95 protein-coding genes and 1 other annotated feature are annotated in these 98940 nt (G+C 57.4%); of the genes, 63 read left to right on the top strand and 32 right to left on the bottom strand.

Features of this window, described 5'->3' with window-relative positions:
* Positions 1–442: 442 nt before the first annotated feature.
* Positions 443–1144 (top strand): FadR/GntR family transcriptional regulator, encoded by a 702-nt coding sequence (locus ACLH1U_RS23240; protein ID WP_023291487.1) that lies wholly within the window; start codon positions 443–445, stop codon positions 1142–1144.
* Positions 1145–1156: 12 nt separating this feature from the next.
* Positions 1157–2554, top strand: coding sequence for a multidrug transporter subunit MdtD (gene mdtD / locus ACLH1U_RS23235; protein WP_004202328.1), 1398 nt, complete (start codon positions 1157–1159; stop codon positions 2552–2554).
* On the opposite strand, the gene rbsR is transcribed toward mdtD, so the two are convergent.
* The 7 genes from rbsR to kup all read right to left on the bottom strand — a co-directional run bounded on the left by rbsR (position 2551) and on the right by kup (position 10458).
* Positions 2551–3543 (bottom strand): ribose operon transcriptional repressor RbsR, encoded by a 993-nt coding sequence (gene rbsR, locus ACLH1U_RS23230; RefSeq protein ID WP_087672188.1) that lies wholly within the window; start codon positions 3541–3543, stop codon positions 2551–2553. The genes mdtD and rbsR overlap by 4 nt on opposite strands.
* 3 nt (positions 3544–3546) lie before the next feature.
* On the bottom strand, positions 3547–4476 hold the full coding sequence (gene rbsK, locus ACLH1U_RS23225) for a ribokinase (RefSeq protein WP_023291484.1): 930 nt from the start codon (positions 4474–4476) through the stop codon (positions 3547–3549).
* 103 nt (positions 4477–4579) lie between these two features.
* Entirely contained in the window at positions 4580–5470 is an 891-nt protein-coding gene (rbsB, locus tag ACLH1U_RS23220) for a ribose ABC transporter substrate-binding protein RbsB (protein ID WP_004202323.1), read from the bottom strand.
* Between the two features lie 27 nt (positions 5471–5497).
* Positions 5498–6463, bottom strand: coding sequence for a ribose ABC transporter permease (gene rbsC, locus ACLH1U_RS23215; RefSeq protein ID WP_004202322.1), 966 nt, complete (start codon positions 6461–6463; stop codon positions 5498–5500).
* A 5-nt stretch (positions 6464–6468) separates the two neighbouring features.
* Positions 6469–7974, bottom strand: a complete 1506-nt coding sequence (gene rbsA / locus ACLH1U_RS23210) for a ribose ABC transporter ATP-binding protein RbsA (RefSeq protein ID WP_023291483.1) — start codon at positions 7972–7974, stop codon at positions 6469–6471.
* Positions 7975–7984: 10 nt separating this feature from the next.
* Positions 7985–8404, bottom strand: a complete 420-nt coding sequence (gene rbsD / locus ACLH1U_RS23205; protein WP_032454446.1) for a D-ribose pyranase — start codon at positions 8402–8404, stop codon at positions 7985–7987.
* Between the two features lie 185 nt (positions 8405–8589).
* Entirely contained in the window at positions 8590–10458 is a 1869-nt protein-coding gene (gene kup / locus ACLH1U_RS23200; protein ID WP_004202319.1) for a low affinity potassium transporter Kup, read from the bottom strand.
* A 217-nt stretch (positions 10459–10675) separates the two neighbouring features.
* On the opposite strand from kup, the gene ravA reads away from it, so the two are divergent.
* Together ravA and viaA are read left to right on the top strand one after the other, a co-directional pair.
* Positions 10676–12175, top strand: coding sequence for an ATPase RavA (ravA, locus tag ACLH1U_RS23195; RefSeq protein WP_101862595.1), 1500 nt, complete (start codon positions 10676–10678; stop codon positions 12173–12175).
* On the top strand, positions 12172–13620 hold the full coding sequence (gene viaA / locus ACLH1U_RS23190) for an ATPase RavA stimulator ViaA (protein WP_032454444.1): 1449 nt from the start codon (positions 12172–12174) through the stop codon (positions 13618–13620). The genes ravA and viaA overlap by 4 nt, the downstream gene beginning before the upstream one ends.
* 3 nt (positions 13621–13623) lie before the next feature.
* Here viaA and asnA read toward each other — a convergent pair whose 3' ends face one another.
* Positions 13624–14616, bottom strand: a complete 993-nt coding sequence (gene asnA, locus ACLH1U_RS23185) for an aspartate--ammonia ligase (RefSeq protein ID WP_023291478.1) — start codon at positions 14614–14616, stop codon at positions 13624–13626.
* 151 nt (positions 14617–14767) lie between these two features.
* On the opposite strand from asnA, the gene asnC reads away from it, so the two are divergent.
* From asnC to ACLH1U_RS23075, 22 genes are all read left to right on the top strand, one after another.
* Positions 14768–15226 (top strand): transcriptional regulator AsnC, encoded by a 459-nt coding sequence (gene asnC / locus ACLH1U_RS23180; RefSeq protein ID WP_002882510.1) that lies wholly within the window; start codon positions 14768–14770, stop codon positions 15224–15226.
* Between the two features lie 99 nt (positions 15227–15325).
* Entirely contained in the window at positions 15326–15766 is a 441-nt protein-coding gene (mioC, locus tag ACLH1U_RS23175) for an FMN-binding protein MioC (RefSeq protein WP_017899651.1), read from the top strand.
* A gap of 381 nt (positions 15767–16147) precedes the next feature.
* Positions 16148–18037, top strand: coding sequence for a tRNA uridine-5-carboxymethylaminomethyl(34) synthesis enzyme MnmG (gene mnmG, locus ACLH1U_RS23170; protein ID WP_255895056.1), 1890 nt, complete (start codon positions 16148–16150; stop codon positions 18035–18037).
* Positions 18038–18152: 115 nt separating this feature from the next.
* Positions 18153–18776: a 16S rRNA (guanine(527)-N(7))-methyltransferase RsmG gene (gene rsmG / locus ACLH1U_RS23165; protein WP_032429030.1), complete on the top strand. Its 624-nt coding sequence runs from the start codon at positions 18153–18155 to the stop codon at positions 18774–18776.
* Positions 18777–19392: 616 nt separating this feature from the next.
* A complete protein-coding gene (gene atpI / locus ACLH1U_RS23160; protein WP_255895080.1) occupies positions 19393–19773 on the top strand; it encodes a F0F1 ATP synthase subunit I in 381 nt (126 codons plus the stop codon).
* Between the two features lie 8 nt (positions 19774–19781).
* Complete coding sequence (gene atpB / locus ACLH1U_RS23155) at positions 19782–20597, top strand: F0F1 ATP synthase subunit A (RefSeq protein WP_110212257.1); 816 nt, start codon at positions 19782–19784, stop codon at positions 20595–20597.
* Positions 20598–20645: 48 nt separating this feature from the next.
* On the top strand, positions 20646–20885 hold the full coding sequence (gene atpE / locus ACLH1U_RS23150) for a F0F1 ATP synthase subunit C (RefSeq protein WP_000429386.1): 240 nt from the start codon (positions 20646–20648) through the stop codon (positions 20883–20885).
* A 50-nt stretch (positions 20886–20935) separates the two neighbouring features.
* Entirely contained in the window at positions 20936–21406 is a 471-nt protein-coding gene (gene atpF / locus ACLH1U_RS23145) for a F0F1 ATP synthase subunit B (protein ID WP_004107293.1), read from the top strand.
* Between the two features lie 14 nt (positions 21407–21420).
* Positions 21421–21954, top strand: coding sequence for a F0F1 ATP synthase subunit delta (gene atpH / locus ACLH1U_RS23140; protein WP_004202307.1), 534 nt, complete (start codon positions 21421–21423; stop codon positions 21952–21954).
* A 12-nt stretch (positions 21955–21966) separates the two neighbouring features.
* Positions 21967–23508, top strand: coding sequence for a F0F1 ATP synthase subunit alpha (gene atpA, locus ACLH1U_RS23135; protein ID WP_004144995.1), 1542 nt, complete (start codon positions 21967–21969; stop codon positions 23506–23508).
* 50 nt (positions 23509–23558) lie between these two features.
* On the top strand, positions 23559–24422 hold the full coding sequence (gene atpG / locus ACLH1U_RS23130; protein ID WP_004144996.1) for a F0F1 ATP synthase subunit gamma: 864 nt from the start codon (positions 23559–23561) through the stop codon (positions 24420–24422).
* Positions 24423–24448: 26 nt separating this feature from the next.
* A complete protein-coding gene (gene atpD, locus ACLH1U_RS23125) occupies positions 24449–25831 on the top strand; it encodes a F0F1 ATP synthase subunit beta (protein ID WP_023291474.1) in 1383 nt (460 codons plus the stop codon).
* Positions 25832–25851: 20 nt separating this feature from the next.
* Positions 25852–26271 carry a F0F1 ATP synthase subunit epsilon gene (locus ACLH1U_RS23120; RefSeq protein ID WP_004107274.1) on the top strand — a complete coding sequence of 140 codons (420 nt, stop codon included), beginning with the start codon at positions 25852–25854 and terminating at the stop codon, positions 26269–26271.
* Between the two features lie 696 nt (positions 26272–26967).
* Entirely contained in the window at positions 26968–28338 is a 1371-nt protein-coding gene (gene glmU, locus ACLH1U_RS23115) for a bifunctional UDP-N-acetylglucosamine diphosphorylase/glucosamine-1-phosphate N-acetyltransferase GlmU (protein ID WP_032454443.1), read from the top strand.
* A 186-nt stretch (positions 28339–28524) separates the two neighbouring features.
* Positions 28525–30354 carry a glutamine--fructose-6-phosphate transaminase (isomerizing) gene (gene glmS / locus ACLH1U_RS23110; protein ID WP_023291472.1) on the top strand — a complete coding sequence of 610 codons (1830 nt, stop codon included), beginning with the start codon at positions 28525–28527 and terminating at the stop codon, positions 30352–30354.
* A gap of 339 nt (positions 30355–30693) precedes the next feature.
* Positions 30694–31734, top strand: a complete 1041-nt coding sequence (pstS, locus tag ACLH1U_RS23105; RefSeq protein ID WP_023291471.1) for a phosphate ABC transporter substrate-binding protein PstS — start codon at positions 30694–30696, stop codon at positions 31732–31734.
* Positions 31735–31861: 127 nt separating this feature from the next.
* Positions 31862–32821: a phosphate ABC transporter permease PstC gene (gene pstC, locus ACLH1U_RS23100; protein ID WP_117133137.1), complete on the top strand. Its 960-nt coding sequence runs from the start codon at positions 31862–31864 to the stop codon at positions 32819–32821.
* On the top strand, positions 32821–33711 hold the full coding sequence (gene pstA, locus ACLH1U_RS23095) for a phosphate ABC transporter permease PstA (protein WP_023291470.1): 891 nt from the start codon (positions 32821–32823) through the stop codon (positions 33709–33711). The genes pstC and pstA overlap by 1 nt, the downstream gene beginning before the upstream one ends.
* Before the next feature lie 46 nt (positions 33712–33757).
* Positions 33758–34531: a phosphate ABC transporter ATP-binding protein PstB gene (gene pstB, locus ACLH1U_RS23090; RefSeq protein WP_004145006.1), complete on the top strand. Its 774-nt coding sequence runs from the start codon at positions 33758–33760 to the stop codon at positions 34529–34531.
* A 50-nt stretch (positions 34532–34581) separates the two neighbouring features.
* Positions 34582–35307: a phosphate signaling complex protein PhoU gene (gene phoU / locus ACLH1U_RS23085; protein ID WP_004145007.1), complete on the top strand. Its 726-nt coding sequence runs from the start codon at positions 34582–34584 to the stop codon at positions 35305–35307.
* Between the two features lie 475 nt (positions 35308–35782).
* Positions 35783–37414, top strand: coding sequence for a carbohydrate porin (locus ACLH1U_RS23080; protein ID WP_049013454.1), 1632 nt, complete (start codon positions 35783–35785; stop codon positions 37412–37414).
* A 38-nt stretch (positions 37415–37452) separates the two neighbouring features.
* Positions 37453–38619, top strand: a complete 1167-nt coding sequence (locus ACLH1U_RS23075) for an esterase (protein ID WP_102002128.1) — start codon at positions 37453–37455, stop codon at positions 38617–38619.
* Between the two features lie 163 nt (positions 38620–38782).
* Here ACLH1U_RS23075 and yieH read toward each other — a convergent pair whose 3' ends face one another.
* On the bottom strand, positions 38783–39448 hold the full coding sequence (gene yieH, locus ACLH1U_RS23070) for a 6-phosphogluconate phosphatase (protein WP_065805537.1): 666 nt from the start codon (positions 39446–39448) through the stop codon (positions 38783–38785).
* Between the two features lie 169 nt (positions 39449–39617).
* Between yieH and ACLH1U_RS23065 the strand changes: the two genes are divergently transcribed.
* Positions 39618–40955 (top strand): NCS2 family permease, encoded by a 1338-nt coding sequence (locus ACLH1U_RS23065; protein ID WP_023291466.1) that lies wholly within the window; start codon positions 39618–39620, stop codon positions 40953–40955.
* A 45-nt stretch (positions 40956–41000) separates the two neighbouring features.
* On the opposite strand, the gene ACLH1U_RS23060 is transcribed toward ACLH1U_RS23065, so the two are convergent.
* From ACLH1U_RS23060 to rpmH, 10 genes are all read right to left on the bottom strand, one after another.
* Positions 41001–41567: an NADPH-dependent FMN reductase gene (locus tag ACLH1U_RS23060; protein ID WP_023291465.1), complete on the bottom strand. Its 567-nt coding sequence runs from the start codon at positions 41565–41567 to the stop codon at positions 41001–41003.
* Between the two features lie 36 nt (positions 41568–41603).
* Positions 41604–42179 (bottom strand): 4'-phosphopantetheinyl transferase family protein, encoded by a 576-nt coding sequence (locus ACLH1U_RS23055; RefSeq protein WP_072096716.1) that lies wholly within the window; start codon positions 42177–42179, stop codon positions 41604–41606.
* A 309-nt stretch (positions 42180–42488) separates the two neighbouring features.
* Complete coding sequence (gene yidZ, locus ACLH1U_RS23050; RefSeq protein ID WP_065805539.1) at positions 42489–43448, bottom strand: HTH-type transcriptional regulator YidZ; 960 nt, start codon at positions 43446–43448, stop codon at positions 42489–42491.
* Positions 43417–44601 (bottom strand): MFS transporter, encoded by a 1185-nt coding sequence (locus tag ACLH1U_RS23045; RefSeq protein WP_065805541.1) that lies wholly within the window; start codon positions 44599–44601, stop codon positions 43417–43419. Before ACLH1U_RS23045 ends, yidZ begins: the two co-directional genes overlap by 32 nt.
* A gap of 99 nt (positions 44602–44700) precedes the next feature.
* Positions 44701–45120, bottom strand: a complete 420-nt coding sequence (locus ACLH1U_RS23040; RefSeq protein ID WP_023291462.1) for a GNAT family N-acetyltransferase — start codon at positions 45118–45120, stop codon at positions 44701–44703.
* Between the two features lie 118 nt (positions 45121–45238).
* Complete coding sequence (gene mnmE, locus ACLH1U_RS23035) at positions 45239–46603, bottom strand: tRNA uridine-5-carboxymethylaminomethyl(34) synthesis GTPase MnmE (RefSeq protein ID WP_023291461.1); 1365 nt, start codon at positions 46601–46603, stop codon at positions 45239–45241.
* 122 nt (positions 46604–46725) lie between these two features.
* Positions 46726–48372, bottom strand: a complete 1647-nt coding sequence (yidC, locus tag ACLH1U_RS23030; protein ID WP_023291460.1) for a membrane protein insertase YidC — start codon at positions 48370–48372, stop codon at positions 46726–46728.
* A gap of 2 nt (positions 48373–48374) precedes the next feature.
* A complete protein-coding gene (gene yidD / locus ACLH1U_RS23025; RefSeq protein ID WP_004151536.1) occupies positions 48375–48632 on the bottom strand; it encodes a membrane protein insertion efficiency factor YidD in 258 nt (85 codons plus the stop codon).
* Positions 48596–48955 (bottom strand): ribonuclease P protein component, encoded by a 360-nt coding sequence (gene rnpA, locus ACLH1U_RS23020; protein WP_004151535.1) that lies wholly within the window; start codon positions 48953–48955, stop codon positions 48596–48598. The genes yidD and rnpA overlap by 37 nt, the downstream gene beginning before the upstream one ends.
* Positions 48956–48970: 15 nt before the next feature.
* Positions 48971–49111: a 50S ribosomal protein L34 gene (gene rpmH, locus ACLH1U_RS23015; protein WP_000831330.1), complete on the bottom strand. Its 141-nt coding sequence runs from the start codon at positions 49109–49111 to the stop codon at positions 48971–48973.
* Between the two features lie 621 nt (positions 49112–49732).
* Here rpmH and dnaA point away from each other — a divergent pair.
* From dnaA to ACLH1U_RS22950, 13 genes are all read left to right on the top strand, one after another.
* Positions 49733–51136 (top strand): chromosomal replication initiator protein DnaA, encoded by a 1404-nt coding sequence (gene dnaA / locus ACLH1U_RS23010; RefSeq protein ID WP_017899658.1) that lies wholly within the window; start codon positions 49733–49735, stop codon positions 51134–51136.
* Positions 51137–51140: 4 nt separating this feature from the next.
* Positions 51141–52241 (top strand): DNA polymerase III subunit beta, encoded by a 1101-nt coding sequence (dnaN, locus tag ACLH1U_RS23005; protein ID WP_004145090.1) that lies wholly within the window; start codon positions 51141–51143, stop codon positions 52239–52241.
* Between the two features lie 144 nt (positions 52242–52385).
* The gene (recF, locus tag ACLH1U_RS23000; RefSeq protein WP_023291459.1) at positions 52386–53459 is read left to right on the top strand and encodes a DNA replication/repair protein RecF; all 1074 of its coding nucleotides are present in this window, start codon (positions 52386–52388) and stop codon (positions 53457–53459) included.
* A 28-nt stretch (positions 53460–53487) separates the two neighbouring features.
* Positions 53488–55902 carry a DNA topoisomerase (ATP-hydrolyzing) subunit B gene (gene gyrB, locus ACLH1U_RS22995; RefSeq protein ID WP_004202281.1) on the top strand — a complete coding sequence of 805 codons (2415 nt, stop codon included), beginning with the start codon at positions 53488–53490 and terminating at the stop codon, positions 55900–55902.
* A 200-nt stretch (positions 55903–56102) separates the two neighbouring features.
* Positions 56103–56915 (top strand): sugar-phosphatase, encoded by an 813-nt coding sequence (gene yidA, locus ACLH1U_RS22990; RefSeq protein ID WP_023291455.1) that lies wholly within the window; start codon positions 56103–56105, stop codon positions 56913–56915.
* 150 nt (positions 56916–57065) lie between these two features.
* Entirely contained in the window at positions 57066–58148 is a 1083-nt protein-coding gene (locus tag ACLH1U_RS22985) for a hypothetical protein (protein ID WP_023291454.1), read from the top strand.
* The gene (locus tag ACLH1U_RS22980; protein WP_411299476.1) at positions 58145–59284 is read left to right on the top strand and encodes a BamA/TamA family outer membrane protein; all 1140 of its coding nucleotides are present in this window, start codon (positions 58145–58147) and stop codon (positions 59282–59284) included. Before ACLH1U_RS22985 ends, ACLH1U_RS22980 begins: the two co-directional genes overlap by 4 nt.
* A gap of 229 nt (positions 59285–59513) precedes the next feature.
* Positions 59514–60203 carry a D-galactonate utilization transcriptional regulator DgoR gene (gene dgoR / locus ACLH1U_RS22975; protein WP_032454431.1) on the top strand — a complete coding sequence of 230 codons (690 nt, stop codon included), beginning with the start codon at positions 59514–59516 and terminating at the stop codon, positions 60201–60203.
* Positions 60200–61078, top strand: coding sequence for a 2-dehydro-3-deoxygalactonokinase (locus ACLH1U_RS22970; protein ID WP_032454430.1), 879 nt, complete (start codon positions 60200–60202; stop codon positions 61076–61078). The genes dgoR and ACLH1U_RS22970 overlap by 4 nt, the downstream gene beginning before the upstream one ends.
* On the top strand, positions 61062–61679 hold the full coding sequence (locus ACLH1U_RS22965) for a 2-dehydro-3-deoxy-6-phosphogalactonate aldolase (RefSeq protein WP_085551802.1): 618 nt from the start codon (positions 61062–61064) through the stop codon (positions 61677–61679). Before ACLH1U_RS22970 ends, ACLH1U_RS22965 begins: the two co-directional genes overlap by 17 nt.
* A complete protein-coding gene (gene dgoD / locus ACLH1U_RS22960; RefSeq protein ID WP_032454428.1) occupies positions 61676–62824 on the top strand; it encodes a galactonate dehydratase in 1149 nt (382 codons plus the stop codon). The genes ACLH1U_RS22965 and dgoD overlap by 4 nt, the downstream gene beginning before the upstream one ends.
* Positions 62825–63001: 177 nt before the next feature.
* Positions 63002–64339 carry an MFS transporter gene (locus ACLH1U_RS22955; protein ID WP_032447014.1) on the top strand — a complete coding sequence of 446 codons (1338 nt, stop codon included), beginning with the start codon at positions 63002–63004 and terminating at the stop codon, positions 64337–64339.
* 51 nt (positions 64340–64390) lie between these two features.
* A complete protein-coding gene (locus ACLH1U_RS22950; protein ID WP_117133133.1) occupies positions 64391–65617 on the top strand; it encodes a DUF3748 domain-containing protein in 1227 nt (408 codons plus the stop codon).
* A gap of 1 nt (position 65618) precedes the next feature.
* Here the strand turns inward: ACLH1U_RS22950 and ACLH1U_RS22945 are convergent, their stop codons facing one another.
* Entirely contained in the window at positions 65619–65951 is a 333-nt protein-coding gene (locus tag ACLH1U_RS22945; protein ID WP_023291451.1) for a YceK/YidQ family lipoprotein, read from the bottom strand.
* Between the two features lie 245 nt (positions 65952–66196).
* Positions 66197–66272: a sequence feature (ROSE (Repression Of Heat Shock gene Expression) occurs in the 5'-region of heat shock genes and acts as an RNA thermometer to modulate expression.), on the top strand.
* On the opposite strand from ACLH1U_RS22945, the gene ibpA reads away from it, so the two are divergent.
* The 3 genes from ibpA (at position 66266) to ACLH1U_RS22930 (ending at position 69031) form a co-directional block, all read left to right on the top strand.
* Positions 66266–66679 (top strand): small heat shock chaperone IbpA, encoded by a 414-nt coding sequence (gene ibpA / locus ACLH1U_RS22940; RefSeq protein WP_004151523.1) that lies wholly within the window; start codon positions 66266–66268, stop codon positions 66677–66679. (Overlaps the previous feature by 7 nt.)
* A 116-nt stretch (positions 66680–66795) precedes the next feature.
* Positions 66796–67224 (top strand): small heat shock chaperone IbpB, encoded by a 429-nt coding sequence (gene ibpB, locus ACLH1U_RS22935; protein ID WP_411299475.1) that lies wholly within the window; start codon positions 66796–66798, stop codon positions 67222–67224.
* A gap of 145 nt (positions 67225–67369) precedes the next feature.
* Complete coding sequence (locus ACLH1U_RS22930; RefSeq protein WP_411299474.1) at positions 67370–69031, top strand: putative transporter; 1662 nt, start codon at positions 67370–67372, stop codon at positions 69029–69031.
* On the opposite strand, the gene ACLH1U_RS22925 is transcribed toward ACLH1U_RS22930, so the two are convergent.
* Positions 68999–69745, bottom strand: coding sequence for a GntR family transcriptional regulator (locus ACLH1U_RS22925; protein WP_032454424.1), 747 nt, complete (start codon positions 69743–69745; stop codon positions 68999–69001). The genes ACLH1U_RS22930 and ACLH1U_RS22925 overlap by 33 nt on opposite strands.
* Before the next feature lie 298 nt (positions 69746–70043).
* Here ACLH1U_RS22925 and ACLH1U_RS22920 point away from each other — a divergent pair, with 298 nt between their 5' ends.
* From ACLH1U_RS22920 to ACLH1U_RS22900, 5 genes are all read left to right on the top strand, one after another.
* Complete coding sequence (locus ACLH1U_RS22920; protein ID WP_023291447.1) at positions 70044–71666, top strand: alpha-glucoside-specific PTS transporter subunit IIBC; 1623 nt, start codon at positions 70044–70046, stop codon at positions 71664–71666.
* The gene (locus ACLH1U_RS22915; RefSeq protein ID WP_017899668.1) at positions 71663–72985 is read left to right on the top strand and encodes a 6-phospho-alpha-glucosidase; all 1323 of its coding nucleotides are present in this window, start codon (positions 71663–71665) and stop codon (positions 72983–72985) included. Before ACLH1U_RS22920 ends, ACLH1U_RS22915 begins: the two co-directional genes overlap by 4 nt.
* Positions 72986–73085: 100 nt before the next feature.
* Positions 73086–73433: a YidH family protein gene (locus tag ACLH1U_RS22910; protein ID WP_004202264.1), complete on the top strand. Its 348-nt coding sequence runs from the start codon at positions 73086–73088 to the stop codon at positions 73431–73433.
* Positions 73423–73785 carry a DUF202 domain-containing protein gene (locus tag ACLH1U_RS22905; protein ID WP_023291446.1) on the top strand — a complete coding sequence of 121 codons (363 nt, stop codon included), beginning with the start codon at positions 73423–73425 and terminating at the stop codon, positions 73783–73785. Before ACLH1U_RS22910 ends, ACLH1U_RS22905 begins: the two co-directional genes overlap by 11 nt.
* Positions 73782–74282: a hypothetical protein gene (locus ACLH1U_RS22900; protein ID WP_023291445.1), complete on the top strand. Its 501-nt coding sequence runs from the start codon at positions 73782–73784 to the stop codon at positions 74280–74282. Before ACLH1U_RS22905 ends, ACLH1U_RS22900 begins: the two co-directional genes overlap by 4 nt.
* A 3-nt stretch (positions 74283–74285) precedes the next feature.
* On the opposite strand, the gene dsdA is transcribed toward ACLH1U_RS22900, so the two are convergent.
* Both dsdA and dsdX read right to left on the bottom strand, forming a co-directional pair.
* Positions 74286–75614: a D-serine ammonia-lyase gene (gene dsdA, locus ACLH1U_RS22895; RefSeq protein ID WP_194859943.1), complete on the bottom strand. Its 1329-nt coding sequence runs from the start codon at positions 75612–75614 to the stop codon at positions 74286–74288.
* 17 nt (positions 75615–75631) lie between these two features.
* Positions 75632–76969, bottom strand: a complete 1338-nt coding sequence (gene dsdX / locus ACLH1U_RS22890) for a D-serine transporter DsdX (protein WP_411299473.1) — start codon at positions 76967–76969, stop codon at positions 75632–75634.
* Positions 76970–77195: 226 nt separating this feature from the next.
* Here dsdX and dsdC point away from each other — a divergent pair, with 226 nt between their 5' ends.
* Positions 77196–78119, top strand: coding sequence for a DNA-binding transcriptional regulator DsdC (gene dsdC / locus ACLH1U_RS22885; protein ID WP_065805556.1), 924 nt, complete (start codon positions 77196–77198; stop codon positions 78117–78119).
* Positions 78120–78303: 184 nt separating this feature from the next.
* On the opposite strand, the gene emrD is transcribed toward dsdC, so the two are convergent.
* The 5 genes from emrD to ACLH1U_RS22860 form a co-directional block, all read right to left on the bottom strand.
* Complete coding sequence (gene emrD, locus ACLH1U_RS22880) at positions 78304–79488, bottom strand: multidrug efflux MFS transporter EmrD (RefSeq protein WP_194859890.1); 1185 nt, start codon at positions 79486–79488, stop codon at positions 78304–78306.
* A 175-nt stretch (positions 79489–79663) separates the two neighbouring features.
* Positions 79664–80497, bottom strand: coding sequence for a DMT family transporter (locus ACLH1U_RS22875; protein WP_032454417.1), 834 nt, complete (start codon positions 80495–80497; stop codon positions 79664–79666).
* 66 nt (positions 80498–80563) lie between these two features.
* Positions 80564–81010 (bottom strand): GNAT family N-acetyltransferase, encoded by a 447-nt coding sequence (locus tag ACLH1U_RS22870; protein ID WP_004202251.1) that lies wholly within the window; start codon positions 81008–81010, stop codon positions 80564–80566.
* 90 nt (positions 81011–81100) lie between these two features.
* Positions 81101–81220, bottom strand: a complete 120-nt coding sequence (gene tisB / locus ACLH1U_RS22865; RefSeq protein ID WP_004145059.1) for a type I toxin-antitoxin system toxin TisB — start codon at positions 81218–81220, stop codon at positions 81101–81103.
* Between the two features lie 450 nt (positions 81221–81670).
* Entirely contained in the window at positions 81671–81838 is a 168-nt protein-coding gene (locus ACLH1U_RS22860; RefSeq protein ID WP_168381024.1) for a hypothetical protein, read from the bottom strand.
* A 12-nt stretch (positions 81839–81850) separates the two neighbouring features.
* Here ACLH1U_RS22860 and ivbL point away from each other — a divergent pair, with 12 nt between their 5' ends.
* The 8 genes from ivbL to ACLH1U_RS22820 all read left to right on the top strand — a co-directional run bounded on the left by ivbL (position 81851) and on the right by ACLH1U_RS22820 (position 89710).
* On the top strand, positions 81851–81946 hold the full coding sequence (ivbL, locus tag ACLH1U_RS22855) for an ilvB operon leader peptide IvbL (protein ID WP_002923286.1): 96 nt from the start codon (positions 81851–81853) through the stop codon (positions 81944–81946).
* Between the two features lie 104 nt (positions 81947–82050).
* Positions 82051–83739 (top strand): acetolactate synthase large subunit, encoded by a 1689-nt coding sequence (gene ilvB / locus ACLH1U_RS22850; protein ID WP_023291439.1) that lies wholly within the window; start codon positions 82051–82053, stop codon positions 83737–83739.
* A 3-nt stretch (positions 83740–83742) separates the two neighbouring features.
* Positions 83743–84030: an acetolactate synthase small subunit gene (gene ilvN, locus ACLH1U_RS22845; RefSeq protein ID WP_017899675.1), complete on the top strand. Its 288-nt coding sequence runs from the start codon at positions 83743–83745 to the stop codon at positions 84028–84030.
* 121 nt (positions 84031–84151) lie between these two features.
* Complete coding sequence (gene uhpA, locus ACLH1U_RS22840; protein ID WP_105491091.1) at positions 84152–84745, top strand: transcriptional regulator UhpA; 594 nt, start codon at positions 84152–84154, stop codon at positions 84743–84745.
* Positions 84746–84762: 17 nt separating this feature from the next.
* Positions 84763–86244: a signal transduction histidine-protein kinase/phosphatase UhpB gene (gene uhpB / locus ACLH1U_RS22835; RefSeq protein ID WP_072199062.1), complete on the top strand. Its 1482-nt coding sequence runs from the start codon at positions 84763–84765 to the stop codon at positions 86242–86244.
* Positions 86245–86255: 11 nt separating this feature from the next.
* Positions 86256–87584, top strand: a complete 1329-nt coding sequence (locus ACLH1U_RS22830) for an MFS transporter (protein ID WP_023291436.1) — start codon at positions 86256–86258, stop codon at positions 87582–87584.
* A gap of 145 nt (positions 87585–87729) precedes the next feature.
* The gene (gene uhpT, locus ACLH1U_RS22825; protein WP_004202242.1) at positions 87730–89121 is read left to right on the top strand and encodes a hexose-6-phosphate:phosphate antiporter; all 1392 of its coding nucleotides are present in this window, start codon (positions 87730–87732) and stop codon (positions 89119–89121) included.
* Positions 89122–89257: 136 nt separating this feature from the next.
* A complete protein-coding gene (locus tag ACLH1U_RS22820) occupies positions 89258–89710 on the top strand; it encodes a DUF1198 family protein (protein ID WP_004901545.1) in 453 nt (150 codons plus the stop codon).
* 90 nt (positions 89711–89800) lie between these two features.
* Here ACLH1U_RS22820 and ACLH1U_RS22815 read toward each other — a convergent pair whose 3' ends face one another.
* Positions 89801–90124, bottom strand: a complete 324-nt coding sequence (locus ACLH1U_RS22815) for a helix-turn-helix domain-containing protein (RefSeq protein WP_004173862.1) — start codon at positions 90122–90124, stop codon at positions 89801–89803.
* The gene (locus ACLH1U_RS22810; RefSeq protein WP_032454415.1) at positions 90108–90467 is read right to left on the bottom strand and encodes a type II toxin-antitoxin system RelE/ParE family toxin; all 360 of its coding nucleotides are present in this window, start codon (positions 90465–90467) and stop codon (positions 90108–90110) included. The genes ACLH1U_RS22815 and ACLH1U_RS22810 overlap by 17 nt, the downstream gene beginning before the upstream one ends.
* A gap of 211 nt (positions 90468–90678) precedes the next feature.
* Between ACLH1U_RS22810 and nepI the strand changes: the two genes are divergently transcribed.
* Positions 90679–91872 (top strand): purine ribonucleoside efflux pump NepI, encoded by a 1194-nt coding sequence (nepI, locus tag ACLH1U_RS22805; protein ID WP_032454414.1) that lies wholly within the window; start codon positions 90679–90681, stop codon positions 91870–91872.
* On the opposite strand, the gene phnX is transcribed toward nepI, so the two are convergent.
* Positions 91869–92678, bottom strand: coding sequence for a phosphonoacetaldehyde hydrolase (gene phnX, locus ACLH1U_RS22800; protein WP_072421456.1), 810 nt, complete (start codon positions 92676–92678; stop codon positions 91869–91871). The two genes, nepI and phnX, sit on opposite strands and share 4 nt — an antisense overlap.
* A gap of 9 nt (positions 92679–92687) precedes the next feature.
* Entirely contained in the window at positions 92688–93791 is a 1104-nt protein-coding gene (gene phnW / locus ACLH1U_RS22795; protein ID WP_044525082.1) for a 2-aminoethylphosphonate--pyruvate transaminase, read from the bottom strand.
* 140 nt (positions 93792–93931) lie between these two features.
* Between phnW and phnR the strand changes: the two genes are divergently transcribed.
* The 5 genes from phnR (at position 93932) to phnV (ending at position 98619) form a co-directional block, all read left to right on the top strand.
* Positions 93932–94651 (top strand): phosphonate utilization transcriptional regulator PhnR, encoded by a 720-nt coding sequence (gene phnR / locus ACLH1U_RS22790; protein ID WP_023291430.1) that lies wholly within the window; start codon positions 93932–93934, stop codon positions 94649–94651.
* Positions 94652–94827: 176 nt separating this feature from the next.
* Entirely contained in the window at positions 94828–95841 is a 1014-nt protein-coding gene (gene phnS / locus ACLH1U_RS22785) for a 2-aminoethylphosphonate ABC transporter substrate-binding protein (RefSeq protein ID WP_023291429.1), read from the top strand.
* Between the two features lie 5 nt (positions 95842–95846).
* Positions 95847–96959 (top strand): 2-aminoethylphosphonate ABC transport system ATP-binding subunit PhnT, encoded by a 1113-nt coding sequence (phnT, locus tag ACLH1U_RS22780; RefSeq protein ID WP_032454410.1) that lies wholly within the window; start codon positions 95847–95849, stop codon positions 96957–96959.
* Positions 96959–97819, top strand: coding sequence for a 2-aminoethylphosphonate ABC transporter permease subunit (gene phnU, locus ACLH1U_RS22775; protein WP_105491089.1), 861 nt, complete (start codon positions 96959–96961; stop codon positions 97817–97819). Before phnT ends, phnU begins: the two co-directional genes overlap by 1 nt.
* A gap of 2 nt (positions 97820–97821) precedes the next feature.
* On the top strand, positions 97822–98619 hold the full coding sequence (gene phnV, locus ACLH1U_RS22770; RefSeq protein WP_032454408.1) for a 2-aminoethylphosphonate ABC transport system, membrane component PhnV: 798 nt from the start codon (positions 97822–97824) through the stop codon (positions 98617–98619).
* Positions 98620–98940 lie beyond the last annotated feature (321 nt).

Raw genomic sequence — 98940 nt, 5'->3', positions numbered from 1 at the left:
ATTACGTGTTCACTCTTGAGACTTGGTATTCATTTTTCGTCCGAGGACGTTAAGAATCCATGTCACTTTGAGTGCCCACACAGATTGTCTGATAAATTGTTAAAGAGCAGTGCCGCTTCGTTTTTCGCTGCGGCGCGGGGTGTGCATATTACGCTTTCCCGCTGCAGAGTCAAGCATTTATTTTCGCTTTTCTCTGCGAGGTTCTCACCGGAACCCCGCTGACCCGGCGGCTTGCTTGCCGTTGTTCCGTGTCAGTGGAGGCGCATTATAGGGAGTAATTCTGAGGTGACAAGGGGAAATGCAAAAAAACTTTTCAACCGTCTCTTTTTTCAACAATGCGGCGAGGAATGTCGCAAAAAACCGCCGTTTTGCTGTTTTAACCGACGAAACGGGGCGCCTGGTGGCATACTGTTAGTGTAGAGAAAAGAAAGGAACGGCATTTATGTCTTTAAGCGCACAGCAACTGGCGGCACAAAAGAACATCTCCTGGGTACTGGCCGAGAAGCTCGCCCAAAAGATACTGACTGGCGAATATCAGCCGGAAAGCATTCTTCCCGGCGAAATGGAGTTAGGGGAGCAGTTCGGCGTGAGTCGTACCGCCGTCCGCGAAGCGGTGAAGACGCTGACTGCAAAAGGCATGCTGCTGCCCCGTCCTCGCATTGGCACCCGGGTAATGCCGCGCAGCAGCTGGAACTTCCTGGATAAGGAACTCCTCTCCTGGTGGCTCACGGAAGATAACTTCGAAGAGGTGGTGAGCCACTTTCTCGTCATGCGCAGCAGCCTGGAGCCACAGGCCTGTTTCCTCGCCGCCGCCCACGGCACCGCGGAACAGAAAGCGCAGCTCAATACCCTTATGGAAGAGATGATTGCCCTGAAACGTCATTTTCAGCGCGATCGCTGGATAGACGTCGATATGGCCTGGCATGAACATATCTATGAAATGAGCGGCAATCCTTTCCTCAGCTCATTCGCCTCTTTATTTCATTCCGTCTACCACACCTACTTCACGTCGATTACGCAAAATGAAGTCGTGAAGCTCGATCTCCACCAGGCGATCGTCGATGCCATTCTCAATAGCGATGCGCCAGGTGCCTTGCTCGCCTGCCAGGCGCTGCTGAACGCCCCACACCACGTAAATCAATAACAAGGATTTGGCATGAGCGGAAAAAAAGGGCGCAGCATGGCAGGCCTGCCGTGGATCGCGGCGATGGCCTTCTTTATGCAGGCGCTGGATGCCACCATTCTTAACACCGCCCTCCCGGCTATCGCCCACAGCCTGAACCGTTCCCCCTTAGCAATGCAGTCGGCCATCATCAGCTATACGCTGACGGTGGCGATGTTGATCCCGGTCAGCGGCTGGCTGGCCGATCGCTTCGGCACGCGCCGGGTCTTTATCATCGCCGTTAGCCTGTTTACTCTCGGCTCCCTCGCCTGCGCGCTCTCGAGTTCATTAACGGAGCTGGTCATTTTTCGCGTTATTCAGGGGATCGGCGGGGCGATGATGATGCCGGTGGCGAGGCTAGCCCTCCTGCGCGCCTATCCGCGCAGCGAACTGCTGCCGGTACTGAACTTTGTCACCATGCCGGGACTGGTAGGACCGATTCTGGGCCCGGTTCTCGGCGGGGTATTTGTGACCTGGGCCAGCTGGCATTGGATTTTCCTGATAAACATTCCCATCGGCGTGATCGGCATTCTGTATGCCCGTAAATATATGCCAAATTTCACAACGCCGCGCCGACGCTTCGATATAACCGGTTTTCTGTTATTTGGCTTAAGCCTGGTGTTATTTTCCAGCGGTATTGAACTGTTTGGCGAAAAAATCGTGGCGACATGGCTGGCGCTGGCGGTGATCGCCGTCAGTCTGATACTGCTCCTGGCCTATGTCCGTCACGCGCGCCGCCATCCTGCGCCGCTGATCTCGCTCTCTTTATTTAAAACCCATACGTTCTCGGTCGGCATTGCCGGCAACCTTGCCACGCGGTTGGGTACCGGCTGCGTACCTTTTCTGATGCCGCTCATGCTGCAGGTTGGCTTTGGCTATCCGGCCATTATCGCCGGCTGTATGATCGCCCCCACCGCTATCGGCTCGATTATTGCGAAATCTACCGTTACCCAGGTGCTGCGCTGGTTTGGCTATCGTAAGACCCTGGTGGGGATCACCGTGTTTATTGGCCTTATGATTGCCCAGTTCTCGCTGCAGTCGCCAGAAATGCCGCTGTGGATGCTGCTTCTGCCGCTGTTCGTGCTGGGGATGGCGATGTCCACGCAGTTTACCGCCATGAATACCATTACCCTGGCCGATCTGACGGATGACAATGCCAGCAGCGGCAATAGCCTGCTGGCAGTCACCCAGCAGCTTTCCATCAGTCTCGGAGTGGCCATCAGCGCTGCGGTGCTGCGCTTCTATGAAGGTTTTGACAGCGCCAGCACCGTAGAGCAGTTTCACTACACCTTTATTACCATGGGCGTGATAACCATCGTGTCGGCGCTGATGTTTATGCTGTTGAGAGCGAAGGATGGCCGCAACCTGATTAGCGAGCGGCACAAACGCTAAGCGGAGCCGCGGACCACCAACTCCGGGGTTAACTGTACGCGCTGCTGTTTTTGCTGCGGGTCGGCCATGCGATGGATCAGCACGTCGATGGCCAGTTCCCCCAGCTCATCTTTCGGCTGGTGAATGGTGGTTAACGGCGGCGTCATATAGCGAGCCAGTTCAATATCATCGTAACCCACCAGCGCCATATCCTGCGGGATCTGCAACCCGGCCTGGTATAACGCCTGATAAGCGCCAACCGCCATGGCGTCGTTACCGACAAACACCGCCTGCGGCCGCTGCGGCAACGCCAGCAGCTGCTGCATCGCGCTAAATCCGCCGCCAAACTCAAAATCACTGGTCACCACGTATCCCTCGGCTACGGGCAGAGCGCAGCGCGCCATCGCGGCATGGTAACCTTCAAGGCGCAGACGCGCCGGGGTTTTATCCAGCGGGCCGGCAATGCAGGCAATGTGTGAATACCCTTGATCGATCAGATACTGGGTCGCCATATCGCCACCGAGCAGCGAGTTATCCTGAATCAGATCGCTATCGCCATCAAACGGCGCCCAGTCCATCATGACCGTCGGAACCGACGGATAGCGCTGCATAATTTCCGGGGAGGGTTGGTGGGTCTCAGTGCACAGCAGCAGTAATCCATCGACGCGTTTTTGCATTAACGTCTCCAGATTACGATTCATTCGCTGCTCATCACCTTCCGTATTACAGAGTACGAGACTATAACCCCGCTCAAAGCAGCTGCGCTCCACGCCCCGCACCAGCTCGGAATAAAACGGATTGGTACTGGCGGTGATCAGCATGCCGATGGTGCGGGTTTGATTAAGCTTGAGGCTACGCGCCAGCGCCGAGGGGGCGTAGTTGAGGCTTTTGATCGCGGCGTCGACTTTGGCGGTAATCGCCTCGCTGACAAAGCGGTCCTTATTGATGACGTGTGACACCGTCGATGTGGAAACGCCCGCGACGCGGGCCACATCTTTCATCGTAGCCAAGCATTACCCCTGTTGCGCTAAAAATTCATCAATCTCTGTGCGCCACGGCACGGAAGGCTGCGCGCCTTTGCGAGTCACGGCAATCGCCGCCGCGGCATGCGCAAAGCGGATCGCCTCCGGCAGGGCGGTCCCTTCCAGCAGCGCGGTCACCAGCGCGCCGTTGAAAGTGTCGCCGGCCGCGATAGTATCAATAGCCTGCACGCGAAACCCTGGGATCCGGCGGCTTTCGCCTTCGGCACTGAGCCAGACGCCGCGACTGCCGAGGGTGATCATTACCGTACCAATGCCTTTGGCATGCAGCACGTCGGCGGCTTTTGCCGCATCCTCGTCACTCTCAACGCGAATCCCCGTCAGCTTTTCCGCTTCGGTTTCGTTGGGGGTAATGATATCCACCAGCGCCAGCAGTTCATCGGACAGTTCACGCGCTGGCGCGGGATTAAGCACCACGGTGGTCTGATGGTGATGGGCGATTTTCGCCGCCGCCAGCACGCTCTCCAGCGGTGATTCGAGCTGCATCAACAACGCCTGCGCGCTGGCGATCCGCTCTTTTTCCGCCTCTACCTGAGCGACGGATAAGGCCGCATTGGCGCCGGCATGAATACCGATGACATTCTCACCTTCGGCGTTAACGAAGATTAACGCCACGCCGGTTGCTTCCCCGGCGACCGCGCGCACAGGCGCCACATCGATTTTATCGCTCGCCAGCTGGCGACGGATGCGTTCACCGATGTCGTCATCGCCGGTGCAGGCGATAAACGCGATATCCGCCCCGCTGCGCCCGGCGGCCACCGCCTGGTTGGCCCCTTTACCACCGAACGCCAGCTGGTAGTGGTTGCCGGTGACGGTTTCACCCGGCGTCGGGAAAGCGTCAAGGTTGAGAATGTGATCGGCATTGATGCTGCCAAGGACGACAAGTTTGCCTGCAGTTTTCATCGTTTCTGTTCCCGGGAAAGCGCGCCACCGGGATCCGGTGGCGCATGCCCTGCTTTTCTTTTTTTATATTGTCCCTCGGACCGTTGCCAGTCCGAATCGCATATTACTGCTTAACGACCAGCTTCAGCTCAACCGGGTAGTTAGCTTCCACTTTTTCGCCCTTCAGTACCTTATCAGCAGTCTCAACGCCTTTCGCGCCGATCTGCTCCGGCAACTGTGCGACGGTCGCCGCCAGTTTGCCACTGTTTACTGCTTTTTCGCCATCCGGAGTGCCGTCAAATCCAACCACCATCACATCGGACTTGCCTGCGGTCTGCAGCGCGCGCAGAGCGCCGAGCGCCATTTCATCATTCTGCGCGAACACCGCCTGGACGTCAGGATGGGCGGTCAGCAGGTTCTGCATCACGTTCAGCCCTTTGGTACGGTCGAAATCGGCCGGCTGGCTGGCCAGAACGTTGAACTTGTGCGCCGCCACGGCCTGTTTGAAGCCTTCGCCGCGCTCGCGCGCCGCGGAAGTCCCGGCAATGCCCTGCAGCTCAATGACTTTCGCACTTTCACCCAGCTTTTTCGCAATGTAATCACCCGCCATTTTTCCGCCCTGCACGTTGTCAGAGGCGATGTGGCTCACGACATCGCCTTTTGTCGCCTGACGGTCGAGGGTGATGACCGGGATTTTCGCCTGGTTCGCCATCTTCACGGCATTGCCGACGGCATCAGAGTCGGTTGGGTTGATCAGCAACAGCTTCGCGCCGCGCACCGTTAAATCCTGAACGTTAGCCAGCTCTTTCGCCGGGTTGTTCTGGGAATCGAGCACCACCAGGTTGTAGCCCAGTTTGTCAGCTTCTTTTTGCGCGCCGTCTTTCAGCGACACGAAGAAGGGATTGTTGAGAGTAGAGATAACCAGAGCGATGGTGTCTTTGGCCATCGCGTTCGCGCTAACGGTCGCACTTAGCGCAACAGCAGAGACCAGGGTCGCCAGTTTTTTCATATTCATAGTTAAGATGTCCTGTAGAGTTCTCAGTTACTGCTTTTTGTTATCTACCAGTACCGCCAGCAAAATCACCACCGCTTTAACGATCATCTGGTAATAGGAAGAAACGCCTAAAAGGTTCAAACCATTATTCAGGAAGCCAAGGATCAGCGCGCCAATCAGCGTGCCGACAATGCGTCCTTTGCCGCCCGCCAGGCTGGTGCCGCCGAGCACGACTGCCGCAATGGCGTCCAGCTCATAGCCTGTCCCGGCCGTCGGCTGCGCGGAGGAGAGGCGCGCCACTTCGATAATCCCGGCCAGCGACGCCAGCATCCCGCACAACGCGTAGACGATAATTTTGACTTTATTGACGCTAATCCCGGACAGGCGCGTCGCCGCCTCATTACCGCCAAGGGCGTAGATATAACGACCCAGGCGAGTATGGTGCAGCATGTACCAGGCCGCCAGGAAGACAATCGCCATGATCCATACCGGCGTCGGGATCCCCAGCGGACGTCCGATACCAAACCAGCCGAACAGATCGGCATTATCGCTAAAGCCGGTATTGATCGGGCTGCCGTTGGTGTACACCATGGTCACGCCGCGCAGCAGCAGCATCATCACCAGGGTGGCGATGAAAGCCTGCACGCGGCCTTTCGCCACAATCACCCCGGTGACTGCGCCGATCGCCGCACCTAATGCGAGGGCAGCAGCGACCGCCACCAGCGCATTCACTTCAATGCCCACGATCGACGCCGCCACCGCGCCGGTGAGCGCCAGCAGGGAACCGACGGACAGGTCGATCCCCGAGGTCAGTATGACCAGCGTCATCCCTACCGCCATAATGGCGTTAACGGAGGTCTGCTGCAGAATATTGAACAGGTTATTGACGGTAAAAAAGTTGGGGCTCATGGTCGATACCACCGCGATCAGCACCAGCAGGGCAATCAGCGATTTTTGCTCCATCAGCCACGCTTTCGTGAAATAACGGCGACCAGAAACAGCCTGGGTTGTCATCTTTCTTACTCCTGATTCACACGGTTAAGCTTGCCCACAGCGGCAGCCATCAATACTTCCTGGGTGGCCTGCTCGCGTGTGAATTCACCGCCGAGATGCCCTTCATGCATCACTATGATGCGATCGCTCATGCCCAACACTTCCGGCATCTCGGAGGAGACCAGAATGATGCTCAGGCCATCGGCTTTGAACTGATTGATAAGCTGGTAGATCTCTTTCTTCGCCCCAACGTCGACGCCACGGGTCGGCTCATCGAGGATCAGGACCTTCGGCCGGGTCATCAGCCCGCGGGCGATGGCGACCTTTTGCTGGTTGCCGCCGGAGAGCAGGCCGATCGCCTGCTCCATGGATGGCGTTTTCACGTTAAACAGCCGGATGAAATCACTGACCGCCTGCTGTTCATCTTTATGCTTGAGACTCCCCCCCGTCCGGCTGAAGTAGCGCAGGGCGGTCAGGGACATGTTTTCTTTTACCGACATCCCGAGCACTAAGCCGTCACGCTTACGGTCTTCGGAGATATAGACAATGCCGTTCGCCAGACCATCCTGCGGCGAACGGGTCACCACTTCGTGACCGTCGAGCGTCACGGAGCCGCTGCTGCGCGGCAGCGCGCCATACAACACTTTCATCAGCTCGGTCCGCCCGGCGCCCATCAGCCCGGCGACGCCGAGGATTTCCCCCTGGCGCAGGGTAAAGGTCACGTTTTCCACGCCCGGGCCGCAGAGATTATCGACTTTCAGGCGCACCGCGCCCGGCGCCTTAGCCAGATGCGGATACTGATCTTCCAGCTTCCGGCCAACCATCATTTCAATCAGGCGGTCTTCATCCAGCGAGGAGACCTCGCGTTCGGCAATAAACTGCCCGTCGCGGAACACGGTCACGTCGTCGCAAATCTCGAAGATCTCTTTCATGCGGTGGGAGATGTAGACGATGCCGCGCCCCTGCGATTTCAGTTCGCGGATCACACGGAACAGCGATTCGGTTTCGGTATCGGTCAGCGCGTCGGTCGGTTCATCCATAATGATGACCTTCGACTCGAAGCTCAGCACTTTGGCGATCTCCACCATTTGCTGATCGCCAATCGACAGATCGCCCACCAGCTTCTGGCTGGTAAAACGGAGATTCAGCTTCGCCAGCAGCTTGTCGGCTTCGGCATACATCCGCTTCCAGTCGATTTTGCCAAAGCGGTTAACGAATTCGCGGCCGAGGAAGATGTTCTCGGCGATCGTCAACTGCGGGATCAGGTTCAGCTCCTGATGGATAATGCCGATCCCGGCTTCCTGGGAAGATTTTGGGCCGCTAAAGGTGGTCTCTTTGCCCAACCACAATAAAGCGCCAGCATCACGGGTATAGATCCCGGTCAGCACTTTCATCATGGTGGATTTACCGGCGCCGTTCTCACCCACCAGCGCCATCACCCGGCCAGGGTAGACATTCAGCGAGGCGCCGGAGAGCGCCTTGACGCCAGGGAACGCTTTATCGATCCCTTTCAGTTGCAATAAGGCTTCCATGACGGCGATCTCAGAAGGTGACGCCGGCACAGAGAATGATATTCGCAAACGGGGAACACTCCCCGCTGCGAATTACCGCCTGACTGTCTGCGGTTTGTTTTTTGAACTGCTCATGACTGGTGTAACGAATTTCAATGGTGTTTCCCTGGTGCTGCTGCAGCTGCTCAAGATAGTTGAGCAACGTCGCGTGGAGCTGCGGATTATGCGTCTTAATTTCCTCCGCGATGACAGCCGCTTCAACCTGCATTTCCGTCGTCACCACTTCCAGAACCTGCATAAATGAAGGTACGCCCTGGGTCAACGCCATATCGATGCGCGCGCTGCTGCGGGGAACCGGTAATCCGGCATCGCAGACCACCAGCGTATCGGTGTGGCCCAGGCGGGAGATAACCGCGGAAATATCAGCGTTAAGTACGGTGCCTTTTTTCATTTTTTCTCTTTTGCTCCACTAGCGAAACGTTTCGCTAAAATAATTATTATCAATGCGTGAGCAGAAAACCATCACCAGAAGAGAGAAATGTGATCGCTATCGAAACGTTTCGCGAGACAGCGACAGGAGATGACAGCCGGAGTGAGAAACAAAAAGCCCTTCGCAACGGAAGGGCTTTTTTGACATCAGATTTCGACCTGAGTACCGAGCTCGATAACCCGGTTTGGCGGGATTTCAAACTGATCCGGCGCGCGCAGGGCGTTACGCTGCAGCAGCAGATAAAGCTTGCCGCGCAGGCGCAGATACCACGGTCGTTTGCCGATAATCAGCGACTCATGGGACATAAAGAACGAGGTCTCCATCATCCGGCAGCTGAGTCCTTCCAGGCCACAGCGATGGAACACCTCTTCGACATTTGGCGTTTCCCGCCAGCCGTAGCTGGCCACCACCCGCCAGAACGAGGGCGACAGCTGCTCAATCTGCACCCGGCGAACGTTATGCACGTAAGGCGCGTCTTCGGTGCGCAGGGTCAGGAGGATCACTCGCTCATGCAGCACCTTGTTGTGCTTCAGGTTATGCAGCAGGGCAAACGGGATCACGTTCAGGGCGCGGGACATATACACCGCAGTACCCGGCACGCGCACCGGCGGCGATTTCTCCAGCGAAGAGATCATCGCTTCCAGCGAGTTGCCGTGCTCGTGCATTCGACGCAGCAGGCGGAAACGCTCGCTCTTCCAGGTGGTCATCACCGTAAACATCACCAGACCCAGGGACAACGGCAGCCAGCCGCCGGAGACAATCTTATCGAGGTTCGCCGAGAACAGCGGAACATCAATGCACAGGAAGGCCACCAGCATCAGCCCAACGAACAGTTTATTCCAGTGCCAGTTTTTGCGCGCCACCGTTGCCGACAGGATGGAGGTCAGCACCATGGTCCCCGTGACCGCGATACCGTACGCCGCCGCCAGGTTAGACGAATGTTCGAAGCTGACGATGACGATCACTACCGAGACATACAGCAGCCAGTTAATGAACGGGATATAGATCTGGCCGGACTCCATTTCCGAGGTGTGGATGATGCGCATCGGCGACAGATAGCCCAGACGCACCGCCTGACGGGTTAAGGAGAAGACCCCGGAGATCACCGCCTGCGAGGCGATAACCGTCGCCAGTGTGGCGATAATCAGCATCGGGATCAGCGCCCACTCCGGCGCCAGCAGGAAGAACGGGTTTTTAATCGCTTCCGGATGCTTAAGCAGCAATGCCCCCTGGCCAAAATAGTTCAGCACCAGCGAAGGCAGCACGACGGAGAACCAGGCGACACGGATCGGCAGTTTGCCGAAGTGCCCCATATCGGCGTACAGCGCTTCCACCCCGGTAATCGACAGCACAACCGCGCCAAGCGCAATAAAGGAAACCGTTTTGTACTGCAGGAAGAAGTGCACCGCCCAGTAGGGGTTTAGCGCCTGCAGAACTTCCGGGTTAGCGTAAATGCTTCGCGCGCCAAGCACCGCCAGCAGCAAGAACCAGATCAGCATAATCGGCGCAAACAGCTTGCCGACCATCCCGGTCCCGTGCTTCTGGATCATAAACAGCAGGGTAAGCACGATAATGGAGATCGGCACAATCCAGCTATCGAGCTGCGGAGCGATAATTTCTAACCCCTCTATCGCCGACATCACCGAAATCGCCGGGGTAATCACCACTTCGCCATAGAAGAAACTGCCGCCGATCAGGCCGAGGATCACCAGCACAGAGGTCATCCGCGCCGAGGTATTGCGTCCGGCCAGCGACATCAGCGTTAAGATCCCGCCTTCCCCGGCGTTATCCGCCCGCATCACGAAGGTGATGTATTTAATCGATACGGTAAAGATTAACAGCCAGAAAATCAGCGACAAAAAGCCAAAAACGGCATCGCGCTCAACGCCAAAGCCAAACTGACCTGACAGGCATTCACGCAGGGTATACAGTGGACTGGTACCGATATCACCGTACACCACGCCGATGGCCGCCAGCGTTAACGCCGGCAACGATTGTTTATTATCAGTGCTCATAGACTAGTCTTTTCGTTTATAAAACAAATGTGTGCCTAGTCCCTTGGCCCACAAAAAGCGCACAGTATGCACGATTATTTGTGAAATCGTACCCCTAACAGACACCATATTAACCTGGCTCAAAAAAAATAAATCGATTCTTCAGGCTATTACCGCCCCTGCTCTAACATCTATACTCGTCCCAATAACGATACATGACAAAGCACGCAACTCAATTATGGCTCAAACACATTTACTGGCTGAAAGAATTTCCCGACTCAGCGCGGCACTCGAAAAAGGACTCTTTGAACGCAGCCACGCGATACGCCTGTGCCTGCTGGCGGCGCTCAGCGGCGAGAGCGTATTTTTGCTCGGTCCGCCGGGGATTGCCAAAAGCCTGATTGCCCGCCGCCTCAAGTTCGCCTTCCAGCAGGCGCGCGCTTTTGAATACCTGATGACCCGCTTTTCCACCCCGGAAGAGGTTTTTGGCCCGCTGTCCATTCAGGCGCTGAAAGATGAAGGCCGCTACGAGCGTTTAACCGCCGGCTACCTGCCGGAAGCAGAAATCGTGTTCCTCGATGAAATATGGAAAGCGGGTCCGGCTATCCTTAACACCCTGCTGACGGCGATTAACGAACGTCACTTCCGCAACGGCGCTCACGAAGAGAAAATCCCGATGCGCCTGCTGGTGGCCGCCTCGAACGAACTGCCCGAAGCCGACAGCAGCCTGGAAGCGCTGTATGACCGAATGCTGATCCGTCTGTGGCTCGATAAAGTACAGGATAAAGGTAATTTCCGTTCGATGCTGGTCAGCCAGCAGGATGAAAACAGCAATCCGGTGCCCAGCGCGCTGCAGGTTAGCGATGAAGAGTTTACGCAATGGCAGCAGCAGATCGGCAATATCAAACTGCCGGACGCGGTGTTTGAGCTGATATTCCAGCTGCGCCAGCAGCTGGATGCCCTGCCAAACGCGCCATACGTTTCGGATCGCCGCTGGAAAAAGGCTATTCGCCTGCTGCAGGCCAGCGCCTTCTTCAGCGGCCGCGACAGCATCGCGCCGATAGATCTTATCCTGCTGAAAGATTGTCTGTGGCACAACGTCGAGAGCATGAACCTGATGTCGCAGCAGTTGGAAACGCTGATGACCTGCCACGCCTGGCAGCAGCAGGCGATGCTGACGCGGCTCGGGGCGATTGTGCAGCGACGCATTCAGATCCAACAGCAGCAAAGTGACAAAACGGCGCTAAAGGTCACCCGCCTTGGCGGCATGTTTAGCCGCAAGCCGCACTATGAGCTGCCGGCGGAGATCCAAGGGACCACCCTGACCCTGCTGCTGCAGCAGCCGCTCAAACTCCACGATATGGAAGTGATCCACATTACTTTTGAGCGCGAGGCGTTAGTCAGCTGGCTGGAAAAGGGCGGCGAGATCCGCGGCAAGCTCAACGGGATCGGCTTTGCCCAACTGCTCAATATGGATGTCGACACCAGCCAGCATCTGGTTGTTCGCGACGTCAGCCTGCAGGGCTCACGCCTCTCGCTGCCCGGCAGCGCGTCGCAGGAAAACATGCCGGCGGAAATTCGCCAGCAGCTGGAGGCGCTGGACGATGAGTGGCACCAGCAACATAACCGCTTCAGCGAGCAGCAGAAGTGCCTGTTTATCCCGGTCGAGTGGCTGGGAAGAATCGAAGCCAGCCTGCAGGACGTCGGCGCGCAGATTAAACAGGCGAAGCAGCCATGACGCTCGATATGCTGAATGTCATGCTGGCAGTCAGCGAAGAGGGAATGATCGAGGAGATGCTGCTGGCGCTGCTGGCCTCTCCGCAGCTGGCGGTTTTCTTTGAGAAATTTCCCCGCCTGAAAAACATCATCGCGGCGGATATTCCGCGCTGGCGGGAAGCCGTTCGCGCCCGCTTAAAAGAGGTTAACGTCCCGCCGGATCTGGACGCCGAGGTGCAAACCTATCAGCAGGCTCAGCTGCTCTCTACCTCGCAGTTTATCGTCCAGCTGCCGCAGATCCTCGGCAAGCTACACCAGCTCCAGTCCCCTTTTGCCGCCCAGGCGCAGAAGCTAGTGGACGACAATGCGACCTTTACCCCGGCGCTGCATACGCTGTTTTTACAGCGCTGGCGCCTGAGCCTGGTGGTGCAAGCCACCAGCCTTAACCAGCAGCTGCTGGATGAGGAGCGCGATCAGTTGCTCAGTGAGGTCCAGGAACGAATGACGCTCAGCGGTCAGCTCGATCCGGTGCTGGCGGAGAATGACACCGCCGCCGGACGCCTGTGGGATATGAGCGCCGGCGAACTCAAACGTGGCGACTATCAGCTGATCGTGCGCTATGGCGATTTTCTTAACCAGCAGCCGGAGCTGCTGCAGCTGGCGGAACAGCTGGGGCGCTCACGGGAAGCGAAATCCGTGCCGAAGAAAGACGCGCCGATGGAGACCTTCCGTAGCCTGGTGCGCGAGCCAGCGACGGTGCCGGAACAGGTCGACGGCCTCCAGCAGAGCGATGACATTCTGCGCCTGCTGCCTCCGGAGCTGGCGACGCTCGGCATCACGGAGCTGGAGTTTGAATTTTATCGCAAGCTGGTGGAGAAACAGCTCCTGACTTACCGGCTGCACGGCGACGCCTGGCGAGAAAAAATCACCGAACGCCCGGTGACGCGGCAGGATTTTGATGAACAGCCGCGCGGGCCCTTTATTGTCTGCGTCGATACGTCAGGATCGATGGGCGGTTTTAACGAGCAGTGCGCCAAAGCCTTTTGTCTGGCCCTGATGCGCGTCGCGCTAGCGGATAACCGCCGCTGCTTTATTATGCTGTTCTCCAGCGAAGTGGTGCACTACGAACTGACCTGCGAGGGCGGCCTGGAGCAGGCGATCCGCTTTCTGAGCCAGCGCTTTCGTGGCGGCACCGATCTGGCCAGCTGTTTTCGCGCCATTATTGAACGTCTGCAAAACCCGCAGTGGGTGGATGCGGATGCCGTGGTGATCTCCGACTTTATTGCCCAGCGGTTGCCGGATGAGGTGATTGCTCAGGTGGGGGAGTTACAGCGAAAGCATCAGCACCGTTTTCACGCGGTGGCGATGTCGGTACACGGCAAACCCGGCATCATGCGCATCTTCGATCATATCTGGCGCTTTGATACCGGGTTGCGTAGCCGCCTGCTGCGACGCTGGCGGCGCTAATCGTTACAGCAGCGCGGAAACGCTTTCGCGAACCTGTGCCGGCCATACGCCGCACTGCACCTGGCCGATATGGTCGAGCTGCAGCAACAGCATCGTCAGCCGAGACTGGCCAATGCCGCCGCCGATAGTCTGCGGCATCTCGCCGCGCAGCAGCGCCTGGTGCCACTCCAGTTTCAGGCGATCTTCATCGCCGGTCAGCGCCAGCTGGCGTTTCAGCGCCGCGGCGTCAACGCGGATCCCCATTGAGGAGATCTCGAACGCATCTTCCAGCACGGGGTTCCACACCAGGATATCGCCGTTCAGTCCGGCAAAGCCTTCAGAAACCTCAGTGCTCCAGTCATCATAGTCCGGCGCACGTACATCATGGCGCTTGCCATCAGAGAGTTTGCCGCCGATGCCGATTAAGAAGACGGCGCCCAGCTCTTTAGCAATCGCTCGCTCGCGGCCCTTGGCATCAAGATCCGGATAGCGACTCAGCAGCGCCTGGCTGTGAACAAAGTGGATCTGTTCCGGCAGGAACGGCGTCAGGCCAAATTCCTGGCTGACCGCCAGCTCGGTGGCTTTGATCCCGGCGTAAATCGCTTCGACGGTCGCCTTCAGCGTGCCGACGTGGCGCTCTTCATCCCCCATCACCCGCTCCCAGTCCCACTGGTCGACATAGACGGAATGGATCGGCGTCAGACGGTCTTCATCGGGGCGAAGGGCCTTCATGTGCGTGTACAGCCCTTCGCCCGCGCTGAAGTCGTGTTGTCCCAGGGTTTGACGCTTCCACTTCGCCAGCGAATGCACCACTTCGAACTGGGCGTCGGGCAGTGTTTTCACTTTCACCTGAACCGCTTTCTCACAGCCGGACAAGTTATCCTGCGTCCCATCGCCCACGCGGCTTAAGATTGGCGCCTGGACTTCAATCAGGCCAAGCTTCTCTTCCAGCTGACGGGAAAAGTGGGATTTAACGAAACTGATCTGGCGTTGTTTTGCGATATATGCGGTTTTCATTTTTATGACTCCTGCGTCCTGTTGCCATTGATTAAGCAACAAAACAGGCCACCAACACAATAATCAATCAATAAAAAGACTCATCGACTTTTAATTCATCAAAATATGGCGCTAAAATAGTAAGAACCCTCAAACTTCATAAGAAAAAGATATGGAAAATTATCAGATCGACAATCTGGACCGCGGCATTCTCGATGCGCTAATGGCCAACGCCCGTACCGCCTATGCCGAACTGGCCAAACAGTTCAGCGTCAGCCCCGGCACTATTCATGTACGCGTCGAAAAGATGAAACAGGCGGGCATCATTACCGGCGCGCGAATTGACGTCAGCCCCAAACAGCTGGGCTATGACGTCGGCTGCTTCATCGGCATTATTCTCAAGAGCGCCAAAGACTATCCCTCCGCCCTCGCCCGCCTGGAAAGCCTGGAGGAGGTCACCGAGGCTTATTACACCACCGGCCACTACAGCATCTTTATTAAGGTGATGTGTAAATCCATCGATGCCCTGCAGCAGGTACTTATCAACAAGATCCAAACAATTGATGAAATTCAGTCCACCGAGACCCTGATCGTGCTGCAGAACCCGATCATGCGCACCATTAAGCCCTGATCGTTTTTTTTAATCCCACATTTTTCCACAGGTAGATCCCAGCTCGCTCACAGCGTACAATACGCCACTCTGAACAGTTGAGCGGGCGATCGGCGATCTATGGCAGACATTACACTTATCAGCGGCAGCACCCTGGGCAGTGCGGAATACGTAGCGGAACATCTGGCGGAAAAGCTGGAAGAAGCAGGCTACAGCACTGAAATCCAGCACGGCCCGCTGGTGGACGATCTGCAGGCGCAGGGGATCTGGTTAGTTATCTCTTCCACCCATGGCGCCGGCGACATTCCCGACAACCTGGTTCCCTTCTATGACGCGCTGCTGGCGCAGCAGGCCGATCTTTCCGCCGTGCGCTTTGGCGCCATCGGGATCGGCAGCCGCGAATACGACACTTTTTGCGGCGCGATCGATAAATTAGAAGCGGCGCTGAAGGCCTGCGGGGCAAAACAGATCGGCGAGACCCTGAAGATCAACGTGCTGGAACATGAAATTCCCGAGGATCCGGCGGAAATTTGGCTGGGATCCTGGAAAAATTTGCTCTGAGATTTGTAAAGATCGTCCGTTCTTCTGTGGATAACCATGCTTAAAAGCTTGGATCAACCGGTAGTTATCCAAAGAATAACCGCAGTACGGTTTTTGAGCTGTGCATAACCCTTCATTCTGATCCCAGCTTATACGGACCAGGATCACCGATCATTCACAGATAGTGATCCTTCTTAAGCTTTTGATCTTACTTCGCGGATCCGACTTATCCACAAAGAGAGTCGATCCTAATAAGAGATCACAATAGAACAGATCTCTATATAAAGATCTTCTTTTTAATACTCAGGATCCCGGAGTCTTTCTCAAAAGACCAAAGCCGAGTAGAATCCACGGCCCGGGCTTCAATCCATTTTCAAACCGCGTTATGCGAGGCAGACCACCATGTTTTATCAGGATCCTTTTGACGTCATTATCATTGGCGGGGGTCACGCAGGCACTGAGGCCGCAATGGCCGCAGCGCGTATGGGTCAACAGACCCTGCTTTTGACACACAATATCGACACGCTGGGGCAGATGAGCTGCAACCCGGCGATTGGCGGCATTGGGAAAGGACACCTGGTAAAAGAAGTGGACGCGCTCGGCGGCCTGATGGCCAAAGCGATCGATCAGGCAGGCATCCAGTTTAGGATACTAAACGCCAGCAAAGGCCCCGCGGTGCGCGCCACTCGCGCCCAGGCTGACCGCGTGCTGTACCGTCAGGCGGTACGCACTGCGCTGGAGAACCAGCCGAATTTGATGATCTTCCAGCAGGCAGTGGAAGATCTGATTGTCGAAAACGATCGCGTCGTAGGCGCAGTCACCCAGATGGGCCTCAAATTCCGTGCTAAAGCGGTGGTGCTGACCGTCGGAACCTTCCTTGACGGCAAAATCCATATTGGTCTGGATAACTACAGCGGCGGACGCGCCGGCGATCCGCCGTCGATCCCGCTGTCTCGTCGTCTGCGTGAACTGCCGCTGCGCGTAAGCCGACTGAAAACCGGGACCCCGCCGCGCATTGACGCGCGCACCATCGATTTCAGCGTGTTGGCTCAACAGCATGGCGATAACCCGATGCCGGTCTTCTCGTTTATGGGATCTGCCGATCAGCATCCGCGTCAGGTGCCGTGCTACATCACCCACACTAACGAGAAAACCCATGACGTGATCCGCAATAACCTCGATCGCAGCCCCATGTACGCCGGGGTGATCGAAGGGATCGGTCCACGCTACTGCCCGTCGATCGAAGACAAAGTCATGCGCTTTGCCGATCGCAACCAGCATCAGATCTTCCTCGAACCGGAAGGCCTGACCTCAAACGAAATTTATCCGAACGGCATCTCCACCAGCCTGCCGTTCGATGTGCAAATGCAAATCGTCCGCTCCATGCAGGGGATGGAAAATGCGCGGATCGTCCGTCCTGGCTACGCTATTGAGTACGACTTCTTCGACCCGCGCGATCTGAAACCGACGCTCGAGAGCAAATTCATTCAGGGTCTGTTCTTCGCCGGTCAGATCAACGGCACTACCGGTTATGAAGAAGCGGCGGCTCAGGGTCTGCTGGCCGGTCTTAACGCTGCTCGCTTCTCGGCGGAAAGAGAGGGCTGGGCGCCGCGTCGCGATCAGGCCTACCTCGGCGTGCTGGTGGATGACCTGTGTACTCTGGGTACCAAAGAACCGTACCGCATGTTTACCTCTCGTGCTGAATATCGTCTGATGCTGCGCGAAGACAACGCCGACCTGCGTCTGACTGAGCAGGGGCGTGAGCTGGGTCTGGTGGATGATGAACGCTGGGCGCGTTACAACGAGAAGCTGGAAAGCATTGAGCGCGAACGCCAGCGCCTGAAATCGACCTGGGTGAACCCGCAGGCTGAGAGCGCTACCGAAGTGAACGCTCACCTGACCGCGCCGCTGTCGCGCGAAGCCAGCGGTGAAGATCTGCTGCGTCGCCCGGAAATGACCTACGAGCAGCTGGTTCAGCTCTCGCCGTTCGCGCCGGGGCTGGAAGATCGGCAGGCGGCTGAGCAGGTTGAGATCCAGGTGAAGTATGAAGGCTATATCGCGCGCCAGCAGGATGAGATCGAGAAACAGCAGCGCAACGAGAATACCTTGTTACCGGCGACACTCGACTACCGTCAGGTCACCGGACTGTCTAATGAAGTGATCGCTAAACTAAACGACCATAAACCGTCGTCGATAGGGCAGGCGTCACGTATTTCCGGGATCACCCCGGCGGCGATCTCTATTTTGCTGGTTTGGTTGAAAAAGCAGGGGATGCTGCGTCGCAGCGCCTGATTGCGGCAGCCTGCCGCGCTGATTTCCCACTTGCATAATCAGCGTTCGCCTTTATCATTCCTGGCCCGGTAAGCGTTAGCGCCTCCGGGCTCATTATTTTTTGAAGGTACTTACCGTGCTCAACAAACTTTCTCGTCTGCTGGATGAAGCGGGTATTTCGCTCACCGACCACCAGAAAAATCAGCTGGTGGCTTACGTCGGGCTGCTCGATAAGTGGAACAAAGCCTATAACCTGACCTCCGTTCGCGATCCAAATGAGATGCTGGTGCGTCATATCCTCGACAGCATCATCGTCGCGCCTTATCTGCAGGGCTCGCGCTTTATCGATGTCGGTACGGGACCGGGGCTGCCGGGGATCCCGTTGGCTATCGTGCGCCCGGAGTCGCATTTCACCCTGCTGGACAGCCTTGGCAAACGCGTGCGCTTCCTGCGTCAGGTGCAGCATGAACTGAAGCTGGATAACATCACCCCGGTGCAGAGCCGCGTGGAAGCTTTCCCGGCCGAGCCGCCGTTTGATGGCGTGATAAGCCGCGCCTTCGCGTCGCTTAATGATATGGTGAGCTGGTGCCATCATTTGCCGGCCGCGAACGGTCACTTCTATGCGCTCAAAGGGTTAGCGCAAAAAGACGAAATGGAAAACCTGCCGGAAGGGTATGCCATAGCCGAGGTCATTGAGCTGCATGTTCCTCAGCTGGAAGGGGAGCGGCACCTGGTGGTGATTACGCCAAAAGCGAGTTAATTTTTATCAAAAAATGTGGAAAAAATGTGGCCCATGAATGTTACAAAAATAAAGGTCACCTCCTGATATTATCGGGCTGCATTTAACCATGTTTTTACTATGGTTTTTCTTGCGGTTAACTTAGCGTAAGTGATTCACTGACAAAATAGTCAACTTTGAAAATATCAGGGTGCTAAAAATCGACAACGATGATCAGCATCGTGATGTTAAATTTTTATTATAAATGTCAATAAAAGGTTTTTATTGTATGTGGGGTTGTTTTAGATAATGTCCTCACTTTTTATCTTGAATATCAAAAACATGAAAAATAGTGTTTTATGTCCTTGATTCATTAAAGGGCGCTTGAAATGTTTATTATGTGATCTAATGCACGCTTTAATTGCCGTGTTTCCACGTTATTTGCAGTTTTGTATGACCGCTCACAGAACGCTGAAATGCACGGAAAGTTGTCCGTTGGAAAATAATTAAACATTTATTCACTATTTTGCTACTTATTGTTTGAAATCACGGGGCGTCACCGTATAATTTGTCCGCTTTTTGATGCTTGACTCTTCGTCTTAAAGGACGTTTTATACGACACGCGACATACCTCAAAGGGAGCAGGAGTAAAAACGTGATGTCAGTGTCGCTCTTGAGTCGAAACGTTGCTCTCAAGCTTCTGTTTATTCAGTTACTGGCAGTAATGGCAAGTGGACTGCTGTTTAGCCTCAAAGACCCCTTCTGGGGCATTTCCGCGGTATGCGGCGGTTTGGCAGTGGTTTTGCCAAACCTGATGTTTATGATTTTTGCCTGGCGTCATCAGGCGCATACACCAGCAAAAGGCCGTGTGGCCTGGACCTTCGCCTTCGGTGAAGCCTTCAAGGTGTTGCTGACCTTCGCCCTCCTGGCGGTGGCGCTGGCCGTTTTAAAAGTGGTATTTTTGCCACTGATCGTGACGTGGGTTTTGGTGCTGGTGGTACAAGTTCTGGCGCCAGCTGTAATCAACAACAAAGGGTAAAAGGCATCATGGCTTCAGAAAATATGACGCCGCAGGAATACATAGGTCACCATCTGAACAACCTTCAGATTGATCTGCGTAATTTCTCGCTGGTGGATCCGCACAACCCCCCGGCCACCTTCTGGACGCTCAACATTGACTCCATGTTCTTCTCGGTGGTTCTCGGTCTGCTGTTCCTGGCCATGTTCCGTAGCGTTGCTAAGAAAGCGACCAGCGGCGTACCAGGGAAATTCCAGACCTTCATCGAAATGATCATCGGCTTCGTCCATGGCAGCGTCAAAGACATGTACCATGGCAAGAGCAAGGTTATCGCGCCGCTGGCGCTGACCGTGTTCGTCTGGGTCTTCCTGATGAACCTGATGGACCTGCTGCCAATCGACCTGCTTCCTTATATCGGCGAACACATTTTCGGCTTGCCTGCACTGCGCGTGGTTCCGTCTGCTGACGTGAACATCACCCTGTCGATGGCGCTTGGCGTGTTCATCCTGATTATTTTCTACAGCATCAAAATGAAAGGCGTAGGTGGGTTCGTTAAAGAACTGACCATGCAGCCGTTCAATCACTGGGCGTTCATTCCTGTCAACTTAATCCTTGAAGGGGTAAGCCTGCTGTCCAAACCGGTCTCTCTCGGTCTGCGACTGTTCGGCAACATGTATGCCGGTGAGCTGATTTTCATTCTGATTGCTGGTCTGCTGCCGTGGTGGTCACAGTGGGTTCTGAATGTGCCTTGGGCCATTTTCCACATCCTGATTATTACGCTGCAAGCCTTCATCTTCATGGTTCTGACGATTGTCTATCTGTCGATGGCGTCTGAAGAGCATTGATTTTTACCAACACTACTACGTTTTAACTGAAACAAACTGGAGACTGTCATGGAAAACCTGAATATGGATCTGCTGTACATGGCTGCCGCTGTGATGATGGGTCTGGCGGCAATCGGTGCTGCGATCGGTATCGGCATCCTCGGAGGTAAATTCCTGGAAGGCGCAGCGCGTCAGCCGGATCTGATCCCTCTGCTGCGTACTCAGTTCTTTATCGTTATGGGTCTGGTGGATGCTATCCCGATGATCGCTGTAGGTCTGGGTCTGTACGTGATGTTCGCCGTCGCGTAGTAAGTTGTTAGAAACCTAAGCCACAGAGTTAATTAAAGAGGTATTGTGCTGTGAACATGAACGCAACAATCCTCGGCCAGGCCATCGCGTTTGTTATCTTCGTATGGTTCTGCATGAAGTACGTATGGCCGCCTTTAATGGCTGCCATCGAAAAACGCCAGAAAGAGATTTCTGACGGTTTAGCTTCTGCAGAACGCGCTAAGAAAGATTTGGACCTTGCACAGGCCAACGCGACCGACCAGCTGAAAAAAGCGAAAGCGGAAGCCCAGGTAATCATTGAGCAGGCGAACAAGCGCCGCTCTCAGATTCTGGACGAAGCTAAAGCTGAAGCAGAACAGGAACGCACCAAAATCGTTGCACAAGCGCAGGCTGAAATTGATGCTGAGCGTAAACGTGCACGCGAGGAGCTGCGTAAGCAGGTCGCTATCCTGGCTGTTGCTGGCGCCGAGAAGATCATCGAACGTTCCGTGGATGAAGCTGCTAACAGCGACATCGTGGATAAACTTGTCGCTGAACTGTAAGGAGGGAGGGGCTGATGTCTGAATTTGTAACGGTAGCTCGCCCCTACGCCAAAGCAGCTTTTGACTTTGCCGTCGAACACAACAGTGTTGAACGCTGGCAGGATATGCTGGCGTTTGCCGCCGAAGTGACCAAAAACGACCAAATGGCAGAGCTTCTCTCCGGTGCTTTGGCGCCGGAAACGCTCTCAGAAGCGTTTATCGCTATCTGCGGCGAGCAACTTGACGAAAACGGCCAGAACCTGATTAAGGTGATGGCGGAAAATAATCGTCTGAAGGTGCTCCCGGACGTTCTTGAGCAATTCATTCACCTGCGCGCGGCCAGTGAGGCCATCGCAGAGGTAGAAGTCATATCTGCCAACCAACTGAGTGATGAACAGCTTGCCAGGATCGTCAGCGCGATGGAAAAACGTCTGTCACGCAAAGTTAAGCTGAATTGCAAAATCGATAAGTCTGTTATGGCAGGTATTATCATCCGTGCGGGTGATATGGTCATTGATGGCAGCGTACGCGGCCGTCTTGATCGCCTTGCAGACGTCTTGCAGTCTTAAGGGGACTGGAGCATGCAACTGAATTCCACCGAAATCAGCGAACTGATCAAGCAGCGCATTGCTCAGTTCAATGTTGTGAGCGAAGCTCATAACGAAGGTACTATTGTTTCTGTAAGTGACGGTGTTATCCGCATCCACGGCCTTGCCGAATGTATGCAGGGTGAGATGATCTCCCTGCCGGGTAACCGTTACGCTATCGCACTGAACCTGGAGCGCGACTCCGTTGGTGCGGTGGTGATGGGTCCGTACGCTGACCTCGCCGAAGGCATGAAGGTGAAATGTACTGGCCGTATCCTGGAAGTTCCGGTTGGCCGTGGCCTGCTGGGCCGCGTGGTTAACACCCTGGGCGCGCCAATTGATGGTAAAGGTCCGCTGGAAAACGACGGTTTCTCCGCCGTTGAAGCGATCGCGCCGGGCGTAATCGAACGTCAGTCCGTCGATCAGCCGGTACAGACCGGTTATAAATCCGTTGACGCCATGATCCCAATCGGTCGTGGTCAGCGTGAACTGATCATCGGCGACCGTCAGACCGGTAAAACTGCGCTGGCTATCGATGCCATCATCAACCAGCGTGATTCCGGCATCAAGTGCGTCTATGTTGCTATCGGCCAGAAAGCGTCCACCATCTCTAACGTGGTGCGTAAACTGGAAGAGCACGGCGCGCTGGCTAACACCATCGTGGTGGTAGCGACTGCATCCGAATCTGCTGCACTGCAATACCTGGCGCCATACGCGGGTTGCGCAATGGGCGAATACTTCCGCGACCGCGGTGAAGATGCGCTGATCGTTTACGATGACCTGTCTAAACAGGCTGTTGCTTATCGTCAGATCTCCCTGCTTCTCCGTCGTCCGCCAGGACGTGAAGCGTTCCCGGGCGACGTATTCTACCTCCACTCTCGTCTGCTGGAGCGTGCTGCGCGTGTTAACGCCGAATACGTTGAAGCCTTCACCAAAGGTGAAGTGAAAGGGAAAACCGGTTCTCTGACCGCGCTGCCGATTATCGAAACCCAGGCGGGTGACGTTTCCGCGTTCGTTCCGACCAACGTAATCTCCATTACCGATGGTCAGATCTTCCTGGAAACCAACCTGTTCAACGCCGGTATTCGTCCTGCGGTTAACCCGGGTATCTCGGTATCCCGTGTGGGTGGTGCAGCGCAGACCAAGATCATGAAGAAACTGTCCGGTGGTATCCGTACCGCGCTGGCGCAGTATCGTGAACTGGCGGCGTTCTCCCAGTTTGCATCCGACCTTGACGATGCAACCCGCAAACAGCTGGACCACGGTCAGAAAGTGACCGAACTGCTGAAACAGAAACAGTATGCGCCGATGTCCGTCGCGCAGCAGTCTCTGGTTCTGTTCGCAGCAGAACGTGGTTATCTGGCTGATGTAGAACTGGCGAAAATCGGTAGCTTCGAAGCCGCTCTGCTGGCTTACGTCGACCGTGATCACGCTCCGCTGATGCAAGAGATTAACCAGTCCGGTGGCTATAACGACGAAATCGAAGGCAAGCTGAAAGGCATCCTCGATTCCTTCAAAGCAACCCAGTCCTGGTAACGTCTGGCGGTCTGTCTTAGGGCAGGCCGCAAGGCATTGAGGAGAAGCTCATGGCCGGCGCAAAAGAGATACGTAGTAAGATCGCAAGCGTCCAGAACACGCAAAAGATCACTAAAGCGATGGAGATGGTCGCCGCTTCCAAAATGCGTAAATCGCAGGAGCGCATGGCGGCCAGCCGTCCTTACGCAGATACTATGCGCAAAGTGATTGGTCACCTTGCGAACGGTAATCTGGAATATAAGCACCCTTACCTGGAAGAACGCGACGTTAAGCGCGTGGGCTACCTGGTGGTGTCGACCGACCGTGGTTTGTGCGGCGGCTTGAACATTAACCTGTTCAAGAAACTGCTGGCGGAAATGAAAGCATGGTCCGATAAAGGCGTTCAGTGCGACCTCGCAATGATCGGCTCTAAGGGCGTCTCTTTCTTTAACTCCGTTGGCGGCAACGTCGTTGCACAGGTGACCGGTATGGGGGATAACCCATCCCTGTCCGAACTGATCGGCCCGGTAAAAGTGATGTTGCAGGCCTATGATGAAGGCCGTCTGGACAAGCTGTACGTTGTCAGCAACAAATTTATTAACACCATGTCTCAGGTTCCGACGATCACTCAGCTGCTGCCGTTACCGGCATCAGAAGACGCTGATCTGAAACGTAAATCCTGGGATTACCTGTATGAGCCCGATCCGAAAGCGCTGCTGGATACCCTCCTGCGCCGCTACGTCGAGTCTCAGGTTTATCAGGGCGTGGTTGAAAACCTGGCCAGCGAGCAGGCCGCCCGTATGGTGGCGATGAAAGCCGCGACCGATAATGGCGGCAGCCTGATTAAAGAGCTGCAGTTGGTATACAACAAAGCTCGTCAGGCCAGCATTACTCAGGAACTCACCGAGATCGTCTCGGGGGCCGCCGCGGTTTAACCAGGTTATTTCGTAGAGGATTTAAGATGGCTACTGGAAAGATTGTCCAGGTAATCGGCGCCGTGGTCGACGTCGAGTTCCCTCAGGATGCCGTACCACGCGTGTACGAAGCCCTTGAGGTACAGAATGGTAATGAAGTTCTGGTGCTGGAAGTTCAGCAGCAGCTGGGCGGCGGTATCGTGCGTACCATCGCCATGGGTTCTTCCGATGGTCTGCGCCGCGGTCTGGATGTAAAAGACCTCGAGCACCCGATCGAAGTCCCGGTTGGTAAAGCTACGCTGGGTCGTATCATGAACGTACTGGGTCAACCGGTCGACATGAAAGGCGACATCGGCGAAGAAGAGCGTTGGGCTATCCACCGCGCAGCACCGTCTTATGAAGAGCTGTCCAGCTCTCAGGAACTGCTGGAAACCGGCATCAAAGTTATCGACCTGATGTGTCCGTTCGCGAAGGGCGGTAAAGTCGGTCTGTTCGGTGGCGCGGGTGTAGGTAAAACCGTAAACATGATGGAGCTGATCCGTAACATCGCGATCGAGCACTCCGGTTACTCCGTGTTTGCGGGCGTAGGTGAACGTACTCGTGAGGGTAACGACTTCTACCACGAAATGACCGACTCCAACGTTATCGACAAAGTATCCCTGGTGTATGGCCAGATGAACGAGCCGCCGGGAAACCGTCTGCGCGTTGCGCTGACCGGCCTGACCATGGCTGAGAAGTTCCGTGACGAAGGTCGTGACGTACTGCTGTTCGTCGATAACATCTATCGTTACACCCTGGCCGGTACGGAAGTATCCGCACTGCTGGGTCGTATGCCTTCAGCGGTAGGTTACCAGCCGACCCTGGCGGAAGAGATGGGCGTTCTGCAGGAACGTATCACCTCCACCAAAACCGGCTCTATCACTTCCGTACAGGCGGTATACGTACCGGCGGATGACTTAACTGACCCATCCCCAGCCACTACCTTTGCTCACTTAGATGCAACCGTAGTACTGAGCCGTCAGATCGCATCCCTGGGTATCTACCCGGCCGTTGACCCGCTGGACTCCACCAGCCGTCAGCTGGATCCGCTGGTTGTTGGTCAGGAGCACTACGACACCGCTCGTGGCGTTCAGTCCATTCTGCAGCGTTATCAGGAACTGAAAGACATTATCGCCATCCTGGGTATGGATGAACTGTCTGAAGAAGATAAACTGGTGGTAGCTCGCGCGCGTAAGATCCAGCGCTTCCTGTCCCAGCCGTTCTTCGTGGCAGAAGTATTTACTGGTTCTCCGGGCAAATACGTCTCCCTGAAAGACACCATCCGTGGCTTTAAAGGCATCATGGAAGGCGAATACGATCACCTGCCGGAGCAGGCGTTCTACATGGTCGGTTCTATCGACGAAGCCGTGGAAAAAGCCAAAAAACTTTAACGCCTTAATCGGAGGGTGATATGGCAATGACTTACCACCTGGACGTCGTCAGCGCAGAGAAACAAATGTTCTCTGGTCTGGTCGAGAAAATCCAGGTAACGGGTAGCGAAGGTGAACTGGGTATTTACCCGGGGCACGCGCCGCTGCTCACCGCCATTAAGCCTGGTATGATTCGCATCGTTAAGCAGCACGGTCACGAAGAATTTATCTACCTGTCAGGCGGCATTCTTGAAGTGCAGCCGGGTAGCACGACCGTCCTGGCGGATACCGCAATTCGTGGCCAGGATCTCGACGAAGCGCGAGCCCTGGAAGCGAAACGTAAGGCTGAAGAGCACATTAAGAGCTCTCATGGTGACGTGGATTACGCTCAGGCGTCCGCGGAACTGGCCAAAGCGATCGCTAAACTGCGCGTTATCGAGTTGACCAAAAAAGCGATGTAACACCGGCTTGAACGTAAAAAGCCAGTCTGGTTTCCAGGCTGGCTTTTTTTATGGCCAGCTGCTGACGAGCAGATGAAGTGAAAACAGAGTTCACCCTTAATTGTTATTGATTAGTTAAATGATGAAGCGTAGACTCTGTTTTATGTGATGTGTGTCACATAAAATAGCGTTATCAAATTGCACCTGCGTCAGGAATTCATCATGAAACTGTTCCATAAAATCATCGCTAAATTTAGCGTCCTGAGCTTCTAAGCTCCGCGCTATCTCCCCCGCTGACACGACGTATCGCCCATCAAAACGACAACACTGGCGATGTGAAACCGGGCAAAGAAGGTCACCTGACGGTGGCCTTTCGTTTTTAATCACTACATCAATCACTTTGCCGCCCTCCCCCCGCCAGCGACTGGCGACGATTATCCTGGTTCTTCCCGCTATGGGTGCTGAAAACCGCTTTCCGCAGCGGCTTTATTCAGGTGACGAAAAAACAGCAAAAGCAGTGAGATAGTCAATGATTATCCTCCCTACCCTCCTTTTTCAGCGTTAAACTGATTTGCAGTGGTTAAAAATAGCGTCATAAAATGGTGTATAGCCATGAGCCTGGACGTTTTCTCCACGTCTCGTTTTATGATGAAAAATATGTAGAAATTTCAACGTGAAAGGCTTTTACTTTTCGTTCTAACTACCGTCAGGATGAGTATGTCAAATAGTGCGATGAGCGTGGTTATCCTTGCCGCAGGCAAAGGGACCCGCATGTATTCCGATCTTCCTAAGGTGCTGCATACCCTGGCCGGGAAGCCAATGGTGCAGCATGTCATTGATGCCGCTAACGATTTAGGCGCATGTGCGGTACACCTGGTGTACGGCCACGGCGGCGATCTGCTGCGTCAGACGCTGCATGAAGACAACCTGAACTGGGTGCTGCAGGCCGAGCAGCTTGGAACCGGGCACGCCATGCAGCAGGCGGCGCCGTTCTTCAATGATGATGAAGACATCCTGATGCTCTACGGCGACGTGCCGCTGATCTCCGTCGAGACGCTACAGCGCCTGCGCGCCGCGAAACCGCAGGGCGGGATTGGTCTGCTGACGGTGAAGCTGGATGATCCAACCGGCTATGGCCGCATTACCCGTGAGAATGGCCAGGTGACAGGCATCGTTGAGCACAAAGATGCCAGCGAGGCGCAGCGCCAGATTCAGGAAATTAACACCGGGATCCTGATCGCCGGCGGAGCAGATCTCAAGCGCTGGCTGGCGAAGCTCACCAATAACAACGCCCAGGGCGAATACTACATCACCGATATCATCGCCATGGCGCATCAGGAAGGTCACGAGATCGTTGCCGTGCATCCCCAGCGCCTGAGCGAAGTCGAAGGCGTCAACAATCGCCTGCAGCTTGCGCGCCTGGAGCGCGTCTACCAGGCTGAGCAAGCGGAAAAGCTGCTGCTGGCGGGGGTGATGTTGCGCGATCCGGCGCGTTTCGATCTGCGCGGTACGCTGCAGCACGGGCGCGATGTGGAGATCGATACTAACGTTATTCTGCAAGGCCGCGTCGTGCTGGGCGATCGCGTGAAAATCGGCGCCGGCTGCGTGATTAAAAACAGCACTATCGGCGATGATTGCGAAATCAGCCCCTACAGCGTGGTAGAAGATGCCCAGCTGCAGGCGGCCTGCACCATCGGCCCATTTGCCCGTCTGCGCCCGGGCGCCGAACTGCTGGAAGGCGCCCACGTTGGCAACTTCGTGGAAATGAAAAAGGCGCGTCTCGGCAAAGGCTCCAAGGCGGGTCATCTGACCTATCTGGGCGATGCGGAGATCGGTGATAACGTCAATATCGGCGCGGGCACCATCACCTGCAACTATGATGGCGCGAATAAACATAAAACGATTATTGGCGATGATGTCTTTGTCGGCTCGGATACCCAGCTGGTGGCCCCGGTCACGGTAGGCAACGGCGTCACGATCGCCGCCGGCACCACCGTCACACGCAATATCGCCGATAACGAACTGGTGTTGAGCCGCGTACCGCAGGTCCACAAACAGGGCTGGCAGCGTCCGGTGAAGAAAAAATAAACAGGATTGTCGCTGGGGGTGAAAAACGCCCGGCGAACCAGGATGAGAGGGTCAATATAGATCCCCGTCCGCAGGCAGTACCATAACAATAACCCCACTCTCTACAAGGCTCGGGGCGCCCGGAAAACGGGCAAATACAGGTCAGCGACAACGCATGGCATATCGCCATTATCAGGAAATTTAACTATGTGTGGAATTGTTGGCGCAGTCGCGCAGCGTGATATTGCTGAAATCCTTCTCGAAGGTTTACGTCGTCTGGAATACCGTGGCTATGACTCTGCCGGTCTGGCGGTAGTCGACAGCGAAGGTCATATGACCCGCGTGCGTCGCCTGGGTAAGGTACAGATGCTGGCTCAGGCGGTCGAAGAGCAACCGTTACACGGTGGTACCGGGATCGCCCATACTCGTTGGGCGACGCACGGCGAACCGTCTGAGAGCAATGCGCATCCGCATGTTTCTGAACACATTGTGGTGGTCCATAACGGGATCATCGAAAACCACGAGCCGCTGCGCGCACTGCTGCAGTCTCGCGGCTATGTCTTCGTCACTGAGACCGATACCGAAGTTATCGCCCATCTGGTGCACTGGGAGCTGGAACAAGGTGGTACCTTACGTGAAGCCGTGCTGCGCGCCATCCCGCAGCTGCGCGGCGCCTACGGCACCGTCATCATGGATACCCGCGACCCGGGAACTCTGCTGGCGGCCCGCTCCGGTAGCCCACTGGTTATCGGTCTGGGCATGGGTGAAAACTTTATCGCCTCCGACCAGCTGGCGCTGCTGCCGGTTACCCGCCGCTTCATCTTCCTCGAAGAGGGCGATATTGCGGAAGTGACTCGTCGCTCGGTGGTGATTTTCGATAAATCCGCTGCGCAAGTGAAGCGCCAGGAGATCGAATCCAATCTGCAGTATGACGCCGGCGATAAAGGTATCTATCGCCACTATATGCAGAAAGAGATTTTCGAACAGCCGAACGCGATTAAGAACACCCTGACCGGGCGTATCAGCCACGGCGAAGTCGATCTCAGCGAGCTGGGGCCGAACGCCAATGAAATGCTGGCTCAGGTCGAACATATTCAGATTGTTGCCTGCGGGACTTCCTATAACTCCGGGATGGTCTCCCGCTACTGGTTTGAAGCGTTAGCCGGCGTGCCGTGCGATGTGGAAATCGCCTCCGAATTCCGCTATCGCAAGTCCGCGGTGCGTCGTAACAGCCTGATGATCACCCTTTCCCAGTCCGGTGAAACTGCCGATACGCTGGCGGCGCTGCGATTGTCGAAAGAGCTGGGCTATCTCGGCTCGCTGGCCATCTGCAACGTGCCGGGCTCGTCGCTGGTGCGCGAATCCGATCTGGCGCTGATGACCAAAGCCGGAACGGAAATTGGCGTGGCCTCGACCAAGGCCTTTACCACTCAGCTGACGGTGCTGCTGATGCTGGTGGCGAAACTGGCGCGATTGAAAGGTCAGGATGCGTCCATTGAGCATGATATCGTCCACGGCCTGCAGGCGCTGCCGAGTCGTATCGAGCAGATGCTCTCTCAGGACAAGCGTATTGAGCAGCTGGCAGAGCGTTTCTCTGATAAGCACCATGCGCTGTTCCTCGGCCGCGGCGATCAGTATCCGATCGCCATGGAAGGGGCGCTGAAGCTGAAAGAGATCTCCTACATTCACGCGGAAGCCTACGCGGCGGGCGAGCTGAAGCACGGCCCGCTGGCGCTGATTGATGCGGAAATGCCGGTGATCGTGGTGGCGCCGAACAACGAGCTGCTGGAAAAACTGAAATCCAACATCGAAGAAGTTCGCGCCCGCGGCGGTGAGCTGTACGTCTTCGCCGACGGTGACGCCGGCTTCAACGGCAGCGACAACATGCACATCATTGAGATGCCGCATGTCGAAGAGACCATCGCCCCCATCTTCTACACCGTGCCGCTGCAGCTGCTGGCTTATCACGTTGCGCTGATCAAAGGCACAGACGTTGATCAGCCGCGTAACCTGGCGAAATCGGTCACGGTTGAGTAACGTATTACCTCTTTTGCAAAGGGCTGCCGGCGGTGGCCCTTTTTTATTTTCACCTGCTGTTTTTCGCCGATATTGTGCGCAATATGTGGGATGGCGATAGACGACAACCGATCGTTTTGCACTGCGATTTGGCTGTCATAAAAAGAAAATTATTCCGTCATCGTATGGTCATGCTTGCAGATAACCATTTGAGTTATAAGCGTATTATTTGACGCAAAATCCCTTCTCTCAGCCTGTCATAAAACTGTCATAATTCGTACATTTTACTGTCACCTCTTTGACCTATTTTGCTCACCATAGCCTCGAAACAATGATTTACGAATCCCAGCAGGAGACATTATGAACGTTATGCGTACCACCGTCGCAACAGTTGTCGCCGCGACCTTATCGATGAGCGCTTTCTCTGCTTTCGCAGCAGCAAGCCTGACTGGCGCAGGTGCAACTTTTCCTGCGCCGGTGTATGCCAAATGGGCTGACACCTATCAGAAAGAAACCGGCAATAAAGTGAACTACCAGGGTATTGGTTCCTCTGGTGGCGTTAAGCAGATTATTGCCAACACCGTTGATTTCGGTGCTTCTGATGCTCCGCTGGCTGATGACAAACTGACCCAGGAAGGTCTGTTCCAGTTCCCGACCGTGATCGGCGGCGTGGTGCTGGCGGTTAACCTGCCTGGCGTGAAATCCGGCGAGCTGGTGCTGGATGGCAAAACCCTCGGCGATATCTATCTGGGTAAAATTAAAAAATGGGATGACGAAGCGATCGCTAAACTCAACCCGGGTCTGAAGCTGCCGTCGCAGAATATCGCCGTGGTTCGCCGCGCCGATGGTTCCGGTACCTCCTTCGTCTTCACCAGCTACCTGTCCAAAGTGAATGAAGAGTGGAAATCGAAAATCGGCGCAGGCTCTACCGTTAACTGGCCAACCGGTCTTGGCGGTAAAGGCAACGACGGTATCGCCGCCTTTGTTCAGCGTCTGCCGGGCTCGATTGGTTACGTCGAATACGCTTACGCCAAACAAAACAACCTGGCGTACACCAAACTGGTCTCTGCCGATGGCAAACCGGTTAGCCCGACTGAAGACAACTTCGCTAACGCCGCAAAAGGCGTTGACTGGAGCAAGTCTTTCGCTCAGGACCTGACTAACCAGAAGGGTGAAAATGCATGGCCGATCACCTCAACCACCTTCATCCTGGTGCATAAGGCGACTAACAAGCCTGAGCAGACCGCTGAAGTGCTGAAGTTCTTCGACTGGGCGTATAAAAACGGCGGGAAAGAAGCGAATGCGCTGGACTACGCATCGCTGCCGGAAAGCGTGGTTGAGCAGGTTCGTGCGGCATGGAAAACCAACGTCAAAGACAGCAGCGGTAAAGCGCTGTACTAACAGTAGATTTTTGACGAAGATGGCGGGGGCGTTCAGCGCTGCCCGCCCTACGGTTCAGACTGTAGGCCCGGAAGCGAACGCCACCGGGCATTTATTCGAACAAGCTTTAATACGTAAAGAGTAATCTATGGCTGCAACCAAGCCTGCATTTACCCCTCCGGGGAAAAAGGGTGACATGATTTTCAGTGCGCTGGTAAAACTGGCTGCGCTGATTGTGCTATTGATGCTGGGCGGCATCATCGTTTCCCTGATCATCTCTTCCTGGCCGAGCATTCAAAAGTTTGGCTTTGCCTTTTTGTGGACCAAAGAGTGGGATGCGCCCAACGAAATCTTCGGCGCGCTGGTGCCGATTTACGGGACCCTGGTGACCTCCTTTATCGCGCTGCTGATCGCCGTACCGGTGAGCTTCGGCATCGCGCTGTTTCTGACGGAACTGTCCCCCGCCTGGCTCAAGCGTCCGCTGGGCATTGCGATTGAGCTGCTGGCCGCGATCCCGAGTATCGTGTATGGCATGTGGGGCCTGTTTATTTTCGCCCCGCTGTTTGCGACTTACTTCCAGGAGCCTGTTGGTAACGTCCTGTCGACTATTCCGTTCGCCGGCGCGCTGTTTGCTGGCCCGGCGTTTGGTATCGGTATTCTCGCCGCTGGCGTCATTCTGGCCATCATGATCATCCCTTATATCGCCGCGGTAATGCGTGATGTTTTCGAACAGACGCCGGTGATGATGAAAGAGTCGGCCTATGGCATCGGCTGCACCACCTGGGAAGTGATCTGGCGCATCGTATTACCGTTCACCAAGAACGGGGTGATCGGCGGCGTGATGCTCGGTCTGGGCCGCGCGCTGGGTGAAACCATGGCGGTCACCTTTATCATCGGTAACACCTACCAGCTCGACAGCATATCGCTGTATATGCCGGGGAACAGCATTACCTCCGCGCTGGCCAACGAATTCGCCGAAGCCGAAACCGGTCTGCACGTGGCGGCGCTGATGGAACTGGGTCTGATCCTGTTCGTTATCACCTTTATCGTTCTGGCGGCGTCGAAGTTTATGATTATGCGCCTCGCGAAGAATGAGGGGGCACGCTAATGGCGACCATTGAAATGCAAAGCACCGCCGAGCTGGCGGAGTCTCGCCGCAAGATGCAGGCTAAACGCCGCATGAAGAACCGTATCGCCCTGGCGCTGTCGATGGCCACCATGGCGTTTGGTTTGTTCTGGCTTATCTGGATCCTGATGGCGACGATAACCCGCGGCTTCGACGGCATGAGCCTGGCGCTGTTTACCGAAATGACGCCGCCGCCGAATACCGCGGGCGGCGGTCTGGCCAACGCCCTCGCCGGCAGCGGCCTGCTGATCCTGTGGGCGACTATCTTTGGTACGCCGCTGGGTATCCTCGCTGGAATTTATCTGGCGGAGTATGGCCGCAAGTCGGTGCTGGCGGAAATTATCCGTTTTATTAACGATATTCTGCTTTCCGCGCCGTCTATCGTGGTTGGTCTGTTCGTCTACACCATCGTGGTGGCGCAGATGCAGCACTTCTCCGGCTGGGCGGGGGTGATCGCCCTGGCGCTGCTGCAGGTGCCTATCGTTATTCGTACCACCGAAAACATGCTGAAACTGGTGCCGGATAGCCTGCGTGAAGCGGCCTATGCGCTGGGTACGCCGAAGTGGAAGATGATCTCGGCGATCACCCTGAAAGCGTCCGTCTCGGGGATTATGACCGGGATCCTGCTGGCTATCGCCCGTATCGCCGGGGAAACGGCGCCCCTGCTGTTTACCGCGCTGTCCAACCAGTTCTGGAGCACCGACATGATGCAGCCGATTGCCAACCTGCCGGTGACCATTTTCAAATTTGCCATGAGTCCGTTTGCGGAGTGGCAGCAACTGGCATGGGCCGGGGTATTGATTATCACCCTGTGCGTCTTGCTGCTGAACATCCTGGCGCGCGTTATCTTCGCCAAGAAGAAACACGGTTAATTTTTGCGGCGCAGCGACAGCTGTGCTGAATGAGGAAGAGATTGAGATGAGTATGGTGAATACAGCCCCGGGTAAGATTTCAGTTCGCAACCTGAACTTCTACTACGGTAAATTCCATGCCCTGAAGAACATTAACCTGGATATCACCAAAAACCAGGTGACGGCGTTTATCGGTCCGTCAGGCTGTGGTAAATCCACTCTGCTGCGTACGTTCAACAAGATGTTTGAACTGTATCCGGAGCAGCGCGCGGAAGGCGAGATCCTGCTGGATGGCGACAACATTCTGACCAACACCCAGGATATCGCCCTGCTGCGTGCCAAGGTTGGCATGGTATTCCAGAAGCCAACGCCGTTCCCGATGTCCATTTACGACAACATCGCTTTCGGCGTGCGCCTGTTTGAAAAGCTGTCCCGTGCCGATATGGATGAGCGCGTGCAGTGGGCGTTGACCAAAGCCGCATTATGGAATGAAACCAAAGATAAACTGCACCAGAGCGGGTATTCTCTCTCCGGCGGTCAGCAGCAGCGCCTGTGCATCGCCCGCGGTATCGCGATCCGCCCGGAAGTCCTGCTGCTTGATGAACCTTGCTCAGCGCTGGACCCGATCTCTACCGGGCGTATCGAGGAGCTGATCACCGAGCTGAAGCAGGATTACACCGTCGTTATCGTGACTCACAACATGCAGCAGGCTGCGCGTTGCTCCGACCATACGGCATTTATGTATCTTGGCGAGCTGATTGAGTTCAGCAACACGGATGACCTGTTCACCAAGCCCGCGAAGAAACAAACTGAAGATTATATTACTGGCCGCTACGGTTGATTTGCCCTTGTGCTTTCAGGCTCTCACCAGTTGGGCAATCAGGAGACACCATGGACAACCTAAATCTTAACAAACATATTTCCGGCCAGTTCAACGCTGAACTGGAGTATATCCGCACCCAGGTGATGACCATGGGTGGGCTGGTGGAGCAACAGCTTTCTGATGCGATCACCGCCATGCATAACCAGGACAGCGATCTGGCGAAACGCGTGATTGACGGCGACAAGCAGGTCAACATGATGGAAGTGGCGATCGATGAAGCCTGCGTGCGCATCATCGCCAAGCGCCAGCCGACCGCCAGCGACCTGCGCCTGGTGATGGCGATCATCAAGACCATCGCTGAGCTGGAACGCATTGGCGACGTGGCGGATAAAATCTGCCGCACCGCGCTGGAGAAGTTTTCCCAGCAGCACCAGCCGCTGCTGGTGAGCCTCGAATCGCTGGGCCGCCATACGGTGCAGATGCTGCATGACGTGCTGGATGCCTTCGCGCGTATGGATCTCGACGAGGCGGTACGTATCTATCGCGAAGACAAGAAAGTCGACCAGGAGTATGAAGGCATCGTGCGTCAGCTGATGACCTACATGATGGAAGACTCGCGCACTATCCCCAGCGTTCTGACGGCGCTGTTCTGCGCGCGCTCCATCGAACGTATCGGCGACCGCTGCCAGAATATTTGCGAATATATTTTCTACTTCGTCAAAGGCCAGGATTTCCGTCATGTGGGCGGCGATGAACTGGATAAACTGCTCGCCGGAAAAGATCCGAAAGAGTAATAATCATTTTGTCTAATTCTGATAAATGGATTTATCAGAGTTAGATATGATTCCTCCAGCAGCAGCGATATTGCTGCGATTATCGTCACAATTAACAGGCTGCCCGTTTGAGTTCTTCATTTTATCGCGTAACAATCAGTATCCACTGACTGAGCGCGCAAGCTCAGAATGTTTTAAACGGATTGTTACTGCGACAGCAGGCAAAACCTGATATTGCCCCCCCACGGCGGCGATATCAGGTTTTTTTATGCGCGCTAAGAATGAATTAATAAGGGTTGCTACCGCGATGCGCGGGCAAAACCTGAAGAGGATTATCTGTTTAGGCAGATCGTCTTCTTCGGGTTTTTTTGCTTTTTTCTCACCGCAAAAATAACAGCCCTCGCGCCCTTAAGCGGTATGGATACAGCTATTAGAACCCGCGCGATGCTTGTCGCTGTCGTATTTATTTATGCCAACACTTATATAAGGGAATATTATGTTTAGAAAAACCAGGATCGCTTCGGCGATGGTATTGCTGGCGCCGCTTTGTTATTCAACCACGCTGTTCGCGAGCCAGTTGACGGTAGAGCAACGGCTTGAGTTGCTGGAAAAAGCGCTTAGCGATACGCAAAAAGAGCTCAAAAAATATCAGGACCAGGAGAGAAAAAGAGACCAGATTTGGGCCACATGGTCTTCGCCTGCAGAGAGCCAGAAGCGCACCGTCGCGGCGGCGGCAGGACCGAAAGCAGCAGTGAAACCGGATGCGGTACTGGTCAAAAATCAACAACCTGCCACAGACGGCGCGCCAGCCTACAGCGCGATGACGCTCAAAGATTTTAGCAAGTTCGTCAAAGATGAAATTGGCTTTAGCTATAACGGCTACTTCCGCTCGGGCTGGGGAACCGCCTCGCATGGCTCGCCAAAGTCGTGGGCCATTGGCTCGCTTGGCCGTCTGGGCAATGAATATTCCGGCTGGTTCGATCTGCAGCTGAAGCAGCGGGTGTTTCAGGAAGGCGATAAACGCGTCGACGCCATCGTGATGCTCGACGGGAACGTTGGCCAGCAGTATTCCACTGGCTGGTTTGGTGACAATGCCGGCGGCGAAAACTACATCCAGTTCTCGGATATGTACGTTAACACCAAAGGATTCCTGCCGTTTGCCCCGGAAGCCGATTTCTGGGTCGGCAAACACGGTGCGCCAAAAATCGAGATCCAGATGCTGGACTGGAAAACGCAGAGAACCGATGCGGCGGCTGGCGTGGGGCTGGAAAACTGGCAGGTAGGCGCCGGGAAATTCGATATCGCGCTGGTCCGGGAGGATGTTGATGACTACGATCGTTCTTTAAGCAATAAGCAGCAAATTAACACCAATACCCTCGATATCCGTTACAAAGAGATCCCGTTGTGGGATAAAGCCAGTCTGATGGTCAGCGGACGCTATGTCGCCGCCAACCAAAGTTCTTCTGAGAAATATAAAGAGGGCAATGAAGGCTATTATCCATGGAAAGATACCTGGATGGCCGGCACCTCGTTAACGCAAAAATTTGCTCACGGCGGCTTTAACGAATTTTCTTTGTTGCTGGCGAATAACTCCATTGCCAGCAGCTTCTCGCGCTATGCCGGATCCAGCCCCTATACCACCTTTAACGGCCGCTATTATGGCGACCATACCAATGGCACCGCCGTGCGCTTAACCTCGCAAGGGGAAACCTATTTACGCGATGACATTATTATGGCGAATGCCATCGTTTACTCCTTTGGCAACGACGTTTACAGCTACGAGACCGGGGCCCACTCCGATTTTGAATCCATCCGTACGGTCCTGCGGCCGGCCTATATCTGGAATAAATATAACCAGACCGGCGTCGAACTGGGGTACTTCAGGCAGCAAAACAAAGATGTGACCGGCAAGAAATATAACGAGTCCGGCTATAAGACCACGCTGTTCCATACCTTCAAAGTTAATACCAGTATGCTGACCTCGCGCCCGGAAATTCGCTTCTATGCCACCTATATTAAAGCGAAGGATATCGACCTGGATAAGGCCGCGAATAACACCACCCACATTTTTGAAGACGGTAAAAACGATCAGTTTGCCGTAGGGGCGCAGGCGGAAATCTGGTGGTGAGACGATAACAGAACGGACACAACGTAAGAGGAATAACGATGAAACGACATGCCATTTATTTCGCCCTCGCGCTGGCGGGCGCGGCGTTCACCATTCAGGCGGCACCGTTGCCAGCGATGCCCGAGCCCTCCCTGCCGGTGAGCCACTTTATCACTCAGGTTAACGCGGATAAGAGTATCACTTACCGCCTGTTTGCCCCTGATGCCCGGCGGGTTTCGGTGGTGACAGGCGCCACGCCGGACACCTTTGTCTCGCACGACATGACCAAAGCGGACCACGGGGTCTGGACATGGAAAAGCGAGCCAATGAAACCCAATCTCTATGAATACTATTTTGATGTGGACGGCTTCCGCTCGGTGGATACCGGCAGCCGCTATCAGAAGCCGCAGCGTCAGGTGAACACCAGCCTGATTCTGGTTCCCGGCAGTATTCTGGACGATCGCCCGGTCGCGCACGGCGATCTGCGCACCCTTACCTATCACTCGAAGGCGCTGAATGCGGAACGGCGGCTCTATGTCTGGACGCCCCCGGACTATAGCGGCAGCGGCGAGCCGCTGCCGGTGCTCTATTTCTATCATGGCTTTGGCGACAGCGGGCTGTCGGCCATCGATCAGGGGCGTATTCCGCAAATCATGGATAACCTGCTGGCGGAGGGCAAGATCAAGCCTATGCTGGTGGTGGTCCCGGATACCGAAACCGATACCCCGGAAGCCATCGCGGAAAACTTCCCGCCGCAGGAGCGACGCAAAACCTTCTATCCGCTGAATGCGCAGGCGGCGGATAAGGAGCTGATGCAGGACATCATTCCGCTGATCGATGCCCGGTTTAACGTGCGTAAAGATGCCGACGGTCGGGCGCTGGCTGGCCTCTCTCAGGGCGGGTATCAGGCGCTGGTTTCCGGGATGAATCATCTGGAGAGCTTTGGCTGGCTCGCCACGTTTAGCGGCGTCACGACCACCACGGTGCCGAATGCCGGTGTGGAAGCGCAACTGAAACATCCTGAGGCGATCAATAAACAGCTGCGTAACTTTACCGTGGTCGTCGGGGAAAAAGATTCCGTAACCGGCAAAGACATCGCGGGTCTGAAAAGCGAGCTGGAAAAACAGAAGATCAACTTTGACTATCACGCCTATCCCGGCCTGAACCATGAAATGGACGTCTGGCGCCCGGCCTACGCGGAGTTTGTGCAAAAACTGTTTAAATAGCCGGTGGGGGCGTTTAGCCCCCGCTTTCCGCGAGTGAAGAAAGACAAGATGAAAGTAATTGTGTCCGAAGATGATGAAGAGATAGCCGGTCGCCAGCCGTCCTGTTCTGGGCTAGATCATAGCGCTACCTGCCAACCGTCGCCCGGTTGGGCGACGCCGGGGGCTAGCGAGTGATATCCCAACCGCGCGCTTTCCACAATGCCGGAAGCGCAGCCAGATCGGTAAAGGTCGTCACGTTGGGATGATCGATGGGCGGGTTGTGCGGATCGGCGCAGAAGTAGAACACCTCCATGCCGGCGGCTATTCCCGATTGTGCACCTGCCCTGGAATCATCAACCAGAATACAGTTCTCAACGTTAACGCTCATCGCCTTTGCGGCATGGAACATCAGCGCCGGATCGGGTTTCCAGCGCTGAATATCGTAGCCGCTGTACAACCGGTCAGCGAAATGGCGCAGCAGGCCGGTGCGGCCGAGAGAGTGTTGCATCTTACTGACCGGGCCATTGGAAACCACGCACATCGGGACGCTTACCGCATCCAGCAGCGCCTGGGCTCCGGCAATCACCTCCAGTTCGCTATCAAACAGGCGGGCGACTTCCGCACGGTAAATCGGCTCCAGAGTGGCCTTTTGCAGGTTAACGCCATGCTCGGCGTTGATGGTGTCGATTATTTCGTACAGTTTTACGCCTTTGAAGCGCTTAAAAATCTCTGCCAGCTCCAGCGTAATGCCAAATTCCTGGAACATGTGCACGTAGGCGCGGGAGCAAATCACCTCGCTGTCCACCAGCGTGCCGTCACAGTCAAAAAATACTGCTTCTGGTTGAGTCATAGCCATTCCATATTAACAAGTTTAACGTTTTCGTCATGTCCAATGCCGCGACGCAATCGTTGCCGTATAAGCAAAATAAATGAAAAAAATTACCATACAACCGCGCCTGGTGCTGTAATTTGGTATAGGATAGCGTCGAATTTTCCCTCCTTACGTTCGGAAACCGATAATGAGTCAACAACAAACCAGCCAGTCTTCTGGCCAGGGTCTGCTGGAGCGCGTATTTAAACTGCGCGAGCACGGCACCACGGTGCGCACGGAAGCCATCGCCGGTTTCACCACGTTCCTGACGATGGTGTATATCGTTTTTGTTAACCCACAAATTCTTGGCGTAGCGGGCATGGATACCAGCGCCGTGTTTGTGACCACCTGTCTGATTGCCGCTTTCGGCAGTATCCTGATGGGGCTGTTCGCGAACCTGCCGGTCGCCCTGGCGCCGGCGATGGGCCTGAACGCCTTTTTCGCCTTTGTGGTGGTGCAGGCGATGGGCCTGCCGTGGCAGGTCGGGATGGGCGCGATTTTCTGGGGCGCCGTCGGCCTGCTGCTGCTGACGATCTTCCGCGTACGCTACTGGATGATCGCCAATATTCCGCTGAGCCTGCGCGTGGGCATCACCAGCGGTATCGGTCTGTTTATCGGTATGATGGGCCTGAAGAACGCCGGGGTTATCGTCGCAAACCCGGAAACGCTGGTCAGCATTGGTCATCTGACCTCCCACAGCGTGCTGCTGGGCGTGCTGGGCTTCTTTATCATCGCGATTCTGGCGTCGCGCAATATTCATGCCGCGGTTCTGGTCTCTATCGTGGTGACCACCCTGCTGGGCTGGATGCTGGGTGATGTACACTACACCGGAATCGTCTCGGCGCCGCCGAGCGTGACTTCGGTGATCGGTCATGTCGATCTGGCGGGCTCCCTGAATCTGGGCCTGGCCGGGGTGATCTTCTCCTTTATGCTGGTCAACCTGTTTGACTCCTCCGGGACGCTGATCGGCGTGACGGATAAAGCGGGTCTGGCGGACGCCAACGGTAAATTCCCGCGCATGAAGCAGGCGCTGTTTGTCGATAGCGTCTCGTCGGTGGCAGGCTCCTTCATCGGCACCTCGTCGGTAACAGCGTATATCGAATCCTCCTCCGGCGTTTCCGTGGGCGGGCGCACAGGCCTGACCGCCGTGGTCGTCGGTATCCTGTTCCTGCTGGTTATCTTCCTCTCTCCGCTGGCGGGGATGGTTCCGGCCTATGCGGCAGCCGGCGCGCTGATTTACGTCGGTGTGCTGATGACCTCAAGCCTGGCGCGCGTGAAGTGGGATGACCTGACGGAAGCGGTACCGGCGTTTATCACCGCGGTGATGATGCCGTTTAGCTTCTCGATCACCGAAGGCATTGCCCTGGGCTTTATCTCCTACTGCGTGATGAAAATTGGCACCGGCCGTCTGCGCGACCTCAGCCCTTGCGTCATTATCGTCTCGCTGCTGTTTGTGCTGAAGATTGTCTTTATCGATGCACATTAATCCGCACGTATGATGAAAAAGCCCGGCATCGCTGCCGGGCTTTTTTTATGCTTTAACCCGCTGAATATAGTCGCCAAAGGCAGTCAGCTGGCCGCGCAGATGGTCGAGGGTGCTCTGATCGACCACTTCACCCGACTGCGGATCCACTTTGTTCTGGATCACGCCACCCATAAATTCCGGTTTATTCATCACCATCGCATCGAGGAACACCAGAATCTGCCGCAGATGATACTGGCAGCGCGCGCCGCCGATGGCACCCATAGAGCTGGTTTGAATCAGCACCGGCTTGCCGGACAGCGGCTGCTCGGGCAGGCGTGAAAGCCAGTCGATGGCGTTTTTCAGGCCGCCAGGCACGGAATAGTTATACTCGGGGGTGACAATCACCACGCCATCCGCCTCGCGGATCTGCTGCGCAATCTCCTGCACGCTCTGCGGGAATCCCTCTTCCTCCTGAATATCAGCATCGTACAGCGGAATATCGCCGATCGACGGCAGCGCGGAGATGTGCATACCCGCCGGCGCGATGCCGGGCAGGGTACGCGCGACCATTCCATTAAACGACCCTTTACGCAGGCTGCCGAGTAGCGTAACCACTTTCAAGGTATCTGACATGATTGCTCCTTTGGATCATGATGCCGGCAAGACCGGTCAATTGAGGGATAAGGTTTTTTCCGTGGGCAGACTGGTAAAGCGCATCAGGCGGGCTGAGGGTTCGCGTGCGCGGCGCTGAGCGTCCGCCAGGCTGTGCCAGTCGCCTCCCTTAGCATCATACTCCCAGACCTTCAGCGGGCCGATATTCGGGGTAGCGGCAATCGACCACACCAGCAGCGATTCGGCGTCACAGACGGCTTCGATCGGCAGGCTGCCGGCGGTACGCAGGCGGCCGGAGCCAGGCAGCAGCTGCAGCTGCGTTGATGTCTCACCGGTCAGCTTCAGCACGCTGCGGCGCAGCGCCACCAGCTGGCTGCGCGCTTCGTCCGGGTCATGCTGAATGTTAATCCACAGATTCTCATTGTTACTGAAATTTTGCCGGTCGGCGTCGTGGCTGCGAACGGCGCGCTGCAGCTCCATGTCGAGGCCGCAATCCCCCTCGGTGGTCAGCGCCACGCCAACGATATTGCCAGTATAAGAGATAGAGAAGCGGGGAAGGTGACGATCGCTAAAAACCGGTCTGCCATTGGCTTCGTTAACGATTTCAGGCAGCTCGCTGATGCCGTAAAGCATAAACAGCAGTTCGGCGAGCAGCGACCGCGAAGCGCGAAAGCGGGCTTGCCGGTATTCAGGGAGCCGACGTGCGGATTGATGACAGGCCGCTGACAAACGTGTCGATAGCGGCTCCCCGGTACTGAGTATCCCTCGTGCAAAATGCGTTGCCATACGTCGCTCCGTGAGTAATGGTCTGAATAAAACGGCGGGCGCTATTATCGCCTGGTATTAACAGGTTTTAATGCCGAAATCCCCCCTTGAAAAGGGAATTTGTTTGAATTTTACAAATTCTTGCGCAAATAAGGTGCTATGGGCACGAAACAAGACTTACAGCGTACCGGAAAAGAGCGCTTTCAGCGTATCTCTAAGCCAGACAAGCTTCGGGTTGTAGCTGTTGCGTTTATGCCATAGCAAGGTGAAGGGGACGCGAAGCTTTTCCAGATGCTGCGGCTCCAGCGGCAGCGGTCGGGAGACCAGCGGTAGCTGGTGCTGCTGATTATAGTGCTGGCAGTAGCGCGGCGCGGTGGCCAGCATGGTGTGCTGCGGCTGGGCCGCCATAAAGAGGGATTGCTCAAACCCCGGCACGGTCAGCGCCACGTTACGTTTATGCCCCAGCTCCTGCAGCACGTCGTCCAGCGCCCAGGTATCGCGTTGTTCCCAGCAGATGGTGATATGCGGATAGCGTAAGAATGCCGCCAGATCCCACTCCTCCCTGAGCGCCGGATGATCGGCGCGCAGCCAGACCTGCGGCAGGTCGGTGAACAGCACATCAAAATCGATATACCACGGCAGCAGGCTTAGCAGCTCTCGCGACTGCGGATGGCTTTCGCGCCCGCAGAAGCCGATATCCACCTCGCCGCGAATGATGGCGTCCAGGGAGTCGTAGTCCCAGTTGCGCAAACGAATCAATGCCTGCGGATAGCGCTGATAGATGCGCTGGGAGAGGGTGTTAAACAGGATCATCAGCAGCGGCGTTTCCGCCGCCAGCTCGAACTTGAGGCCGCTCGGCATGGTGTGGTGCGGTTTATCGAGGATCTGGTTGCCCATCTGCATCCAGTCCGCCAGATCCTGCTCCATGCTGCTGACCAGCGGCGTGGGCGCCAGGCCCAGCGGCGTTTTGACAAACAGCGGATCGTCAAACCAGGCGCGCAGTTTGGCCAGCGACTTGCTCACCGCCGAGGGCGAAACGTTCATCCGCTTCGCCGTACGGGTAACGCTGAGCTCCTGGGTCAGGAGCTGCAGGCAGAGGAGTAAATTAAGATCGAGACTCGAAAGCGGCTTCTTCATCGTGTTGCGCAACCCGCGGCGGGGTAGCGACCAGTAGCAGAACAAGACTCACTATGCTACAGGCAATGAGTATCCCGATCAGCATATTCATTGCGCTGAGTCCGATGATAGCGGCGAGCCATATCCACAGCGACGAACCGCACACCTGCGCGATGCCGAGGGCCGAGCTGGCGACACCGGCGCGCAGCGTGAATGGCCCCAGGGCCTGGCTCATCGCGACGCCGAAGCCGACGGAGAAGCCGGCGCAAATCATGCCCAGCCCGACCAGGGTGACGGCCTGGTGGGTGGCGAGGCTCAGCGCCACGCCTGCCGCCAGGAACAGCAGCTGCGAGGTTATCATCAGGGTGCGCGGTTTAAACAGCGACAGGGCGAACGGCGTCGAGAAGGAGACCGCCATGCTAACCATCGCCATCAGCGCCATCGTCATGGAATAGGTGCCGCGATCGAACCCCATCTCCTCCATCATCAGTACCGGCGAGACGTTCACGTAGGTGAGGATCGCCGTTACGCTGAGGGTGGTGATGAGAATGCGGCTGAGGAAAAAGCGATTCAACAGCGATTCATCCGCGCCATGCTGCGGCATAGCCGTCTGCGGAGGCTCCGTCGGACGCGTCTCGCGCAGGATAAATACCGCCAGTAAACCCACCGTTACCCCCATGCCGATCATGGTGTAGAACAGACTCTGCCACGGGAATTTCAGCATGATCAGGTGGCCGAGCACCGGCGCCAGAACGGGGATGATGCAGGTAATGCCGTTGAGCAACGACAGCACTTTGGCCCGCCGACGGTCGTCCAGCGTATCGCGCAGAATAGCGAAAGCCACCACGTAGCAGCAGCCGGCGCCGATCCCCTGGATAAAGCGTCCGGTAAGGAAGTGGCTGCTGGTGTGCGCCTGCGCGCAGAGCAGGGAGGCGATAACAAAGATCGCCGCGCCCACAATGGCGACAGGCTTGCGCCCCGAGCGGTCGGCGATACGGCCAGCAAACAGCATCGCGGAGGCCATTCCGGCCAGATAGACCGAGAAGGCGATATGTAATTGCGCCTCGCTGGCTCCCAGATCCTGAGCAATACGCGGCAGGCCGACGAGATACATATCGATGCCGGAGGGATAGAGCAGAACCAGGGCAAAGCTGCAGAGAAGAAAGCGTGTCATGAGATCCTCGCGATGTGAATGGCGTTCAGCATAGTGAGATACGCTCCGCAAGACGAGTTGCCATTTGGACAACGCTATTTTCCTGGCAGGAAACGCGAACTAGCGGCCCCGGCGTCGCCAGACGCGGGCCATCCCTTCGCTTTCCGGCCGAACGCTTTCGAAGCCAAACTTCGCGTACAGCTCCGGAACATCCGCCACCAGCGTAACGTAGGCGCCGTCAAAGGCGTTCGCATCCAGCCAGGCGACCAGTTTCTCCATCACCAGCCGGCCAAGGCCCTTCCCCTGGTGAGCCGGATCGACGGCGACGTCGACAATGTCGAAATTAATCGCGCCGTCGCCGACGATGCGCCCCATGGCGATCGGCGTCTCCTGCCAGAGGATATGTACGCCATAACAGCTTTGCGGCAGCCCGGCTCTGGCGCCTTCTACGGGGCGCGGCGACATGCCCGCTACCACCCGCAGGTGGCAAAACGCTTCGGCGGAGGGCACCTTCTCGATCACGGTATATTCAACGGTCATGCTTTAGTCTCGTGGTTAGGGGGAGATAAAAGTAGAGAACGTTGCGCCGCAAAGGGCAAGAAAAAACCCGCATTAACGCGGCGCTAATGCGGGTGAGTGAACGTTTACGGACTAAACGTTATTTGCCGATACAGAAGCTGGAGAAGATGCGGCCCAGCAGGTCGTCGGAGGTGAACTCCCCGGTGATCTCGCTCAGCGCCTGCTGCGCGAGACGCAGCTCTTCCGCCAGCAGCTCGCCGGCCCAGGCGCCCAGCAGCTGGGCTTTGCCCTGCTGCAGATGGTTCGCCGCCTCTTCCAGCGCCTGCAGATGGCGACGGCGGGCGAGGAAGCCGCCTTCCATATTGGTATCGAAGCCCATGCTCTGCTTGAGGTGATTACGCAGCACCTCGACGCCTTCGCCGGTGCGTGCCGACAGGCGGATCAGTGAGTGGCCATTTACTTCGCTGATACCCAGCGCTTCGCCGGTAACATCGGCTTTATTGCGCACCACGGTAATCGGCAGTTTAGCGGGCAGGCGCTCGATAAAATCTGGCCAGATCTCCGCCGGGTCAACGGCGCTGGTGGTGGTGCCATCGACCATAAACAGCACCCGGTCAGCCTGCGCAATCTCCTGCCAGGCGCGCTCGATGCCGATACGCTCCACTTCGTCATTGGCGTCGCGCAGGCCCGCGGTATCAATGATATGCAGGGGCATGCCGTCGATATGGATATGCTCGCGCAGCACATCGCGGGTGGTGCCCGCAATGTCGGTGACGATCGCCGCTTCGCGGCCCGCCAGGGCGTTCAGCAGGCTTGATTTACCGGCATTTGGCCGCCCGGCGATCACCACTTTCATCCCTTCGCGCAGCAGACTGCCCTGACGGGCTTCGGCGCGGACGGCGTCGAGGTCGACCATCACCTCGTTCAGCTGGGCTTCAATTTTGCCGTCGGAGAGGAAATCAATTTCTTCATCCGGAAAATCAATCGCCGCTTCCACGTAGATGCGCAGGTGAGTGAGCGCTTCCACAAGGTGGTTCACCCGCGCGGAGAACGCCCCCTGCAGCGAGTTCAGCGCCGAGCGCGCCGCCTGTTCTGAGCTGGCGTCGATAAGATCGGCGATGGCCTCTGCCTGCGCCAGGTCGAGCTTGTCGTTAAGGAACGCGCGCTCGGAGAATTCGCCCGGTCTGGCGATGCGCAGGCCCGGCAGGGTCAGAATACGTTTGAGCAGCAGGTCAAGAATGACCGGGCCGCCGTGGCCCTGCAGCTCAAGCACATCTTCCCCGGTAAAGGAGTTCGGCCCGGGGAACCACAGCGCAATCCCCTGATCCAGCGGCGTACCGTCAACGTCGTTGAACGGCAGGTAGTCGGCATAGCGCGGCTTCGGCAGCTTGCCGAGTACCGCCTGCGCGACGTCGCGCGCTTTGAGGCCGGAGATACGCAGGATGCCCACACCCCCGCGTCCCGGTGGGGTTGCCTGGGCGACGATAGTGTCGTTATGGCTCATGGTGACTCTCTATGTAGATGTAAAAAAGGCGGTCCATTGACCGCCTTCTCTGGCATTAACGTTACCGTAACTACTCTAAATTATCCAGGTCGCAGATGCGTTGGCTTGAAGAATGAAGAGTATCAGGATTTCTTCTTCTCGCGGCTATGCAGGCCACGCTTCTCCAGACCACGGTAAATCAGCTGCTGCTGGATAATGGTCACCAGGTTGCTGACGATGTAGTACACCACCAGGCCAGACGGGAACCACAGGAAGAACACCGTGAAGATGACCGGCATAAAGGTCATGATCTTCTGCTGCATCGGGTCGGTCACGGTGGTCGGCGACATCTTCTGGATGAAGAACATCGTCGCGCCCATGATGATCGGCAGGATGTAGTACGGGTCTTGCGCAGACAGATCGTGGATCCACAGGATAAACGGCGCATGACGCAGTTCTACCGAGGCGCTCAGCATGTAGTACAGCGCAAGGAAGATCGGCATCTGGATAATCAGCGGGAAGCAGCCGCCCAGCGGGTTCACTTTTTCCGCTTTATACAGCGCCATCATCTCCTGGCTTTGACGTTGTTTATCGTCGCCCAGACGCTCGCGCATGGCCTGAATTTTCGGCTGCAGCATACGCATCTTCGCCATGGAGGTGTACTGCGCTTTGGTCAGCGGGTACATGATGCCACGAACGATAAAGGTGATGACGATAATCGAGAAGCCCCAGTTGCCGAGGAAGCCGTGAATGAATTTCAGCAGCTTGAACAGCGGTTGGGAGATGAACCACAGCCAGCCGTAGTCGACGGTCAGATCCAGGTGCGGCGCGACGGCAGCCATTTTGTCCTGAATCGCCGGGCCGACCCACAGCGTGCTCTGCAGTTTGTCGGTTTGACCAGGCTGCACCAGTACCGGCTGAGATTTATAGCCGATAGCGACAATGCCGTTGCCGAGGTTGGCGGTGTAGAAGTTATTCGTCCCGTTATTCTGCGGCACCCACGCGGTGGTGAAGTACTGCTGCAGCATGGCAACCCAACCGTTTTTGGTGCTGACGTTCAGGTTTTCATTGTCCAGGATGGTATCGAATTTGTATTTTTCGTATTTCGAATCCGCGGTGGAGAACGCTGCGCCACGGAAAGTATGCATCGTGGACAGGCCACCGGTCTGCGTATCGCGACTGGACGGCAGCGCGGCGGTCTGCTTCAGCTGACCGAAGGTCGAGACTTCCAGCGGTTTCTCGCTGGCGTTCTGCACGCTATAACCCACGTTCACCGCATAATCACCGCGTTTCAGGGTGAAGGTCTTGGTGAAGACGTTGCCGGCTTTGTCGGTATAGGTCAGCGGAATAACGATTTCGTTCTGGCCATCAGCCAGTACATACGCATCTTTATCAGCGTTATACAGCGGACGCGGGCCGTTAGCCGGGTTATCCGGGCCGTCACGACCGGTTAAGCCGCTCTGCGCCTGGTAGATAAACTGTGGCGTAGTTTCCAGTAACTGGAACGGTTCAGTCGATTTCAGCGCTTTCGGGTAAGCCGGAAGCAGCGCTTGCTCAACATCACCACCGCGGGTGTTGATGGTCAGATCAAGCACATCAGTTTTAACCGTAATCAGTTTCCCCTGGCCACTGGCCGGTACGCCCTGGTCGGCGGCGCTACCCGCTGCTGTGGTCGTAGTCTGCGTGGTCTGCTGCTGGGGTTGCGGATTTTTGTCCTGCTCCCAGGCTTGCCAGATCATGAAAGACACGAACAACAAAGCGATGATAAGAAGATTGCGTTGCGAATCCATCGTTAGTGTTCTCTGGTATCAAATGGTCCAGGCGGGACGGGATCGTCACCACCAGGGTGTAAAGGGTGGCATTTTAATACGCGTTTCATCGTCAACCAACTGCCTTTTATCACTCCAAACCTGCGTAAGGCCTCAATTCCGTATTGAGAACAGGTTGGGGTGAAACGGCAATGCGGCCCGAGTAGCGGACTAATCAGGCGCTGATAAACTCGAATCAGGCCGATCAGGACCCGCGAGCCAGGCGACAATGGCGGCGCCATAATTTTTCCAACGCTTCCGAGAGAGCACGGTTATCGAGGTCGGCAACCCCTCTTTTCGCCACCACCACGAAATCCATTGGCGGGAGTTCATGTTGACGCAAACGAAAACTTTCACGCGTCAGACGTTTAATCCGATTGCGTTCATGTGCGCGTTTCACGTTTTTCTTGGCGACGGTGAGACCGATGCGGGGATGCCCCAGCGAATTCAGGCGGCCGAGGATGGTGATTTGCGGCGTGCCAGCCCGTTGTGGCTGCTGGAAGACGAAAGTGAAATGACTGGGAGTTAACAAGCGTAACTCCCTGGGAAATGCGAGCTTAACCACGCAGGGTTAGCTTTATTACTTGGAAACGGTCAGACGAGCGCGGCCTTTAGCACGACGACGTGCCAGAACCTGACGACCATTTTTAGTAGCCATACGAGCACGGAAGCCGTGAGAACGGTTGCGCTTCAGTACAGACGGTTGAAAAGTGCGTTTCATGGCGATTTCTACCTAAACTTGAATAAATTCACTGACTTTTGCGTAGACCCGAACGAACTTCGAACGACTTACGCCTCAGCGTGGGTGATTAAAGAGGCCGGATTGTAATAATTGTACACTCCGGAGTCAATTCTCTTTCCTTATTTCTCGCACCTCGTCGCACAAAAAATAAGCTGAGACGCGTGACGAAAACGGGCATTACGCGCCGGGTGGGGGATTATACGGCCTGGCCAGTAAAGCGCAAGGATCCTGAAGGATCTTTGTTAGATCGTTTCCGCCCAAAAGCGGCATAGCTCATTAATTTTTCCAATATGCGGCGGAAATCGTGCTTCACTCTTCCCAGGATCGATTACACTTACCCGGTTTCGATCCTTCCTGTGGATAAATCGGGAAGAATCTGTTGAGAAACACAAGATCTCTTTCTCAGTTTAGGCTATGATCCCCGGTCCCGATCGCGATCCCCGGATCCGCAGCGGGAAATAACCGCAGATAGCGGTTCGCACGTCACCCCTTTTGTGCAGGGGCTTTTCGGCTAATGCAGGGTCTTGTCGACGTGTGCCAACAATCACGATTGTTTCAGTTTTTCTTTGATATCGATTTTATGTTCGAGTGGAGTCCGCCGTGTCACTTTCGCTTTGGCAGCAGTGTCTTGCCCGATTGCAGGATGAGTTACCAGCCACAGAATTCAGCATGTGGATCCGCCCATTGCAGGCGGAACTGAGCGATAACACGCTGGCACTGTATGCGCCAAACCGTTTTGTGCTCGACTGGGTAAGGGACAAATACCTCAATAATATCAATGGACTCCTCAATGATTTTTGCGGTGCGGACGCCCCGCAGCTGCGTTTTGAGGTGGGAGCTAAGCCCGCCAGCTCGCTGCAGAAAGGGGCGGTAAGCCCGGCCGCAGCGACTATCCCGGCGGCGCAGGTGCAGACCGCGCGCGTGGCGCCGACGATCGTGCGCCCTGGCTGGGATAATGTCCCGGCGCCGGCGGAGCCGACCTACCGTTCTAACGTTAACGTGAAACACACGTTTGATAACTTCGTCGAAGGTAAATCTAACCAGCTGGCCCGCGCGGCGGCGCGTCAGGTGGCGGATAACCCGGGCGGCGCCTATAACCCCCTGTTCCTCTACGGCGGAACGGGTCTGGGTAAAACCCACCTGCTGCACGCGGTGGGGAACGGTATCGTGGCGCGTAAACCGAACGCCAAAGTGGTCTATATGCACTCGGAGCGTTTCGTTCAGGACATGGTTAAAGCGCTGCAGAACAACGCCATCGAAGAGTTTAAGCGCTACTACCGATCCGTTGACGCCCTGCTGATCGATGACATTCAGTTCTTCGCTAATAAAGAGCGATCCCAGGAAGAGTTTTTCCACACCTTCAATGCCTTGCTGGAAGGTAATCAGCAGATCATTTTGACTTCGGATCGTTATCCCAAAGAGATCAACGGCGTTGAAGATCGTCTGAAATCCCGCTTCGGCTGGGGGCTGACGGTGGCGATCGAGCCGCCGGAGCTGGAAACCCGCGTCGCGATCCTGATGAAAAAAGCCGATGAGAACGACATCCGCCTGCCGGGCGAAGTGGCGTTCTTTATTGCCAAGCGCCTGCGCTCAAACGTGCGTGAACTGGAGGGGGCGCTGAACCGCGTTATCGCCAACGCCAACTTCACCGGCCGGGCGATCACTATCGATTTCGTGCGCGAAGCGCTGCGCGATCTGCTGGCGCTGCAGGAAAAACTGGTCACCATCGACAATATTCAAAAGACGGTGGCGGAGTACTACAAGATTAAGGTAGCGGACCTGCTGTCCAAACGCCGCTCCCGTTCGGTGGCGCGTCCTCGCCAGATGGCGATGGCGCTGGCCAAAGAGCTGACCAACCACAGCCTGCCGGAAATCGGCGATGCGTTTGGCGGCCGCGACCATACCACCGTGCTGCACGCCTGCCGCAAGATTGAGCAGCTGCGTGAAGAAAGCCACGACATTAAAGAAGATTTTTCCAATTTAATCAGAACATTATCCTCGTGACGCTATGAAATTTACCGTAGAACGTGAACATTTATTAAAACCGCTGCAACAGGTGAGCGGTCCGTTAGGTGGTCGTCCGACGCTGCCCATTCTCGGTAACCTGCTGCTTCAGGTCGCGGACGGCGCGCTGTCGCTGACCGGTACCGATCTTGAAATGGAGATGGTGGCGCGCGTGGCGCTGGTTCAGCCGCACGAAGCGGGCGCCACCACCGTTCCGGCGCGTAAATTCTTTGATATCTGCCGCGGCCTGCCGGAAGGCGCGGAGATCGCGGTGCAGCTGGAAGGCGATCGCATGCTGGTGCGTTCCGGCCGCAGCCGCTTCTCGCTGTCGACCCTGCCCGCTGCCGACTTCCCGAATCTTGACGACTGGCAGAGCGAGGTGGAATTTACCCTGCCGCAGGCGACCATGAAGCGTCTGATCGAAGCGACCCAGTTCTCGATGGCGCACCAGGATGTTCGTTACTACTTAAACGGTATGCTGTTCGAAACCGAAGGCAGCGAACTGCGCACCGTCGCTACCGACGGCCACCGTCTGGCGGTCTGTTCGATGCCGCTGGAAGCGTCGCTGCCGAACCATTCGGTGATCGTGCCGCGTAAAGGGGTGATTGAGCTGATGCGGATGCTCGACGGCGGTGATACGCCGCTGCGCGTGCAGATCGGCAGCAATAATATCCGCGCCCATGTCGGCGATTTTATCTTCACTTCGAAGCTGGTTGATGGCCGTTTCCCGGATTATCGCCGCGTACTGCCGAAAAATCCGGATAAACACCTCGAAGCGGGCTGCGATATTCTGAAGCAGGCTTTTGCCCGCGCGGCGATTCTCTCCAATGAGAAATTCCGCGGCGTGCGGCTGTACGTTAGCGAAAATCAGCTGAAAATCACCGCCAATAACCCGGAGCAGGAAGAAGCGGAAGAGATTCTGGACGTGACCTACGCCGGCACGGAAATGGAGATTGGCTTCAACGTTAGCTACGTGCTGGATGTGCTGAACGCGCTGAAGTGCGAGAATGTGCGCATTCTGCTGACGGATTCGGTGTCGAGCGTGCAGATTGAGGATGCGGCTTCACAAAGCGCAGCCTATGTTGTCATGCCTATGCGCTTATAGAAAATATCGGGCTATCTTACTTGCCATTTTCAACCTGGGCTGTGCTCGTCCCTGTCACGTACTTCGTGTACGCTCCAGGGTCTGCGCGCAGTCCGCGTTGAAACTGGCTGCGCCGATTACGCCCTGGCCCGAAGAAACCCAGATATGTCACTGACGCGCTTACTTATCAAAGATTTCCGCAATATTGAACATGCGGATCTCGCTTTATCTCCCGGCTTTAACTTCCTGGTTGGCGCGAACGGCAGCGGCAAAACCAGCGTGCTGGAAGCCATCTACACGCTTGGCCATGGCCGGGCGTTTCGCAGTTTGCAAATTGGCCGGGTGATCCGCCACGAGCAGGAGGCCTTTGTTCTGCATGGCCGTCTGCAGGGCGAAGAGCGGGAAACCGCCATCGGCCTGACCAAAGACAAACAGGGCGACAGCAAGGTGCGTATCGACGGCACCGACGGCCACAAAGTGGCGGAGCTGGCGCACCTGATGCCGATGCAGCTGATTACGCCGGAGGGGTTTACTTTACTCAACGGCGGCCCCAAATACAGAAGAGCATTTCTTGACTGGGGATGCTTTCATAACGAAGCCGGATTCTTCACCGCCTGGAGCAACCTGAAGCGCCTGGTCAAGCAGCGCAACGCCGCGCTGCGTCAGGTCAGCCGTTATGCCCAGCTGCGGCCATGGGATCTGGAATTAATCCCGCTGGCGGAGCAGATCAGCCGCTGGCGTGCCGAATACAGCGCCGCTATCGTCGAAGACATGGCGGATACCTGTCAGCAATTTTTACCGGAATTCTCGCTCTCTTTCTCCTTCCAGCGCGGCTGGGAAAAAGAGACCGACTACGCTGAAGTGCTGGAGCGGAATTTCGAGCGTGACAGAATGTTAACCTATACCGCCCACGGCCCGCATAAAGCGGATTTCCGTATTCGCGCCGACGGGGCGCCGGTGGAAGATACCTTGTCGCGCGGGCAGCTTAAGCTGCTGATGTGCGCCCTGCGTCTGGCGCAGGGCGAGTTCCTCACCCGCGTCAGCGGGCGGCGCTGCCTGTACCTGATAGATGATTTTGCCTCGGAACTCGATGATGCCCGCCGCGGTCTGTTATCCAGTCGCCTGAAAGCGACGCAGTCGCAGGTTTTCGTCAGCGCCATCAGCGCTGAGCACGTTATGGACATGTCGGACAAAAATTCGAAGATGTTCCGCGTGGAAAAAGGTAAAATAACGGATTAACCCAAGATTAAATGAGCGAGAAACGTTGATGTCGAATTCTTATGACTCCTCCAGTATCAAAGTCCTGAAAGGGCTGGATGCGGTGCGTAAGCGCCCGGGTATGTATATCGGCGACACGGATGACGGCACCGGTCTGCACCACATGGTATTCGAGGTTGTGGATAACGCTATCGACGAAGCGCTCGCGGGTTACTGCAAAGATATCGTGGTGACCATCCACAGCGATAACTCCGTCTCCGTCCAGGATGACGGCCGCGGCATCCCGACCGGCATTCACCCGGAAGAGGGCGTCTCCGCAGCGGAAGTTATCATGACCGTCCTGCACGCTGGCGGTAAATTCGATGATAACTCCTATAAAGTCTCCGGCGGTCTGCACGGCGTAGGCGTCTCGGTGGTTAACGCCTTGTCGCAGAAGCTGGAGCTGGTTATCCAGCGCGATAACAAAGTGCACAAGCAGATGTATGAGCACGGTGTGCCGCAGGCGCCGCTGGCCGTGACCGGCGAGACCGACAAAACCGGCACCATGGTGCGTTTCTGGCCGAGCCTGGAAACCTTCACCAACGTCACCGAGTTTGAATACGATATCCTGGCGAAACGCCTGCGCGAACTGTCGTTCCTGAACTCCGGAGTCTCTATCCGCCTGCGCGATAAGCGCGACGGCAAAGAAGATCATTTCCACTACGAAGGCGGCATCAAGGCGTTCGTTGAGTATCTCAACAAGAACAAAACGCCGATCCACCCGAATATCTTCTATTTCTCTACTGAAAAAGACGGTATCGGCGTGGAAGTGGCCCTGCAGTGGAACGACGGCTTCCAGGAAAATATTTACTGCTTTACCAACAACATTCCGCAGCGTGACGGGGGGACTCACCTTGCCGGCTTCCGCGCGGCGATGACCCGTACCCTCAACGCCTACATGGACAAAGAGGGCTACAGCAAAAAAGCGAAAGTCAGCGCCACCGGCGACGACGCCCGTGAAGGCCTGATTGCCGTGGTATCGGTGAAAGTGCCGGATCCGAAGTTCTCCTCGCAGACCAAAGACAAGCTGGTCTCCTCCGAGGTGAAATCGGCGGTTGAGCAGCAGATGAACGAACTGCTGAGCGAATACCTGCTGGAAAATCCGTCCGATGCGAAAATCGTGGTCGGCAAAATTATTGACGCCGCGCGCGCGCGCGAAGCCGCGCGTCGTGCCCGTGAGATGACCCGCCGTAAAGGCGCGCTGGATCTGGCTGGCCTGCCGGGCAAACTGGCGGACTGCCAGGAACGCGACCCGGCGCTCTCCGAACTGTACCTGGTGGAAGGGGACTCCGCGGGCGGCTCTGCGAAGCAGGGGCGTAACCGCAAGAATCAGGCGATCCTGCCGCTGAAGGGCAAAATCCTCAACGTTGAGAAAGCCCGCTTCGACAAGATGCTCTCTTCCCAGGAAGTGGCCACGCTGATCACCGCTCTGGGCTGCGGCATCGGCCGCGATGAGTACAACCCGGACAAACTGCGCTATCACAGCATTATCATCATGACCGATGCGGACGTCGACGGCTCGCACATTCGTACCCTGCTGTTGACCTTCTTCTATCGTCAGATGCCGGAGATCGTCGAGCGCGGCCATGTCTATATTGCTCAGCCGCCGCTGTACAAAGTGAAGAAAGGCAAGCAGGAACAGTATATTAAAGACGACGAAGCGATGGATCAGTATCAGATTGCCATCGCCCTCGACGGCGCCACCCTGCATACCAACGCCAATGCGCCAGCGCTGGCGGGCGAACCGCTGGAAAAACTGGTTGCTGAGTTTAACGCCACCCAGAAAATGATTGGCCGCATGGAGCGCCGCTTCCCGAAAGCGCTGCTGAAAGAGCTTATCTATCAGCCGACCCTGACCGAGGCCGATCTGGCGGACGAACAGAAGGTGACCCGCTGGGTGAACACACTGGTCTCCGAGCTGAATGAGAAAGAGCAGCACGGCAGCCAGTGGAAATTTGATCTCCATGAGAACAAAGAGCTGCAGCATTTTGAACCGGTTATTCGCGTTCGTACCCACGGCGTGGATACCGACTATCCGCTGGATAATGAGTTCATTATGGGGCCGGAATATCGCCGTATCTGTACCCTGGGCGAGAAACTGCGCGGCCTGATGGAAGAAGATGCTTACATCGAGCGCGGCGAACGCCGTCAGCCGGTAGCCAGCTTTGAGCAGGCTCTGGACTGGCTGGTGAAAGAGTCCCGTCGCGGCCTCTCTATCCAGCGCTATAAAGGTCTGGGCGAGATGAACCCGGATCAGCTGTGGGAAACCACCATGGATCCGGACAGCCGCCGTATGCTGCGCGTGACCGTCAAGGACGCGATTGCCGCCGACCAGCTGTTCACTACCCTGATGGGTGATGCCGTTGAACCGCGTCGCGCGTTTATCGAAGAGAACGCCCTGAAAGCGGCGAATATCGATATCTAAGCCGTGTGTTCCCCCGGCGCGAGTTTGACCGGGGTAACGGAATGTCTGAGCCCGGTCGCATAGCGCGACCGGGCTTTTCTTTGCCAGTAAAAGGGGAATCCTCTGCTGCGGTTCCATCCCCCTTTCTGGCCGACACTTTTACTGTTTTTTGAGCGGAATCGCGTTAGCATGAGGGAAGACTCATCTTACCCGGGGATCCTATGGCTATTAAACTGATTGCAATTGATATGGATGGCACGCTGCTGCTGCCCGATCACACTATCTCTCCCGCCGTTAAAAACGCCATTGCCGCCGCCCGTGAAAAAGGGGTGAACGTGGTGCTGACCACAGGCCGCCCTTACGCGGGTGTCCACAGCTATCTGAAAGAGCTGCATATGGAGCAGCCGGGTGATTACTGCATCACCTACAATGGCGCGCTGGTGCAGAAAGCCGGGGACGGCAGCACCGTCGCACAAACCGCGCTGAGCTATGACGACTATCGCTTCCTCGAACAGCTCTCCCGCGAAGTCGGCTCCCACTTCCACGCGCTCGATCGCAATACGCTGTATACCGCGAATCGCGATATCAGCTACTACACCGTGCATGAATCCTATGTGGCGACCATCCCGCTGGTGTTCTGCGAAGCGGAAAAGATGGACCCTGAGATCCAGCTGCTGAAGGTAATGATGATCGATGAGCCAGCGATCCTCGACAAGGCTATCGCCCGTATCCCGGCGGAAGTGAAAGAAAAGTACACCGTGCTGAAAAGCGCGCCTTACTTCCTCGAAATACTGGATAAACGCGTCAATAAAGGCACCGGCGTGAAGTCGCTGGCCGATGCGCTGGGTATCAAACCGGAAGAGATTATGGCGATAGGGGATCAGGAAAATGATATCGCGATGATTGAATTTGCCGGCGTCGGCGTGGCGATGGATAACGCCATTCCGGCGGTCAAAGAAGCGGCGAACTTCATTACCAAATCGAACCTCGATGATGGCGTCGCCTTCGCTATTGAAAAATACGTTTTAGCGTAAGCTTCCTTCAGGTCCGGCGTTCGTCGGGCCTGTCTTCTCTTTTTTCATGAACAGATGTTAATCCGCATTTAAATCCCTTATTCCGCACAGGGGATTCTATAAGCTACCCGCCCTCTTTTTTTGCAATTCAGAACTAACATCAGATTTTTCATGAATAAACGCCATTATTTGATGTTGGTTACGCTGCCATTCGCCTCTGTTCAGATCTGCGCGGCCGCGGAACCAACGACGCCGCTCGAACCAGCGTATGCCTATCACGGCGCCGAGCCCGCGGATCTGCCGGCGCCAGAAAGTCGCCAGCCTGCGGCGACAGCATCGTCTTCGCTACTCCCTTTGCTAGGCGACGAGGCCAGAAAGCGTGGCTACGTCCTGCCGCTGCCGTTTGGCGTCAGCATTAACTATATGGATATGCGGCAGAATATTAATGTCGACAGCATTAGCTTCACCGGCCTGTCGCTGGACGGACGCAATATCGATTGCGGTAAGGATCCTGTTTGCAAACGCGCCGTGAAGCACATTTTCGGAAATGGGCCGGTCTCGCTGGACAACGCCTTCCAGATTGGCGTCGGTAATACGCGGGAAAGCAGCAAAACCGAGACGCTCAAGCTGGATGCCTGGCTGCTGCCGTTTATGAATGTTTATGGTCTCGTCGGACACACCGAGGGGCACTCCATTTCGCAGATTGCCGTCGGGCTGAAGGGGCCGAACGGCAAAGTGGTGCCGATGCCGGGGATGCAGGACCTCGACTTTCGCCTCGATTTTAAAGGCACCACCTATGGGATGGGCACCACGCTGGTGGGCGGCATCGGCAACTGGTTTACCGTACTGGACGCTAACTACACCCAGACGCGCTTTGATATCCTCGACGGCAGCATCGATGCGTTTACCTTTTCGCCGCGCGTAGGCTATCGTTTCAATACGCCATCGGTCGATGCGCTACATCTCCCGGCCGGAAAGCTGAATCTATGGGTCGGCAGCATGTATCAGGACGTGCAGCAAGAGTTTAAGGGTAGCCTTAACGATCTCTCGATGCCGTCGCCGATGCTGCAAAACATGGTCAACCTGGCCAACCAGGACAATCATGGCCGCTTTGATGTGAAACAGCATCTGCAGTCGCCGTGGAACGTGCTGGTGGGAGCGCAGTATGAGCTGACGCAGAATTTTAATATCACCACGGAGTTTGGTTTTGCCGAGCGTAACAGCTTCTTTATCTCCGGCGAGTATCGCTTTTGAGCCGACCGCTTAACCCTGTTCTGTTGCTTCTGACATGGGCGCTATGCGCGCCGGTCCAGGCGCAGACCATCAGCCGCGAGCAAATCGACGGCTGGCTGCAGCATCTCGGCGCCAGCGATGAATTCGACGCCAGCAAAGGCATTGACTGGGGCGTGATGCCCGGTCCGTTCTATACGCCGGAGCTGGGGCTGGGCATCGGCACTGCCGTCGTCGGTCTCTACCGTCCCGATCCGCAGGATACCACCAGCCAGAATTCCACGCTGACGCTCAGCGGCTACGCCAGCTCCACCGGCGCCTTCGGCCTTAGCGTGAAAAACTACGCTTTTTTTGACCACGACCGATGGCGAATTTTTGTTGATGGATCGATGGCCAACACCCCGACGTATTTCTGGGGACAAGGCTTTCATGCCGGCGATAAAGACAACGAAAAAGAGAAATATACCGCCCAGGTGCTGACCCTGCGCCCGACGGTCTACCGGCAGCTTATCGACAATGTTTATCTCGGCGCCGGATGGTCGCTGGCGGCGCAGAATGCCGATGAGATGGACCATAACGATCTGCCGAAAATTGAAAATACCCCGCAGGGGCCGTCGGTATTCAGCTCGGGCGCCAGCGTCGCGCTCAACTGGGACGATCGCGACTTCGTCCCCAATCCGCGCCGGGGTCAGTATGCCAACTTCCGTTACACCCACTATGCGCCCGGCTTAGGCAGCGATACCCGCTTTGACGAATTTCAGCTGCACTATAGCCATTATCATGCCCTCAGCGAGAAAAGCGTCCTCGCCTGGGAGGCCGATGGCGCTTTCACCCAGGGCGATGTGCCGTGGAGCATGATGCCCCTGCTGGGCAGCGATGAGCGGATGCGCGGCTACTATCAGGGGCGTTATCGCGATAAAAACGTCGTTAGCAGCCAACTGGAATACCGCCGGCAGCTCACCTGGCGACACGGGATTGTGGCCTGGGCCGGGGCGGGAACCATGGGGCCATCCATGGATTCCCTGAATGACGGACGCTGGCTGCCTTCGGCGGGCGTCGGCTACCGCTTTGAATTCAAACCTCGCGTTAACGTTCGCCTCGACTACGGTATCGGCAAAGGCAGCAGCGGCTTTTACTTCCAGGTCGGCGAAGCGTTTTAACGCGTCCTCCCCTTCTTTTTCTCTCTTATCGCCTCTTGCCAGGGCTGCTGCGTTTTAATTTTCATGGATTGTTCTTTTTGTGATCCAAATTGTAGTACAACACAATAATATTGTACTACAGTACGCTCATGTTGATAACGTACAGCATCACGTTAGTAGTACAAACATGAGGCGAAATTCAGCAGCGACGGTAAAGTAGAGCAGTACACATAGAGCACAAGGACTCTCCATGACTCTCAATAAGACCGATCGCATTGTGATCTCGCTGGGCAGACAAATCGTCAGCGGTAAATACGTTCCCGGTTCGGCGCTTCCGGCCGAAGCGGAACTCTGTGAGGAGTTTGAAACCTCGCGCAACATCATCCGCGAAGTGTTTCGTTCCCTGATGGCGAAGCGGCTGATTGAAATGAAGCGCTATCGCGGCGCGTTTGTCGCCTCCAGAAACCAGTGGAACTACCTCGATACCGAGGTGCTGCAGTGGGTACTGGAAAATGACTATGACCCGCGTCTTATCAGCGCCATGAGTGAAGTGCGCAACCTGGTTGAACCCGCCATCGCACGTTGGGCGGCTGAACGCGCCACCTCAAGCGATCTGGCGGAAATCGAGTCGGCGCTGAATGACATGATTGCTAATAACCAAAACCGGGATGCCTTTAACGAAGCGGATATTCGCTACCACGAGGCGGTGCTGCAGTCAGTACATAATCCGGTTTTGCAGCAGCTTAGCGTGGCGATCAGTTCGCTGCAGCGGGCGGTATTTGAACGGACCTGGATGGGCGATGAAGGCAACATGCCGAAAACGCTCCAGGAACATAAAGCGCTATTTGACGCCATTCGGCATCAGGATAGCGACGCGGCAGAGCAGGCGGCGTTGACGATGATCGCCAGCTCGACACGAAGGCTCAAGGAAATCACATGACGGCTCGCTACATCGCAATAGATTGGGGATCGACGAATTTACGCGCCTGGCTGTACCAGGGCGAAGAATGCCTGGAAAGCAGGCAATCTGAAGCAGGCGTAACGCGCCTGAATGGTCGATCTCCCGCTGCGGTGTTAGCGGAAATCACACAATACTGGCGCGATGGCGCCACACCGGTGGTGATGGCAGGTATGGTCGGTAGCAACGTGGGCTGGAAAATTGCCCCTTATTTGCCGCTTCCTGCCGCTTTCTCGGATATTGGCCAGCAGTTAACTGCCGTTGGCGACAATATCTGGATAATTCCCGGCCTTTGCGTTTCCCGTGACGATAACCATAACGTCATGCGCGGGGAAGAAACGCAACTGCTGGGCGCACGCGCCTTAGCCCCTTCGTCTGTCTATGTGATGCCAGGAACCCACTGCAAATGGGTACTGGCCGATCGCCTGCAAATTCACGATTTTCGTACCGTTTTGACCGGTGAGTTGCATCATCTGTTGCTTCAGCACTCGCTGGTGGGCGCCGGCTTGCCGCCGCAGGAAACGTCCGCCGACGCATTCGCGGCCGGTCTGCAGCGCGGTATCAACAACCCCGCCGTCCTGCCGCAGCTGTTTGAAGTGCGCGCTTCGCACGTGCTGGGCGCGTTGCCTCGCGAGCAGGTTAGCGAATTTCTTTCCGGCCTGCTGATTGGCGCTGAAGTTGCCACCCTCAGCGCCACGTTCGCCGGAGAGCAGGCGATTACCCTCGTCGCCGGGTCATCGTTAACGTCCCGCTATCAGCAGGCATTCCGCGCCATTGGCCGCGAAGTCACTGCGGTTGCGGGCGATACGGCATTTCAGACAGGAATAAGGAGCATCGCTTATGCAGTGGCAAACTAACCTTCCGCTTATCGCTATTCTGCGCGGTATTACGCCAGACGAGGCGCTGGCTCACGTTGGCGCCGTTATCGACGCCGGTTTCGACGCGGTCGAAATCCCGCTGAACTCGCCGCAGTGGGAGAAAAGTATTCCGCATGTCGTCGACGCTTACGGCGAGCAGGCGCTTATCGGCGCGGGCACCGTGCTGCAACCGGAGCAGGTCGATCGGCTGGCGGCCATGGGCTGTCGGCTGATTGTGACGCCAAACATTCAACCGGAAGTGATCCGGCGAGCGGTGGGTTACGGCATGACCGTATGTCCAGGCTGCGCCACCGCCAGCGAAGCTTTCAGCGCGCTCGATGCCGGCGCGCAGGCGCTGAAAATTTTCCCGTCATCGGCTTTTGGCCCGGATTACATCAAAGCGTTGAAAGCCGTGCTGCCGCCGGAAATTCCGGTCTTTGCCGTCGGCGGCGTGACGCCGGAAAACCTGGCGCAGTGGATTAAAGCCGGCTGTGTGGGGGCTGGGCTGGGGAGCGATCTCTATCGTGCCGGCCAGTCGGTTGAACGTACCGCGCAGCAGGCAGCCGCATTCGTAAAAGCGTATCGAGAGGCAGTGAAATGAAAATAACCAATATCACCACGTACCGTTTACCTCCGCGTTGGATGTTCCTGAAGATTGAAACCGATGAAGGCATCGTCGGCTGGGGCGAACCGGTGATTGAAGGGCGCGCCCGAACGGTGGAAGCCGCCGTTCATGAATTTGGCGATTATCTGATTGGTCAGGATCCGGCGCGGATTAATGACCTGTGGCAGGTGATGTACCGCGGCGGCTTTTATCGCGGCGGTCCGATTATGATGAGCGCCATCGCCGGTATTGACCAGGCGTTATGGGATATTAAAGGTAAGGTCCTGAATGCCCCGGTCTGGCAACTGATGGGCGGGCTGGTGCGCGACAAAATTAAAGCCTACAGTTGGGTGGGCGGCGACCGCCCCGCCGAAGTGATTGACGGGATTAAGAAGCTGCGCGGCATTGGTTTCGATACCTTTAAATTAAACGGCTGCGAAGAGATGGGCATCATTGATAATTCCCGCGCGGTTGATGCCGCGGTGAATACCGTGGCGCAAATCCGCGAAGCGTTTGGCAATGAAATTGAGTTTGGCCTCGATTTTCATGGTCGGGTAAGCGCGCCGATGGCCAAAGTATTAATTAAAGAGCTGGAACCGTATCGCCCATTATTTATTGAGGAGCCGGTATTAGCCGAGCAGGCGGAATATTATCCGCGGCTGGCGGCGCAAACCCATATCCCTATTGCCGCCGGCGAACGTATGTTTTCGCGTTTTGAATTTAAACGGGTCCTTGAAGCGGGCGGGGTGGCTATTTTACAACCCGATCTGTCGCACGCAGGCGGTATTACCGAATGCTATAAAATTGCCGGCATGGCGGAAGCCTATGACGTTGGGTTGGCGCCGCACTGTCCGCTGGGGCCGATCGCACTGGCAGCCTGTCTGCACGTTGATTTCGTTTCGCATAACGCGGTCTTCCAGGAGCAGAGCATGGGGATCCACTACAACAAAGGCGCCGAACTGCTTGATTTTGTGAAAAACAAAGAAGATTTCAATATGGAAGGCGGCTTCTTTAAACCATTGACGAAGCCGGGGCTGGGCGTGGAAATTGATGAGGCCCGCGTGATTGAGTTAAGTAAAAACGCGCCGGACTGGCGAAACCCGTTGTGGCGGTATGAGGATGGCTCTGTCGCCGAATGGTAAATGCGCGTCATACTTCGCGCTGGTGATGCGTTGGCTGCATTTTCTTACCCTGGTCACATACTATTTTATGATCCCAGGGTTGCGAAAATTTGACGCCTTTCCCTAGCACAAATTATTTAACGCATCGCAACATAGTTATTAATACAAAACAAAAACACCCTCTGTAAATTACCGGGCATGGTGAGCGGCTTCGCTATGCCCAAAATCTGGAGACAGATTGCGATGGATATTTCAGTTACCGCTGTAAAAACCGGGCGTCGCCGTTATCTGACGCTCATCATGATCTTTATTACCGTGGTTATTTGTTATGTTGACCGCGCCAACCTCGCCGTCGCCTCGGCGCATATTCAGGAGGAGTTTGGTATTAGCAAAGCGGAAATGGGCTACGTATTTTCCGCCTTTGCCTGGCTGTATACCCTCTGCCAGATCCCGGGCGGTTGGTTCCTTGACCGCGTGGGGTCCCGGCTTACCTACTTTATCGCCATCTTTGGCTGGTCTGTAGCCACGTTGCTACAAGGCTTCGCCACCGGCTTAATGTCGCTCATAGGCCTGCGCGCTATCACCGGGATCTTCGAAGCACCAGCCTTTCCAACCAATAACCGCATGGTGACCAGCTGGTTCCCGGAACATGAACGCGCCTCCGCCGTCGGGTTTTATACCTCGGGGCAATTTGTTGGCCTGGCTTTCTTAACGCCGCTGCTGATTTGGATCCAGGAGCTATTGAGCTGGCACTGGGTGTTTATTGTTACCGGCGGTATCGGCATTATCTGGTCGCTGATCTGGTTCAAGGTTTATCAACCGCCGCGGCTGACCAAAAGCATCAGCAAAGCCGAACTCGACTATATTCGCGACGGCGGCGGCCTGGTGGATGGCGATGCGCCGGTGAAGAAAGAGGCGCGTCAACCGTTATCGAAAGCGGACTGGAAGCTGGTCTTTCATCGCAAGCTGGTCGGTGTTTACCTTGGGCAGTTTGCGGTAACCTCGACGCTGTGGTTCTTCCTGACCTGGTTCCCGAACTACTTAACCCAGGAAAAAGGCATTACCGCGCTGAAGGCCGGTTTTATGACCACGGTGCCCTTCCTCGCTGCGTTTTTTGGCGTCCTGCTCTCTGGTTGGCTGGCGGACAAACTGGTGAAAAAAGGCTATTCGCTGGGCGTGGCGCGTAAAACGCCGATCATCTGCGGACTGCTGATCTCCACCTGCATCATGGGGGCGAACTACACCAACGACCCGGTATGGATTATGGCGCTGATGGCGCTGGCATTCTTCGGTAACGGTTTTGCCTCCATTACCTGGTCGCTGGTCTCATCCCTGGCGCCGATGCGCCTGATCGGTCTAACCGGAGGCGTGTTTAACTTTGTTGGCGGCCTGGGGGGCATCACCGTACCGCTCGTGATTGGCTATCTGGCGCAGGATTACGGCTTTGGCCCGGCGTTGGTCTATATCTCCGTGGTGGCGCTGATAGGCGCGCTGTCTTATATCCTGCTGGTCGGCGATGTGAAACGTGTAGGCTAAATTTTTGCGATACGCTACCCTGATGCGTAAGTCTCGCATCAGGGTATCGTTATGAAACAAGTCACTTTTGCTCCCCGTCATCATCAGCTTACCAATGTTAATACCTGGACCCCCGACAGCCAGTGGCTGGTGTTCGACGTCCGCCCGTCCGGTGCGTCCTTCACCGGCGAGACCATTGAGCGAGTGAACGTAAACAGCGGCGCGGTGGAGACCATTTATCGTGCCACGCAAGGCGCGCACGTGGGCGTGGTGACCGTGCATCCAACCCAGGAGCGCTACGTGTTCATTCACGGCCCCGAGCGGCCGGATGCGCAATGGCAGTATGATTTTCATCACCGCCGCGGGGTGGTGGCCTTTCAGGATACCGTCGAGAATCTGGACGCCATGGACATCACAGCCCCTTACACCCCCGGGGCGCTGCGCGGCGGCAGCCACGTCCATGTCTATAGCCCCAACGGCCAGCTGGTCAGTTTTACCTACAACGATCATGTGCTGCACGAGCGCGACCCGGCTCTGGATCTGCGCAACGTCGGCGTGGCCGCGCCGTATGGACCCGTGACGCCGCCGGGCCACCATCTGCGCGAATATGGCGGCAGCCACTGGTGCGTGCTGGTGAGCCGCACGACGCCGACTCCCGCGCCGGGCAGCGATGAGATTAATCGCGCCTATGAAGAGGGCTGGGTCGGGAACCATGCGCTGGCGTTTATTGGCGATACGCTGGCGGAAAACGGCGACAAAGTCCCGGAGCTGTTTATTGTCGATCTGCCGCAGGATGAAGCCAGCTGGAAGCAGCCCGGCGGGGAGCCGCTGGCCGGTACCGCAACCACGATGCCCGCGCCGCCGGCGGGCGTCAGTCAGCGTCGTTTGACCTTCACCCACCATCGCCGTTATCCGGGGCTGGTGAATATTCCACGTCACTGGGTGCGCGCCAATCCACAGGCTACGAGCATCGCCTTCCTGATGCGCGACGACGCCGGTGAGGTGCAGCTGTGGCTGATTTCCCCACAGGGGGGCGAGCCGTGGCAGTTGACGCATCACACGTCGGGTATCCAGTCAGCGTTTAACTGGCATCCGTCGGGAGAGTGGCTGGGCTTTGTACTGGAGGGGCGGATTGCCTGCTGTCATGCCGGCACAGGCGATATCACCTTTTTAACCGAGGCGCATGCTCATGCGCCCTCGGCGGACGCGATCGTCTTTTCGCCAGACGGTAAACAGATTGCCTGGATGGAGGAGGTGGACGGTTATCGCCAGCTGTGGGTCACGCAGACCGGGCGATAACTTACTGGGCAGGCATCGGCGCTGGCGGGATCACCGAGTTGGTCGCCAGCGTGGCCTTCTCGCTCTTTTCGACCCGAGATTTGATTGAGCTGTCGGTGCGGAACATATCCCACGGCAGCAGCAGAGTATCCATGACGGCGGTGAACGGCATGTCCAGCGCCACCAGCGATTTCACACCCCAGTTGGTATTGTTGTCCCCCAGCGTTTGCGCACTGGATCGCGTGCCCGGATAGGTTCCCTCTTTGCCACCGGTATGTGACATTACGCTGGAGCAACCGCTCAGGCTTATTATCCCGCTGAACAGGACCAGCTTTAACAGTCGTCTGCTTTTCATTGTTCTTCCATCGTCGTTTCGGGCGTTGAGATAACCTTTTAGCGGTTATATCGGGCCATCCCGTGAATGCATAGCGTTATTGCGCCGCACTGTGGCGGGCATCGCACTTTGCTTTTTGTGCTCCTCCCCCCAGTCTAAGCAATCATCGGCAAACTGCAAAAAAAAACGCCCTCAATCCCTTGAAAAGCACGGGGAGAAACCCATTTTATAGGTGTAACCCACTGAGAATACGCCTGAGGGGTATTCCGGATTACCGCGGCCTGTCCACGATGGAAGGTCATTTGATTCTCGCTGATTTTCAGGAGCTATTTATTATGCGTAACTTCGATCTCTCCCCGCTTTATCGTTCAGCCATTGGTTTCGACCGCCTGTTTAACCTGCTGGAAAACAATCAAAGCCAGAGCAATGGCGGCTACCCTCCGTATAACGTCGAGCTGGTAGACGAAAACCACTATCGCATCGCTATCGCAGTTGCTGGCTTTGCTGAAAGCGAGCTGGAGATCACCGCCCAGGACAATCTGCTGATCGTCAAAGGCGCCCACGCTGCCGAGCAGAAAGAGCGGACCTACCTGTATCAGGGGATCGCCGAGCGTAACTTCGAGCGCAAATTCCAGCTGGCGGAAAACATTCATGTCCGCGGCGCCAACCTGGTAAACGGACTGCTGTATATCGATCTGGAACGGGTGATCCCGGAAGCGAACAAACCGCGCCGTATCGAAATCAACTAATTGTCCCTCTCAGGCCGCGTGGCGGCCTGATGTAACAACCTGCTCGCCGTCAGGGAGCATATGCGAATTCGCGCAATTCGCAGATATTCACTCGCTTCACAGAAGGAGAAAACAGTATGCGTAACTACGATTTATCCCCCCTGCTGCGTCAATGGATCGGTTTTGACAAACTGGCCAGCGCCCTGCAAACCGCCGGTGAAAGCCAGAGCTTCCCGCCCTATAACATCGAAAAAAGCGACGATAACCACTACCGCATCACCCTTGCGCTGGCCGGTTTCCGTCAGGAAGATCTGGATATTCAGCTGGAAGGCACCCGCCTGGTGGTAAAAGGCACGCCGCAGCAGCCGGAAAAAGAGACCACCTGGCTGCACCAGGGGCTGGTGAGCCAGGCCTTCAGCCTGAGCTTCACCCTCGCCGACAACATGGAGGTCTCTGGCGCGACCTTCACCAACGGTCTGCTGCATATCGATCTGACCCGCCATGAGCCTGAGCAGATCGCCCCGCAGCGCATCGCCATCAGCGAACGACCGGCGTTAAGTAGCTAATAAAGCAACCTTTTGATAAAGCCCCGATTTTCGGGGCTTTTTTGTGCCGGTCTGTTTGCTGGTATTGTGCGCCAGGCTGCATACAACCCGTCTGGCAGCGGTCATAATCCCTGTTAATAATAATGTTATTCACAGGGACGATACCATGAGTGAGATAGCATTGACGGTCAGCGTACTGGCGCTGGTGGCGGTGATTGGGCTGTGGATCGGCAATGTCAAAATCCGCGGCGTCGGCTTTGGTATTGGCGGCGTGTTGTTTGGCGGCATTATCGTCGGCCACTTTGTCGATCAGGCGGGAGTCGCCCTCAGCAGCCCGATGCTGCATTTTATTCAGGAATTCGGCTTGATCCTGTTTGTCTATACCATCGGTATCCAGGTGGGGCCGGGCTTTTTCGCCTCGCTGCGGGTCTCAGGCCTGCGGCTCAATCTTTTCGCTATCCTGATCGTGATTCTTGGCGGCCTGGTCACGGCGGTGCTGCATAAACTGTTCAATATTCCTCTCCCGGTGGTGCTTGGCATCTTCTCCGGCGCGGTGACCAACACGCCGGCGCTGGGGGCCGGGCAGCAAATCCTGCGCGATCTCGGGGTGCCGTTCGAGGTGGTCGATCAGATGGGGATGAGCTATGCGATGGCGTATCCGTTCGGCATCTGCGGCATTCTGCTGACCATGTGGCTGGTGCGCCTGTTCTTTCGCATCAATGTTGAGAAAGAGGCTCAGCAATTTGAGGAGAGCAGCGGCAACGGCCATGCCCATTTGCACACCATCAACGTGCGGGTGGAGAACCCCAACCTCAATCAGATGGCGATTCAGGATGTGCCGATGCTCAACAGCGACAATATTGTCTGTTCGCGACTGAAGCGCGGTGAGCTGCTAATGGTGCCTGCGCCGGGCACCCTTATCCAGGCCGGCGATCTGCTGCACCTGGTGGGGCGGCCGGAGGATCTGCACAATGCGCAACTGGTGATCGGCCAGGAGGTGGCCACCTCGCTGTCGACGCGCGGCACCGACCTGAAGGTAGAGCGGGTGGTGGTGACTAACGAGAAAGTGCTGGGGAAGAAAATACGCGATCTGCACGTCAAACAGCGCTATGACGTAGTGATCTCCCGGCTTAATCGCGCTGGCGTCGAGCTGGTGGCCAGCAGCAGCGCCAGCCTGCAGTTTGGCGATATTCTTAACCTGGTCGGCCGTCCGGAGGCGATTGACGCCGTGGCCGCCGAGCTGGGTAACGCCCAGCAGAAGCTGCAGCAGGTTCAGATGCTGCCGGTATTTATCGGCATCGGCCTCGGGGTAATGCTGGGATCTATCCCGTTGTTTATTCCCGGCTTCCCCGCCGCCCTGAAGCTCGGGCTGGCCGGGGGGCCGCTGATTATGGCGCTGATTCTCGGGCGCATCGGGAGCATCGGCAAGCTGTACTGGTTTATGCCGCCGAGCGCCAACCTGGCGCTGCGCGAGCTGGGGATCGTGCTGTTTCTGGCAGTGGTTGGGCTGAAATCGGGGGGCGACTTTGTGGCGACCCTGACCCAGGGCGATGGTCTGAGCTGGATCGCTTACGGCATTTTCATCACCGCCATCCCGCTGCTGACGGTAGGCATTCTCGCGCGCATGCTGGCGAAAATGAACTATCTGACGCTGTGCGGCATGCTGGCCGGCTCGATGACCGACCCGCCGGCGCTGGCCTTCGCCAACAATCTGCACGCCACCAGCGGCGCGGCGGCGCTCTCTTACGCTACCGTCTATCCGCTGGTGATGTTCCTGCGGATTATCACTCCGCAGCTACTCGCCGTGCTGTTCTGGGGGCTGAGCTAGCGGGCTGTGCGCCTGGACGCGGCGCAGATGGTAGTCCACCTGATACTCGCTGGCGTTGCGGAACATAACCGAATAGTTAAGAAACTCGCCGCTGTCGCTGTAGGAAAGGGAGGTAATCCGCAGCAGCGGCGTCTGCTCCGGAACGTTCATTGAGCGCGCCAGTTGCCTGTCCGCCAGCACCGGCGTCAGGGTCTCATAGTTCCCGCTGATGATGATCCCGCACTCCTTCTCAATATAATCAAATTTCGATCCCTCCAGATGGCTCAGCGACAGGTTACGGAACAGCTTCACCGGCATATAGCTATCCTCCAGCATCAGCGGCTTGCCGTCGACGAAGCGCACCCGCCGCGAGAAGTAGATCCGTTCATCAATTTTAATTCGCAGCAGGCTGGCGATGGCCGGCGGGGCAGGCATCACTTCGAAGGCCAGCACCTGGCTTACCACCTCTTTACCCTGCTTGCGCAGCACTTCCGCCAGGCCGGTGAGATTGCTGGTTTCATGATGGACGTCTTTACGCGCCACGTAGGTCCCCGAGCCGTGGCGACGGACCACCAACCCCCAGTCCACCAGCAGGTCGATGGCTTTGCGGATGGTCATGCGCGCCACCCCGAACTCCTCGGCCAGTTTTTTCTCTCCCGGCAGCGGGCTGCCGATGGAGAAGTCGGCAGAATTCAGCCGCAGCCGCAGGCGGTCAGCAATGGATTTGTAGATCACCAGTAGTCCTCTTGTACAGGAAAGAGCGAGGTTATTTTCTTCACCTGTTATTAAAAAATGAGTTTTAAGACAGCAGGTTATTATCCATTCATTAGATCGATTTCATCCTTTGGCTTATCGATGTCTAACTTTTGTTAACGAAGTAGACAACTTTGGCCAAATTAAAACCATGAAAGCGATCACGAATCGCAACGGCGCGGCATGTTGTTGGACGGGCAAATTCCTATTCTCGAGTGAGGCCGGTAATCAAGAAAAAGAAGGCCATTCACCCTACGAGTTGTTACATGAGGATTTCCCAATGCTCAGTCAAATACAACGCTTTGGCGGCGCCATGTTTACCCCGGTTTTATTGTTTCCTTTCGCCGGGATCGTGGTCGGTATCGCCATTATGTTGCGCAACCCGATGTTCGTCGGCGAAGCGCTGACCGCACCCGACAGCCTGTTTGCACAGATCGTTCACATCATCGAAGAGGGCGGCTGGACCGTCTTTCGTAATATGCCGCTGATTTTCGCCGTCGGCTTGCCGATTGGCCTGGCGAAGCAGGCCCAGGGCCGGGCCTGCCTGGCGGTACTGGTGAGCTTTCTCACCTGGAACTACTTTATTAACGCCATGGGGATGACCTGGGGCCACTTCTTCGGCGTCGACTTTTCCGTTGAACCCACGGCCGGCAGCGGCCTGACGATGATTGCCGGGATTAAAACCCTCGACACCAGCATTATCGGGGCGATCGTCATCTCCGGCCTGGTGACGGCCCTGCATAATCGCTATTTCGATAAACCCCTGCCGGTGTTCCTCGGCATCTTCCAGGGCTCATCGTTTGTGGTCATTGTCGCCTTCCTCGCGATGATCCCCTGCGCCTGGCTGACGCTGCTCGGCTGGCCAAAAGTCCAGCTGGGTATTGAATCGCTACAGGCCTTCCTGCGCTCTGCCGGCGCGCTCGGGGTGTGGGTCTACATCTTCCTTGAGCGCATTCTGATCCCCACCGGTCTGCATCACTTCGTCTATGGCCCGTTCATCTTTGGCCCGGCGGTAGTGGAGGGCGGACTGCAGGTCTACTGGGCAGAGCATCTGCAGGCGTTCAGCCAGAGTACGGAACCGCTGAAGACGCTGTTCCCGGAGGGCGGCTTTGCCCTGCACGGTAACTCGAAAGTGTTTGGTTCGGTGGGCATTGCGCTGGCGCTCTACTTCACCGCCGCGCCGGAAAATCGCGTCAAGGTCGCCGGCCTGCTGATCCCCGCCACGTTGACCGCGATGCTGGTCGGGATCACCGAGCCGCTGGAGTTCACCTTCCTGTTCATCTCGCCGCTGCTGTTCGCCGTCCACGCGGTGCTGGCGGCGTCCATGGCGACGGTGATGTACATCTGCGGGGTGGTGGGCAATTTCGGCGGCGGCCTGCTCGACCAGTTCTTGCCGCAAAACTGGATCCCGATGTTCCATCACCACGCCTCGATGATGTTCATTCAGATAGGTATTGGTCTCTGTTTCACCGCCCTCTACTTCGTGGTCTTCCGCACCCTGATCCTGCGTCTGAACCTGAAGACGCCGGGCCGGGAAGAGAGCGAAATCAAGCTCTACAGCAAGGCTGATTATCAGGCGGCGCGGGGTAAAACCACGGCGGCAGCCGCGCCAGAGACCCGGCTGGGCCAGGCCGCTGGCTTCCTGCAGGCCCTCGGCGGCGCCAGCAACATTGAAAGTATCAATAACTGCGCCACCCGACTGCGCATCGCGCTGGTCGATATGGCGAAAACGCAAAGTGACGACGTCTTTAAAGCGCTGGGCGCCCACGGGGTAGTACGCCGCGGCAACGGGATTCAGGTCATCGTCGGCCTGCACGTTCCCCAGGTGCGCGACCAGCTGGAAAACCTGATGAAAGATTCTCTTTCGACCGAACATACCACCATGACGGAGGCAGTATCATGAAAAAATTCTCAGTTGTTATCGCAGGCGGCGGCAGCACCTTCACCCCGGGCATTGTCCTGATGCTGCTGGCAAACCAGGATCGTTTTCCGCTGCGGTCGCTGAAATTTTACGACAACGACGGGGCGCGGCAGGAGACCATCGCCGAGGCGTGCAAAGTGATCCTCAAAGAGCAGGCGCCGGAGATTGAATTCAGCTATACCACCGATCCGCAGGCAGCGTTTACCGATGTTGATTTCGTCATGGCGCATATCCGCGTCGGAAAATATCCGATGCGTGAACAGGATGAGAAAATCCCGCTGCGCCACGGCGTGCTGGGCCAGGAGACCTGCGGACCAGGCGGGATCGCCTACGGTATGCGCTCTATCGGCGGCGTGCTGGAGCTGGTGGATTATATGGAAAAATATTCGCCGAACGCCTGGATGCTTAACTACTCCAACCCGGCGGCGATTGTGGCGGAAGCCACCCGTCGTCTGCGGCCGAACGCCAAAATTCTCAACATCTGCGATATGCCGATCGGCATTGAAGGGCGGATGGCGCAGATTGTCGGCCTCAAAGACCGTAAACAGATGCGCGTGCGCTACTACGGCCTCAACCACTTCGGCTGGTGGACCTCGATTGAGGATCTCGACGGCAACGATTTGATGCCGAAACTGCGCGAATATGTGGCGAAATACGGCTATGTGCCGCCTTCTAACGACCCGCACACCGAGGCAAGCTGGAACGACACCTTTGCCAAAGCGAAAGATGTGCAGGCGCTGGATCCGCAGACCATGCCGAATACCTACCTGAAATATTACCTGTTCCCGGACTACGTGGTGGCCCACTCCAACCCGGAACGCACCCGCGCCAATGAGGTGATGGATCATCGTGAGAAAAACGTCTTCAGCGCCTGCCGGGCGATTATTGCCGCCGGGAAATCCTCCGCAGGCGATCTGGAGATTGACGAGCACGCGTCGTATATCGTCGATCTGGCGACGGCCATCGCCTTTAACACGCAGGAAAGGATGCTGCTGATTGTGCCGAACAATGGCGCGATCCATAACTTTGACGCCGACGCGATGGTGGAAATTCCTTGCCTGGTGGGCCACAACGGGCCGGAGCCGCTGACGGTCGGCGACATCCCGCACTTCCAGAAAGGGATGATGAGCCAGCAGGTGGCGGTGGAAAAACTGGTGGTCGATGCCTGGGAACAACGCTCTTACCACAAGCTGTGGCAGGCGATTACCCTGTCGAAAACCGTGCCGAGCGCCTCGGTGGCGAAAGCGATCCTCGACGACCTGATTGCCGCCAATAAGGATTACTGGCCGGAGCTGCATTAATCCCCGCCGTTGACCGGCGCCCTGCGGGGCGCCGATGCTTCTCCCCGGTTCCTGATTTACGCTATGCTGAAGCCTGCTGCGCGATGAACAAGGAACCGTCATGAAAATCTCCCGCCTCGGCGAAGCGCCTGATTACCGCTTTTCGCTGGCTAACGAACGCACCTTTCTGGCGTGGATCCGCACGGCGCTCGGTTTTCTTGCCGCTGGCGTCGGTCTTGACCAGCTGGCGCCAGACTTTGCCACGCCGCTGATCCGTGAAATTCTCGCCCTGCTGCTGTGCCTGTTTGCCGGCGGCATGGCCATCTATGGCTATCTGCGCTGGCTGAACAACGAGAAGGCGATGCGCCTGAAGCAGGATCTCCCCTATACCCGGACGCTGCTGGTGATTAGCATCCTGCTGCTGGCGGTGGTGGTCGCGGTGATGTTGCTGGTGCTGTATGGCGGATAAACGCCGGGCGCGGCGGGAAAGCGACCCGGGGCTACAGCCAGAGCGCACCTCCCTGGCCTGGTTTCGCACCCTGCTGGGCTATGGCGCGCTGATGGCGCTGGCGATTAAGCACAGCTGGCACCGCGCCGGACTGCCGTTCTGGCTGTCGATCGGCGTGCTGGCGATAGTGGCGGGGATCCTTTGGGGCTATACCCGCCGTCGCCATCTGATGGACGTCGACGACAGCGATTTTTTACAGCCGCGGGCGGTTCGTGACAAATTTTTGATCGCACTCGCAGTACTTTCTCTGGCATTCCTGTTTGCTGTTACTCACCTTCAACAGATCGTTTCATTCATTAGGGATATGTCATGACAGGATGTCCGGCGAATTTGCCTCTCACTCATGCCCCCGGCCAGCAACATGACACTCCCTTTCAGGCGGTAGTGGTCGAGGCGGAGCATTGCCGCCAGCCGCAGGCGTTCTATGCGCAGCTGCGTCAACAGGGGCTTACGGCTATCCATTTTATTCCGCAGCTGGCGGCTGGCGACGCCGCGCTGTGGGGAGAGTTTCTCTGCGCGGTCTTTCACCGCTGGGTGCGGGAAGATATTGGCCGTATCAATATTTTGCTGTTTAGCGAGACGCTGAGCGCCTGGTGCGGCGAGTTGATAACGCAGGCGGGCGCGCCGGCGGCCAACAGCGCCTGCTACGGCTGTCCGTGGCTACGCCTGTGCCGCTGCGGCGAACAGGAAGACCCGCTGTGCGCGGGTTATCGGCAGTTCTACGATCTCAGCGGGCCCTATATGCGAGTGATGCGGGACCTGCGCCGACAGCAGCGGCCGCCAGAGGCGTTGATGCCGCTGCTGCGCTGAAGATTAGCGCCCCTTCGCCAGATACTGCGCCATCTCCTCTTCCGGCACCATTCCGCCGCCGGTGGCCCACACCAGGTGGGTCGCCTGCTGCAGCTGTTGCTCACTCAGCCCCTGCAGCTGATGGTACGCTTTGCTGGCGCAGACGCGCTGCGGCCCGGCCATCCCGGCCAGCGCGGAGGGCTCAAGGCGGATATTTTCCGCTGTCGCCAGCCAGCCCAACATGTCATACATCGTCTGGTCGTCAAGGGTATAGAACCCGTCGAGCAGGCGCTCCATTGCCCGGCCAACGAAGCCGGACGCCCGGCCGACCGCCAGACCGTCGGCGGCGGTCAGGTTATCAATGCCTAAATCCTGCACCGCTATCTGGTCATGAAGCCCGGTGTAGACGCCGAGCAGCATGCAGGGAGAGTGGGTCGGTTCGGCGAACAGGCAGTGAACGTGGTCGCCAAAGGCCAGCTTGAGGCCAAACGCCACGCCGCCGGGGCCGCCGCCGACGCCGCACGGCAGGTAGACGAACAGCGGATGGTCGGCATCGACCACCCGTCCGGCTTTGGCGAACTGCGCCTTCAGGCGCTCGCCGGCCACGGCATAGCCGAGGAACAGCGTGCGCGAATTTTCATCGTCGATGAAAAAGCAGTTCGGGTCGGATTCCGCCGCCTTGCGTCCCTGTTCGACCGCCACGCCGTAGTCCTCTTCATACTCCACCACCGTCACGCCGTGGCTGCGCAGTTTGGCCTTTTTCCACGCCCGGGCGTCCGCGGACATATGCACGGTAACCTTAAAGCCGATGCGGGCGCTCATGATGCCGATCGACATCCCGAGGTTGCCGGTTGAGCCGACGGCGATGCTGTACTGGCGGAAGAACTGTTTAAGCTCCGGCGTCAGCAATTTGCGATAATCATCTGCGCTAGTCAGCAGCCCGGCCTCGAGCGCCAGCTTTTCCGCATGGGTCAGCACTTCATAAATGCCGCCGCGCGCTTTGATCGAGCCGGAGATCGGCAGATGGCTGTCTTTTTTCAGCAGCAGTTCGCCGCCAATCGGCTGGCCGAATTTTTGCTCGAGGCGGTGCTTCATTGCCGGAATGGCGACCACTTCCGATTCGATGATCCCGCCGCTGACGGCCGTTTCCGGGAAGGCTTCCGCCAGATAGGGCGCGAAGCGCTGAAGGCGGGCATGGGCGTCCTGCACGTCGTCGGCGGTCAGGCCGACGTAAGGCAATCCCTCCGCCAGAGGGGTGGTGGCGGGGTTAAACCAGGTAGTTTCTTTCAGGGCGATCAGATCCTGCACAAGCGGGAAGGTCGCGGTCAAGGTAGTCAATTCAGCGTGTTTCATCATACGTCTCTTTGCGCTCAGATAATGAAAGAAAGCAGGAAGGTGGCGGCCAGTGCAAGTAGCGACGCGATAAAAGTCGCCGTCGTGTAGTACTTGAACGTTTCACTGAGGCTTGCGCCGCAGTACTGTTTGACCAGCCAGAAGAGGGAATCGGTGACGATCGTGCAGCCAATGGCGCCGGAACCGATAGCAATAGCGATGATCTCCGGGCTGACGCCGGGATAGAGCGGCAGCATCGGCGCGACGATGGCGGTGGCGCCCATCATCGCCACGGTGGCAGAGCCGACGGCGGCGTGCAGGATAAGCGCCACCAGCCAGGCCAGCAGAATCGGGTGCATATCGAGGTTCGACAGGATCACCGCCAGGCTATCGGCCAGGCCGCTGGATTTTAAGATCGCGTTGAACGCGCCGCCTGCGCCGATAATCAGCAGGATGTTGGCGATCGACCCAAAGCCATTTTCAGTATGGGTTAGCAGGACGCCCATCCCCATTTGCCGACGAATGCCGAGCATGTAATACGCGACAAAGACGGCGATAAACATTGCGGTGATGGGGTTGCCGATAAATTCCAGCACCGTATACAGCGTGCCGCCTTTCGCCATGTTCAGTTCGGCGACGGTTTTCACCAGCATCAGGCCAATCGGCAGCAGTACGGTAAACAGCGTGGCGCCGAGCGACTGCAGCGTCGACGCCTCGCGGACCTCAAGATTGGCAAATTCGGCCGGGACCGGTTTGTACGGCAGGCGGTTGCCTAACGCTCGGAGAAACAGCGGGCCGCCAACCAGCGAGGCGATCAGACCGACCAGCAGGCCATAGACAATCACTGTGCCAATATCGGCGCCCAGTTTGTTAGCGACAAACAGGGCCGCCGGATGCGGAGGGACCACGCAGTGCACCGCCATCAGTGCGGTACACAGCGGAATAGCCAGCTTCAGCAGCGAGGTGTTGGTTTTTTTGGCGATGGAGAAGGCCAGCGGGATCAGCAGGACCACGCCGACTTCGACAAACAGCGTGATGCCGCAGATCAGGCCGACCAGCACCATAATCACGTCCGCCGACAGCCAGCGGCAGCGCTGCAGCGTCAGGCCGATGCGCTCCGCCGCGCCGGAGACCTCCATCATCTTGCCGAGAATGGTGCCGAGGCCGATCACCGCCGCCAGGAAGCCCAGCGTGCCGCCGATCCCGCTCTCAATGGCGTTGACCATCTCCAGCGGGCCCATTCCCATCATCGCGCCGACGAAAAAGCTCGCCAGCAGCAGCGCCAGAAAAGGATGAAACTTCAGTTTGACGATCGTTAAGACGATTAACACGATGCTGATCAGCAGCGTGCTCACAACCCAGACTTGCGAACCCATATTCCACCTCGCCTGTGAATAATCTGGCCTTATTGAAGCGAGAAACCTCATGGGCTGACAAACGATATAAATGGGCTTTAAGGTGAGGAGAATTGAATCAAGTCGGTGATTTGGCTCAAAAACAGACCATTAAACATGCTGTGGGTCAAATTAACTCACCCTTTAGCGGCAAAACCGGCGTGATTTTTTTATCATCAACAGCCACTGTATTAGCCAGGAGCGCGTGATGGATGTGCTAAAAAAAATAGGTACCCGGCTGCTGAACGGCTGGCAGCTCTCCAGGCTGTCGACCTTTGAAGTAGCGGCGCGGCACGAGTCGTTTGCCCTGGCCGCCGACGAGCTGGCGCTCACACCTGGCGCCGTCAGCCACCGGATTAATCAGCTGGAAGCGGAGCTGGGGATCCTGCTCTTTGTCCGCTCGCATCGCAAAGTTGAGCTGACGCGTGAAGGTAAGCGGGTCTACTGGGCGCTGAAGTCGTCGCTGGATGGCCTCAATCAGGAGATCCTCGACATCAAAAACCAGGAGCTCTCCGGCAGTCTGACGGTCTACTCGCGGCCCTCTATCGCCCAGTGCTGGCTGGTGCCGGCTCTGGGAGACTTTACCCGTCGTTACCCGGCCATCTCCCTCACCGTGCTGACCGGCAACGAGAACGTTAACCTGCAGCGGACGGGCATCGATCTGGCGATCTATTTTGATGATGCACCGTCGTCGCAGCTGAGCCACCATTTTCTGATGGATGAGGCGATCGTGCCGGTATGTACGCCGAATTACGCGCACCAGCGGCAGTTAATGTCGAATCCGGGCAATCTGCGCCACTGTACCTTGCTCCACGACCGCCAGGCATGGAGCAACGATTCCGGCACCGATGAGTGGTATAGCTGGGCGCAGCAGTTTGCGGTGGACCTGCCGCCATCGTCGGGCATTGGCTTCGATCGTTCCGATTTAGCGACGATCGCGGCGATGAACCACCTCGGGGTGGCAATGGGGCGTAAGCGGCTGGTGCAGAAGCGGCTGGAGAGCGGGGAGTTGATCGCCCCGTTTGGCGATATGACGCTGAAATGCCACCAGCACTACTATGTGACCACCCTGCCGGGTCGCCAGTGGCCGAAAATCGACGCTTTTATCGAGTGGCTGCATAGTCTGACCTGAAAATGAGCCGGGCTAGCCCGCTGTGATGTTGGACAGGCCGGGTAAGGCGTGAGCCGCCACCCGGCAACATTACGGTACGGCGCCTGATAACCGCCCGGCGGCGCTGCGCTTGCGCGGGCCTACAGACGACAGAACGGTAGGCCGGGTAAGGCGTCAGACGCTATCCGGGGAATGGCCGCCGCGCTTATACCGGCTGCTGATGATGGGTAAAGCGCGAGGCCAGCGGCAGCCAGCACAGCAGAATCAACAGGCCCATCAGCATCATCAGCAGTCCGAGACTGCTCTGACCGGTTTGCGGCATCATTGCTGACAGCCAGGCCAGCACGCCGGAACCGATATTCTGCAAGCCGCCAACCAGCGCCCCGGCGGTACCGGCGAGGAACGGGAATGGCTCCATCGCGCCGCTGGTGGCCAGCGGGAACAGCATGCCGGCGCCAAAGAAGAACAGCGCCGCCGGCACCAGCAGGGTCCAGACGGTCATGACGCCCAGCAGCCCCGGGATCCACATCATCAGACCCGCCAGCAGGCAGCAGATAACCGATTGCCACATCAGGGTCGGGAAACGCTTGTTCGGCCGGCCGGCAAACCAGGCGCCGAAGAAGGCGGCCGGGATCGGCAGAATAAACAGAATACTCACCGCCATGCTGCTCAGGCCGAGCACCGCGCCCATCAGTACGCCGGAACAGGCTTCGAATACCGCAATCCCCGCCAGGCCGCCGATCAGCATGAGCAGGTAACAGTTAAAGGCGCCGGTGCCGAACAGCGTTTTGTAGCTGGCCAGAAGTTTGGTGCGCGGCGCGCCCTCCGGTCGCGTTTCCGGCATCCATTTCGCCATGCTAAAGGTCACCCCTGCGCACAGCACCAGCAGGAAGGCGTAACAGGCGCGCCAGTTCCACAGGGTGTCGAGGATGCCGCCGAGCAGCGGGGCAATCAGCGGGCTGACCAGAATGCCCATATTTAACAGGCTATTGGCATGACGCAGCTGGGCGCCTTCGTACAGATCGCGGGGCAGGGTGCGCGCCATCACGCCGCCGACGCCGGTGCCCATCCCCTGCATGGCGCTGGCGGCGATCAGCACCGGCAGGCTATGGGTGGTAATGGCTACCAGCGTCGCCAGAATAAAAATCGACATCCCGACGAGGATCACCGGGCGGCGACCCACGCGGTCGGAGAGCGGGCCGTAAAACAGCTGTGAAATACCGTAGGTCAGCAGGTAGGCCGCCATTACGCTTTGTACCGCCCCTTCGCGGACGTTCAGCGCGACCGCCATGTCGGCGATGGCCGGAATATAGATGGTCTGCGCCATCTGGCCGACGGCCACCAGCAGTACCAGCATCAACAACAAATTGAAGTTTTTATGCCGTTTCATGTCGATGAATACTTTGTGAGTAAATAAAAATGAAGAATATGTGACTGGCACACCCCGTAAACGATGGAGGAATCTACCATATAAAAATGACATAACAACTGCAAAGTGCCGATTGTTGAGGGAATTCCAGGCAGATTATGTAAACAGGAACGGCAACTAATGTTGCCATTTCAGGCTACGCGAGGCGCAGGAGGATCGCCCCGGCGGCAATCCCGCAGGCGGCGACGATGCGCAGCGGCATCAGTTGCTCTTTCAGGACGATAAACGCGATCAGCGCGCCGAACAAAATGGAGGTTTCACGCAGCGCGGCGACCACCGCCAGCGGCGCCTGGGTCATCGCCCACAGCGCCAGGCCGTAGGAGCCCATGGTGCCGATCCCGCCGAGGATACCTTTTCGCCAGTGCAGGCGCAGATAGCGGCTGGCTTCAGCGCGGCGGGTTATCATTGCCCAACTTAGCAGGCAGAAGCCGTTCATAAAAAAGGTCCACAGGGTGTAGCCCAGCGCCGAGCCCGCCAGCCGGACGCCGGTGCCATCCACCAGCGTATAGCCGGCGATAAAGCAGGCGTTGATCAGCGCCAGCACGATGCCTTTGCGGGAGCTGGCGCGGCCGTTAAAGGCCATCGCCAGAATGGCCAGACAGATGACGCCGATGCCCAGCCAGGCCAGCGGCGACAAACGATCGCCGAGAAACAGCACGCTTATCGCCGCCACCAGCAACGGGGCAGTCCCCCGCATCAGTGGATAGGTCTGGCTCATATCCGACACCTGATAGGTCTTCGCCACCAGCACCGTATACACCACCTGTAACGCGCACGACGCCAGCAGATAGGGGGCGCTGGTCAGCGTGGGCTGCGGGGCAAAGGGCAGCATCACCAGGGCGAGCAGCGCGGCCGAGCCGCTGACGCCGATCGCCGCGTACATTTTATCGCCGCTGGCTTTGACAATAGCGTTCCAGCTGGCGTGCAGCAGGGCGGCGAACAGCAAAATGCAGAATACGGTGAGGGTCATCGCAGACAGGTTCAACAGTGAAGGTCACCGGACTGTAACACGCGCCCGCGCTGCCAGCCAGCGGGGCTACAGCGAACAAAACAGGCGATGCGTCACCCGCGGTTCATCGTACACCGGGCGAAAGCCAAGTCTTTCATAAAAGGGCCAGGCCTGCGCCGGAGCGTGGGTGTTGAGAAAATCGAACCAGGCGCTGGAGTGGGTGATAACCGAGACCAGCAGCTGCTGGCCGATCCCCCGGCGGCGGTAGCGCTCGCTGATGTAGAGGTGGCGAATACGCCCGGCCCGCGGCTGGGGGCTGAAGGGATCGCTATTGATGCCGCATACCCCAACCAGCTGGTGATTCACGAAGGCGCCCAGCAGCGTTTCGCCCGGCGCGGTAAAGCGGTTTTTGCCGCTCTGCCAGTTTTCCGCCAGGCGGCGCAGCATATTGAAATGCTGTTCAAGGCTTTCGGTGCGCAGCGCCGCGAACCCCGGGGCATCCGGCGTCGTGGCGGCAATTAACAGGGGTGGCATAGCTTCCTCCATCAAGTCATCCCGGGACGCCCGGCGGGCGCCTGCAGGGGGGCGGTTTCCCGCCCCCCTCAGGTGCGACTTGAACCTGAATCAGCGGAACTGTTTCAGGACTGCATCAAGTAGTTGCAACACAGCAACCATGAGTTTCAGGATTAAAATAATAATATCCATTCCGCCCATACGCGCGTCTCCTGTGGTTAAGGAGCACAATAAGCTGACGTACCTTTCCGCTGCCCGTTGTCAGCTTATCCCTGCCTGTCGCCGGCGGCGTCGCCCTGGCCTGTGGTGGCTCCTTCCGTGGACGGCTTCCCGGCCCGCCGCCTGCAACGACAGGGGTGCGCAGCGCTGAACCACGCGTTGCCGCGCGGGCCAGTGACTGCACGTTGTTGACGTAACACAGTGTGCTCTCTCGGGGTTAAGGCACTGACGGCACCACCCGTTTCAGCCAGGACTTCGTTGCGCCGGTCAAACTTGCGGCCCCCGAATGGCACACCGTGAACACACCCAGTATAGATAAATACTGTATGGATGAACAGTATTTTTTGGACAAATCCGCCGCGCTATCCCATACTCTATGACAGAGAAAAACCGACCTTAAATTGCGCGAACTGCAGCGATCGCGTATACTTTTGGCGTTGACGTAATACAGTGTGCTTGCGGCTACCACCTGTAACCATGCTGATAAAAACCTCGCTCCGGCGGGGTTTTTTGTTTTCTGCCCTTTTGCGTCGAACTGTGATCTTTCGCGCAAATTTTCGTGGATGAAAATAAATCCATTGTGAAAACGTAAAACCTGTGTTTGTATAAATTCAGCTTATTTTTCGACACAACAGGTCCCTAATGAACGCAACCCTGATCGCTTCGACCCTACTAAAAACCGCGCCAGCCGCGGTGGTCGTCGTGTCTGTGGTGGTCGTCGTCGGCAATGCGCCGTAGGGTCCGGAACAACACGAATTCCAAACCCCGCCGGCGCAAACCGAGCGGGGTTTTTTGTTGGCGAGCCCCCCGGTAAAGTCGGCCCAGAAGAAAAGGACTGGAGCATGGCAAGTTCGGGCACCACATCAAACACAATGCGCTTTACCGGCGCGCAGCTGGTTGTTCATTTACTGGAACGCCAGGGTATCACTATGGTTAGCGGCATTCCGGGCGGCTCCATCCTGCCTATCTACGATGCCTTAAGCCAGAGCACGCAGATCCGCCACATCCTGGCGCGCCACGAGCAGGGCGCGGGCTTTATCGCCCAGGGGATGGCGCGTACCGAAGGCAAACCGGCGGTCTGTATGGCCTGCAGCGGCCCGGGGGCGACGAACCTGGTGACGGCGATCGCCGATGCCCGCCTGGATTCGATTCCGCTGGTCTGCATCACCGGCCAGGTGCCGGCATCGATGATCGGCACCGACGCCTTCCAGGAAGTGGACACCTACGGCATCTCTATCCCCATCACCAAACATAACTATCTGGTGCGCGACATCGCCGAGCTGCCGCAGGTGATCAGCGACGCCTTCCGTATTGCTCAGTCCGGGCGTCCCGGGCCGGTGTGGATAGACATTCCTAAGGACGTACAGTCGGCGACCATTGAGCTGGAAACGCTGCCGGAGCCGGGCGAGCGCGCCGCAGCGCCGGCATTCGCCCCCGAAAGCGTGCGCGAAGCGGCGGCGATGATCAACGCGGCGAAGCGTCCGGTGCTCTATCTGGGCGGCGGGGTAATTAACGCGCCGCAGGAGATCCGTGAGCTGGCGGAAAAAGCCAACCTGCCGACCACCATGACCCTGATGGCGCTGGGCATGCTGCCGAAGGCGCACCCGCTGTCGCTGGGGATGCTGGGCATGCATGGCGCGCGCAGCACCAACTTCATTCTGCAGGAAGCGGATTTACTGATTGTTTTAGGCGCGCGTTTTGATGACCGGGCGATTGGCAAGACCGAGCAGTTCTGCCCGAACGCGAAGATTATCCACGTCGATATCGACCGCGCCGAGCTGGGCAAAATTAAGCAACCGCACGTGGCGATTCAGGGCGATGTGGCGGAAGTCTTAGCCCAGCTGAACCCGCAGGTTGAGGCGCAGCCGCGCGAGGAGTGGCGCCAGCTGGTGGCCGACTTGCAGCGCGAATTCCCCTGCGCCATCCCGCAGGAAAGCGACCCGCTCTCTCATTATGGCCTGATTAACGCCGTGGCCGCCTGCGTGGATGATGAAGCGATCATCACCACCGACGTAGGCCAGCACCAGATGTGGACGGCGCAGGCCTACCCGCTCAACCGTCCGCGCCAGTGGCTGACCTCCGGCGGTCTTGGCACCATGGGCTTCGGCCTGCCGGCGGCGATCGGCGCGGCGCTGGCGAATCCGCAGCGCAAGGTTATCTGCTTCTCCGGCGACGGCAGCCTGATGATGAATATTCAGGAGATGGCCACCGCCGCTGAAAATCAGCTGGATGTAAAAATTATCCTGCTGAACAACGAAGCGCTGGGGCTGGTGCATCAGCAGCAGAGCCTGTTTTATCAGCAGGGGGTTTTTGCCGCCACCTATCCGGGGATGATTAACTTTATGCAGATTGCCGCCGGTTTTGGCCTGCAAACCTGTGATTTAAATAACGAAGCCGATCCGCAGGCAGCGCTGCAGGCGATCATCGACCGTCCGGGGCCGGCGCTGATCCACGTGCGCATCGACGCGCAGCAGAAAGTGTATCCGATGGTACCGCCGGGTGCGGCTAATACTGAAATGGTGGGGGAATAAGCCATGCAAAAACACTGTGATAACGTCATCCTGGAACTCACCGTCCGCAACCACCCCGGCGTCATGACCCACGTCTGCGGGCTTTTTGCCCGCCGCGCGTTTAACGTCGAAGGTATTCTCTGTCTACCGATTCAGGGCAGCGAACACAGCCGCATCTGGCTGCTGGTGAACGACGATCAGCGTCTCGGGCAGATGATTAGTCAGATTGAAAAGCTGGAAGATGTCACCAAAGTGGCGCGTAACCAGTCCGATCCCACCATGTTTAACAAAATTGCGGTGTTCTTCGAGTAAATCGCGCAAGGCTTGAACGGTAAGGTGCTTATGGTTAAGGTAAGCGCCTTTACCGGATGGCGCTGCGCTAATCCGGCCTACGGACACAGCGCTTTGTCGCCTCAGGCACCAGGACCCTATCATGACCACCATCGCCCTTATTGACGATCATTTGATTGTCCGCTCCGGCTTTGCTCAGCTGCTGGGGCTGGAAACAGATTTTCAGGTTGTCGCCGAATTTGGCAGCAGCCGCGAGGCGCTGGCGGGGTTGCCGGGGCGCGGCGTTCAGGTCTGTATCTGCGATATCTCGATGCCGGATATTTCCGGGCTGGAGCTGCTCAGCCAGCTGCCGAAGGGGATGGCGACCATCATGCTGTCGGTGCACGACAGCCCGGCGCTGGTCGAGCAGGCGCTCAACGCCGGCGCGCGCGGCTTTCTGTCGAAACGCTGCAGCCCGGACGAACTTATCGCCGCGGTGCGCACGGTGGCGGCGGGCGGCTGCTATCTCACGCCGGATATCGCCATGAAGCTGGCCGCCGGGCGCCAGGATCCGCTCACCAAACGCGAACGTCAGGTGGCGGAAAAGCTGGCGCAGGGCATGGCGGTAAAAGAGATCGCCGCTGAGCTCGGGCTGTCGCCGAAAACCGTCCACGTTCACCGCGCCAACCTGCTGGAAAAGCTGGGCGTCAGCAATGACGTCGAGCTGGCGCGCCGCATGTTTGACAGCTGGCAATGAAGACCTTACTCCCGCGCCTGCTGTCGGTGATCGGCTGCGCCTTTATCTTCGCCGCCGCCTGGTTTTGTCTGTGGAGCATCAGCCTGCATCTGGTGGAGCGCGCCGATCTGGCGGTGCTGCTGTTCCCCTTCGGCCTGCGGCTGGGGCTGATGCTCCAGTGCCCGCGCGGCTACTGGCCGGTGCTGCTGGGAAGCGAGTGGCTGCTGATCTTCTGGCTGACGCAGGAAGTGGCGCTGGCGCATCCGATAATATTGATGACCGGAAGCCTGCTGACCCTCCTGCCGGTGGCGCTGATCTCGCGATATCGCCAGCAGCGCGACTGGCTGACGCTTCTGCGTCAGGGCGGGGCGTTAATGGCCGCCGCGCTGCTGCAATCGCTGCCCTGGCTGGCGGAGGGGGACGAGGGGCTTAACGCCCTGCTGTTGACGCTCACCGGCGGCCTGACCCTGGCGCCGACCTGTCTGGTGTTCTGGCACTACCTCACCAGCACCGTCTGGCGGCCGCTGGGGCCGTCGCTGGTGGCGCAGCCGGTAAACTGGCGCGGGCGGCATCTGATCTGGTATCTGCTGTTATTCACCATAAGCCTGTGGCTGCAGCTTGGGCTGCCCGCCGAGCTCTCCCGCTTTACCCCGTTTTGCCTCGCGCTGCCGATTATCGCTCTGGCCTGGCACTACGGCTGGCAGGGAGCGCTGATCGCTACGCTGATGAACGCGATCGCCCTGATTGCCAGCCAGACCTGGCACGATCACCCCGTCGATCTCCTGCTTTCGCTGCTGGCGCAGAGCCTCACCGGGCTGCTGCTGGGGGCGGGGATCCAGCGATTGCGCGAGCTGAACCAGTCGCTACAGAGCGAGCTGGCGCGCAATCGGCGGCTGGCGGATCGTCTGCTGGAGACTGAAGAGAGCGTGCGCCGCGACGTTGCCCGCGAGCTCCACGATGATATCGGGCAGACCATCACGGCAATACGCACCCAGGCGGGGATCGTCCAGCGGCTGGCGCCGGACAACGCCAGCGTTCGCCAGAGCGGCCAATTGATTGAACACCTGTCGCTAGGGGTGTATGACTCGGTGCGTCGCCTGCTGGGCCGTCTTCGTCCGCGCCAGCTTGACGACCTGCCGCTGGAGCAGGCGGTACGTTCTCTGATGCGCGAAATGGAGCTGGAGGACCGCGGCATCGTCAGCCATCTCGACTGGCGGATTAACGAGGCGGGGCTGAGTGAAAACCAGCGCGTGACCCTGTTCCGCGTCTGCCAGGAGGGACTGAACAATATCGTCAAGCATGCCAGCGCCAGCGCCGTGACCCTGCAGGGCTGGCAGCAGGAGGAGCGACTGATGCTGGTGCTGGAGGATGACGGCTGCGGCCTGCCGCCGGGCTCCAGCGCGCAGGGGTTCGGTCTGACCGGCATGCGCGAGCGCGTGACCGCCCTGGGGGGCACGCTGACGATCTCCTGCACCCACGGTACCCGGGTGTGCGTCAATCTACCGCTGCGTTACGCCTGAGAGGATCGCCGATGTTCGCCTTTTTAAAAGCCCCGCCGGACGCCGCGCCGATTAGCGATAAACGCGAGCTTGATGCGCGTTATCGCTACTGGCGTCGCCATATCCTGTTGACCATCTGGCTGGGCTACGCGCTGTTCTATTTCACCCGCAAAAGCTTTAACGCCGCGGTTCCTGATATTCTCGCCAGCAACGTGCTGACCCGCAGCGATATCGGGCTGCTGGCCACGCTGTTCTACATCACCTACGGACTGTCGAAATTTTTCTCCGGTATCGTCAGCGACCGCTCCGACGCCCGCTATTTTATGGGGCTGGGGCTTATCGCCACCGGGGTGGTGAATATTCTGTTCGGTTTTTCTTCCTCACTGTGGGCCTTCGCCCTGCTGTGGGCGCTGAACGCCTTCTTCCAGGGGTGGGGCTCGCCGGTCTGCGCCCGGCTGCTGACGGCCTGGTATTCACGCACCGAACGCGGCGGCTGGTGGGCGCTGTGGAATACGGCGCATAACGTTGGCGGCGCGCTGATCCCGATGGTAGTGGGGGCGGCGGCGCTACATTACGGCTGGCGCGCGGGGATGATCATCGCCGGGGGCCTGGCGATCCTCGCCGGATTATACCTGTGCTGGCGGCTGCGGGATCGTCCGCAGGCGGTGGGGCTACCCGCCGTCGGCGACTGGCGTCACGATGCGCTGGAGATTGCCCAGCAGCAGGAGGGCGCCGGACTGACGCGTAAAGAAATCCTCACCCGCTACGTGCTGGCCAACCCCTATATCTGGCTGCTGTCGCTGTGCTATGTGCTGGTGTACGTGGTGCGGGCGGCGATTAACGACTGGGGCAATCTGTATATGTCGGAGACGCTTGGCGTCGATCTGGTGACCGCTAACTCGGCGGTGACCATGTTCGAGCTGGGCGGATTTATCGGCGCGCTGGTGGCGGGGTGGGGCTCGGATAAGCTGTTTAACGGCAATCGCGGGCCGATGAACCTGATCTTCGCCGCCGGAATTTTGCTGTCGGTTGGCGGCCTGTGGCTGATGCCGTTCGCCAGCTACGTGATGCAGGCGGCCTGCTTCTTCACCACCGGTTTCTTCGTCTTCGGCCCGCAGATGCTGATCGGCATGGCGGCGGCGGAGTGTTCGCATAAAGAGGCCGCCGGGGCGGCCACCGGGTTTGTCGGCTTGTTCGCGTATCTTGGCGCGTCGCTTTCCGGCTGGCCGCTGGCGCAGGTAATGGATATCTGGCACTGGACCGGATTCTTCGTGGCGATCGCGATTGCCGCCGGCATTTCCGCGCTGCTGCTGCTGCCTTTCTTAAACGCCCAGGCGCCGCGCGCCGCCAGTGAAGCGTGATGCATCTCACTCTTTCGCCGCGAATGGGGCAAAACTAGGAAATTTTCCCGGTTTCACCTGGACGCCGTCTCAGGCCAGACGGCGCGCTGATTTTTACAATGCCTGGCTATGACGCAGGCATAAAAAATCAGCTCAGGAGATACCCATGCTGGCCTTTCTGAATCAGGTTCGTAAGCCGACCCTGGATCTGCCGCTCGACGTGCGGCGCAAAATGTGGTTCAAACCTTTCATGCAGTCCTATCTGGTGGTCTTCATCGGCTACCTGACCATGTATCTGATCCGCAAGAACTTTAATATTGCGCAGAACGACATGATCTCCACTTACGGGTTGAGCATGACGCAGCTGGGGATGATTGGCCTGGGCTTCTCCATTACCTACGGCGTAGGGAAAACCCTGGTTTCCTACTATGCCGATGGCAAAAACACCAAGCAGTTCCTGCCGTTTATGCTGATCCTCTCCGCCATCTGCATGCTGGGCTTTAGCGCCAGCATGGGCGCGGGTTCCACCAGCCTGTTCCTGATGATCGCCTTCTATGCGCTGAGCGGTTTTTTCCAGAGCACCGGCGGCTCGTGCAGTTATTCCACCATCACCAAGTGGACGCCTCGCCGTAAGCGCGGCACCTTCCTCGGCTTCTGGAATATCTCTCACAACCTCGGCGGCGCCGGCGCGGCGGGCGTGGCGCTGTTTGGCGCCAACTATCTGTTCGACGGCCACGTGATCGGCATGTTTATCTTCCCGTCGATTATTGCGTTAATCGTCGGCTTTATTGGCCTGCGCTATGGTAGCGACTCCCCGGAATCCTATGGCCTCGGCACGGCGGAAGAGCTGTTTGGCGAAGCGATCAGCGAAGAGGATAAAGAGACCGAAGAAAACGCGATGACCAAGTGGCAGATCTTTGTTGAGTACGTGCTGAAAAACAAAGTGATCTGGCTGCTGTGCTTCTCCAACATCTTCCTCTACGTGGTGCGTATTGGTATCGATCAGTGGTCCACCGTGTATGCCTTCCAGGAGCTGAAGCTGTCTAAAGAGGTGGCGATTCAGGGCTTTACCCTGTTTGAAGTCGGCGCCCTGGTTGGCACGCTGCTGTGGGGCTGGCTGTCGGACCTGGCCAACGGCCGCCGCGCGCTGGTGGCCTGCATCGCGCTGGCGCTGATTATCGCCACCCTCGGCGTTTATCAACATGCCAGCAACCAGTACGTCTATCTGGCCTCGCTGTTTGCGCTGGGCTTCCTGGTGTTTGGTCCGCAGCTGCTGATCGGCGTCGCCGCCGTCGGTTTCGTACCGAAAAAAGCGATCGGCGCCGCCGATGGGATCAAGGGCACTTTCGCCTATCTGATCGGCGATAGCTTCGCCAAGCTGGGCCTGGGGATGATCGCCGACGGCACGCCGGTCTTCGGTCTCACCGGCTGGGCCGGCACCTTTGCGGCGCTGGACGCCGCCGCCATCGGCTGTATCTGCCTGATGGCCATCGTGGCTATCTTCGAAGAGCGTAAAATTCGCCGCGAGAAAAAGAATCGCATTTTGCAGACCGCCTGATTCACCAGGTATTGGGTAACCTTGCCCGGCCTTCGCGCCGGGCTTTTTTATTTCTTGCGCATTATGCCAGGTCCGGCAGTCGACAGCAGGCAAATTCCCATTATGATAGTCAGGCTGCGATTGGATGAGAGGATGCATGATCTGGATAGGACTGGCCACCCTGGTAGTGGTGTTTGTTGTGGGATTTCGGGTGCTTACCTCTGATTCACGCCGCGCGATCCGCCGCCTGAGTGAACGCCTTGGCATTACGCCCGTCCCGCTGGAATCGATGATCGATCAACTGGGTAAAACCGCCGGCAATGAGTATTTGCGTTACCTGGAACGGCCGAATGAAGCGCATCTGCAGAATGCCGCGCAGGTGCTGCTGATCTGGCAGGTTGCGATTGTCGACGCCAGCGAAAAAAACCTGCATTACTGGTATCGCCTGATGCAAAAAGCGCGTTTAGCGGCGCCGATCACCGACGCGCAAATCCGCCTTGCGCAAGGGTTTCTGCGCGAGCTGGATCCGGATGTGAGCGATTTGCATAACCTTCAGCAGCGCTATAACGACCTGTTTCTCCCGGAAGACGGCGTGCACTGGTTGCACTGATATCATTGTTATCCGGCCTGTGGTTCAAAACCATATCTCCCTTACGTTCCTTGTAGGCCGGATAAGCGTAAGCGCCATCCGGCAGAATAACTACAGTAGGATTTTCAGGCCGTGTTTTTGTACGACGCTAAGCAATTTTAATGACATTCCGCTCGGTCGTTTAGCGCCAGTCTCCCATTTTTGCACGGTAGACACACTGGTATTCAGATAACGAGCGAACACGGGTTGGCTAACATTGAGTTGTTCACGTAGCGCTTTAATTTCAATGGGTTGAAGTGCGGCTACGCTACCGAGACATGATTCATCAAAATGGCGCATTGTTTCCTGTGGGATTGCGCCAACGCTGAATAGCCCCGACGCAGCGCTATGGATCGCTTCGAAAGCCGGGCTTTTGTATTTATTTTTTGCTGTCATCGCAAATCTCCACCAATTCTTTACTTTTAACTAAGGCCGTCGTTTTCTCTTCAGAGAGATTGGCATAGTGTTTTGCTAACTCACGAAACCCCATTAATTCGCGATGGTTGATATTGGCCATATCCTGTTTGGCATATAGAAAGGTATAAAACCAATACCCTGCGCTTTTGGTAAGGATGATTGCGCGATCGCGATTCTTGTTGAGTCGCTTTTTATAAACCCCTCCTCCTAAATCAACCACTTTGCCCTGAAGCGCAGATTGAATTGCCTGATAGAGCTCGTCGTCGGAAATGCCATGAGAGCTAGCCTCTCTGGCGAACCATTTGGTTTTAAAGATACGCATTGCTGACATCCTGTCGTTAAAAGTATAGCACATAGTGCTACATTAAATTCTCCTGAGATTTGTTAAAGCGATAGCAAGCATCGTTTTTTTAAACATGCGAGCAGCTACGCATCCTCTTATGAAAAGCGAGAAGAGTTGCGAAAACGTTAAATGCGTCACAAACAAAATGTTACACTGCGCAGCTTTCCGCCACTTTCTTCGCAGGTCACTCATGAGTCATTCAAATGAAGCCAAAACCCACGCACGCGAGCTCGCGCGACCAAACTGGTCGGCAGTTTTCGCGGTTGCTTTCTGCGTCGCCTGCCTGATTACCGTCGAATTTCTACCGGTCAGTCTGCTGACGCCGATGGCGCTGGATTTAGGCATCTCCGAAGGGATGGCCGGGCAGTCGGTGACGACGACGGCGTTCGTCGCGATGTTTTCCAGCCTGTTTATCACCTCCGTCATTGGCAAAACCGATCGCCGCTACGTGGTGATCCTCTTTTCGCTGCTGCTGACCCTTTCCTGCCTGTTGGTGTCCTTTGCCGATAGCTTCACCCTGCTGCTGCTGGGACGCGCCTGTCTGGGGCTAGCGCTCGGCGGTTTCTGGGCGATGTCAGCCTCGCTGACCATGCGTCTGGTGCCGATGCGCGTGGTGCCGAAAGCGCTGTCGATTATCTTCGGCGCGGTATCCATCGCGCTGGTGATCGCCGCCCCGTTGGGCAGTTTCCTTGGCGGGCTTATCGGCTGGCGCAACGTGTTTAACGGCGCGGCGGTGATGGGCGTGCTGTGTACGATCTGGGTGTTGAAAGCGCTGCCGTCGCTGCCGGGTGAATCGGCAGCTCAGCAGCAAAAAATGTTTGGCCTGCTGAAGCGGCCGGGGGTGATGGCCGGCATGTGCGCCATTTTCATGGCTTTTGCCGGACAGTTCGCCTTCTTTACCTATATTCGCCCGGTGTACATGACCCTCGCCGGGTTTGATGTCGATGGCCTGACGCTGGTGCTGCTGAGCTTTGGTATCGCCAGCTTCATCGGCACGTCGCTCTCCTCGGTGCTGCTCAAACGCTCAGTGAAAGCGGCGCTGGCGATTGCGCCGCTGGTGCTGACCGCCTGCGCGGCGGCGCTGGTGCTGTGGGGGGAAAGCAAAATCGTCGCCTCGACGGTGGCGATCATCTGGGGCTTCGCGTTCGCCTTGATCCCGGTGGGGTGGTCAACGTGGATCACCCGTTCCCTCTCCGATCAGGCGGAAAAAGCCGGGTCGATTCAGGTGGCGGTGATCCAGCTGGCCAACACCTGCGGCGCCGCTGTCGGCGGCATTGCGCTTGACCATTTAGGCCTGCTGTCGCCGCTGGTGTTGTCAGGGGTATTGATGCTGTTTACCGGCCTGCTGGTGGCGGCCAAAGTGAAGGTGAATTCACCCGCTTAAGGACGCTCGCCTTTTGCCAGCCGGGCGTTGATGTCGACAATCACCCCCGGCAGGTCCGCCAGGGTATCAACCACATAATGCGCCCCGGCGGCATACAGCTTGCCTGCCGCCCGCTCGCGACGGGTGGCGATTTCCTCTTTCGACATCGCCTGATACGCCTCCCAGGTGGCGCCAAATTCATTTCCCGACACCGCCAGGCCGACGCTCCACATCCCGGCATGTAACCCTTCGCTGATGCCCGGCGCGGCATCGTCGACCTTCACGCAGTGGGCCACATCGTCTATGCCCAGGGCAATCACGTTCTGCAGCGCCATCCACGGCCCGGGACGCCCGCCGGCGGCAAGGTCATCGGTGGCGACCCAGTGGTCCGGGGCATAGCCCTGGGCGGCAGCGGCTGGAACCAGTTTTTCCATCACCGGGCGCGGATAGCCCGAGCAGGAGCCGATCTTCAGTCCGTCGGCGCGCAGCGCGGCGAGGGTGTCGACCACGCCGGCGATCGGAGCGGAAAAATCGACAACCTTAGCGATTTGCAGCGGCATAAACGCGGCGTAGATCGCATCGATATCAGCGGCCGTCATCGCCCGGCCAAATTTCGCCTGCCAGCGGCTGTCGACCGACGGCAGTTTGCCCAGCGCCTCAATGTGCTGCCATTTGCCAAGCCCCATCGGTACGCGGGCCTCTTCAAGGGTGATCTCAATATCGAAGGCCTGGCGGAAGGCCTCGACGAAAATTTGCGTCGGCGCGAAGGAGCCGAAGTCCACGGTGGTGCCGGCCCAGTCGAGAATGAGTGCGGTGATACGGTTCATGGCGGTTCCTTATTGTTTCCAGTACATGGCGTTGTCGATGGCCGCCAGCAGGGCGGTGATGTCGGCGTCGTAGACTTCGCCGATGTTGCCGATGCGGAAGCAATCGCTTTGCGACACTTTGCCGGGATAGATAACGAAGCCCTGATCTTTCAGCTTCTGGTAGAAGGTGTGAAAGCGATACTGCGGCGCATCCGGTGAATAAAAGGCGGTAATGATCGGCGAGTGCAGGCTGTCGTCGAGCAGCGGCCGGAAGCCGAGCGCGCGCATTCCGGCTACCAGTCGGCGCTGATTGCGGGTATAGCGCTGATGGCGGGCGCTGACGCCGCCCTCCTGGGCCAGCTCTTTCAGCGCCTGGGCGAAGGCCAGCACGGTATGGGTCGGCGAGGTGAAGCGCCACTTGCCGTGGTTATCCTCCATACAGCGCCACTGGGCGTAAAGATCCAGCGACAGCGAGCGCGAGCGGCCTTTGCAGGCGGCCAGCTCCGATTCGCGGGCGATGACGAAGGCGAAGCCCGGCACGCCCTGAATGCACTTGTTGGCAGAGCTTATCAGGTAGTCAATATTCAGCGCGGCGATATCCAGCGGAATGCCGCCGAAGCTGCTCATCGCATCGACGATATAGCGTTTGCCATACTCTTTCGCCAGCGCGGCCACCTCTTCAATCGGGTTGAGCATCCCGGTGGTGGTTTCGCTATGCACCATCGCGATATGGGTGATCGCCGGGTCATCCCGCAGGATCCGCGCGATCGCCGCGGCGTCCGGGCGGGCGACTTCGCCGCAGTCGTAAGGGTGGAAGGCGATACCCATCCGCTGCGCCATCTCAATCATGCGCGCGCCATAGGCGCCATTGCTGACGATCAGCACTTTGCCCTGTTCGCCGATGACGCTGCCGAGCACCGCTTCGACCGCGTAGCTGCCGCTGCCCTGCAGCAGCACCGCCGTATACCCGGCGGCCGGGGTGGCCAGCTGCACCAGCTGCTGACGAATGGTCTGTACCACGCCGAGATTGTAATCATCATCCCAGGTGCAGCTATCGAATAACATCGCCTCTTTCACTGTGCGGGAGGTGGTTAGCGGGCCGGGGGTCAGCAGCAGGTAGTTTCGTGAAGTCATTTGTCTCACCATTGGTATATACCAGATTGGTATTTATCATGGAGACAAAGCCGGGGCAGGGTCAAAGGAAATGTGGCGCTGCAACAAAAAATTCATCTGGCTATGTATAATGAGCGCACCAAAAGTGGCAGCGAGTAAACATGAAATCACCCTCTGGCGAGATGCCGCAATACCTGATGATTAAGGCGCAGCTGCAGGCGCGTATTCAAAACGGCGCCCTCAAAAGCGGCGATAAATTGCCTTCCGAGCGCGAGCTGTGCGCGTTGTTCAACACGACCCGTATCACCGTGCGCGAGAGCCTGGCGCAGCTGGAGGCCAGCGGCGTGATCTACCGCGCCGACCGCCGCGGCTGGTTTGTGACGCCGGAGCGGCTGTGGCTGGATCCGACGCAGAACACCAACTTCCACAAGCTGTGTCTCGAGCAGGGACGTGAGCCGAAAACGGTGCTGCTTGATGGCCGGTTATCCGCCGTGCCGCTGGATGTGATGGCGCCGCTGGCGCTGCAGCCCTTCGATCAGGTCTACCTGCTGACCCGTCTGCGCTATGCCGACGGGCGTCCGGTGTGCTATTGCGAAAACCACTGCCTGCCGGCCCGGGTGCCGGAGCTGCTGCGCCACGATCTCAACGGCAGTCTGACCGAGATTTATCAGAGCCAGTACGACCTGATCTATACCAGTATGCATTTGTCGTTTTATCCCACCTCCATGCCGCCGCAGGCCGCAGCGGCGTTGGGGGTGATGGAGGGGCGCCCGGCGCTGCTGCTGCGCAGGCTGAATTACGATCAGCACGGGCGTATTCTTGACTACGATATCGAATACTGGCGGCATGACAGCCTACGGATCGAAGTCGATACCCATTGATTTTATTGCATTAATCCTTCCCGTGTCCCCGGTGGCGTCAGCGTTAACCGGGGCTATGCCTCCCCTCGTTTTAACTCTTTCGACACACTTCTTTCATCGTTTTGTCATAAACCCCCGGTAGCGTGAAGGCAAATCTGGTCTACACCAGAATAACTAACTGCGATGAGGCTAACACGATGAAACTCTCCCGACTTGCCCTGCTGTCCCTGTTCGCGCTGACCAGCTCCCCGGTTTGGGCGGACGGCGTCGTCACGGTTTACTCCGCCGACGGCCTGCATGACGGCGATAACAGCTGGTATCAGAGCCAGTTCGACGCCTTCACCAAAGCGACGGGCATCAAAGTGCAGTATGTGGAAGGCGGCTCCGGCGCGATTGTCGAGCGTCTGGCGAAGGAGCGCACCAATCCGCAGGCCGACGTACTGGTCACGGTGCCGCCGTTTATCCAGCGCGCCGCGAAAGAGCAGCTGCTGGCCACCTTTACTCCACAGGGCAGCGCGCAGATCCCTGGCGCCAACGACCGCTATTCGCCGCTGGTGAACAACTATCTGACCTTCATCTATAACGGTCAGTTGCTGAAAACCGCGCCGGCCAGCTGGCAGGATCTGCTGGATAGCCGCTTTAAGAATAAGCTGCAGTATTCCACGCCGGGCCAGGCGGGGGACGGCACCGCGGTGATGCTGCAGGCCTTCCACAGCCTTGGCGGTAAAGACGCTGGCTTTGCCTATCTTGGCAAGCTCCAGGCCAATAACGTCGGCCCATCGGCCTCCACCGGCAAGCTGACGGCGCTGGTCAACAAAGGCGAGCTGTACGTCGCCAACGGCGATCTGCAGATGAACCTGTCGCAGATGGCGCGTAACCCGAACGTTAAAATTTTCTGGCCGGCGGATGATAACGGCGAGCGCAGCGCGCTGGCGCTGCCCTACACCATCGGGCTGGTGCAGAACGGGCCGAACAGCGAAAACGGCAAAAAGCTGATTAATTTCCTGCTGGATAAACCGGCGCAATCCAGCGTCAGCGCGCGCTCCTGGGGCTTACCGGTACGCAACGACGTGGCGCCGGATGACGCTAACTTTAAGGCGGCGCAGGCGGCGCTCGACGGCGTGAAGCGCTGGGAACCCAACTGGGACGACGTTGCGCTTTCTCTCTCGGCGGATATCGCCCGCTGGCATAAAGTGACCGATAGCGAGTAAGCCTGATGTTAATGAAAACGACCGTCACGCCTTCCCCGTCGCTGGCGGGGACTTCCGGGATCACCCTGGACTCGCTGCGTGTTTCCTACCACGGCAACGTGGTCTTAAAACCGCTGTCATTGACCATTGAACCCGGTGAGGTGCTGGCGCTGATTGGCCCTTCCGGTTCCGGGAAAACCACCGTGCTGCGGGCGATTGCCGGATTTGTGCAACCGGCTGGCGGGCGGATCCTGATCGGCGACACGGACGTCACCCACCTGCCGCCTTACCAGCGCGGGCTGGCGATGGTGGTGCAGAACTACGCGCTGTTCCCCCATATGAAGGTGGAAGACAACGTCGCCTTCGGCCTGCGGGCGCAAAAGCAGCCCAGGGCGCTGATCGCCGGGCGGGTGACTGAAGCCTTAAAAATCGTTGGTATGGCGGACTACGCCACCCGCTATCCGCATCAGCTTTCCGGCGGCCAGCAGCAGCGCGTCGCGATAGCCCGCGCCATTGCCGTGCGTCCTCGGGTGTTGTTGCTTGATGAACCGCTGTCGGCGCTGGATGCGCAAATTCGTCATAACATGGTGGAAGAGATTGCCCGTCTGCACCGCGAACTGCCGGAGCTGACCATCCTCTACGTCACCCACGATCAGACCGAAGCGCTCACTCTGGCGGATAAAATCGGCATTATGAAAGACGGGTCGCTGATCGCCCATGGCGAAACGCACGAGCTGTACCACTATCCGCCGAACCGCTTTAGCGCCGAATTCCTCGGCCGCGCCAATATCCTGCAGGCGACGGCGCTGACCGATAGTCTTCAGCCGGGTCTGGTTAACGTGAGCTGCGGCGGCGGCCTGGTTAACGCCTTCAGCCGGGGCGGGCTGCATGGCAACAACAAGCTGTTATGCATTCGCCCGCAGCATATGAGCCTGGCGCCGCGATCGGCAACCAGTAATCGCCTCAACGCCACCCTGACTTCGGTACACTGGCAGGGCGATCTGACGCATCTGCTGTGCGACGTCGCGGGCGAAGCGGTGCGGATCGTCATGACTCACGTCAACCCCCTGCCGCGCGCGGGCGACAAGCTGGCGCTCTACTTCGAACCTGGCGATGCGGTTCTGATCGAGGAGCAATGATGGCGCAAACCTTAATCCTTACGCGCCCGGCGCGAAACCTGCGCCCTTACCTGTGGCTGGCGTTGCCGCTATTGGTGCTGGCGACGCTGTTTTTCTATCCGCTGTTGCTGATCGCCGAACAGGCGCTGCGCGACGCCAGCGGCGATCTGAGCCTCGAAACCTTCTGGCAGGTGATTGACTCAAAACGCTTTATTGGCGCGCTGCTCAATACCTTACAGATTGCGGTGTTCGCTACCCTTGGCTGCCTGGTGCTCGGCAGCGTTTTGGCGCTGATTCTGGTTTTTATTCCGTTCCCCGGCAGCCAGCTGATTTGCCGGGTGATCGATACTTTTATTGCGCTGCCGACCTTCCTTATCACTCTTGCGTTCACCTTTATTTACGGCTCGGCGGGGCTGCTCAACGGCGCCCTGATGGCGCTGTTCGCCTTTGAACTGCCGCCGGTGGACTTCCTCTATTCGATTAACGGCGTGATCCTGGCGGAGATCACCGTCTTTACGCCGCTGGTGATGCGCCCGTTGATGGCCGGACTGCGGCAGATCGATAAGAGTCAGCTGGAAGCGGCGAGTATTCTTGGCGCTCACCCGCTGCGGGTGATGACCCAGGTTATCTTCCCGGCGGCGCTGCCGGCGCTGATGGCGGGGGGCAGCCTGTGCCTGCTGTTGACCACTAACGAGTTCGGTATCGTGCTGTTTATCGGCGCCAAAGGGGTCAATACCCTGCCGATGATGGTCTACAGCAAGGCGATTCTGGAGTCGGATTACAGCGTGGCCTGCATGATCGCGCTGATGAATATTCTGCTGTCGCTGGGGCTGTTTATGCTCTATCGGCTGGCGGCGGCGCGCACTGGCGTAAGGAGTTAACGATGTTGATTTGGTCGCGTAAAGGCCGCGCGGCGGCGGGCGCGCTGGCGGTGACGCTCTTTGCCGGCATCTTCCTGCTGCCGCTGGCGGTGATTTTGCTCTCCAGCCTGAGCCAGCAGTGGAACGGCCTGCTGCCCACCGGCTTTACCTTTGCCCACTTTGTTAACGCTTTTCGCGGCGCGGCGTGGGATTCGCTGTTTTCCAGCCTGATGGTGGGCTTCTGCGCCAGCCTGCTGGCGCTGCTGTGCGGGATGTGGGCGGCGCTGGCGCTACGCCAGACGGGCGCGAAGCTGCAGAAATATCTTGGGTTGATGTTTTATCTGCCCAGCGCCATCCCCTCGGTTTCAGTGGGACTGGGCATTCTGGTGGCCTTCAGCCAGGGGCCGCTGCAGATGAATGGCACCTTCTTTATCGTCCTTGCAGCGCATTTCGTGCTGATCTCGGCCTTTACCTTCAGCAACGTGACCACCGGGCTGGCGCGAATTTCCGCTGATATTGAAAACGTCGCCTCCAGCCTGGGCGCTTCCCCGTGGTACCGCCTGCGCCATGTGACGCTGCCGCTGATGACGCCATGGATGATCTCGGCGCTGGCGCTGAGCTTATCGCTGTCGATGGGGGAGTTGGGAGCGACGGTGATGATCTATCCGCCGGGCTGGACCACCCTGCCGGTGACCATTTTCAGCCTGACCGATCGCGGTAATATCGCCGATGGCTCGGCGCTGACCATCGTGCTGGTGGGCGTCACGCTGCTGTTGATGATGAAGCTGGAGCGCATCGCCCGTCGTTTGTGTCAGAGATAAAGAGTGGATGTCGTCATGCGGAGCTGGCGCCTGACCGCCCGGCGGCGCTGCGCTTGCGCGGGCCTACGGGGGGATCCCGCAGGCCTCCTCAGGAACGTAGGCCGGATAAGGCATTGATGCGGCCATCCGGCACAACCACAGGTATGGAGCTTGAAGTGTCCTGCCCGGCGGCGCTGCGCTTGCGCGGGCCTACAGGGGGAGCCCGCAGGAAGGAACGTAGGCCGGATAAGGCATGTATGCCGCCATCCGGCATAAATGGAGCGCACCAGTCGTAGCCCGGCTAAGCGTAGCGCCAGCCGGGAACGCTCCTTCGACAACGCT

Origin of the sequence: Klebsiella sp. 1SOBk5mer, from assembly GCF_046603115.1 — a bacterium.
GTDB lineage: Bacteria > Pseudomonadota > Gammaproteobacteria > Enterobacterales > Enterobacteriaceae > Klebsiella > Klebsiella quasipneumoniae.
Note: the sequence above shows the minus strand (reverse complement) of the source record. Positions and strands in the feature narration are given on the sequence as shown.

What these genes read in the sequence shown, in the direction of transcription:
- ACLH1U_RS23240 (WP_023291487.1), top strand. Translation starts at nt 443, where the DNA reads ATGTCTTTAAGCGCACAGCAACTGGCGGCACAAAAGAACATCTCCTGG.
- mdtD (WP_004202328.1), top strand. Translation starts at nt 1,157, where the DNA reads ATGAGCGGAAAAAAAGGGCGCAGCATGGCAGGCCTGCCGTGGATCGCG.
- rbsK (WP_023291484.1), bottom strand. Translation starts at nt 4,476, where the DNA reads ATGAAAACTGCAGGCAAACTTGTCGTCCTTGGCAGCATCAATGCCGAT.
- rbsB (WP_004202323.1), bottom strand. Translation starts at nt 5,470, where the DNA reads ATGAATATGAAAAAACTGGCGACCCTGGTCTCTGCTGTTGCGCTAAGT.
- rbsC (WP_004202322.1), bottom strand. Translation starts at nt 6,463, where the DNA reads ATGACAACCCAGGCTGTTTCTGGTCGCCGTTATTTCACGAAAGCGTGG.
- rbsA (WP_023291483.1), bottom strand. Translation starts at nt 7,974, where the DNA reads ATGGAAGCCTTATTGCAACTGAAAGGGATCGATAAAGCGTTCCCTGGC.
- rbsD (WP_032454446.1), bottom strand. Translation starts at nt 8,404, where the DNA reads ATGAAAAAAGGCACCGTACTTAACGCTGATATTTCCGCGGTTATCTCC.
- kup (WP_004202319.1), bottom strand. Translation starts at nt 10,458, where the DNA reads ATGAGCACTGATAATAAACAATCGTTGCCGGCGTTAACGCTGGCGGCC.
- ravA (WP_101862595.1), top strand. Translation starts at nt 10,676, where the DNA reads ATGGCTCAAACACATTTACTGGCTGAAAGAATTTCCCGACTCAGCGCG.
- viaA (WP_032454444.1), top strand. Translation starts at nt 12,172, where the DNA reads ATGACGCTCGATATGCTGAATGTCATGCTGGCAGTCAGCGAAGAGGGA.
- asnA (WP_023291478.1), bottom strand. Translation starts at nt 14,616, where the DNA reads ATGAAAACCGCATATATCGCAAAACAACGCCAGATCAGTTTCGTTAAA.
- asnC (WP_002882510.1), top strand. Translation starts at nt 14,768, where the DNA reads ATGGAAAATTATCAGATCGACAATCTGGACCGCGGCATTCTCGATGCG.
- mioC (WP_017899651.1), top strand. Translation starts at nt 15,326, where the DNA reads ATGGCAGACATTACACTTATCAGCGGCAGCACCCTGGGCAGTGCGGAA.
- mnmG (WP_255895056.1), top strand. Translation starts at nt 16,148, where the DNA reads ATGTTTTATCAGGATCCTTTTGACGTCATTATCATTGGCGGGGGTCAC.
- atpI (WP_255895080.1), top strand. Translation starts at nt 19,393, where the DNA reads ATGTCAGTGTCGCTCTTGAGTCGAAACGTTGCTCTCAAGCTTCTGTTT.
- atpB (WP_110212257.1), top strand. Translation starts at nt 19,782, where the DNA reads ATGGCTTCAGAAAATATGACGCCGCAGGAATACATAGGTCACCATCTG.
- atpE (WP_000429386.1), top strand. Translation starts at nt 20,646, where the DNA reads ATGGAAAACCTGAATATGGATCTGCTGTACATGGCTGCCGCTGTGATG.
- atpH (WP_004202307.1), top strand. Translation starts at nt 21,421, where the DNA reads ATGTCTGAATTTGTAACGGTAGCTCGCCCCTACGCCAAAGCAGCTTTT.
- atpA (WP_004144995.1), top strand. Translation starts at nt 21,967, where the DNA reads ATGCAACTGAATTCCACCGAAATCAGCGAACTGATCAAGCAGCGCATT.
- atpG (WP_004144996.1), top strand. Translation starts at nt 23,559, where the DNA reads ATGGCCGGCGCAAAAGAGATACGTAGTAAGATCGCAAGCGTCCAGAAC.
- atpD (WP_023291474.1), top strand. Translation starts at nt 24,449, where the DNA reads ATGGCTACTGGAAAGATTGTCCAGGTAATCGGCGCCGTGGTCGACGTC.
- ACLH1U_RS23120 (WP_004107274.1), top strand. Translation starts at nt 25,852, where the DNA reads ATGGCAATGACTTACCACCTGGACGTCGTCAGCGCAGAGAAACAAATG.
- glmU (WP_032454443.1), top strand. Translation starts at nt 26,968, where the DNA reads ATGTCAAATAGTGCGATGAGCGTGGTTATCCTTGCCGCAGGCAAAGGG.
- glmS (WP_023291472.1), top strand. Translation starts at nt 28,525, where the DNA reads ATGTGTGGAATTGTTGGCGCAGTCGCGCAGCGTGATATTGCTGAAATC.
- pstS (WP_023291471.1), top strand. Translation starts at nt 30,694, where the DNA reads ATGAACGTTATGCGTACCACCGTCGCAACAGTTGTCGCCGCGACCTTA.
- pstC (WP_117133137.1), top strand. Translation starts at nt 31,862, where the DNA reads ATGGCTGCAACCAAGCCTGCATTTACCCCTCCGGGGAAAAAGGGTGAC.
- pstA (WP_023291470.1), top strand. Translation starts at nt 32,821, where the DNA reads ATGGCGACCATTGAAATGCAAAGCACCGCCGAGCTGGCGGAGTCTCGC.
- pstB (WP_004145006.1), top strand. Translation starts at nt 33,758, where the DNA reads ATGAGTATGGTGAATACAGCCCCGGGTAAGATTTCAGTTCGCAACCTG.
- phoU (WP_004145007.1), top strand. Translation starts at nt 34,582, where the DNA reads ATGGACAACCTAAATCTTAACAAACATATTTCCGGCCAGTTCAACGCT.
- ACLH1U_RS23080 (WP_049013454.1), top strand. Translation starts at nt 35,783, where the DNA reads ATGTTTAGAAAAACCAGGATCGCTTCGGCGATGGTATTGCTGGCGCCG.
- ACLH1U_RS23075 (WP_102002128.1), top strand. Translation starts at nt 37,453, where the DNA reads ATGAAACGACATGCCATTTATTTCGCCCTCGCGCTGGCGGGCGCGGCG.
- yieH (WP_065805537.1), bottom strand. Translation starts at nt 39,448, where the DNA reads ATGACTCAACCAGAAGCAGTATTTTTTGACTGTGACGGCACGCTGGTG.
- ACLH1U_RS23065 (WP_023291466.1), top strand. Translation starts at nt 39,618, where the DNA reads ATGAGTCAACAACAAACCAGCCAGTCTTCTGGCCAGGGTCTGCTGGAG.
- ACLH1U_RS23060 (WP_023291465.1), bottom strand. Translation starts at nt 41,567, where the DNA reads ATGTCAGATACCTTGAAAGTGGTTACGCTACTCGGCAGCCTGCGTAAA.
- ACLH1U_RS23055 (WP_072096716.1), bottom strand. Translation starts at nt 42,179, where the DNA reads ATGCTTTACGGCATCAGCGAGCTGCCTGAAATCGTTAACGAAGCCAAT.
- yidZ (WP_065805539.1), bottom strand. Translation starts at nt 43,448, where the DNA reads ATGAAGAAGCCGCTTTCGAGTCTCGATCTTAATTTACTCCTCTGCCTG.
- ACLH1U_RS23045 (WP_065805541.1), bottom strand. Translation starts at nt 44,601, where the DNA reads ATGACACGCTTTCTTCTCTGCAGCTTTGCCCTGGTTCTGCTCTATCCC.
- ACLH1U_RS23040 (WP_023291462.1), bottom strand. Translation starts at nt 45,120, where the DNA reads ATGACCGTTGAATATACCGTGATCGAGAAGGTGCCCTCCGCCGAAGCG.
- mnmE (WP_023291461.1), bottom strand. Translation starts at nt 46,603, where the DNA reads ATGAGCCATAACGACACTATCGTCGCCCAGGCAACCCCACCGGGACGC.
- yidC (WP_023291460.1), bottom strand. Translation starts at nt 48,372, where the DNA reads ATGGATTCGCAACGCAATCTTCTTATCATCGCTTTGTTGTTCGTGTCT.
- yidD (WP_004151536.1), bottom strand. Translation starts at nt 48,632, where the DNA reads ATGGCGCCGCCATTGTCGCCTGGCTCGCGGGTCCTGATCGGCCTGATT.
- rpmH (WP_000831330.1), bottom strand. Translation starts at nt 49,111, where the DNA reads ATGAAACGCACTTTTCAACCGTCTGTACTGAAGCGCAACCGTTCTCAC.
- dnaN (WP_004145090.1), top strand. Translation starts at nt 51,141, where the DNA reads ATGAAATTTACCGTAGAACGTGAACATTTATTAAAACCGCTGCAACAG.
- recF (WP_023291459.1), top strand. Translation starts at nt 52,386, where the DNA reads ATGTCACTGACGCGCTTACTTATCAAAGATTTCCGCAATATTGAACAT.
- gyrB (WP_004202281.1), top strand. Translation starts at nt 53,488, where the DNA reads ATGTCGAATTCTTATGACTCCTCCAGTATCAAAGTCCTGAAAGGGCTG.
- yidA (WP_023291455.1), top strand. Translation starts at nt 56,103, where the DNA reads ATGGCTATTAAACTGATTGCAATTGATATGGATGGCACGCTGCTGCTG.
- ACLH1U_RS22985 (WP_023291454.1), top strand. Translation starts at nt 57,066, where the DNA reads ATGAATAAACGCCATTATTTGATGTTGGTTACGCTGCCATTCGCCTCT.
- dgoR (WP_032454431.1), top strand. Translation starts at nt 59,514, where the DNA reads ATGACTCTCAATAAGACCGATCGCATTGTGATCTCGCTGGGCAGACAA.
- ACLH1U_RS22970 (WP_032454430.1), top strand. Translation starts at nt 60,200, where the DNA reads ATGACGGCTCGCTACATCGCAATAGATTGGGGATCGACGAATTTACGC.
- ACLH1U_RS22965 (WP_085551802.1), top strand. Translation starts at nt 61,062, where the DNA reads ATGCAGTGGCAAACTAACCTTCCGCTTATCGCTATTCTGCGCGGTATT.
- dgoD (WP_032454428.1), top strand. Translation starts at nt 61,676, where the DNA reads ATGAAAATAACCAATATCACCACGTACCGTTTACCTCCGCGTTGGATG.
- ACLH1U_RS22955 (WP_032447014.1), top strand. Translation starts at nt 63,002, where the DNA reads ATGGTGAGCGGCTTCGCTATGCCCAAAATCTGGAGACAGATTGCGATG.
- ACLH1U_RS22950 (WP_117133133.1), top strand. Translation starts at nt 64,391, where the DNA reads ATGAAACAAGTCACTTTTGCTCCCCGTCATCATCAGCTTACCAATGTT.
- ACLH1U_RS22945 (WP_023291451.1), bottom strand. Translation starts at nt 65,951, where the DNA reads ATGAAAAGCAGACGACTGTTAAAGCTGGTCCTGTTCAGCGGGATAATA.
- ibpA (WP_004151523.1), top strand. Translation starts at nt 66,266, where the DNA reads ATGCGTAACTTCGATCTCTCCCCGCTTTATCGTTCAGCCATTGGTTTC.
- ibpB (WP_411299475.1), top strand. Translation starts at nt 66,796, where the DNA reads ATGCGTAACTACGATTTATCCCCCCTGCTGCGTCAATGGATCGGTTTT.
- ACLH1U_RS22930 (WP_411299474.1), top strand. Translation starts at nt 67,370, where the DNA reads ATGAGTGAGATAGCATTGACGGTCAGCGTACTGGCGCTGGTGGCGGTG.
- ACLH1U_RS22920 (WP_023291447.1), top strand. Translation starts at nt 70,044, where the DNA reads ATGCTCAGTCAAATACAACGCTTTGGCGGCGCCATGTTTACCCCGGTT.
- ACLH1U_RS22915 (WP_017899668.1), top strand. Translation starts at nt 71,663, where the DNA reads ATGAAAAAATTCTCAGTTGTTATCGCAGGCGGCGGCAGCACCTTCACC.
- ACLH1U_RS22910 (WP_004202264.1), top strand. Translation starts at nt 73,086, where the DNA reads ATGAAAATCTCCCGCCTCGGCGAAGCGCCTGATTACCGCTTTTCGCTG.
- ACLH1U_RS22905 (WP_023291446.1), top strand. Translation starts at nt 73,423, where the DNA reads ATGGCGGATAAACGCCGGGCGCGGCGGGAAAGCGACCCGGGGCTACAG.
- ACLH1U_RS22900 (WP_023291445.1), top strand. Translation starts at nt 73,782, where the DNA reads ATGACAGGATGTCCGGCGAATTTGCCTCTCACTCATGCCCCCGGCCAG.
- dsdA (WP_194859943.1), bottom strand. Translation starts at nt 75,614, where the DNA reads ATGAAACACGCTGAATTGACTACCTTGACCGCGACCTTCCCGCTTGTG.
- dsdX (WP_411299473.1), bottom strand. Translation starts at nt 76,969, where the DNA reads ATGGGTTCGCAAGTCTGGGTTGTGAGCACGCTGCTGATCAGCATCGTG.
- dsdC (WP_065805556.1), top strand. Translation starts at nt 77,196, where the DNA reads ATGGATGTGCTAAAAAAAATAGGTACCCGGCTGCTGAACGGCTGGCAG.
- emrD (WP_194859890.1), bottom strand. Translation starts at nt 79,488, where the DNA reads ATGAAACGGCATAAAAACTTCAATTTGTTGTTGATGCTGGTACTGCTG.
- ACLH1U_RS22875 (WP_032454417.1), bottom strand. Translation starts at nt 80,497, where the DNA reads ATGACCCTCACCGTATTCTGCATTTTGCTGTTCGCCGCCCTGCTGCAC.
- ACLH1U_RS22870 (WP_004202251.1), bottom strand. Translation starts at nt 81,010, where the DNA reads ATGCCACCCCTGTTAATTGCCGCCACGACGCCGGATGCCCCGGGGTTC.
- ivbL (WP_002923286.1), top strand. Translation starts at nt 81,851, where the DNA reads ATGAACGCAACCCTGATCGCTTCGACCCTACTAAAAACCGCGCCAGCC.
- ilvB (WP_023291439.1), top strand. Translation starts at nt 82,051, where the DNA reads ATGGCAAGTTCGGGCACCACATCAAACACAATGCGCTTTACCGGCGCG.
- ilvN (WP_017899675.1), top strand. Translation starts at nt 83,743, where the DNA reads ATGCAAAAACACTGTGATAACGTCATCCTGGAACTCACCGTCCGCAAC.
- uhpA (WP_105491091.1), top strand. Translation starts at nt 84,152, where the DNA reads ATGACCACCATCGCCCTTATTGACGATCATTTGATTGTCCGCTCCGGC.
- ACLH1U_RS22830 (WP_023291436.1), top strand. Translation starts at nt 86,256, where the DNA reads ATGTTCGCCTTTTTAAAAGCCCCGCCGGACGCCGCGCCGATTAGCGAT.
- uhpT (WP_004202242.1), top strand. Translation starts at nt 87,730, where the DNA reads ATGCTGGCCTTTCTGAATCAGGTTCGTAAGCCGACCCTGGATCTGCCG.
- ACLH1U_RS22820 (WP_004901545.1), top strand. Translation starts at nt 89,258, where the DNA reads ATGATCTGGATAGGACTGGCCACCCTGGTAGTGGTGTTTGTTGTGGGA.
- ACLH1U_RS22815 (WP_004173862.1), bottom strand. Translation starts at nt 90,124, where the DNA reads ATGACAGCAAAAAATAAATACAAAAGCCCGGCTTTCGAAGCGATCCAT.
- ACLH1U_RS22810 (WP_032454415.1), bottom strand. Translation starts at nt 90,467, where the DNA reads ATGCGTATCTTTAAAACCAAATGGTTCGCCAGAGAGGCTAGCTCTCAT.
- nepI (WP_032454414.1), top strand. Translation starts at nt 90,679, where the DNA reads ATGAGTCATTCAAATGAAGCCAAAACCCACGCACGCGAGCTCGCGCGA.
- phnX (WP_072421456.1), bottom strand. Translation starts at nt 92,678, where the DNA reads ATGAACCGTATCACCGCACTCATTCTCGACTGGGCCGGCACCACCGTG.
- phnW (WP_044525082.1), bottom strand. Translation starts at nt 93,791, where the DNA reads ATGACTTCACGAAACTACCTGCTGCTGACCCCCGGCCCGCTAACCACC.
- phnR (WP_023291430.1), top strand. Translation starts at nt 93,932, where the DNA reads ATGAAATCACCCTCTGGCGAGATGCCGCAATACCTGATGATTAAGGCG.
- phnS (WP_023291429.1), top strand. Translation starts at nt 94,828, where the DNA reads ATGAAACTCTCCCGACTTGCCCTGCTGTCCCTGTTCGCGCTGACCAGC.
- phnT (WP_032454410.1), top strand. Translation starts at nt 95,847, where the DNA reads ATGTTAATGAAAACGACCGTCACGCCTTCCCCGTCGCTGGCGGGGACT.
- phnU (WP_105491089.1), top strand. Translation starts at nt 96,959, where the DNA reads ATGGCGCAAACCTTAATCCTTACGCGCCCGGCGCGAAACCTGCGCCCT.
- phnV (WP_032454408.1), top strand. Translation starts at nt 97,822, where the DNA reads ATGTTGATTTGGTCGCGTAAAGGCCGCGCGGCGGCGGGCGCGCTGGCG.